This window comes from Arthrobacter zhangbolii (genome assembly GCF_022869865.1).
Taxonomy (GTDB): domain Bacteria; phylum Actinomycetota; class Actinomycetes; order Actinomycetales; family Micrococcaceae; genus Arthrobacter_B; species Arthrobacter_B zhangbolii.
Map to the genome: position 1 here is coordinate 1319015 of NZ_CP094984.1, position 115343 is coordinate 1434357.

98 protein-coding genes, 1 tRNA gene, 3 rRNA genes and 1 pseudogene (2 of these 103 running past the window's edge) are annotated in these 115343 nt (G+C 65.7%); 78 read left to right on the top strand and 25 right to left on the bottom strand.

Going from position 1 to position 115343, the window contains the following annotated elements; all coding sequences use genetic code 11:
- Positions 1 to 566 carry the 5' portion of a class I SAM-dependent methyltransferase gene (locus MUK71_RS06125; protein WP_227904468.1) on the bottom strand. 52 nt of this gene lie to the left of the window's left edge, so only the first 566 of its 618 coding nucleotides appear in the window; the start codon lies at positions 564 to 566; the stop codon falls past the left edge of the window.
- 184 nt (positions 567 to 750) lie between these two features.
- Here MUK71_RS06125 and hflX point away from each other — a divergent pair, with 184 nt between their 5' ends.
- Positions 751 to 2334, top strand: coding sequence for a GTPase HflX (hflX, locus tag MUK71_RS06130; protein WP_227904471.1), 1584 nt, complete (start codon positions 751 to 753; stop codon positions 2332 to 2334).
- Positions 2327 to 4378, top strand: coding sequence for an ATP-dependent DNA helicase (locus MUK71_RS06135; protein ID WP_227929018.1), 2052 nt, complete (start codon positions 2327 to 2329; stop codon positions 4376 to 4378). The genes hflX and MUK71_RS06135 overlap by 8 nt, the downstream gene beginning before the upstream one ends.
- A 114-nt stretch (positions 4379 to 4492) precedes the next feature.
- Here MUK71_RS06135 and lexA read toward each other — a convergent pair whose 3' ends face one another.
- The gene (lexA, locus tag MUK71_RS06140; protein WP_227929054.1) at positions 4493 to 5242 is read right to left on the bottom strand and encodes a transcriptional repressor LexA; all 750 of its coding nucleotides are present in this window, start codon (positions 5240 to 5242) and stop codon (positions 4493 to 4495) included.
- Positions 5243 to 5728: 486 nt separating this feature from the next.
- Between lexA and MUK71_RS06145 the strand changes: the two genes are divergently transcribed.
- From MUK71_RS06145 to MUK71_RS06180, 8 genes are all read left to right on the top strand, one after another.
- Positions 5729 to 6094 carry a LysM peptidoglycan-binding domain-containing protein gene (locus tag MUK71_RS06145; protein ID WP_227929019.1) on the top strand — a complete coding sequence of 122 codons (366 nt, stop codon included), beginning with the start codon at positions 5729 to 5731 and terminating at the stop codon, positions 6092 to 6094.
- A gap of 181 nt (positions 6095 to 6275) precedes the next feature.
- The gene (locus tag MUK71_RS06150; RefSeq protein ID WP_227929020.1) at positions 6276 to 7376 is read left to right on the top strand and encodes a histidinol-phosphate transaminase; all 1101 of its coding nucleotides are present in this window, start codon (positions 6276 to 6278) and stop codon (positions 7374 to 7376) included.
- Positions 7377 to 7491: 115 nt separating this feature from the next.
- Positions 7492 to 8109 (top strand): imidazoleglycerol-phosphate dehydratase HisB, encoded by a 618-nt coding sequence (gene hisB / locus MUK71_RS06155; RefSeq protein ID WP_227929021.1) that lies wholly within the window; start codon positions 7492 to 7494, stop codon positions 8107 to 8109.
- Positions 8106 to 8744 (top strand): imidazole glycerol phosphate synthase subunit HisH, encoded by a 639-nt coding sequence (gene hisH, locus MUK71_RS06160; RefSeq protein WP_227904481.1) that lies wholly within the window; start codon positions 8106 to 8108, stop codon positions 8742 to 8744. Before hisB ends, hisH begins: the two co-directional genes overlap by 4 nt.
- Before the next feature lie 5 nt (positions 8745 to 8749).
- Positions 8750 to 8908, top strand: a complete 159-nt coding sequence (locus tag MUK71_RS06165; RefSeq protein WP_227904483.1) for a hypothetical protein — start codon at positions 8750 to 8752, stop codon at positions 8906 to 8908.
- 23 nt (positions 8909 to 8931) lie between these two features.
- Positions 8932 to 9681 carry a bifunctional 1-(5-phosphoribosyl)-5-((5-phosphoribosylamino)methylideneamino)imidazole-4-carboxamide isomerase/phosphoribosylanthranilate isomerase PriA gene (gene priA / locus MUK71_RS06170; protein WP_227904486.1) on the top strand — a complete coding sequence of 250 codons (750 nt, stop codon included), beginning with the start codon at positions 8932 to 8934 and terminating at the stop codon, positions 9679 to 9681.
- 2 nt (positions 9682 to 9683) lie between these two features.
- Positions 9684 to 10532, top strand: a complete 849-nt coding sequence (locus MUK71_RS06175) for an SseB family protein (RefSeq protein ID WP_227929022.1) — start codon at positions 9684 to 9686, stop codon at positions 10530 to 10532.
- A 34-nt stretch (positions 10533 to 10566) separates the two neighbouring features.
- Positions 10567 to 11880, top strand: a complete 1314-nt coding sequence (locus tag MUK71_RS06180) for an MFS transporter (protein ID WP_227904490.1) — start codon at positions 10567 to 10569, stop codon at positions 11878 to 11880.
- 86 nt (positions 11881 to 11966) lie between these two features.
- On the opposite strand, the gene MUK71_RS06185 is transcribed toward MUK71_RS06180, so the two are convergent.
- Entirely contained in the window at positions 11967 to 12395 is a 429-nt protein-coding gene (locus MUK71_RS06185) for a DUF1844 domain-containing protein (protein ID WP_423723770.1), read from the bottom strand.
- Between the two features lie 409 nt (positions 12396 to 12804).
- Here MUK71_RS06185 and infC point away from each other — a divergent pair, with 409 nt between their 5' ends.
- The 4 genes from infC to MUK71_RS06205 all read left to right on the top strand — a co-directional run bounded on the left by infC (position 12805) and on the right by MUK71_RS06205 (position 15800).
- Complete coding sequence (gene infC, locus MUK71_RS06190) at positions 12805 to 13800, top strand: translation initiation factor IF-3 (RefSeq protein WP_244802834.1); 996 nt, start codon at positions 12805 to 12807, stop codon at positions 13798 to 13800.
- 105 nt (positions 13801 to 13905) lie between these two features.
- Positions 13906 to 14100: a 50S ribosomal protein L35 gene (rpmI, locus tag MUK71_RS06195; RefSeq protein WP_146363238.1), complete on the top strand. Its 195-nt coding sequence runs from the start codon at positions 13906 to 13908 to the stop codon at positions 14098 to 14100.
- 121 nt (positions 14101 to 14221) lie between these two features.
- A complete protein-coding gene (gene rplT, locus MUK71_RS06200) occupies positions 14222 to 14869 on the top strand; it encodes a 50S ribosomal protein L20, sunset domain variant (RefSeq protein WP_227904492.1) in 648 nt (215 codons plus the stop codon).
- A gap of 22 nt (positions 14870 to 14891) precedes the next feature.
- Positions 14892 to 15800, top strand: a complete 909-nt coding sequence (locus tag MUK71_RS06205; RefSeq protein ID WP_227929023.1) for a TrmH family RNA methyltransferase — start codon at positions 14892 to 14894, stop codon at positions 15798 to 15800.
- Positions 15801 to 15815: 15 nt separating this feature from the next.
- On the opposite strand, the gene MUK71_RS06210 is transcribed toward MUK71_RS06205, so the two are convergent.
- A complete protein-coding gene (locus tag MUK71_RS06210) occupies positions 15816 to 17030 on the bottom strand; it encodes an MFS transporter (RefSeq protein ID WP_227929024.1) in 1215 nt (404 codons plus the stop codon).
- 195 nt (positions 17031 to 17225) lie between these two features.
- Here MUK71_RS06210 and MUK71_RS06215 point away from each other — a divergent pair, with 195 nt between their 5' ends.
- On the top strand, positions 17226 to 17723 hold the full coding sequence (locus MUK71_RS06215; protein WP_227929056.1) for a (deoxy)nucleoside triphosphate pyrophosphohydrolase: 498 nt from the start codon (positions 17226 to 17228) through the stop codon (positions 17721 to 17723).
- Here the strand turns inward: MUK71_RS06215 and MUK71_RS06220 are convergent.
- Positions 17720 to 18751, bottom strand: a complete 1032-nt coding sequence (locus MUK71_RS06220) for an Rv2578c family radical SAM protein (protein WP_227929025.1) — start codon at positions 18749 to 18751, stop codon at positions 17720 to 17722. The two genes, MUK71_RS06215 and MUK71_RS06220, sit on opposite strands and share 4 nt — an antisense overlap.
- A 34-nt stretch (positions 18752 to 18785) precedes the next feature.
- Positions 18786 to 19211, bottom strand: coding sequence for a hypothetical protein (locus MUK71_RS06225; RefSeq protein WP_227929026.1), 426 nt, complete (start codon positions 19209 to 19211; stop codon positions 18786 to 18788).
- A 177-nt stretch (positions 19212 to 19388) separates the two neighbouring features.
- Between MUK71_RS06225 and pheS the strand changes: the two genes are divergently transcribed.
- Both pheS and pheT read left to right on the top strand, forming a co-directional pair.
- Entirely contained in the window at positions 19389 to 20465 is a 1077-nt protein-coding gene (gene pheS, locus MUK71_RS06230; protein WP_227904504.1) for a phenylalanine--tRNA ligase subunit alpha, read from the top strand.
- On the top strand, positions 20466 to 23006 hold the full coding sequence (gene pheT, locus MUK71_RS06235) for a phenylalanine--tRNA ligase subunit beta (RefSeq protein ID WP_227929027.1): 2541 nt from the start codon (positions 20466 to 20468) through the stop codon (positions 23004 to 23006).
- 81 nt (positions 23007 to 23087) lie between these two features.
- On the opposite strand, the gene MUK71_RS06240 is transcribed toward pheT, so the two are convergent.
- The gene (locus MUK71_RS06240) at positions 23088 to 23432 is read right to left on the bottom strand and encodes a TfoX/Sxy family protein (RefSeq protein WP_227904508.1); all 345 of its coding nucleotides are present in this window, start codon (positions 23430 to 23432) and stop codon (positions 23088 to 23090) included.
- A gap of 71 nt (positions 23433 to 23503) precedes the next feature.
- Positions 23504 to 24466, bottom strand: coding sequence for a quinone oxidoreductase family protein (locus tag MUK71_RS06245; protein WP_227904510.1), 963 nt, complete (start codon positions 24464 to 24466; stop codon positions 23504 to 23506).
- A 109-nt stretch (positions 24467 to 24575) separates the two neighbouring features.
- Here MUK71_RS06245 and argC point away from each other — a divergent pair, with 109 nt between their 5' ends.
- The 11 genes from argC to MUK71_RS06300 all read left to right on the top strand — a co-directional run bounded on the left by argC (position 24576) and on the right by MUK71_RS06300 (position 35618).
- Positions 24576 to 25607, top strand: a complete 1032-nt coding sequence (gene argC, locus MUK71_RS06250) for an N-acetyl-gamma-glutamyl-phosphate reductase (RefSeq protein WP_227929028.1) — start codon at positions 24576 to 24578, stop codon at positions 25605 to 25607.
- Positions 25607 to 26791: a bifunctional glutamate N-acetyltransferase/amino-acid acetyltransferase ArgJ gene (argJ, locus tag MUK71_RS06255; RefSeq protein ID WP_227929029.1), complete on the top strand. Its 1185-nt coding sequence runs from the start codon at positions 25607 to 25609 to the stop codon at positions 26789 to 26791. Before argC ends, argJ begins: the two co-directional genes overlap by 1 nt.
- 13 nt (positions 26792 to 26804) lie before the next feature.
- Positions 26805 to 27731: an acetylglutamate kinase gene (argB, locus tag MUK71_RS06260; RefSeq protein ID WP_227929030.1), complete on the top strand. Its 927-nt coding sequence runs from the start codon at positions 26805 to 26807 to the stop codon at positions 27729 to 27731.
- Positions 27724 to 28989 carry an acetylornithine transaminase gene (locus MUK71_RS06265; protein WP_227929031.1) on the top strand — a complete coding sequence of 422 codons (1266 nt, stop codon included), beginning with the start codon at positions 27724 to 27726 and terminating at the stop codon, positions 28987 to 28989. The genes argB and MUK71_RS06265 overlap by 8 nt, the downstream gene beginning before the upstream one ends.
- A complete protein-coding gene (gene argF / locus MUK71_RS06270; protein ID WP_227929032.1) occupies positions 28986 to 29951 on the top strand; it encodes an ornithine carbamoyltransferase in 966 nt (321 codons plus the stop codon). The genes MUK71_RS06265 and argF overlap by 4 nt, the downstream gene beginning before the upstream one ends.
- On the top strand, positions 29948 to 30484 hold the full coding sequence (locus tag MUK71_RS06275) for an arginine repressor (protein WP_227904528.1): 537 nt from the start codon (positions 29948 to 29950) through the stop codon (positions 30482 to 30484). Before argF ends, MUK71_RS06275 begins: the two co-directional genes overlap by 4 nt.
- A 98-nt stretch (positions 30485 to 30582) precedes the next feature.
- Positions 30583 to 31791 (top strand): argininosuccinate synthase, encoded by a 1209-nt coding sequence (locus MUK71_RS06280; RefSeq protein WP_227904530.1) that lies wholly within the window; start codon positions 30583 to 30585, stop codon positions 31789 to 31791.
- 4 nt (positions 31792 to 31795) lie between these two features.
- A complete protein-coding gene (gene argH, locus MUK71_RS06285; RefSeq protein WP_227929033.1) occupies positions 31796 to 33253 on the top strand; it encodes an argininosuccinate lyase in 1458 nt (485 codons plus the stop codon).
- A 78-nt stretch (positions 33254 to 33331) separates the two neighbouring features.
- Entirely contained in the window at positions 33332 to 33850 is a 519-nt protein-coding gene (locus MUK71_RS06290; protein ID WP_227929034.1) for a pyridoxine/pyridoxamine 5'-phosphate oxidase, read from the top strand.
- A 145-nt stretch (positions 33851 to 33995) separates the two neighbouring features.
- Entirely contained in the window at positions 33996 to 34859 is an 864-nt protein-coding gene (locus MUK71_RS06295) for an SRPBCC domain-containing protein (protein ID WP_227929035.1), read from the top strand.
- 111 nt (positions 34860 to 34970) lie between these two features.
- Positions 34971 to 35618 (top strand): DNA-3-methyladenine glycosylase, encoded by a 648-nt coding sequence (locus MUK71_RS06300; RefSeq protein ID WP_227929036.1) that lies wholly within the window; start codon positions 34971 to 34973, stop codon positions 35616 to 35618.
- 72 nt (positions 35619 to 35690) lie between these two features.
- Here MUK71_RS06300 and MUK71_RS06305 read toward each other — a convergent pair whose 3' ends face one another.
- A complete protein-coding gene (locus MUK71_RS06305) occupies positions 35691 to 36683 on the bottom strand; it encodes an aldo/keto reductase (RefSeq protein WP_227929037.1) in 993 nt (330 codons plus the stop codon).
- A gap of 228 nt (positions 36684 to 36911) precedes the next feature.
- On the opposite strand from MUK71_RS06305, the gene MUK71_RS06310 reads away from it, so the two are divergent.
- From MUK71_RS06310 to rrf, 6 genes are all read left to right on the top strand, one after another.
- Positions 36912 to 37466 carry an adenine phosphoribosyltransferase gene (locus tag MUK71_RS06310; protein WP_227929038.1) on the top strand — a complete coding sequence of 185 codons (555 nt, stop codon included), beginning with the start codon at positions 36912 to 36914 and terminating at the stop codon, positions 37464 to 37466.
- Positions 37467 to 37624: 158 nt separating this feature from the next.
- Positions 37625 to 39892: a HelD family protein gene (locus MUK71_RS06315; RefSeq protein WP_227929039.1), complete on the top strand. Its 2268-nt coding sequence runs from the start codon at positions 37625 to 37627 to the stop codon at positions 39890 to 39892.
- Positions 39893 to 39905: 13 nt separating this feature from the next.
- Positions 39906 to 41228, top strand: coding sequence for a tyrosine--tRNA ligase (gene tyrS, locus MUK71_RS06320; protein ID WP_279326972.1), 1323 nt, complete (start codon positions 39906 to 39908; stop codon positions 41226 to 41228).
- A gap of 583 nt (positions 41229 to 41811) precedes the next feature.
- Positions 41812 to 43340, top strand: a 16S ribosomal RNA gene (locus tag MUK71_RS06325).
- Between the two features lie 545 nt (positions 43341 to 43885).
- Positions 43886 to 47016, top strand: a 23S ribosomal RNA gene (locus tag MUK71_RS06330).
- Between the two features lie 223 nt (positions 47017 to 47239).
- Positions 47240 to 47356, top strand: a 5S ribosomal RNA gene (gene rrf, locus MUK71_RS06335).
- Together the 16S, 23S and 5S rRNA genes form the textbook arrangement of a ribosomal RNA operon.
- A 301-nt stretch (positions 47357 to 47657) precedes the next feature.
- Here rrf and MUK71_RS06340 read toward each other — a convergent pair.
- Positions 47658 to 48866 (bottom strand): hypothetical protein, encoded by a 1209-nt coding sequence (locus MUK71_RS06340; protein ID WP_227928070.1) that lies wholly within the window; start codon positions 48864 to 48866, stop codon positions 47658 to 47660.
- 6 nt (positions 48867 to 48872) lie between these two features.
- Between MUK71_RS06340 and MUK71_RS06345 the strand changes: the two genes are divergently transcribed.
- From MUK71_RS06345 to MUK71_RS06390, 10 genes are all read left to right on the top strand, one after another.
- Positions 48873 to 49709: a tetratricopeptide repeat protein gene (locus MUK71_RS06345; protein WP_227902346.1), complete on the top strand. Its 837-nt coding sequence runs from the start codon at positions 48873 to 48875 to the stop codon at positions 49707 to 49709.
- Complete coding sequence (locus MUK71_RS06350) at positions 49702 to 50700, top strand: HAD-IIA family hydrolase (RefSeq protein ID WP_227902345.1); 999 nt, start codon at positions 49702 to 49704, stop codon at positions 50698 to 50700. Before MUK71_RS06345 ends, MUK71_RS06350 begins: the two co-directional genes overlap by 8 nt.
- 157 nt (positions 50701 to 50857) lie before the next feature.
- Positions 50858 to 51079, top strand: coding sequence for a hypothetical protein (locus tag MUK71_RS06355; protein WP_227902344.1), 222 nt, complete (start codon positions 50858 to 50860; stop codon positions 51077 to 51079).
- Between the two features lie 2 nt (positions 51080 to 51081).
- Positions 51082 to 51930 (top strand): TlyA family RNA methyltransferase, encoded by an 849-nt coding sequence (locus MUK71_RS06360; protein ID WP_227902343.1) that lies wholly within the window; start codon positions 51082 to 51084, stop codon positions 51928 to 51930.
- A 49-nt stretch (positions 51931 to 51979) separates the two neighbouring features.
- Complete coding sequence (locus MUK71_RS06365; protein WP_227902342.1) at positions 51980 to 53035, top strand: NAD kinase; 1056 nt, start codon at positions 51980 to 51982, stop codon at positions 53033 to 53035.
- Positions 53032 to 54753 (top strand): DNA repair protein RecN, encoded by a 1722-nt coding sequence (gene recN, locus MUK71_RS06370; RefSeq protein ID WP_227928069.1) that lies wholly within the window; start codon positions 53032 to 53034, stop codon positions 54751 to 54753. The genes MUK71_RS06365 and recN overlap by 4 nt, the downstream gene beginning before the upstream one ends.
- An 82-nt stretch (positions 54754 to 54835) precedes the next feature.
- On the top strand, positions 54836 to 56530 hold the full coding sequence (gene pyrG / locus MUK71_RS06375; protein ID WP_279326973.1) for a CTP synthase: 1695 nt from the start codon (positions 54836 to 54838) through the stop codon (positions 56528 to 56530).
- A gap of 4 nt (positions 56531 to 56534) precedes the next feature.
- On the top strand, positions 56535 to 57203 hold the full coding sequence (locus MUK71_RS06380) for an NUDIX domain-containing protein (protein ID WP_227928068.1): 669 nt from the start codon (positions 56535 to 56537) through the stop codon (positions 57201 to 57203).
- Between the two features lie 367 nt (positions 57204 to 57570).
- The gene (xerD, locus tag MUK71_RS06385; protein ID WP_231709834.1) at positions 57571 to 58464 is read left to right on the top strand and encodes a site-specific tyrosine recombinase XerD; all 894 of its coding nucleotides are present in this window, start codon (positions 57571 to 57573) and stop codon (positions 58462 to 58464) included.
- A complete protein-coding gene (locus MUK71_RS06390) occupies positions 58464 to 58964 on the top strand; it encodes an 8-oxo-dGTP diphosphatase (protein ID WP_227928067.1) in 501 nt (166 codons plus the stop codon). The genes xerD and MUK71_RS06390 overlap by 1 nt, the downstream gene beginning before the upstream one ends.
- Before the next feature lie 193 nt (positions 58965 to 59157).
- Here MUK71_RS06390 and MUK71_RS06395 read toward each other — a convergent pair whose 3' ends face one another.
- From MUK71_RS06395 to MUK71_RS06410, 4 genes are read right to left on the bottom strand one after another with little or no spacing between them, the layout of a single operon-like run.
- Positions 59158 to 60291 (bottom strand): bifunctional 2-methylcitrate synthase/citrate synthase, encoded by a 1134-nt coding sequence (locus tag MUK71_RS06395; protein WP_227928066.1) that lies wholly within the window; start codon positions 60289 to 60291, stop codon positions 59158 to 59160.
- Between the two features lie 42 nt (positions 60292 to 60333).
- A complete protein-coding gene (prpB, locus tag MUK71_RS06400) occupies positions 60334 to 61239 on the bottom strand; it encodes a methylisocitrate lyase (protein WP_227902336.1) in 906 nt (301 codons plus the stop codon).
- Positions 61240 to 62757: an MmgE/PrpD family protein gene (locus tag MUK71_RS06405; protein ID WP_227902335.1), complete on the bottom strand. Its 1518-nt coding sequence runs from the start codon at positions 62755 to 62757 to the stop codon at positions 61240 to 61242.
- Complete coding sequence (locus MUK71_RS06410; protein ID WP_227902351.1) at positions 62744 to 63430, bottom strand: GntR family transcriptional regulator; 687 nt, start codon at positions 63428 to 63430, stop codon at positions 62744 to 62746. Before MUK71_RS06410 ends, MUK71_RS06405 begins: the two co-directional genes overlap by 14 nt.
- Positions 63431 to 63653: 223 nt before the next feature.
- On the opposite strand from MUK71_RS06410, the gene MUK71_RS06415 reads away from it, so the two are divergent.
- The gene (locus MUK71_RS06415; protein ID WP_227928065.1) at positions 63654 to 65573 is read left to right on the top strand and encodes an AMP-binding protein; all 1920 of its coding nucleotides are present in this window, start codon (positions 63654 to 63656) and stop codon (positions 65571 to 65573) included.
- Positions 65574 to 65582: 9 nt separating this feature from the next.
- Here the strand turns inward: MUK71_RS06415 and MUK71_RS06420 are convergent, their stop codons facing one another.
- Both MUK71_RS06420 and MUK71_RS06425 read right to left on the bottom strand, forming a co-directional pair.
- The gene (locus MUK71_RS06420; RefSeq protein WP_227928064.1) at positions 65583 to 66296 is read right to left on the bottom strand and encodes a response regulator; all 714 of its coding nucleotides are present in this window, start codon (positions 66294 to 66296) and stop codon (positions 65583 to 65585) included.
- A complete protein-coding gene (locus MUK71_RS06425; protein ID WP_227928063.1) occupies positions 66293 to 67909 on the bottom strand; it encodes a sensor histidine kinase in 1617 nt (538 codons plus the stop codon). Before MUK71_RS06425 ends, MUK71_RS06420 begins: the two co-directional genes overlap by 4 nt.
- Positions 67910 to 68040: 131 nt before the next feature.
- Between MUK71_RS06425 and MUK71_RS06430 the strand changes: the two genes are divergently transcribed.
- The 10 genes from MUK71_RS06430 to MUK71_RS06475 all read left to right on the top strand — a co-directional run bounded on the left by MUK71_RS06430 (position 68041) and on the right by MUK71_RS06475 (position 77806).
- Positions 68041 to 69453, top strand: a complete 1413-nt coding sequence (locus MUK71_RS06430; protein WP_227902331.1) for a cation:dicarboxylate symporter family transporter — start codon at positions 68041 to 68043, stop codon at positions 69451 to 69453.
- A gap of 145 nt (positions 69454 to 69598) precedes the next feature.
- Positions 69599 to 70186 (top strand): GNAT family N-acetyltransferase, encoded by a 588-nt coding sequence (locus MUK71_RS06435; RefSeq protein ID WP_227928062.1) that lies wholly within the window; start codon positions 69599 to 69601, stop codon positions 70184 to 70186.
- Positions 70187 to 70300: 114 nt separating this feature from the next.
- A complete protein-coding gene (locus MUK71_RS06440; RefSeq protein ID WP_227902329.1) occupies positions 70301 to 71194 on the top strand; it encodes a ParA family protein in 894 nt (297 codons plus the stop codon).
- The gene (locus tag MUK71_RS06445; protein ID WP_423724596.1) at positions 71172 to 72083 is read left to right on the top strand and encodes a segregation and condensation protein A; all 912 of its coding nucleotides are present in this window, start codon (positions 71172 to 71174) and stop codon (positions 72081 to 72083) included. The genes MUK71_RS06440 and MUK71_RS06445 overlap by 23 nt, the downstream gene beginning before the upstream one ends.
- Positions 72080 to 72721: an SMC-Scp complex subunit ScpB gene (scpB, locus tag MUK71_RS06450; RefSeq protein ID WP_227928061.1), complete on the top strand. Its 642-nt coding sequence runs from the start codon at positions 72080 to 72082 to the stop codon at positions 72719 to 72721. Before MUK71_RS06445 ends, scpB begins: the two co-directional genes overlap by 4 nt.
- A 24-nt stretch (positions 72722 to 72745) precedes the next feature.
- Positions 72746 to 73945 carry a pseudouridine synthase gene (locus MUK71_RS06455; RefSeq protein WP_227902327.1) on the top strand — a complete coding sequence of 400 codons (1200 nt, stop codon included), beginning with the start codon at positions 72746 to 72748 and terminating at the stop codon, positions 73943 to 73945.
- A gap of 4 nt (positions 73946 to 73949) precedes the next feature.
- Positions 73950 to 75059, top strand: a complete 1110-nt coding sequence (locus tag MUK71_RS06460) for a prephenate dehydrogenase (RefSeq protein ID WP_227902326.1) — start codon at positions 73950 to 73952, stop codon at positions 75057 to 75059.
- The gene (cmk, locus tag MUK71_RS06465) at positions 75056 to 75757 is read left to right on the top strand and encodes a (d)CMP kinase (RefSeq protein WP_227902325.1); all 702 of its coding nucleotides are present in this window, start codon (positions 75056 to 75058) and stop codon (positions 75755 to 75757) included. The genes MUK71_RS06460 and cmk overlap by 4 nt, the downstream gene beginning before the upstream one ends.
- A gap of 171 nt (positions 75758 to 75928) precedes the next feature.
- On the top strand, positions 75929 to 77491 hold the full coding sequence (gene der / locus MUK71_RS06470) for a ribosome biogenesis GTPase Der (RefSeq protein WP_227902324.1): 1563 nt from the start codon (positions 75929 to 75931) through the stop codon (positions 77489 to 77491).
- A 241-nt stretch (positions 77492 to 77732) separates the two neighbouring features.
- A tRNA-Pro gene (locus MUK71_RS06475) sits at positions 77733 to 77806 on the top strand.
- A gap of 104 nt (positions 77807 to 77910) precedes the next feature.
- On the opposite strand, the gene MUK71_RS06480 is transcribed toward MUK71_RS06475, so the two are convergent.
- Positions 77911 to 78474: an alpha/beta fold hydrolase gene (locus MUK71_RS06480; RefSeq protein WP_227928060.1), complete on the bottom strand. Its 564-nt coding sequence runs from the start codon at positions 78472 to 78474 to the stop codon at positions 77911 to 77913.
- A gap of 275 nt (positions 78475 to 78749) precedes the next feature.
- Between MUK71_RS06480 and MUK71_RS06485 the strand changes: the two genes are divergently transcribed.
- From MUK71_RS06485 to MUK71_RS06510, 6 genes are all read left to right on the top strand, one after another.
- On the top strand, positions 78750 to 79868 hold the full coding sequence (locus tag MUK71_RS06485) for a PQQ-dependent sugar dehydrogenase (RefSeq protein WP_244802836.1): 1119 nt from the start codon (positions 78750 to 78752) through the stop codon (positions 79866 to 79868).
- A gap of 175 nt (positions 79869 to 80043) precedes the next feature.
- Positions 80044 to 80799 carry a VOC family protein gene (locus tag MUK71_RS06490; protein ID WP_227928058.1) on the top strand — a complete coding sequence of 252 codons (756 nt, stop codon included), beginning with the start codon at positions 80044 to 80046 and terminating at the stop codon, positions 80797 to 80799.
- A gap of 199 nt (positions 80800 to 80998) precedes the next feature.
- The gene (locus MUK71_RS06495) at positions 80999 to 81475 is read left to right on the top strand and encodes an FHA domain-containing protein (RefSeq protein ID WP_227902320.1); all 477 of its coding nucleotides are present in this window, start codon (positions 80999 to 81001) and stop codon (positions 81473 to 81475) included.
- A gap of 31 nt (positions 81476 to 81506) precedes the next feature.
- Entirely contained in the window at positions 81507 to 82256 is a 750-nt protein-coding gene (gene ftsR, locus MUK71_RS06500) for a transcriptional regulator FtsR (RefSeq protein ID WP_227928057.1), read from the top strand.
- A 3-nt stretch (positions 82257 to 82259) separates the two neighbouring features.
- Entirely contained in the window at positions 82260 to 82760 is a 501-nt protein-coding gene (locus MUK71_RS06505) for a bifunctional nuclease family protein (protein ID WP_227928056.1), read from the top strand.
- 186 nt (positions 82761 to 82946) lie between these two features.
- Positions 82947 to 83528 (top strand): MerR family transcriptional regulator, encoded by a 582-nt coding sequence (locus MUK71_RS06510; RefSeq protein ID WP_227902317.1) that lies wholly within the window; start codon positions 82947 to 82949, stop codon positions 83526 to 83528.
- 86 nt (positions 83529 to 83614) lie between these two features.
- Here the strand turns inward: MUK71_RS06510 and MUK71_RS06515 are convergent, their stop codons facing one another.
- Positions 83615 to 84457: a ParA family protein gene (locus tag MUK71_RS06515; protein ID WP_227902316.1), complete on the bottom strand. Its 843-nt coding sequence runs from the start codon at positions 84455 to 84457 to the stop codon at positions 83615 to 83617.
- A gap of 263 nt (positions 84458 to 84720) precedes the next feature.
- Between MUK71_RS06515 and MUK71_RS06520 the strand changes: the two genes are divergently transcribed.
- Positions 84721 to 88119: a pyruvate carboxylase gene (locus tag MUK71_RS06520; protein WP_227928055.1), complete on the top strand. Its 3399-nt coding sequence runs from the start codon at positions 84721 to 84723 to the stop codon at positions 88117 to 88119.
- Between the two features lie 27 nt (positions 88120 to 88146).
- Positions 88147 to 89574: a mycothione reductase gene (locus MUK71_RS06525; protein ID WP_227928054.1), complete on the top strand. Its 1428-nt coding sequence runs from the start codon at positions 88147 to 88149 to the stop codon at positions 89572 to 89574.
- A 36-nt stretch (positions 89575 to 89610) separates the two neighbouring features.
- Here the strand turns inward: MUK71_RS06525 and MUK71_RS06530 are convergent, their stop codons facing one another.
- The gene (locus MUK71_RS06530; protein WP_227902313.1) at positions 89611 to 91419 is read right to left on the bottom strand and encodes an AMP-dependent synthetase/ligase; all 1809 of its coding nucleotides are present in this window, start codon (positions 91417 to 91419) and stop codon (positions 89611 to 89613) included.
- 236 nt (positions 91420 to 91655) lie between these two features.
- On the opposite strand from MUK71_RS06530, the gene MUK71_RS06535 reads away from it, so the two are divergent.
- On the top strand, positions 91656 to 92636 hold the full coding sequence (locus MUK71_RS06535) for an ROK family glucokinase (protein WP_227902349.1): 981 nt from the start codon (positions 91656 to 91658) through the stop codon (positions 92634 to 92636).
- A 26-nt stretch (positions 92637 to 92662) separates the two neighbouring features.
- Here the strand turns inward: MUK71_RS06535 and MUK71_RS06540 are convergent, their stop codons facing one another.
- Both MUK71_RS06540 and MUK71_RS06545 read right to left on the bottom strand, forming a co-directional pair.
- Positions 92663 to 93184 (bottom strand): hypothetical protein, encoded by a 522-nt coding sequence (locus tag MUK71_RS06540; RefSeq protein ID WP_227902312.1) that lies wholly within the window; start codon positions 93182 to 93184, stop codon positions 92663 to 92665.
- A complete protein-coding gene (locus tag MUK71_RS06545; RefSeq protein WP_227902311.1) occupies positions 93181 to 93945 on the bottom strand; it encodes an alpha/beta hydrolase in 765 nt (254 codons plus the stop codon). The genes MUK71_RS06540 and MUK71_RS06545 overlap by 4 nt, the downstream gene beginning before the upstream one ends.
- A gap of 166 nt (positions 93946 to 94111) precedes the next feature.
- Here MUK71_RS06545 and MUK71_RS16310 point away from each other — a divergent pair.
- Positions 94112 to 94792 (top strand): annotated as a pseudogene (locus MUK71_RS16310) (lysophospholipid acyltransferase family protein); the annotation flags it as partial.
- A 467-nt stretch (positions 94793 to 95259) separates the two neighbouring features.
- Positions 95260 to 96660: a class II 3-deoxy-7-phosphoheptulonate synthase gene (locus MUK71_RS06555; RefSeq protein ID WP_227928052.1), complete on the top strand. Its 1401-nt coding sequence runs from the start codon at positions 95260 to 95262 to the stop codon at positions 96658 to 96660.
- A gap of 124 nt (positions 96661 to 96784) precedes the next feature.
- Here the strand turns inward: MUK71_RS06555 and MUK71_RS06560 are convergent, their stop codons facing one another.
- Positions 96785 to 98977 (bottom strand): Stk1 family PASTA domain-containing Ser/Thr kinase, encoded by a 2193-nt coding sequence (locus tag MUK71_RS06560; RefSeq protein WP_227928051.1) that lies wholly within the window; start codon positions 98975 to 98977, stop codon positions 96785 to 96787.
- An 82-nt stretch (positions 98978 to 99059) separates the two neighbouring features.
- Positions 99060 to 100373, bottom strand: coding sequence for a LysM peptidoglycan-binding domain-containing protein (locus MUK71_RS06565; RefSeq protein WP_341482018.1), 1314 nt, complete (start codon positions 100371 to 100373; stop codon positions 99060 to 99062).
- 335 nt (positions 100374 to 100708) lie between these two features.
- On the opposite strand from MUK71_RS06565, the gene MUK71_RS06570 reads away from it, so the two are divergent.
- The gene (locus tag MUK71_RS06570) at positions 100709 to 101062 is read left to right on the top strand and encodes an Rv2175c family DNA-binding protein (RefSeq protein ID WP_227902307.1); all 354 of its coding nucleotides are present in this window, start codon (positions 100709 to 100711) and stop codon (positions 101060 to 101062) included.
- Positions 101063 to 101265: 203 nt separating this feature from the next.
- On the opposite strand, the gene MUK71_RS06575 is transcribed toward MUK71_RS06570, so the two are convergent.
- Both MUK71_RS06575 and MUK71_RS06580 read right to left on the bottom strand, forming a co-directional pair.
- Positions 101266 to 102393: a polyprenyl synthetase family protein gene (locus MUK71_RS06575; RefSeq protein WP_227928050.1), complete on the bottom strand. Its 1128-nt coding sequence runs from the start codon at positions 102391 to 102393 to the stop codon at positions 101266 to 101268.
- 3 nt (positions 102394 to 102396) lie between these two features.
- Positions 102397 to 102909 (bottom strand): hypothetical protein, encoded by a 513-nt coding sequence (locus MUK71_RS06580; protein WP_227902305.1) that lies wholly within the window; start codon positions 102907 to 102909, stop codon positions 102397 to 102399.
- Between the two features lie 103 nt (positions 102910 to 103012).
- On the opposite strand from MUK71_RS06580, the gene dinB reads away from it, so the two are divergent.
- From dinB to ftsW, 11 genes are all read left to right on the top strand, one after another.
- On the top strand, positions 103013 to 104263 hold the full coding sequence (gene dinB / locus MUK71_RS06585; RefSeq protein ID WP_227928049.1) for a DNA polymerase IV: 1251 nt from the start codon (positions 103013 to 103015) through the stop codon (positions 104261 to 104263).
- Positions 104264 to 104451: 188 nt separating this feature from the next.
- Positions 104452 to 104826, top strand: coding sequence for an SCO2097 family morphological protein (locus MUK71_RS06590; RefSeq protein WP_227928048.1), 375 nt, complete (start codon positions 104452 to 104454; stop codon positions 104824 to 104826).
- A gap of 284 nt (positions 104827 to 105110) precedes the next feature.
- Positions 105111 to 105542, top strand: a complete 432-nt coding sequence (gene mraZ, locus MUK71_RS06595) for a division/cell wall cluster transcriptional repressor MraZ (protein WP_227902302.1) — start codon at positions 105111 to 105113, stop codon at positions 105540 to 105542.
- A gap of 203 nt (positions 105543 to 105745) precedes the next feature.
- Complete coding sequence (rsmH, locus tag MUK71_RS06600) at positions 105746 to 106747, top strand: 16S rRNA (cytosine(1402)-N(4))-methyltransferase RsmH (protein ID WP_227902301.1); 1002 nt, start codon at positions 105746 to 105748, stop codon at positions 106745 to 106747.
- Positions 106744 to 107454: a cell division protein FtsL gene (ftsL, locus tag MUK71_RS06605; protein WP_227928047.1), complete on the top strand. Its 711-nt coding sequence runs from the start codon at positions 106744 to 106746 to the stop codon at positions 107452 to 107454. The genes rsmH and ftsL overlap by 4 nt, the downstream gene beginning before the upstream one ends.
- 45 nt (positions 107455 to 107499) lie before the next feature.
- A complete protein-coding gene (locus MUK71_RS06610) occupies positions 107500 to 109287 on the top strand; it encodes a peptidoglycan D,D-transpeptidase FtsI family protein (RefSeq protein ID WP_227902299.1) in 1788 nt (595 codons plus the stop codon).
- Entirely contained in the window at positions 109277 to 110935 is a 1659-nt protein-coding gene (locus tag MUK71_RS06615) for a UDP-N-acetylmuramoyl-L-alanyl-D-glutamate--2,6-diaminopimelate ligase (protein WP_227928046.1), read from the top strand. The genes MUK71_RS06610 and MUK71_RS06615 overlap by 11 nt, the downstream gene beginning before the upstream one ends.
- A 6-nt stretch (positions 110936 to 110941) precedes the next feature.
- Complete coding sequence (locus tag MUK71_RS06620) at positions 110942 to 112444, top strand: UDP-N-acetylmuramoyl-tripeptide--D-alanyl-D-alanine ligase (protein WP_227928045.1); 1503 nt, start codon at positions 110942 to 110944, stop codon at positions 112442 to 112444.
- Complete coding sequence (mraY, locus tag MUK71_RS06625) at positions 112441 to 113544, top strand: phospho-N-acetylmuramoyl-pentapeptide-transferase (RefSeq protein WP_227902296.1); 1104 nt, start codon at positions 112441 to 112443, stop codon at positions 113542 to 113544. Before MUK71_RS06620 ends, mraY begins: the two co-directional genes overlap by 4 nt.
- On the top strand, positions 113526 to 115121 hold the full coding sequence (gene murD / locus MUK71_RS06630) for a UDP-N-acetylmuramoyl-L-alanine--D-glutamate ligase (RefSeq protein WP_227902295.1): 1596 nt from the start codon (positions 113526 to 113528) through the stop codon (positions 115119 to 115121). Before mraY ends, murD begins: the two co-directional genes overlap by 19 nt.
- Position 115122: 1 nt before the next feature.
- On the top strand, positions 115123 to 115343 hold the 5' portion of the coding sequence (gene ftsW, locus MUK71_RS06635) for a putative lipid II flippase FtsW (protein WP_227928044.1). The gene runs 1111 nt beyond the window's last position; the window shows 221 of its 1332 coding nt (coding positions 1-221); its start codon is at positions 115123 to 115125; its stop codon lies beyond the right edge, outside the window.

Here is a 115343-nt window from a genome sequence, read left to right on the forward strand (position 1 = left end):
CTGTGCCGGGTTACGGCGAACCCGGCCGGCAGCGCTTCGGCCAGCCAGCGCTGCAGCGAATCCGACCCGAGGTTTTTCTGCACCACCAGCCAGGCAGTGCCGCCGGAAGCCAGCCGCGGCAGCCAGAGCATCAGCAGGGCATGCAGCTCTTCCTTGCCAATCCGGATGGGCGGGTTGGACCAGATGGTGTCGAAGCGGACGTCCGGGTCCACGTCCTGCGGCAGGGAAGTAAGGACGTTGTCGCAGCCCAGCGCCGCCGCATTGTCCCGTGTGAGGCCGAGGCTGCGTTCATTGACGTCCACCGCGTAGATCCGGGCCGCGGGGGAGCGCAGGGCCAGCGTCAGGGCTATGGGGCCCCAGCCGCAGCCAATATCCAGCAGGTTGCCCGTGGCCGGGGGCGCGGGGACTTCCTCCAGGAGGACGGCGGTGCCCTTGTCAATGCCGTCGGGACTGAAGATTCCGCCGGCGGTCTGCAGCACCCGTTCGGACCCGGCAAGGGTGACGCGCAGGGGCTTGCGGACCTCGGGTCCGGACGGAGTGGAAGAGAAATAGTGGTCTGAACCCATAACAGTCCAGATTAGTCGCTGTGCGGGTCCGCTGCGGAATTTCCGCGGCTCCGCAGCCGTTGTAAGGAACAGTGCAGAGGTGCGGAAATCCATTGCGGTGCCGGCAGGTTTCTGCTGAGAATGGTGGCCCGGGAAATGTCCGTTATCTGGCCTACCATGTTAAGTACATCCTCATAAGGAGATTATGACCATCAACAACTCCCGTGCCCTGAATTCCGGGGACGGCTCCGCAGCAGGTTCCACGCCGGAACTGAGTCCCGCGGACATCCAGGGCGTCATCGACAGGATCCTCTCGAAGGAAAGTGCGGTTGAAACCAAAACCGCGTCCGGCAGCGACCAGCGCCGCGGACGCGCACTGGCACTCGCGGAATCCGGTGAAGAACACTCCGTCCACGACGGTGAACAGCAGGATCTGGAGGAACGCCGCGCACTGCGCCGCGTCGCCGGCCTTTCCACCGAACTCGAAGACGTTACTGAAGTCGAATACCGCCAGCTTCGGCTGGAACGGGTTGTCCTGGCCGGACTGTGGAGCGAAGGCACCGCTGCCGACGCCGAAAACTCCCTGAAGGAACTCGCAGCACTGGCAGAGACCGCCGGCTCCGAGGTCCTGGACGGGATCATCCAGCGGCGCCTGAAGCCGGACCCCGGCACTTTCCTCGGTTCCGGCAAGGCACAGGAACTCAAGGACATTGTGATGGCCACCGGTGCCGACACCGTGATTGTGGACAGCGAGCTGGCCCCGTCACAGCGCCGCGGCCTGGAAGACATAGTCAAGGTCAAGGTCATTGACCGTACCGCCCTGATCCTGGACATCTTTGCCCAGCACGCCAAGTCGCGTGAGGGCAAGGCGCAGGTGGAACTGGCACAGCTGGAATACCTGCTTCCCCGCCTGCGCGGCTGGGGCGAGTCCATGTCCCGCCAGGCCGGCGGCCAAGTGGGCAGCGCAAGCGCCGGCATGGGCTCGCGCGGACCCGGTGAAACCAAGATCGAACTGGACCGGCGGAAGATCCGCACCCGCATGGCCAAGCTCCGCCGCGAAATCGCCGGCATGAAGCCGGCCCGGGAAACCAAGCGGGCCAACCGGCAGCGCAACGCCGTCCCCTCCGTGGCCATTGCCGGCTACACCAACGCAGGCAAGTCCTCCCTGCTCAACCGGCTGACCGACGCCGGGGTCCTGGTGGAGAACGCCCTGTTCGCCACCCTGGACCCCACCATCCGCAAGGCCCAGACCGAAGACGGTATCGGCTACACACTGGCGGACACCGTCGGTTTTGTCCGGTCCCTTCCCACCCAGCTGGTAGAGGCTTTCCGCTCCACCTTGGAGGAAGTGGCAGACGCCGATCTGATCCTGCACGTGGTGGACGCATCGCACCCGGACCCTGAAGGACAGATAGCCGCGGTCCGCACGGTGCTGGCCGAGGTGGATGCCCGCAAGGTGCCGGAGATCATCGTCCTGAACAAGGCCGACGCCGCCGATCCGTACGTGCTGGAACGGCTGCGCCAGCGCGAGAGCCGCCACGTGGTGGTTTCCGCACGCACCGGGGAAGGGATCCCGGAGCTGCTGCAGGCTATTTCCGAAGGAATTCCCCGCCCCGGAGTGGACCTGGAACTGCTGGTGCCCTACGAGCGCGGCGACGTCGTCTCCCGTCTGCACCAGCAGGATGCGGAGATTCTTTCCATGGAGCACGGGGAAACGGGGACCCGGCTGCACGTTATGGTTCGTGAGGGCCTGGCTGCCGAACTGGAGCCGTTTGTCGCCCATGCGTAAAAAGGGCGACACTCAGGGGCCGGAACAGGTCCTGGATCTGCTGGACACCGCAGTCTCGGCCATGGGCGGCCAAAACCGCCCGGGCCAGCATGAGATGGCCCGTCAGGTGGCTGAGGCCATCGAGACGGGCGATCACCTGCTGGTCCAGGCCGGAACCGGCACCGGCAAATCCCTCGCCTACCTCATTCCGCTGATTGCGCACGCGCTTGAAAGCGATAAGCCGGCGCTGGTTTCCACCGCCACGCTGGCCCTGCAGTCCCAGATTGTGGGACGGGACCTCCCGCGACTGCTGAAGACCCTCGAGCCCAAGCTGCCCCGTGAGGTGGACGTAGCGCTGCTCAAGGGCCGCAGCAACTATGTCTGCGTTCATAAGACCGGCGGCGGTTTCCCGGACGAGGACGACGACGCCGGCACGCTCTTTATGCTCGGTGAGGACCAGGCCGTGCCGCACCCTGCGCCTGCTTCCGGACCGACGTCGGCCCTGGGCCGCGATGTTGTCCGGTTGCGGGAGTGGGCCCAGGAAACAGAGACCGGGGACCGGGACGAGCTGCTTCCCGGTGTCAGCGACCGCGCCTGGCGGCAGGTTTCAGTGACTTCCATGGAATGCCTGGGCGCGCAGAAATGCCCGGTGGCTGAAGAGTGCTTTAGCGAACGGGCGCGGGCCAAGGCGGCAGTAGCTGATCTGGTGATCACCAACCACGCCATGCTTGCCATTGCCGCCTTCGAAGGCCTGGCCGTGCTGCCCGACTACGACGTAGTGGTCATTGACGAAGCGCACGAACTCCAGGACCGCGTCACGGGAGCCGTCACCGGACAGCTCTCCGGCACCATCATCTCCGCAGCGGTAGCGGCCGCCCGCAAACACACCTCCGCGAGCCTTGAGCCTCTTGCTGCGGCCGGGCGTGCCTTCGACCAGGTCTTTGCGCCGGTACCCTCGGGCCTGCTGGCCGCCGGCCTGTCCGAGGACCAGGAAATGGTGCTCGGCCATGTCCGAGAATCCACCCGGACGGCGCTGTCGGATTCCAAACCCGAAGGCCCGGATGCAGTGGACGGCGGGCGGCAGATGGCCCGCTCACGGCTGCTGGCTGTGCAGGAAATGTGCGAACGCATCCTCGATGCCGGCAATTCCGGCGAGGTCGTCTGGGCATCGCGGACGAGCACTTTTGCGCCCGGCGCCGGCTACACCGCGCCCGAAGAGGATTCGCCGCCCGTCATCAACGTGGCCCCGTTGTCCGTGGCAGGCCGGCTGCGGGAGGGACTCTTCGACGGGCATACCGTGGTCCTGACCTCGGCGACCCTTGCCATCGGCGCCGAGTTCGGCCCCGTGGCCGGCGCGCTGGGACTCCTGGGTGCCGGTGCCCCGAAATGGACGGGCACCGACGTCGGCAGCCCTTTCGACTACCCCCGCCAGGGTGTGCTGTACGTGGCGAAGGACCTGCCCAAACCGGGACGTGGAACCTCGCCGGAACAGCTCGACGAGATTGAGGCCCTGATCAAGGCCTCCGGAGGCGGTGCGCTGGGACTGTTCTCCTCCCGCCGGGCGGCCGAGGAAGCCGCCGAGGCGCTGCGTTCCCGCGTGGATTTCCCCATCCTGTGCCAGGGTGAATCCACCATGTCCGCCCTGGTCAAACAGTTTGCGGAGGATGACGAGACCTGTCTGTTCGGCACCATGTCCCTCTGGCAGGGTGTTGACGTTCCGGGAGCCTCCTGCCGGCTGGTGATTATGGACCGGATCCCGTTCCCGCGCCCGGATGATCCGCTGATGACCGCCCGCACCCGTGCCGTGGCCAAGGCGGGCGGCAACGGCTTTATGAGCGTTTCCGCCACCCACGCCGCCGTGCGGCTGGCACAGGGCGCCGGCCGGCTGATCCGGGCTTCCGGCGACAAAGGCGTGGTTGCGGTGCTTGATTCCCGCCTGGCCACCGCCCGGTACGGCAGCTTCCTGCGGGCAGCCCTGCCGCCCTTCTGGGCCACGACCGACCGGGCCGTGGTCCTGCAGGCACTGCAGCGGCTCGCCGGGCAGCCAGCGGACGCGGGAAGATGACCCGGCTGGACCAGTCGATATGCGCGCGGATAAACACGTGCCGTTAAACAGCAGTGCCCCGGCCGGTAGCCGGGGCACTGCTGTTTAGTCCCTGTGGGTATTTCGGTCTGGAGCCTAGAGGGAACGCATAACCGATACGACTTTGCCCATGATGGTCGCTTCGTCGCCCAGAATCGGTTCGTAGCGCGTGTTCTGCGGCAGCAGCCAGGTGTGCCCGTTGCGCTGGCGGAACGTCTTGACCGTGGCCTCGTCCTCCAGCAGGGCCGCGACGATGTCACCGTTCTCGGCGGTGGGCTGGCGCCGCACCACCACCCAGTCGCCGTCGCAAATGGCCGCATCGACCATGGAGTCACCGGCAACCCGGAGCATAAACAGGTCACCGTGACCCACGAGTTGGCGGGGCAGGGGAACCACTTCTTCAACCTGCTGGTCGGCAAGGATGGGCCCGCCTGCGGCGATCCGTCCCACCAGGGGCACCATGGCCGTGTCGATTGCCGTGGTGAGGTCTGCCACCGCGCCGCCTGAGCCGGCCACGCCGGTAGCGGACCCGTCCTGCGCGGAGCTTTGACGTGTGACGGCATTGCCGGAACCGGAGGTGCCTGCGGACTCGGCGCCGGGGGCCTCGCCGTTACGGGAGGAACCGGCATCGCGCAGCAGCAGCGGAACCAGGATCTCCATGGCCCGGGGGCGCTTGGGGTCGCGGCGGATGTAACCGAGTTTCTCCAGCTGGCTCAGCTGGTGGGTGACGCTGGAAAGGCTCGCCAGACCGACAATGTCGCCTATCTCGCGCATGGACGGCGGGTAGCCGTTGGTGCTAACCGAACGCTGGATGGTTTCCAGGATCTTGGTCTGGCGCGCAGTCAGGCCCTTGGAGCGGCCTGCCGGCGCGGCAGGGGGAGGGGTGCTGCCATTGGAAACAGTCCTGCGGGCCACGTCGGCTTCCCTTCACGGACGGCCCGCGGTTGCGGGCCGGTTGGTTCTGGCGGTTCTGGCGGTTTGAATCTGGCGGTCTGGTTCTGTCCGGGCGGTGCTGCAGCCCGGTCTTTGTCCGGTCCCGGCCGTTTTGTCAGAGGCGGATGGTTAGTTGGTTCCAGCCGCTTCCGATGGGTTCAACGCTAGGGGAGCGCAGCACGTTTATCAAACATATATTCGAGCGAGTCTCGACATTGTTCGTAGATAAGTGCTAGAAATGTTCGAGTACAACTTAGAACATACATTCGAGTCCGGGCTGCCGACACCTCGCTGGCTCCACCAGATGTTCGAATGCAGTTTCGAGCCGCAGTGTTTCCTCCCGTGCTTATTGCGGGCGGACGGCGGCAGCTCTGCGCTTCGGACCGGAAAGGTATTGACATGTCAGTACACGTACTTCCCGCTGTTCCTTCTGCAGCCGCACCCGCTTTATCCCAGGCACCTCTGCGCCTCACCCGCCGGGGCCGGCTTCTCCTGGTTGGAGCACCGCTGATGCTGACCTCGGCCGCCCTGCTGGTCTTCATTGGATTCTTCACCGCACCCGCCATGGCCTCGGGCAACTCCCCGGAGCAGACCCGCACTATCCAGGTGAGCGTTTCGAACGGGGAATCCCTGTGGTCTCTCGCCACGGAATTCGCCCCTGACCGGGATCCCCGCACCGTAGTTGCCGACATCGTGGAACTGAACAACCTGGATGATGCCACTGTGCCGGCCGGCCGCCAGCTCTACATCCCGGTGACGCGCTGACCTTCGGGAACCGGGCTCCTGCGTGCTGCATGCGGGAGCCGTCCCCTGCCTCAGGCTCGCGGACTGGTCTTTATCCGGGGACCGGTCTCCGCCTAGGGAGCGTTCTTCATGGAGGGACTTAGAAGTGCAGGCAGGCGGCCCGGATTCCGGAACTGTCCCCGCAGCGCCTTAAGCTGTACTGGTGAGTGAACAGCTGGAAAACCTGAACCGACTTCCCCTGCGCGATGACCTCAGAGGCCTGACGCCCTATGGGGCCCCGCAGCTGGATGTGCCGATCCTGCTGAACGTCAACGAAAACACCCATGGACTGCCCGAGCACGTGCGCCGGGCCATCGTTGCCGAAGTGGAGTCCGCCGTCGGCGGGCTGAACCGCTACCCGGACCGGGAATTCACCCAGTTGAGGGAAAAACTGGCACGGTACCTCGGCCACGGGCTGGTGCCGGAGAACATCTGGGCAGGCAACGGTTCCAATGAGGTTCTCCAGCAGATCCTGCAGGCTTTCGGCGGTCCCGGCCGGACGGCCATGAGCTTCCCGCCCACCTACTCCATGTACCCGTTGCTTGCCAGCGGTACCGGCACCGCCTACGTCACCGGCACCCGGGAAGCGGATTTCTCCCTGACCCCGGAATCGGCCGCCGCGCAGATTCGTGCCCAGGCACCGAACATCATCATTTTGTGCACGCCGAATAATCCCACGGGAACGGCCCTTGGCCTGGACGTCATCGAAGCTGCCTACGAAGCGGGCGAAGCGTCCAACGCCATCGTGGTGGTTGATGAGGCCTACGCGGAGTTCTCCCACGCCGATACCCCCAGCGCCCTGCAGCTGCTGCCGGGACGGGAACGCCTGATCATTTCCCGCACCATGTCCAAGGCCTTTGCCCTGGCCGGGGCTCGGATCGGATACCTGGCTGCAGCACCCCAGATTGCGGATGCCCTGCGCCTGGTCCGGCTGCCCTACCACCTCTCGGCCATCACCCAGGCCACGGCCAACGCCGCGCTGACCCATGCCGATGCCCTCCTTTCCAATGTGGAGGACATTAAGGGCCAGCGTGACCGGATCGTGCGGGAGCTGACGGACCTCGGACTGGACCCCGCACCCTCGGACGCAAACTTCGTGCTCTTCGGCGGCATGGAGAACCCCCGCGCTGTCTGGGAAGGCCTACTGGAAGCCGGCGTCCTGGTTCGGGACATCGGCATTGAGGGCCATCTCCGCGTCACGGCCGGTACGGAAGCTGAAACGGATACCTTCCTTACCGTGCTGCGGTCCCTGCTTCCGGCCTGAACGGCCCGCCGTCCGCGGCGGCCACGATTCCGGGACCCGGCCGCACCGGGACTAAACTGAGAACCTGCCGGAGCTTTGTCCATTGCTCCGACCCCGACCTTCCTGAAGGAACCCCATGACTGTGGAGACCGCTACCGGACGCACTGCCCGCCTTGAGCGGACCACGAGTGAATCGTCCGTCCTCGTTGAACTGGACCTGGACGGCACCGGCCGCGCAGACATCAGCACCTCCGTGCCGTTCTACGACCACATGCTGAACGCGCTGGCCAAGCACTCCCTGATGGACCTCACCGTCCGGGCCACCGGCGACACGCACATCGATGTCCACCACACGGTCGAGGACATTGCCATCAGCATCGGCGAGGCACTCAAGACCGCCCTGGGCACCAAGGCAGGCATCCGCCGGTTCGGCGAGGCTACTGTTCCGCTGGACGAGGCGCTGGCCCACGCCGTCGTCGATATCTCCGGACGCCCCTACCTGGTGCATTCCGGCGAACCGGCCGGACAGGAATACCACCTGATCGGCGGGCACTTCACCGGCTCGCTTACCCGGCACGTGTTTGAAGCCATCACCCTGCACGCCCAGATCTGCCTGCACATGCGGGTGCTGGGCGGGCGGGACCCGCACCACATTGTCGAAGCGCAGTTCAAGGCCTTCGCCCGCGCCCTTCGCGCCGCCGTGGAATCGGATCCGCGGGTAGAGGGAATTCCGTCCACGAAGGGCGCCCTGTGAGTGCCCGCAACGTCACGGTCCTGGACTACGGCTCCGGAAACATCCGCTCAGCCGTCCGCGCCCTTGAGCATGCCGGTGCGAACGTTACCCTCAGCGCCAGGCCCGACGACGTCCTGAACGCGGAAGGGCTCGTGGTCCCCGGCGTCGGTGCCTTCGCGGCCGTGATGCAGGGACTCAAAGACGTGGATGCCCTCCGCATGATCGGCCGCCGGGTTGCCGGCGGGCGCCCGGTGCTGGGTATCTGCGTGGGCCTGCAGGTCCTCTTCGAGGAGGGCGTGGAACACGGCGTCCGCACCAAGGGCATGGGCGAATGGCCCGGAGTGGTGGAGCGGCTTGCTGCCGACGTCGTGCCCCACATGGGCTGGAACACCGTGACACCGCCGGAAGGTTCAGCGCTGTTCGAGGGCCTCGAGGACGAACGGTTCTACTTCGTGCACAGCTACGGCGTGCAGAAGTGGGACTTCGACGTCACCCAGCCTGCCATGCGCCCGCCCCAGGTCACCTGGGCGGACCACGGCGGACCCTTTATTGCCGCCGTTGAGAACGGCGCCCTGTCAGCCACCCAGTTCCACCCGGAAAAGTCCGGCGAAGCCGGCGCTGCGCTGCTGAACAACTGGCTGAAGACACTGGGCTAGCGGCTATGTGGAGCATTGTTCTTATGGGCCTGGCCGGTCTGCTGATTGGCGGTGCGGTGTCCTTCCGCAGCCAGGGCATGTCCAAAATTATTGTTATCAGTTTCTGGGTTTTGGCCGGAATGGCCCTGCTGGGTGCCTACCTGCTGACCCTTAACCTCTCCTGACCCCACCACCGAAAGCACAAGAGATGCCCTTCAGCGAAACCCCCGTCCTTGAACTCCTGCCCGCCGTTGATGTGGCTGACGGCCAGGCCGTGCGCCTTGTGCAGGGCGAAGCCGGCAGCGAGACCAGCTACGGCGATCCGCTGGATGCCGCCCTTGCCTGGCAGAATGACGGCGCGGACTGGGTCCATCTGGTGGATCTGGACGCCGCCTTCGGCCGCGGCTCCAACCTGGACCTGCTCAGCCGCGTGGTGAAATCCCTGGACATCAAGGTGGAACTGTCCGGCGGCATCCGCGACGACGAGTCACTGGACAAGGCCCTGGAACTCGGTGCGGCACGCGTCAACCTCGGCACCGCTGCACTGGAGAACCCCGAGTGGACCGCCAGCGCCATTGCCCGCTACGGCCAGGCCATCGCCGTCGGCCTCGATGTCCGCGGCACCACGCTGGCGGCACGCGGCTGGACCAAGGAAGGCGGCGACCTCTGGGAGGTGCTGGCCCGCCTGGAGGAAGCCGGCTGCCCGCGCTACGTGGTCACGGACGTGACGAAGGACGGCACGTTGCGCGGACCGAACATCGAGCTGCTGCGCGAGGTGCTGAAGCGTACCGACCGCCCCGTGGTGGCTTCCGGCGGCATCTCGAGCCTGGATGACCTGGCAGCCCTGCGCGAGCTGGTTCCCCTGGGCCTGGAAGGAACCATTGTGGGCAAGGCGCTCTACGCCGGTGCCTTCACCCTGCCGCAGGCCTTTGACGTCGCCGGGCACCCGGACCGCTGAGAATGGCTGCTCGCGAACTGCCCGGACATATCGCTGCGGCACTGGCCGGTGCCGGCGGCCCCACTGATTCGGCGGGGCAGCCGTGGGCAGGCCGGGACCTGGCCGGTGAGGGAAATCCGCTCCACAATTTCGACAGCGATGACGGACGGGCCAATCCCGGTTACGTGGACGCCGTCGCCAAGCTGATCGCCGGCACCGGCAGTGAAGCGGAGGTGGTGGCCTCCCTCGCCACCGCCCGCGTGTTTGTCCCGATTGTGGCCGTGCTCGGCGAGGAAACCGAATCCGAGCACGGACTCACGGCCGATAAACAGGCGGACATGGCGCTGGTCACCCTGACCGCGCCGGACGGGCGCAAGGCACTGCCGGTATTCACGTCGGTTGAGGCACTGGAACGCTGGCACTCCGAAGCCCGGCCGGTGGCCGTGTATACGCCGCGGGCAGCGCTCTCCGCTGTTTCGGAGGATGCCCAGCTGCTGGTGGTCGACCCGGGAGCGGATTTCACTTTTGTGGTCCGCCGCCCGGCCATGTGGGCGCTCGGCCAGCAGCGCGACTGGGTGCCGTGTTACACCGACCCCGCCCTGGTGGAGATGGCCGAAGCGGCCGCCGGGCCGGACCCGCAGATCCTGGCGGTAACGCTGCAGCAGGGGCAGGGCACCGCCTCCAGGACCGCCGACGGAACACCGGTGGGCGGGGGAGGGGCCGGCCCGGAGCTTAGAATGATTCTCCAGCTTGCGCCCGGACTTGGTCCGCAGGACATCCAGGCCATTGTGGCCGCCCTGCAACAGCGTTTGACTGCCAACCCCGAGTTTGTTGAGCGCGTGGATTCCCTGGACATCAAAATCACCCGCTGACCCGTCAGGCGTAACCCGCCGGAAGAGAACTGCCGTGAATTTTGGTCTGTACCGCGAAATGCTGCGGATCGCACCGATCCGCCGCCTGCTGATAGTCGGAATGATCGCCCGGTTTCCGCATTCCGCGGCGGGCGTCCTGCTCACCCTGCATGTAGTGAACACCATGGACCGGGGCTATGCGGCCGCAGGTGCCGTGGCAGCCGTGGTCACCATCGGCATCGCCGTGGGCGCTCCCTGGCGGGGACGGCGGGTGGACACCATTGGGCTCCGGAAGGCCCTGATCCCGTCGGTCATCGCCGAGGCAGTGATCTGGAGTACGGCCCCGCACGTGAGCTTTGAGTGGCTGCTGGTCCTTGCACTGGTGGGCGGAGTGTTCACCCTCCCGGTCTTCAGTGTGGTCCGCCAGTCCCTCGGTGTGCTGGCCACCGGCGAACAGCGGCGTACCGCCTTTGCGCTCGACTCCATCGCCACCGAGCTCATCTTTATGATGGGCCCCGCGCTGGGGGCCGTGATTGCCACGCAGATATCCTCCGTGATCGGGCTGACCGCGGTGGGACTTTCCGCGGCCGTGGCCGGGCTCCTGCTGATCTGGTTCAACCCGCCCACGCGTTCCCCGGAACCTGAGAAGGCTGTGACCGCAGTTGACGAGCAGGAGGCTGCGGCGGCCACCGCTGTGGCGGTGGCGCCGGCAAATATCCAGGAAGCGCCGATGGAGCTTACCGGTGCGGGCCTGCCCGACGGCCCGCAGAATATGTTCGAGCGGCTGCGTCACGGAGTGGCCGGGAACTTCACCTGGTTCAGCCCGGCAGTGGCCGTGGTGTTTGCCGTTGCCATAGGTGCAGGGCTTTTGCTCTCCAGTACCGACGTCGGGATTGTGGCCTCGGTGGAAGCCGGCGGAAATCCCTCCGAGGTCGGCATCGTTTTCGTGGCCTGGTGTGCCGCCTCAGCCATTGGCGGGATTGTCTACGGCGCCATGAAGCGCCGCTTCTCGCCGATGTCCCTGCTGCTGACCATGGCGGTGCTGACCATGCCGATGGCCTTCGCCACGGACACCCTGAGCCTGGCCCTGCTATCCATTCCCGCAGGCCTGCTCTGCGCCCCGGTACTTTCTGCAGCCTCGGAGCGGGTGGCGGATCTGGTGGCCGAGAACCGGCGCGGTGAAGCCATGGGCTGGTACGGCTCCTCCATGACGGCCGGTACCGCACTGGGTGCGCCCGTGGCGGGCCTGGCCATTGACGTGATCGGGCCCTGGTCCGGTTTCCTGCTGGCCGGCGGCGCTGCAGCGGTGCTGGTGCTGGCAACGCTGTCCGCCCGCCGGCTGTTCCTGCGTTCCGCACCCGTCCGCTAGGCCTGCCATGCCGGCCCGGGCATAAAAACGCCCGAAGAGCTTCACCAGGTGAGGCTCTTCGGGCGCGCTAAGGGGTGCGGAGCGGGTTAGCTGACGGGGCCGGTGAATTTCTCGCCCGGGCCCTTGCCCGGCGCGTCCTGGATTACCGACGCTTCGCGGAAGGCAAGCTGCAGGGAACGCAGGCCGTCACGCAACGGTCCTGCGTGCTGGCTGCCGATTTCCGGCGCGGCAGCCGTGACAAAGCCGGCCAGGGCGGTGATCAGTTTCCGTGCCTCGTCCAGGTCCTTGAGGGCCTCGGCGTCGTCGCCTTCGGCCAGGCCGCACTTGACGGCTGCTGCGCTCATCAGGTGGACCGCCGCCGTCGTAATGACCTCGACGGCCGGAACCTCGGCGATGTCGCGCATCTGGTCGGCGACTTCCTGCTGTGCAGCTGCAGCGGTTTCGGACTCTTCGGTTGTTCCGGGGAAGGAGTGGCGGGTTGCTTCCCCTGCCGGATTGCTCTGTGGGGTACTCATACTGGTAAGCTTGTCACAGACCGACTGGTTGTCGTTACTTTCAATGCCCTCTACGGGCGGGATGAAAATCACACTTTCTCCTGAAGGCGGCGTAACCGGTATGCAAGCGGAGTCCCCTCCCACCCGCGTCAGCCTGACTGCCCGTAAAGGCCGCAGAGTTGCCGGGTTCAGGTCGGCCCCGACGGGCCAGCAGCAGGAAAGTCCACGGACTTCCCGAAGCGGCTGAACCGTTCCGGGAGCTAACTGCCTCGAACCGGCTTCGAGACAGTTACCGCCGACCCTCCTACGGGCCTCCGATTGCGCTTGCAATTGGGGGCCTTCTTCAGTTGCAGGCGGTAGCCGTTTTGAACAACACAGGAGCTGCAACATTAGCGAGCCAAGAATCAATGATCGGATCCGCGTCCCCGAGGTGCGGCTGGTAGGTCCGGCAGGTGAGCAGGTAGGCGTGGTCCGCATTGAGGACGCACTCCGCCTTGCAGCCGAGTCCGACCTGGATCTTGTTGAGGTAGCACCGCAGGCAAAGCCCCCGGTGTGCAAACTAATGGACTTCGGCAAGTACAAGTACGAAGCCGCCGTCAAGGCACGCGAAGCCCGGAAGAACCAGACGAACACCGTTCTGAAGGAAATCCGGTTCCGCCTGAAGATTGACACCCACGACTACGAAACCAAGCGTGGCCACGCCATGCGGTTCCTGGGCGCAGGTGACAAGGTCAAGGCCATGATCCAGTTCCGCGGCCGTGAGCAGCAGCGCCCCGAAATGGGCATGAAGCTGCTGAACAAGTTCGCCGAGGACGTCGCCGAGGTGGGTGTGGTTGAGTCCACGCCGCGCATCGACGGCCGCAACATGGTCATGGTCATCGGCCCGCTGAAGAACAAGGCCGAAGCCAAGGCGGAAGCACGCCGCGCCACGCAGCGTGCAGATGCCAAGGCTGCCAACGAGGCTGCCAGGAACGGTGAAGCACCTGCACGGGTGGACACTTCGGCGGACAAGGCTCCGATGACTCAGAGCCTTGCCGACCTCCTGCCGGACGGTCTTCGTCTGGGCTCCTCCGCTGCCGAGGCCGATAAGGCCCGTGCAGAGCAGGAGCAGGCAGAGAAGGAGCAGGCCGCCAAGCGCGCCAAGGCAGCTGCTGCTGAAAAGGCCGCCACCGAGGCCCGCCGCGTTGCCGCTGCCAGCAAGCCGGCCCCCGCGCCGGCCGCTGAAGTCGCTCCCGCCAAGCCGGCGGAGGCTGCCAAGCCTGCTGCTGCTCCGAAGCCCGCAGCGGTCCCGAAGCCTTCCGCGGCAAAGCCTGCAGCACCGCCCAAGCCGGCTGCCCGGCCCAAGCCTGCTGCGGCCCCCAAGCCTGCCGGCAAGTCGTCCCCGCGGGGAACGTCCGGCTCGAACAAGCCCGGAACTGCAGAGTAGTTTTCCTGCACGCTGTCCTGGCAACAGTAATAAAGCCCTGACACCTGCCCAGGTGTCGAAAGCCCCGCGGGCCTGCCCGCGGAAACCTAAAGGAGATCGGTAGACATGCCGAAGATGAAGACCCACAGTGGCGCCAAGAAGCGCTTCAAGCTGACCGGTACCGGCAAGCTCAAGCGCCAGCAGGCCAACCGCCGCCACTACCTGGAGCACAAGCCCTCCACGCTGACCCGCCGCCTGGCCAACGACAAGCTCGTTGCACCGGCTGACGCCAAGGTCATCAAGAAGATGCTGGGCATCTAACTAATCCCCGACAGCCGTCCCGTTCGGGTCGGTTTCACCCCATCAAAACTTTCCCCGCTCCTGGGCCGTCCAGGCGCAGTGACTTACCAAGTCGGGGAGATTTACCAAAAGGAGTACGCACGTGGCACGTGTGAAGCGGGCGCTTAACGCCCACAAGAAGCGTCGGGTTATTCTCGAGCGCGCCAAGGGTTACCGCGGACAGCGTTCGCGCCTGGTCCGTAAGGCCAAAGAGCAGCTGCTGCACTCATTTGTGTACAGCTACGGCGACCGCCGCAAGCGTAAGGGCGACTTCCGCCGCCTGTGGATCCAGCGCATCAACGCTGCTTCCCGCGCCAACGGCCTGACCTACAACCGCCTGATCCAGGGCCTGAAGCTCGCCGAGATCCAGGTTGACCGCCGTATGCTGGCCGAACTGGCCGTCAACGACGCCGCTGCCTTCGCTGCGCTGGTCCAGATTGCCAAGGACGCTCTGCCGTCCGACACCTCGGCTCCGGCCGCCGCCCAGGCTGCTCCGGCTGCCAAGGCTGCTCCCGCCGCCAAGCCGGCCGCTGCCGTAGCTTCCGCCAAGGGTGGCTTCAAGGCTTCCGAGGGCGACGCCCCCGAAGGCTTCGTTATCAAGGGCAACCTGGGTTCGGGCAAGTACCACGTCCCGGGTTCCACCTGGTACGAGCAGACCGTTGCTGAATACTGGTTCGATTCCGTGGAAGCAGCCAAGGCTGCAGGCCTGGAGCCGGCTGGCGGCGAATCCCGCCAGAAGTTCCAGGGCTAAGGGAATCGGTCTCTAAAAGACGATGAACCAGGAAGGGCGCCCGCAGGCACCGCTTATGTCCAACCCCCGAGCTGATCGGGTCCGAGATGTGGCGAAGCTTGCCGGGCGCTCTTCGCGCTTAAAAACCGGCCGCTTCCTGGCTGAAGGGCCGCAGGCGGTCCGGGAAGCGCTGTCCGCGCACCGGGCGGCTGCCGCTGTCGGCGGCCCCGCCGTCGTGCACGAAGTGTATGCAACGCAGGCGTGCCTTGACCGCCTGCCGGAGCTGGCCGATCTGGCCCGCGGGACCGTGCTGCGCCTGGCCACCGACGAAGTCCTGGCCGCGATGGCCGACACCGTGACGCCGCAGGGCATTGTCGCTGTCTGCGCCATCTCCACCGCCACCCTTGCCGACGTGCTGGCATCCGGCGCGAAGCTGGTAGCAGTGCTGTGCGAGGTCCGCGACCCCGGCAACGCCGGCACCGTCCTGCGCGCTGCGGACTCCGCCGGCGCCGATGCGGTAGTGCTCACCGCATCCAGCGTGGACATTTTTAATCCCAAGGCGGTGCGCTCCACCGCCGGATCCCTCTTCCATCTGCCGGTCATTACCGGTGCAGACTTTTCCGAAACCGTCGCCGCCCTCAAAGACGCAGGCGCGACGGTCCTGGCCGCCGATGGCTACGGGAACGTCAACCTGGACCGGCTCCAGGACCTCAGCGCGGTACGGCGCGCGGGCGGCAGTATCCCGGCCGGCGCGGACGACGGGGCGCTGCCGCGGCTTGAAGCCTCGACCGCATGGCTGTTCGGCAACGAAGCGCAGGGCCTCTCTGACGCAGAACTGGCCGCCGCCGATTACCGGGTGGCCGTGCCGCTCTACGGCAGTGCGGAGAGCCTGAACGTCGGTACCGCCGCCACCGTGTGCCTCTATGCCTCGGCGCGTGCCCAGCACAACTGAGGCGCCTGACCTGCCCTAGTGCTGCAGCGCCTTTTCCGCAGCACCTGGGGCGGGATCACCCGCCATACGACGCCGGTCCAGGGCCCCGCTGAGCAGGGCGACTCCCAGCCCCAGCAGGGCGAGCACGGCACCCACGATGGCCGGTGAACGGAAGCCCCAGCCCCACGCGATTACCAGTCCGCCGGCCATGGCGCCCAGGGCATTGGCCATGTTCAATGCCGCGTGGTTGAGCGACGACGCCAGCGACGCCGCGCCGGGGGAGACATCGAGCAGCCGCGTCTGAAGCGCGGGTGTCAGGGCCGAACCGATCGCACCCACCAGGAACACCAGGATGATCGCTCCGGCCTTGTACTGGACGCCCCAGGCGTAGACGGCCAGGATCAGTACGGTGCCGGCCAGGACGGCGTAGATGCTGCCCATCACCGAGCGGTCCGCGATCCGTCCGCCGACAATATTTCCCACTACCTGTCCCACGCCGTAGAGTCCCACGATCAGCGGCAGCACTCCCATGGAGAAGCCGGCCACCTCGGTCATGGTGGGGGAGATGTAGGTGTATACCGCGAAGAAGCCGCCGAAGCCGACGGTACCCACCAGCAGGGCGAGCCACATCTGCATCCGGCGCAGGGCGCTGAGTTCGCGCCGGATGCTGGCATCCGGGTGCGTGGCCTGGAACGGAACGAACCAGGCGACGAGGGCGACGGTCAGCAGGGCTATGGCGCCGACCAGAACGAACATCCAGCGCCAGCCGGCCAGCTGTCCCAGCCAGGTGGCAAACGGCACCCCGACCACATTGGCGATGCTCAGGCCAAGCATGACCATGGAGATGGCCCAACCGCGCCGGGTCGGCGCCACCAGGGACGCAGCGATCACGGCAGCCACGCCAAAGAAGGCGCCGTGGGGCAGGCCCGAGAGGAAGCGGGTGACCAGCAACCACCCGTAATCCGGCGCGATGAAGGAGGAAAGATTCGCGACGGCAAAGAACGCCATGAGCCCCAGGGCCAGCCACTTGCGCGGCATCTTGGCTCCCGCCGCCGCAAGCAGCGGCGCACCGACAACGACGCCGAGGGCATAAGCGGAGATAACGTGGCCGCCTTCGGGGACGGAGACACCCAGCTCGGCGATCATCTCCTGAAGCAGGCCCATGATGGCGAATTCGGTAGTGCCGATGGCGAAGCCGCCTGCGGCCAGGGCTGTGATGGCCAGGGAGACACGATGGGTTTTAGGCGTCATTACGCGCAGGGAAGGCATTGGTGCGGGGTGCTTTCGGATCAGCGGTTGCGCGGAGGCGGCGAAAGGCGCGGGCGCGTCGGGCGGACCCGTGGTCAGAGCGGAAGAACGGATGCAGCCGTTGGCCGGGGCCAAACGGCCACGGTGCCGTTCCTTCCCAGTCTAGGACAGGCGGCACCGTAGACTCGATCTGTGTCTATTCCAGAACTGAAACAGGTAGTCGGAGCAGCGATAGTTGATGACCTGGGCCGGCCGCAGAGCCTGCTGGCTGCCCGCCGGACCGCCCCGGAGGCGTTCGCCGGCATGTGGGAATTCCCGGGTGGAAAAGTGGAGCCGGGGGAATCCTGCGAAGCCGCCCTGCACCGTGAGCTGGCCGAGGAACTCGGTATTGAAGTGGTCCTGGGCACGGAGGTCGCCGGACCCCTGGACCAGGGCTGGCCATTGAATCCGAAGGCCGCCATGCGTGTGTGGCTCGTTCAGGTGAAAACGGGGGAGCCGCTTCCGCTTCAGGACCATGACGAGCTTCGCTGGGTACCGCTTCGCTCCGGTGCCCTGGCCGAGCTGCCCTGGATCCCCGCGGACCTTCCGATCGTCACCGCTGTCCTGCAGGCTGCGGCGCAACCCGCCGCAGGATCGGCCTCATCGGATCCGCTTGCGCCGTACCCGGGCGCCGTTCAGGACATTGGCGGCAACTAAAAAAGCGTTCCGGCCGCCACCGGCAGTCCCGCAGCTGTCTGCGGGGCGGGCCGGGGAGCACCTCGCGTGGCGAGGAACTGGTTGCGCCCGGCAAAGCCGTAGCGCTTCTTGACGAGGGTGATCCGTCCCGCGAGCCACTGCCGGTATTCCTTGGAAGCGTAGGTCCCGCCGTTGTACAGCTTGTCGTAGCGGGCCGAGAGGTGGGGGTAGTCGCGGGCCAGCCATTCCCGGTACCACTCGCGTGCCCCCGGCCGCAGGTGAAGGGCGCCGGCCGTGACCGAGGTGGCTCCGGCCGCGGCCAGTGCGGAGAACAGTGCGTCGAGTGACTCATCACCATCGGTCAGCCACGGCAGCAGGGGCATCGCCATGACATTGCAGTCCATGCCGGCATCGCGGATCCGCCGGATCAGGTCAAGCCGTGCCTTGGGCGAGGGCGTGCCCGGCTCAACCCGGCGGGCAAGTTCCGGATCAAGCAGGGCCAGGGAAATCCCCATGCTGATGCTGGTCTGTTGGGCAGCCTCGGCCAGGAGCGGGAGATCGCGGGCCAGCAGGGTCCCCTTGGTCAGGATCGAGAAGGGGGTTCCGCTGTCCGCCAGTGCCCGGATGATCCCGGGCATGAGCTTGTAGCGGCCTTCGGCGCGCTGGTATGGATCGGTATTCGTGCCCATGGCCACGTGCTCGTAGTCCCAGGAAGGCCGGGCCAGTTCACGCCGAAGCACCTCGGCTGCGTTGGTCTTGACGACCAGTTGGCTGTCGAAATCCGCCCCGGTGTCCAGGTCAAGGTAGCTGTGTGTCTTGCGGGCGAAGCAGTACACGCAGGCATGGCTGCAGCCCCGGTAGGGATTCACCGTCCAGCCAAAGGGCATGGAGGACGTCTTGGGAACCTTGTTCAGCACCGACTTGGCCAGGACCTCGTGGAAAGTCACGCCCGCGAAGCCCGGTGTCTGCACGGAACGGACCAGGCCTTGAAGGGGGAGCAGCGCATCGGAGGACGGCGCTGCCTTGGGTTCCTGCTCCTGCCACCTCATGCATCTATTAGAACATATGTTCGAATGTAAGTGTCTAGCCCCGGCGGGCGGGGTAGCCGCCGTCGGACAGTCCGGCCAGGATCTCGAAGATGTTCGACGACGCCGGATCGCCCGCGCGCAGCCGGGAATACCCGGCAGCGGCAAAGTACAGCGGAAGGAAGGCCGGTCCCAGTACCGCGTATTGGGAGCTGTGCCGGGCTTCATGCTGCAGGAGATCGGAGGCGGGCCCGGCATCGAACGCCCGGGATGCGCGGGAACGGTAGAGGATGACGTTGCCCAGGGTGAATGCCGCGGCGCGGGGAAGTGGAAGCCGCCAGCCTTCTGCCAGCAGCAGTCCGCCGGGGCCGGACCTGACCGGCACCCGGCCCGCCCGGGCAGCGAGCAGCCCTGCCGCCGTCGTGCCGTTGACCAGGTTCAGGATGCGGCGGAGAGCCTGCATGCGGGACAGAGGGGACGTCATGCGCCCATGCTAGGCCAGGGACCTGCCTTCACACTGCCCGGCCGGGGAGCGTGAGTTGGTTAGACTGGTAGCCGCAGGCTTCGTGCCTTTGCCTGCAGCACCTTTGTTGCTCAGCTCTCGCACGTCAGCATCACTTCCATTCACCTCAACACGGCCGGAAACAGGTAAGAACGGTACATGTCGAATTCCATACCGGGGACGGACTCCCCAGACAACGCGGCACCCAATCCGCTTGACGAGACAGCCATTGCGGCTGCCGTTGATTCAGCGCTCGCAGCCATAGGCTCCGCAGCGGACCTGGATGCCCTCAAGGACGTCCGGATCGCCGTCACCGGCGAGAAGTCTCCGCTGTCACTGGCCAACCGGACCATCGGCAAGCTGCCCAAGGACCAGAAGGCTGCGGCAGGCAAGCTGGTAGGCCCGGCCCGCGGCCGGATTAACTCGGCGCTCGCAGCACGCACCGTCGAGCTGGAAGCCGAGCGCGACGCCCGGATCCTCGTCGAAGAGGCCGTAGACGTCACTGCAGCCCCGCGGCGCCGCCACATTGGCGGACGGCACCCCATCTCCACGCTCCAGGACCGCGTCGCAGACGTATTCGTGGGTATGGGCTGGGAGATCGCCGAAGGCCCCGAGGTGGAATCCGAGTGGTTCAACTTCGACGCCCTGAACTTCAAGCCGGACCACCCGGCCCGCGAAATGCAGGACACCTTCTTCGTGGAACCGCCCGAGGCGCACCTGGTGATGCGAACGCATACCTCCCCGGTCCAGGTCCGCTCCATGCTTGAGCGCGACCTGCCGATTTACGTCCTGTGCCCGGGCAAGGTATTCCGGACCGACGAGCTCGACGCCACGCACACGCCGGTGTTCCACCAGTTCGAGGGCCTGGCCATCGACAAGGGCCTGACCATGGCGGACCTGGTCGGCACCCTGGAGCACTTCACCCGGGTGCTCTTCGGCGACGAGGCGAAAGTCCGTCTGCGGCCGAACTACTTCCCGTTCACCGAGCCCAGCGCCGAGCTGGACATCTGGCATCCCGGCGCCAAGGGCGGCCCGCGCTGGATCGAGTGGGGCGGCTGCGGCATGGTCAACCCCAACGTGCTCCGCGCTGCCGGGATCGACCCCGAGGTCTATTCAGGTTTTGCCTTCGGCATGGGCATTGACCGTGCCCTTATGTTCCGTAACGAGGTTTCGGACATGCACGAAATGATTGAAGGCGACGTACGTTTCAGCGAACACTTCGGGATGGAGATCTAAGTGAGAATCCCACTTTCCTGGCTGCGCGAGTATGCCCAGGTTCCGGCGGACGCAACCGCCGAAGACGTCATGGAGGACCTGGTAAAGGTTGGCCTGGAGGAAGAGGACGTTCACCGTCCCTCCGACGAGCTGCAGGGTCCGATTGTGGTGGGCCAGGTGCTCAGTATGGAACCGGAGCCGCAGAGCAACGGCAAAACCATCAACTGGTGCTCGGTCCGCGTGGTGCCCGAAGGCGCCGAGCAGACCCTGACCGGCAAGGGCATTGAGCCTTCCGGCGTGCAGGGGATTGTCTGCGGCGCGCACAACTTCACGGTGGGGGACAAGGTGGTTGTCACCCTGCCCGGCGCTGTGCTGCCCGGCGACTTCCGGATCAGCCCCCGCAAGACCTATGGGCACGTCTCCGCCGGCATGATCGCCTCGGTGCGCGAACTGGGCATCGGCGAGGACCACGACGGCATCCTCGTACTCTCCACGCTGGGCCTGGACCCCGAGGTGGGCACGGACGCCATGGAGCTGCTGGGCCTGTATGACCAGGCGGCGGAAATCAACGTCACCCCGGACCGCGGCTATGTCTTCTCCATCCGCGGCGCGGCCCGCGAGTACGCCCACGCCACCGGGACCCGGTTCACCGACCCGGCTGCCGCCGTCGTTGTCCCCGAGGCTGACGGCAACGGATACCCGGTGCGGCTCGAGGACGCCGCACCCATCTACGGCAAGCCCGGCTGCGACCGGTTTGTGGCCCGCACGGTGCGCGGCGTGGATCCGTCCCGGCCCACTCCGCCGTGGATGTCCGCCCGGCTGCGCCTGGCCGGCATACGCTCCATCTCGCTGGTGGTGGATATTTCCAACTACGTGATGCTCGAACTCGGCCAGCCGCTGCACTTCTACGACCTGGATAAGCTCACCGGTGAAATTGTGGTGCGCCGCGCCGCCGAGGGCGAAACCCTGAAGACCCTGGATGAGAAGGAACGCCGGCTGTCCCCGGAGGACCTGCTGATCACCGACGGCTCCGGTGCCATCGGCATTGCCGGCGTGATGGGCGGAGCCTCCACTGAGGTCTCCGACGGCACGCAGAACGTGCTGATTGAGGCTGCGCACTTCGAGGAAGTGAGCATTGCCCGCTCGCGCCGCCGCCACAAGCTGCCCTCCGAAGCGTCCAAGCGCTTCGAGCGCGGCGTGGACTGGAATGTCGCCGACGTGGCCGCCCAGCGGGCGGTGGACCTGCTGGTGGAACTCGCCGGCGGAACCGCCGATGAGTCAGTGACCGACGTCGGCACCGCTCCCGAACCCCGCCGCATCGACCTGCCGGCACAGTTCCCGTCGCAGCTGATCGGCCTGGACTTCACCGAGTCCCAGATCACCGGCACGCTTCAGGACCTTGGCGCCTCCGTGGAGAAGACCGAGGGCGGCTACCTGGTCACCCCGCCGAGCTGGCGCCCGGACCTGGAGACGCCGCAGGACCTCACCGAGGAAATCATCCGCCTGGTGGGGTATGACAAGATTCCCTCCACCCTGCCCGTGGCACCTCCCGGACGCGGCCTGACCCGTGTCCAGCAGCAGCGCCGACGGCTGATGCAGTCCCTTGCTGCGGCCGGCCTCACCGAGGTGCTGTCCTACCCGTTTGTCACCGAAGCGGACAACAACACCTTCGGCGCACCGGAGGAGGGCGGCGTGCAGGCACTGAAGCTGGCCAACCCGCTCAGTGCCGAGTACGGCTACCTGCGCACCTCGGTGCTGCCGGGGCTGTTCGAGGTAGCCAAGCGGAACATGTCCCGCGGCTTCCGCGACCTGGCGCTGTTCGAATCCGGGACGGTCTTCCTGCCTGGCGATCACCTGGGCACCGAAAGCATCCCGCCGCTGGGCGCCAAACCGTCCGACGAGGTGCTGGATGAGCTGTATGCCGGCATCCCCGACCAGCCGCTGCACGTGGGTGTGCTGCTGGCCGGCCACGAGTCCGCCCCTGGCGCCGGCACCACGCCGCGCACCTGGGACTGGGCTGACGCCGTGGACTTCGCCCGGATGATGGGCGACGTCCTGGGTGTGGAACTGGTGGTGGAACAGGGTTCCCACCAGGCTTTCCATCCCGGCCGCACCGCGCGCATTGCACTGCGCAGCGGCGAGACCGTGGGCTACGCCGGCGAACTGCACCCGAAGCTGCTCGCCGCCCGGGACATGCCCGCCCGGACCGTGGCTGCGGAACTGGACGTGGATGCGCTCTTCGATGCCGCTCCCGATGTCATTGTTGCCCGTCCCATCTCCAGCTTCCCCATCTCCACGCAGGACGTGGCGCTGGTGGTGGCTGAGGACGTGCCGGCTGAGCAGGTCCGCGAGGCCCTGCGGGAAGGTGCCGGCGAACTGCTCGAAGACGTGGCGCTGTTCGACGTCTACGCAGGGGCCGGCATTGAGCCCGGGTCCAAATCACTGGCATTCGCGCTCCGCTTCCGTGCACCGGACCGGACGCTGACTGCCGATGAGGCTTCGGAAGCACGGGCCGCCGCCGTCGCGCTGGCCGCCGAACGCTTCGGCGCCGTGCAGCGCTAAGCAGGCACCATCCAGACAAAAGGGTCCCGCCGGATGTTCCGGCGGGACCCTTTTGTGTGAGCGCTGCAAGAGGCTGGGGCGTCAGGCCCCTGCCTCTCCTGAGTCCAGGCCCACCATGACCCACCAGGCGAGATCCTCATCGCTCGCCAGCCGGGATTCGGGCACGGTCAGCCAGTTCCGGCCCATCGGACGGTTACTGCCCATGACGGCTTCTTCCGCGCCGCGTTCAAGCAGGTCCTCATAACGGGCGGGGTCAATGTGCACCAGCAGGTCACCGCCTGCCCCGGCCGCGACGGCCAGGCGCTCGTCCACCATAAAGGACAGCCCGCCGAACATACGCACCTCACGGACGTTGGGCCGCGGAGCCAGGACCTGCCGTAGCCGCCCTGCCAGGTAGTCGCGGGCCACCGGACGATTCGTCACCATGCCGGGCCTCCTTGCCTTGCATTTGGCATTCTCCCCTGCGCTGGATATTAGGCCCCGAAGGCAGGGTCCCGCTAGGGCGCCAGCAGCACCTTGCCCGTGGTGCGCCGGCCCTCCAGATCCGCCTGGGCACGCGACGCTTCCGAGAGCGGGTAGGTGGCCCCGATCCGTACGTCCAGGGTTCCGGCCAGCACGGCATCGAAGAGTTCGCGTGCCCGCCACTGCCGTTCCGCCGGTGTCAGCAGATAGTGCGCCAGGGTGGGGCGGGTGAGGAACAGTGAACCCGAGGAGTTCAACCGCTGGATATCGAACGGCGGCACCTGCCCGGAGGCTCCGCCGAAGAGCACCATCATGCCCCGGGTGCGCAGGCTCGCCAGGGACGCATCAAAAGTGGCCGCACCCACGCCGTCGTACACCACATCCACGCCCGTGCCGCCGGTCAGCGCACGGACCCGGCCGGTGAACCCCTCGTAGCGCAGCACATGGTCTGCGCCGGCGTCGCGGGCCAGGAGCTCCTTTTCCTCCGTGGAAACCGTGGTGATCACGGTGGCCCCCTTGGCCTTGAGCAGCTGGATCAGCAGCAGCCCCACCCCGCCGGCTCCGGCATGGACCAGGGCCGTCTGCCCCTCCTGCACCGGGAAGGTGGAGTTGCACAGATAATGCGCGGTCATGCCCTGGAGCATCAGGGCCGCGGCGGTTTCATCGCTGATTCCGGCCGGCACCGGCAGGGCGACGTCGGCATCCATCACCGTGTACTGGGAATAGGTGCCTCCGCCCTCGGCCGTGGCCACCCGGTCGCCTTCCCTGAACCCGGAGTCCCGCCCGGCGGAGACCACCGTACCGGCCGCCTCAGCACCGGGTATGAAGGGATATGACATGGGATAAACCCCGGCGCGCTTGTACGTGTCAATGAAGTTCACCCCCGCCGCGGCTACTTTCACCAGCAGCTGGCGCGGGCCGGGCTCGGGAAGGTCAACGTCTTCATAACGCAGGATTTCGGGGCCGCCCGCCTGCGGGACGACAATGGCTTTGTGCATGGCATGGCCTTTTCTGTGGCTGGAACGTGCCGCTTAACAATGTGCTCCCCATCATACGGTTTGCATAATTATTGGAGCCATTGCATAAATGTGCTGTAGGGTGAATGGCATGACGATTTCCGTAGCAGTATCCGGTGCCAGCGGCTATTCCGGCGGTGAAGTGCTGCGCCTGCTCGCCGGCCATCCGGACGTGAGCATCGGCGCCATCACCGCCCACAGCAACGCCGGCACCCGCCTCGGGGAGCTCCAGCCGCACCTGCACGCTTTGGCGGACCGCGTCCTGGGGGAGACAACGGTGGAAAATCTGGCCGGCCACGACGTCGTGTTCCTCGCGCTCCCGCACGGCGCCAGCGCCGCGATTGCCGCGCAGCTCGATGCAGACACCCTGGTGATCGACGCCGGCGCGGACCACCGGCTGGAGGATCCGCAGGCGTGGGAAAAGTTCTACGGATCCGCCCACGCCGGCACCTGGCCCTACGGCCTGCCCGAGCTTCCCGGCCACCGCGACCGGCTCAAGGGCGCCCGCCGGATTGCGGTGCCCGGCTGCTATCCCACCAGTTCGCTGCTGGCGCTGACCCCCGGGTTCGCGGCCGGGCTGCTGGAGCCCGACGACGTCGTCATCGTTTCCGCCTCCGGCACCTCGGGAGCGGGCAAGGCAGCCAAGCCGCACCTGCTCGGCTCCGAGGTACTGGGCGGCATGAGCCCCTACGGCGTCGGCGGCAGCCACCGGCACACGCCCGAAATTGAGCAGGGTCTCTCCGCCGCCGCCGGGGAAACCGTGGCGGTGTCCTTTACGCCCACCCTCGCACCGATGGCCCGCGGCATCCTCACCACCGCCACCGCGAAGGTCCGTCGCGGCACCGACCCGGCCGAATTGCGCGCCGCCTGGGAAGCTGCCTACGCCGGCGAGCACTTTGTCCGCGTACTCCCGGAAGGACAGTGGCCCGCCACCAAGATGGTGGTCGGTTCCAACTACGCCGTGATGCAGCTGGCCTATGACGCCCACGCCAACCGGGTGATCGTCAGCTGCGTCATCGATAACTTGAACAAGGGCACTGCCGGCGGCGCCGTGCAGTCCATGAACATTGCCCTCGGCCTGGAAGAGACCGCGGGACTGACGCAGCAGGGGGTGGCTCCGTAATGAGTGCCGCAGAAAGCAAAACCAGCACCGGCATCACCGTCCCGGCCGGATTCCGCGCCGCCGGCGTCACCGCAGGGCTCAAGGACTCCGGCGGGTCGGACGTAGCCCTGGTGGTCAACGACGGACCCTCCAAGGCGGCAGCCGCCGTGTTCACCCGCAACCGGGTGGCGGCCGCGCCCGTGCTGTGGTCCAGGCAGGCGGTCTCCGACGGGCGGGCCGACGCCGTCATCCTCAACTCCGGCGGTGCCAACGCCTGCACCGGCGCCGAGGGGTTCCAAAACACCCACGCCACCGCGGAAAAGACTGCCGCCCTCCTGGGGATCAGCGCCTCCGATGTCCTGGTCTGCTCCACCGGCCTGATCGGTATGCAGCTGCCGATGGACAAACTGATCCCCGGCGTCGAAGCCGCCGCAGCGGACCTTTCTGCCGACGGCGGTCTGACCGCGGCGCAGGCCATCATGACCACCGACACCGTGGCCAAGCAGGCAGTGTTCACCGGCGCGGACGGCAGCTTCAGCATTGGCGGCATGGCCAAGGGTGCGGGAATGCTCGCCCCCGGCCTGGCCACCATGCTGGTGGTCCTGACCACCGACGCAGACGTTGCCGCCCCGGCACTGGATGAGGCACTGCGCGCTGCCACGGCGGTGACCTTTGACCGCACGGACTCCGACGGCTGCATGTCCACCAATGACACCGTGATCCTGCTGGCCTCCGGCGCTTCCGGAACGGTGCCCGACGGGGACGAATTCACCCGCGGCCTCACCGAGGTCTGCCACTCGCTGGCCCAGCAGCTCATCACCGATGCCGAGGGCGCCAGCCACGACATCGCCATCACCACCGTCAACGCCGCCACCGTGGCCGACGCGGAAACGGCGTCCCGCGCCGTCGCCCGTTCCAACCTCTTCAAGACCGCGATCTTCGGCAACGACCCGAACTGGGGCAGGGTGCTTTCCGCCGTCGGGACCACCGACGCCGCCTTCGAACCGGACCGGATCGACGTGCGCATCAACGGGGTCCAGGTCTGCCGCAACGGCGGCATTGGCGAGCCGCGCGAGTCGGTGGATCTTGCCCCGCGCGCCGTGAGCGTGGAAATCGACCTGCACGCCGGCACGGAAAGCGCCACCATCTGGACCAATGACCTGACCACGGACTACGTCCACGAGAATTCGGCCTACAGCAGCTAACCGGGGGATGAGCATGAGCACACCAGCAGCAGCCGGGGAACGGCTGCGGGCACAGGACAAGGCGGAAACGCTGATCGAGGCACTGCCCTGGATCCAGCGCTTCGCAGGCACCACCATGGTCATCAAGTACGGCGGCAACGCCATGGTCAATGACGAACTGCGCCGGGCCTTCGCCGAGGATATTGTCTTCCTCCACCATGCCGGCGTGCACCCCGTGGTTGTTCACGGCGGCGGCCCGCAGATCAGTACCTTCCTGGACCGGCTCGGTATCGAGTCCGAATTCCGCGGCGGCCTGCGCGTCACTACCCCCGAAGCCATGGACGCGGTACGCATGGTGCTGACCGGCCAGGTGGGACGCGAACTGGTGGGCCTGGTCAATTCCCACGGACCCTACGCCGTGGGCCTCTCCGGTGAGGACGGCGGACTGCTGCAGGCCGTACGCACCGGCACCGTAGTGGACGGGGAGGAAGTGGACCTGGGCCTGGTCGGGGAAGTGGTGGGCGTGAATCCCGCCGCCATCCTGGACCTGGTGGCCGCGGGGCGGATCCCGGTGATCAGCACCGTGGCTCCGGAAGTGGACGCCGACGGCGGCCCTACCGGACAGGTGCTCAACGTCAACGCGGATACGGCCGCCGCAGCACTGGCTGTGGCGCTGGGCGCGTCCCGGCTGGTGGTACTGACTGACGTGGAAGGACTCTACGCGGACTGGCCGGATAAGTCGTCACTGATTTCCTCGCTCACCTCAGGCGAGCTGCGCAGCATGCTGCCCACCCTTGAAGCCGGCATGATCCCCAAGATGCAGGCCTGCCTGGCCGCCGTGGACGGCGGGGTGGAGCGCGCGGCAGTGGTGGACGGCCGGATGGCCCACTCCATGCTGCTGGAAATTTTCACCGCAGCAGGCATCGGCACCCAGGTTGTTCCGGAGGAGGACCATGCATAACACCGAAGCCAGGCATGCCGCGGCCCAGGGCTCAGCGGAATGGCTGCAGCGCTACGATTCCTCGCTGATGGGTGTTTTCGGCACCCCGCAGCGGGTGCTGGTCAGTGGCAGCGGCTGCTATGTCGAAGATGCCGACGGCAAGCAGTACCTCGACCTGCTTGGCGGTATCGCCGTCAACGCACTGGGCCACGCCCATCCTGAACTGGTGGCCGCCGTGCAGGAACAGCTGTCCACCCTGGGCCATGTCTCGAATTTCTTCACCAGTCCCGCCCAGGTGCTCCTGGCCGAACGCCTGCTGGCCCTGGCCGGCGCACCGGCGGGTTCCAAGGTGTTCTTCGCGAACTCCGGCACCGAAGCCAATGAGGCGGCGTTCAAGCTGGCCCGCCGCAACACCGATCCGGCCACCGGCCGGACCCGGATCCTGGCCCTGGACGGTGCATTCCACGGCCGGACCATGGGCGCGCTGGCACTGACCGCCAAGCCCGCCTACCGTGAGCCGTTCCAGCCGCTGCCCGGCGGTGTGGAGCATCTTCCGTTCGGGGACATTGCCGCCCTGACCAATGCGGTGGATGAAAGCGTGGCCGCGGTCTTCCTGGAACCCATCCAGGGCGAGGCAGGGGTGCGGATGCTGCCCGAGGGGTACCTGGAGGCAGCCCGTGAGGCCACCCGGTCCGCCGGCGCCCTGCTGATCTTTGACGAGGTGCAGACCGGCGTTGGCCGCACCGGCACCTGGTTCGCGTCCGAAGGCGTCCTGCCCGATGCCATGACGCTGGCCAAGGGCCTGGGCGGCGGCATCCCGGTAGGTGCACTGCTGACCTTCGGCGAAGGCCCGGCGAACCTGCTCGCTGCAGGAATGCACGGGACCACGTTCGGCGGAAACCCGGTGGCGGCAGCAGCCGCCCTGGCCACGCTGTCCGTGCTGGAATCCCGGGATCTGCTGGCCAACGTCCGGGCCACGGGCGAGTTCCTGAGCCGCAGGCTCGCAGCTGTGGACGGGGTGGCGGAGGTACGCGGCAGTGGCTTCCTGATCGGCATCGATCTGGACGGCCCGTTTGCCCCGGCGACCGTGGCCGCGGCACTGGAGGCCGGCTTCATTATCAACAGCACCGGCCCGGCGACGCTGCGGCTGGCCCCGCCGCTGATCCTCACCGCCGAGCAGGCCGGAACGTTCCTGGACGCCCTGCCCGGGATCCTCCACGCGGCCCGCGCCGCGGCCGCCCCCACCCCGATCACCGGCACAACCGAAGGAAAACCATGACCCGCCACTTCCTGGTAGACACCGACCTGACACAGGCGGAGCAGGCCGAAGTCCTGGACCTGGCTGCCGCGCTGAAGCAGGACCGTTACAAGTACCAGCCGTACGCCGGGGAGTCCACCGGGCGCAAAACGGTCGCGGTCATCTTTGACAAGACCTCCACCCGGACCCGGGTCTCCTTCGCCGCCGGCATCTCCGATCTGGGCGGCGTGCCGCTGATCATCGGGGCAGGGGAGTCCCAGCTGGGCCACAAGGAAAGCGTCGCGGACACCACCAAGGTCCTTGAACGCATGGTCTCCACCATCGTGTGGCGGACCTACGCCCAGTCCGGGCTGGAGGAAATGGCAGCGAACTCATCGGTGCCGGTCATCAACGCACTCTCCGATGACTACCACCCCTGCCAGCTGCTCGCGGATCTGCTGACCATCCGCGAACACAAAGGCACCCTCGCCGGCCTGACCCTGACCTATCTGGGGGACTGCGCCAACAACATGGCCAACTCCTACCTGCTAGCCGGGGTTACCGCCGGCATGCATGTGCGGGTGGCCGGGCCGGTGGGGTATCTGCCGGACCCGAAGATTGTCGACGCCGCCGCGGCCCGTGCCGAGGAAACAGGGGGATCGGTGATGATCACTACGGACGCCGCCGAAGCGCTCGCCGGAGCCGACGTCGTTGCCACTGATACGTGGGTCTCCATGGGCCAGGAAGCCGAGAAATCCGCCCGGCAGGAGCTGTTCCGCAGCTATGCTGTGGATGCCGGGGCCATGGAACAGGCAGCGGATGACGCCGTCGTGCTGCATTGCCTGCCCGCCTACCGCGGCTACGAAATTTCCGCCGATGTCATCGATGGACCGCAGTCCGTGGTCTGGGACGAGGCAGAGAACCGCCTGCACGCGCAGAAGGCCCTGATGGTCTGGCTGATGGCGCGCTCGGGCCTGACCGCAACACCGGAGGCACACTCATGAGCATGCCCGCGACGAAGACCGCACGCCAGGCGCGGATCCGCACCCTGCTGACCGGCCTGTCCGTGCGTTCGCAGGCGGAACTGGCGGCGCTGCTGGCCGACGACGGCGTCCAGGTAACCCAGGCAACCCTCTCCAGGGACCTGGTGGAACTGGGCGCGGTGCGGATGCGCGGCAAGGACGGCGCCCTCGTGTACGCCGTCCCGTCCGAGGGCGGGGAACGCTCACCGAAATCCGGGGTCACCCAGGAAGTGCTCGATGCCCGTCTGGCCCGGCTCTGCGGCGAACTGCTGGTCACTGCCGAAGCCTCCGCGAACATCGTGGTGCTGCGCACCCCGCCCGGTGCTGCGAACTTCCTGGCACTGGCCATCGACCATTCGGTCCTGCCCTCTGTCCTGGGCACCATCGCCGGTGACGACACCGTCATGATGGTGACCCGGGAACCCGACGGCGGCGCCGACCTGGCCGCGCGGTTCCTGCGCATCGCAGATGACGCCACCAACAACGGCACGGCCCCTGAAAGCCGGATCCTGTAACCGTGCAGAAGCCGGTCCCGGACCGCACCCCACCAACTTCATCCTGAACCAACCAGCAGCCCCCAGGGGCTGCGTCCAATGCAAGAGGAGCAAATTTCGTGAGTGAACGTATTGTTCTGGCCTACTCCGGTGGCCTGGATACGTCAGTAGCCATCGGCTGGATCGCCGAGGCAACCGGTGCTGAAGTCATCGCCGTCGCCGTAGACGTAGGACAGGGCGGCGAGTCCCTGGAGACCATCCGCCAGCGCGCCCTGGACTGCGGTGCCGTGGAAGCCTACGTGGCGGATGCCCGTGAGGAATTCGCCGCCGAGTACTGCATGCCGGCGCTGAAGGCCAACGGCCTGTACATGGATTCCTACCCGCTGGTTTCCGCCCTGTCCCGCCCGGTGATCGTCAAGCACCTGGTGGCCGCCGCGCGCCAGTTCGGTGCCACCACGGTCTCGCACGGCTGCACCGGCAAGGGCAATGACCAGGTCCGCTTCGAAGTCGGCATCCAGACCCTGGGCCCGGACCTGAAGTGCATTGCACCGGTCCGGGACCTGGCCCTGACCCGCGACAAGGCGATTTCCTTCGCAGAAGCCAAGAACCTGCCGATCGCCACCACCAAGAAGAACCCGTTCTCCATTGACGCCAACGTCTGGGGCCGCGCGGTGGAAACCGGCTTCCTGGAAGACATCTGGAACGGACCCACCCCGGACGTCTACGAGTACACCTCCGATCCCGCGGCAGCACCTGCCGCCGACGAAGTGGTCATCACCTTCAAGGAAGGCATCCCGGTGGCCATCGACGGCAAGCCCGTCACCCCGCTGCAGGCCATCGAGGAAATGAACCGCCGCGCCGGCGCCCAGGGCATCGGCCGGATCGACATTGTCGAGGACCGCCTGGTGGGCATCAAGAGCCGCGAAATCTACGAAGCGCCGGGCGCCATGGCGCTGATGGCGGCCCACCGCGAACTCGAAAACGTCACGGTGGAACGCGAGCAGGCCCGCTTCAAGAAGACGGTTGGCCAGCGCTGGACCGAGCTGGTCTATGACGGCCAGTGGTTCTCCCCGCTGAAACAGTCCCTGGACGCCTTCATCGAAGACACCCAGAAGTATGTTTCCGGGGACATCCGCATGAACATGCACGGCGGCCGCGCCGTAGTGACCGGACGCCGCTCCGATTCCTCGCTGTATGACTTCAACCTGGCCACCTACGACACCGGCGACAGCTTCGACCAGTCCATGGCCCGCGGTTTCATCGAGCTGTTCGGGATGTCCTCCAAGGTGGCCTCCGGCCGCGACCAGCGCCTAGCAGAAGGTAAGTAAGCACATGAGCCACGGCAAGCTGCCGGAAGAAGCCACGGGCTCCGGCTCGTCCGGATCAACCGTCCAGGGCGCTTTGTGGGGAGGCCGGTTTGCCGGCGGCCCCGCAGATGCCCTCGCCGCGCTGAGCAAGTCCACCCACTTCGACTGGCGGCTTGCCGGCTATGACATTGCCGGGTCCCGCGCCCACGCCCGTGTGCTGCACAAGGCCGGGCTGCTGGACGACGCCGAGCTGGAGGGAATGCTCCAAGCACTGGACCGGCTCGACGCCGATGTGAAGTCCGGTGCCTACGTCCCCGCCGAGTCCGACGAGGACGTCCACGGTTCCCTGGAACGCGGCCTGATCGAGCGTGCCGGTGCGCAGCTGGGCGGCAAGCTCCGGGCCGGGCGGTCCCGCAATGACCAGATTGCCACGCTGGGCCGGATGTACCTGCGCGACCACGCACGCATCATCGGTGCCGGTGTACTCTCAGTGATCGAGGCCCTGGTGGGCCAGGCGCAGGCGCATCTGGGTGTGGCCATGCCCGGGCGCACACACCTGCAGCACGCCCAGCCGGTGCTGCTCAGCCATCACCTGCTGGCCCATGCCTGGGCTCTGCTGCGGGATGTGCAGCGCCTGGCGGACTGGGACAAACGGGCGGCCGTTTCTCCCTACGGCTCCGGTGCCCTGGCCGGTTCCTCCCTGGGCCTGGACCCGAACGCCGTTGCTGCGGACCTCGGTTTCGACTCCGCCGTTTGGAACTCCATTGACGGCACCGCCTCCCGGGACGTGTACGCCGAGTTCTCCTGGGTGGCCGCGATGATCGGCGTGGACCTGTCCCGGATCAGTGAGGAAGTCATCCTGTGGGCCACCAAGGAGTTCTCCTTTGTGACCCTGGACGATGCCTTCTCCACCGGATCCTCCATCATGCCGCAGAAAAAGAACCCCGACGTAGCCGAACTGGCGCGCGGCAAGGCCGGCCGCCTGATCGGTGACCTCACCGGCCTCCTGGCCACGCTGAAGGGCCTGCCGCTGGCCTACAACCGGGACCTGCAGGAGGACAAGGAACCGGTCTTCGACGCGGCGGACACGCTGGAGCTGCTGCTTCCTGCAGTGTCCGGCATGATTGCCACTCTGACATTCAACACCGGGCGGATGCAGTCACTGGCTCCGCAGGGCTTTGCCCTGGCCACCGATATCGCGGAGTGGCTGGTCCGCCAGGGTGTTCCGTTCCGGGAGGCGCACGAGCTGTCCGGTGCCGCCGTGCAGCTGGCCGAGGGCCGCGGCGTCGAACTGTGGGACCTGACCGACGAGGAATACGCCGGCATTTCTCCCCACCTGACCCCGGAGGTCCGCTCGGTGCTCAGTACCGAAGGATCCCTGGACAGCCGCAGCTCGCAGGGCGGCACGGCACAGTCCGCGGTGGAACAGCAGCTCGCAGAACTGCACCGGCAGCTGGAGGCGGTCCGCGGCTACGCCGGCTGAGGCTACCGGACACGGGCCCCGGGGAGCATGGCTCCCCGGGGCTTATGCGTCCGGAGGCGGACGGTTACCGTGGGCCCTATGAGTACCTCCTTCCGGGCACAGCTGCGTGCCCTGCCTGATTTTCCCGACACCATGCCGTCCTTTGAACCGGACGCCGCACCGCAGGATCCGGCGGACCTTTTCCGGCTTTGGCTGGCGGAGGCACTGGCTGCCGGGATCCGCCAGCCGCACGCGTTCTCCCTGGCCACCGCGGGCAGCGCAGGGCAGCTCTCCTCCCGAATGCTGATCCTGAAGGACATCAACGACGGCGGCTGGCAGTTCGCGACAGCGCGCACTTCCCGCAAGGGCGGGGAACTGGCAGCCCACCCGTATGCGGCCATGAACTTTTATTGGCCTGAGCTCGGACGGCAGATCCGCGTGGCCGGTTCCGTGGACCTGCTTTCCGCTGAGGCATCGGCAGCGGACTGGGATGCGCGGCCGGCGTCGGACGGCACCGCCAATCCCGCCTGGCAGCTCTATTCGCTGGTACCGCGGGAGATCGAGTTCTGGCAGGCCAGCGCGGACCGCCGCCACATTCGTCACCGGATGACGTTCTAGGTGCATGAGGGCCCGGCACCGTCAGCCGCCGGAATACCCGGATTTGTGGTCAAACTGCCTGCCGCCCCCTCCCGGCAGGACTTGCTCCGGCGCTAGCCTTGAACCGCGCCTCCAAGTCCAATCCGGCTACCGAAGAGGGTTCGCCATGACCAGCTCCAGCAGTGCAGGAATCCCGGCTCCCGCCGGGCGGATCGAGCAGCACCCGGACGGATACACGCTGACGTTTGAACGCAGGCTGGACTTCCCGGTGGACCATGTCTGGGACGTGCTCACCAACCGGGACAAGGTGGCCCAGTGGCTGGGCATCATCACTCCCGCCTGGCAGATCGGCAAGGAATACCGGCTGGACATGGGCGAATCAGCCGTGACGGGCACCGTGCTGCAGATGAGTCCGGGCGCGAGTCTGCAGCTGACATGGGAGGACCCGCTGGGGGACGAATCCGTGCTGGACTGGCAGGTGCATCAAAGCGCGGACGGGGCTGTGCTGCAGTTCCGCACCCATGAGAACACTGCCGATTTCCTGACCGAAGGTGCCGCCGGCTGGCAGGGGATTCTGGAGGCCTTCGACGCCGTGGTGGCCGGCATTGAACCGGTCAGGACCGATGATCCCGACCAGTGGCTGGGGCTGCGGGACGCCTACGCCGAGGACTTTGACGTTTCACCCACCATGGGCCGGCTGGATAACCTGCGCACCCCCGCCGAGGTTGTGTTTGAACGCTGGTACAGCGCCCCGGCCGGCGACGTCGGCCCGGCGCTGGAAAGGGCGGCAGCCCGGTTTGGGATCGGCCAGGGCGCACGCATCGACATCGGCGAGGACGCAGGACATGTTCGGGTGATCATCCGCGATCCGGTCACCGGCGGTCCCGACGCCGCGGCCGAACGGCTCGCAGCCTGGCACATGGCCCTGGATGCCGCCGGAGCCGGCCTCGCCGGACACGAGGCGAATCCCAGTTCACGCCGGCTCGTGGCCCTGAAGGATTTCTACCGCGGCCCGGCCGACGGCGCCTGACCGCAGGTGGCGCCTGAGCGCTGATCCCCGTCCGCATCCGCCGCCCAACGCCCCGGAGCCCCGGGACCACCCGCGGACAGCGGACCCCGCGCGGCTTGCTACCGTCGGAGTATGGGTTTTTCACGTGACAGAGAACGTCTTGCCGTCCCCGCCACCGAGGCAGCACCACACCTGCTCGGTGCGGTACTGACGCATGAGGCCGAGGGGGAGCGCGTGAGCGTACGGATCACCGAGGTGGAGGCCTACATGGGTGATGTTGACCCGGGGTCACACGCCTTCCGCGGCCGGACGGCACGGAACGCCACCATGTTCGGGCCGGCCGGACACCTCTACGTGTACTTCACCTACGGCATGCATTACTGCGCCAACGTGGTCTGCGGCACCGACGGGTTTGCCACCGGTCTCCTGCTGCGTGGCGGCGAGGTGGTGGAGGGCGCGGACATCGCGGCGGCCCGGCGCGGAAACCCGCGCAACAGCCTGGACCTGGCCCGGGGGCCGGCACGTCTGGCACAGGCACTGGGCATTGCACGCGGGTTGGACGGAGCCGATGTGTTTGCCTCCCCGCTGCAGCTGGCCCTCCCGCCGGAGCCGGTTCCGGCCGCGCAGGTTTCCACCGGACCGCGCGTTGGCGTCAGCGGACCCGGCGGGACGGCTGACTACCCGTGGCGGTACTGGCTGACCGGTGACCCGACCGTCTCGAAATACCGTCCCGCCCAGCCGCGGAAACGGCCGGCCGGAGCGACCGCGCGGCGGCCCTAGAACACCGTTCGCCGCCCGGGGGATGAATCCTCCCGGGCGCCGAACGGCGAAGGGGTTCCCGGCCCGGGCCGGCTAGGAGCGCGGCAGCGGAGCCTGGGCCGAGATGAGCCGGTTCTCCAGCAGCTCATCCCAGAACGCCCCGGGAATACGGGCCGTGATGGCCGCCATGTCCTCAGCCAGGCGTTCGGGCCGGCTGGAGCCGGGGATGACCGCGGCCACGGCCGGGTGGGCCGTGGAGAACTGCAGGGCGGCTGCCTTCAGGCTGACATTGTGCCGCCGGGCTATCGCTGTCATCTGATCAATCCGGGCCTTGACTGCCGGCGGGATTTCGGCGTAATCGAAGTAGTCGCCGCCCAGCAGTGCGCCCGAATTGAAAGGACCGCCCACCACTATGCCCACGCCCTTGTCCAGGGCGGCGGGCATCATCCGCTGCAGGGCACGCTCGTGCTGCAGCAGGGTGTACTGGGTCGCGGAGAGGTTCATGGTCGGCGCCGCCTGCTCCATGTCCATGGCCAGCTCAATGGGCTCGGTGGTGTTCACGCCCAGTCCCCAGCCGCTGATCACGCCTTCCTCCTGCAGCCGGGCAAGGACGCGGAACGCCCCGGTCCTTGCCTCGTCGAACTTGGTGATCCACCCGTCCCCGAGGAAGTCCCGGGACGTGTCGTGGATGAAGACGAAGTCCAACCGGTCGGTCTTCAGCCGCTTCAGGCTTTCCTCGATGGAACGCAGAGTGGCATCGGCCGTATAGTCCGTTGCAATCTTGTTCGAGAACCCGTGCGTAAAGAGGCCCTCGCCTTTCTCCTCTTCCTCGTCCAGGATCAGCCGGCCCACCTTGGTGCTGAGTGCGTACTCGTCCCGGTTGTACTGCGAAAGGACCTCGCCCAGGCGGGACTCGGCCAGCCCGGCACCGTAGAAGGGGGCGGTATCGAAGTAGCGGATGCCCGCGTTCCAGGCAGCTTCCACGGTGGCAAGCGCCTCGTCCCCGGGAATGTCCCGGTACATGTTTCCCAGCGGGGCGGTGCCGAAGCCGATCTTGTTTGCGAGCACGTCATGCAGGTTGGCCATGTGATGAAATCCTTGACTGTTGTCCGGTAAATCCGAAGGGCCCGCAGAACGGACCCTTCCGGACGTGGCAACGGCAGCCCACAGGTCTTTATTCCTTTGCCGGGGCCCTGCGGTGTCCCGCTTTGCTGGTCCTTCCCCTCCGGCTGCCGGGCGCTGCAAGGCGAGAGAAGTGCCACAGCACCCGGTCCTTCCCCGGCTGTCACGGAGGGGAGCGGGTAAGGTGGATGCGTGAAAGATGCCCCGGCAGAACCGGTAAATAACGAGACCATTGCACAAACCATCGACCGCCTGGGCGCCGTAATTCCCGATTACCCCCAGCCCGGCGTCGTCTTCCGGGACCTGACTCCGGTCTTCGCCGACGGTCCGGCGCTGCGCGGCGTGGTGGACGCACTCACCGCTCCCTTTGAAGGCCGGTTCGATTACGTGGTCGGAGTGGAAGCACGCGGTTTCCTGCTGGCTGCCGCTGCTGCCTATGCCTCCGGAAAGGGTGTTATTACCGTCCGCAAGCCGGGCAAGCTTCCCCGCGAGGTCTTCGCGGAGAACTACTCCCTGGAATACGGGGAAGGCACGCTCGAGCTGCACCGCGATGACATGCCCGCCGGGTCCCGGGTGCTGATCCTGGATGATGTCCTCGCCACCGGCGGCACCCTCGCTGCGGCGGCCCGCCTGCTCCGCAAGGCGGGCGCGGAAGTGGCCGGATTCGGCGTCGTGCTGGAACTGGGTGAGCTGGGCGGCAGGGAACGCCTCGGTGACACACCCGTGGAAGCGCTCGTCCGCTACTAGGCGCCCTTCGGTCGCAGCCGGATCCTGCCCGGGGTACCCGCTGCGACACGCTAGCGCACAGGCAGAAGCTGAGAGAGAAACCGCATACATTAGTGACCTGCAAAAGTCCAAATGCACTGTAAGATTGACGCTCTGCCTTTGCGAGAGGGAACGCCAAAATGTCTGAAACACCTTCAGCTCCCAACGAGCTGGAACACGAGCGTCAGTACGTGGCCGGTCTGTATCACCGGCTGGACGAACTGCGCGCGGAAAAGATGGAGCAGCTCGCCGCGATCCGGCGCAGCCACTCCGCGGGTTCCCACCAGAACCGGTCCGAGCGGGATGCCTTCGCCACCATGTACGAGGACCGGCTGGCGCAGCTTAATGCCGTGGACGAGCGCCTCGTTTTCGGGCGGCTGGACCTCGACGACGGTGAGAAGCGCTATATCGGCCGCATCGGCCTGTCCACCGAGGACCTGCAGCGGCTGATGGTGGACTGGCGCGCCCCCGAAGCCGGAACCTTCTACCAGGCAACCGCCTTCGAGCGCCAGGGTGTGCGCAGGCGCCGGCACCTGATCCTGAAGGGCCGCAACGTCCAGGCCATCGAAGATGACGTGCTGGACTACACCATGCTGGAAGACGAGCCGGAACTGCAGGGAGAGGGTGCCCTGCTGGCCGCGCTGAACTCCAAGCGCACCGGCCAGATGTCCGACATTGTCGGCACCATCCAGGCTGAACAGGACCGCATTATCCGTGCCCCCCTGTCCGGCACGCTGGTAGTACAGGGCGGTCCGGGTACCGGCAAAACCGCCGTCGCCCTGCACCGTGCGGCCTACCTGCTCTACACCCACCGCGAACGGCTGAAGTCCGCCGGTGTGCTGCTCGTCGGCCCGTCCAACGCGTTTATCCGTTACATCGAGCGTGTCCTGCCGTCCCTCGGCGAGACCGGCGTGGTGATGTCGAGCCTGGGCCAGCTGATGCCCGGAATCACGGCAACCCACGAGGAAGACCCCGCTACCGCCGAGGTCAAGGGCCGGCTGTCCATGGCCAAGGTTGTGGCCCGCGCCGTCGCCAACCGGCAGCGCCTGCCAATCGGGCCGCGGAAGCTGAACGTTGAAGGCACCATCCTCACGCTGACCCCCCGGCAGGTTCAGCGTGCACGTGACAAGGCGCGCGCCACCGGCAAGCCGCACAATGAAGCGCGCGTCACCTTCGTGAAGATCCTGCTGCGTGAACTGACCGAGCAGATGACGGAACAGCTCGAGGAATCCGCCGGAGCCGGCAACAGCACTGACCGGGCTTATCTGGCTGAAGACGTCCGCAGCGCCCGGGACGTCCGGGTGGCGCTGAACCTGTGCTGGATGCCGATGACGCCGGAAAAACTGATCTCCGACCTGTTCAGCAAGCCCGGCCAGCTCGAAGCCGCGGCGCCGGAACTGACCGACCGCGAACTGGGTCTGCTGCGCCGCAGCGCCGACGCGCCGTGGACCGAGGCAGATGTTCCGCTGCTGGATGAGGCGGCGGAACTGCTCGGAGAGTTGGATGCCTCCGCCGGACGCGAGAACGCCCTGCGCGAGGAACAGCGCAAGCGGGACCTGGCCAACGCTGAAAGCGCTATTGCCAACACCGAAGGTTTCCTTGAAGACTCCGGTGCCCACGGCATCCTGTCCGCCGAGGATCTGGCGGACCACAATGCGGTGGGGGAGGCGCGGCTGACCGCTGCGGACCGCGCGGCAGTGGACCGCACCTGGGCCTTCGGGCACATTGTGGTGGACGAGGCGCAGGAGCTGTCCGCCATGCAGTGGCGCCTGCTGATGCGTCGCTGCCCGCTGAAGTCCTTCACCGTGGTGGGCGACATTGCCCAGACGAGCTCCGCTGCCGGTGCCAGCTCCTGGCAGGCCGCACTTGATCCGTTCGTGGGGGAGCGGTGGACCTTGGAGGAGCTGACGGTGAACTACCGCACGCCGGCACAGATTGCCGAAGCGGCCGTACGCATGGCCAACGCGGCCGGGCTGGTGGTCTCTGCCCCGAAGGCGGTCCGTGAAGGGCGCTGGGCGCCGTTCATCGACGAAGTCCCCGACGGCGGCCTCGTTCCGCGCCTGCTGCAGACACTGCCCGAAGACCTGGACGCGCTCGACGGCGGCCTGCTGGCCGTCATCGCCGAGGACCACCGGCTGCCGGAGGTCCGCCGTGCGCTGACCGAGGTATACGGCCAGCGTGTGGGCTCGGGTGCCGGCGGGCTGGAGCAGGACATTGTCGTAACATCTCCGCGCGAAGCAAAGGGCCTGGAGTTCGACGGCGTAGTCATTCTTGAGCCGTCCGAACTGCTGACTGCCGCAGCAGGCAAGGTCGGAGACCTGTACGTGGCCATGACCCGGCCCACCCAGCGGCTGCGCCTGATCGCTGCCGAAGGCATACCTGCAGGAATTCCCGAAGAAGAATCCTGATAATTTAGAAAGCGTGTCAGACAACGTGAACCCCCGGGGCCTTGTAGCCCAGCAGAACGATCCGTCCTTTGCCAACATCTGGCAGGAACTCAAGTGGCGGGGCCTGGTCCAGGTCTCCACCGACGAGGCGGAGCTGGAAAAGCTCCTGGCCGGGGGGCCGGTCACCTATTACTGCGGCTTTGATCCCACGGCGCCGAGCCTGCACCTGGGCAACCTGGTGCAGTTGCTGACCATGCGCCGGCTCCAGCTGGCAGGGCACCGCCCGCTCGCGCTGGTCGGCGGTTCCACCGGGCTGGTGGGGGATCCGCGCCCCACCGCCGAGCGCACCATGAACACGAAGGAAACCGTCAGCGAGTGGGTCGGTTACCTGCAGGGCCAGGTTCAGCGCTTCCTCAGCTTTGAGGGGGAGAACGCCGCCCGGATGGTGAACAACCTCGATTGGACGGCGCCCATGAGCGCCATCGACTTCCTGCGCGACGTGGGCAAGCACTTCCGCGTGGGCACCATGATCAAAAAGGAGATCGTCTCCTCGCGCCTGAACTCCGACGAAGGCATCAGCTACGCGGAGTTCAGCTACCAGGTCCTTCAGGGCATGGACTACCTGGAACTGTTCCGCAAGTACAACTGCGTGCTTGAAACCGGCGGCTCCGATCAGTGGGGCAACCTCACCAGCGGCACCGAGCTGGTCCGCAAGGTAGAGGGGAAAACCGTCCACGCACTGGGAACTCCGCTGGTGACGAACAGCGACGGCACCAAGTTCGGCAAGAGCGAAGGCAACGCTGTCTGGCTCGACGGCGAGATGACCAGCCCGTACGCGATGTACCAGTTCTGGCTGAACACCACCGATGCCGATGTAGTTGACCGGCTGAAGGTCTTCACCTTCATGAGCCGGCAGCGGATCGAGGAGCTCGAGCGTGCCGTGGCAGAGGCACCGCACAAGCGCGAGGCCCAGCGTGCCCTTGCCTTTGACGTCACTTCCCTGATCCACGGTGTGGAGGCGACCGAAAAGGTCATTGCCGCCTCCGCCGCACTGTTCGGCCAAGGCGAAGTGAAGGACCTGGATGAGGCAACGCTGAAGGCTGCCACCGCAGAACTGCCGGTTGCAGCCGTCCCGGCCGACGGTTTGGGAATCGTGGACCTGCTGGTTGCCAGCGGACTGTCGAAAACCAAGTCTGAAGCTCGGCGGACTGCGTCCGAAGGCGGAGCCTACGTCAACAACACCAAGGTGGCAGATGCGGATGCCGTGGTGGAGCAGAGCGAGCTCCTGCACGGTAAGTACCTGCTGCTGCGCCGTGGCAAGCGGAACCTTGCGATGGTGGAAGTCTCCGCCGTATAGTTTTTAGTGCTTCCTTCGAGAAGCTCGGTTCTTTGTCCAGCCCGTTGCGGGGCCGCCTGGTGCGGTCCCGTGGCGGGTGGGACAGATCACTTCGATCCGGTTTGCAAGGACCGGGCGGGGTGTGTAAAGTAATTGAAGTCGCCGCGGCAGGGACGCTGAAAAAGCGCCCGAGCATGGCGGCCAAACCCCTTCGAAAATCAGAGTCCAACTCCCGTGCCCTTCACCGGGCCGGCGGAAAAGACTCCGGTTCACGCTGGGTCCGGAACGGCGGTACAAACGCTTTTCACGGGATTCCGACAGGAAAACCGCGAATTGCAAATAGCGCCGGAATGGAATAAGATAATAAAACATTGCAGCGAAGAAGAAAAGGAAAACATTGTTTTCCCGAGTATTTTCGGATTGCGTCTGTTGTTTGAGAACTCAATAGTGTGCCAAGTTTATTGATACCAATTTATTTTGATTGGTTGAATCGACCGTGTCCGCCCACCCCGTGGGTATGGAACGGTTTTTTTAGCCGGTTTCGAATTTAGTGCAGTGCCTGGCGGCCAATTTTCCTTGGCCCCGGCATTGTGTCTGTAAAACATTTACGGAGAGTTTGATCCTGGCTCAGGATGAACGCTGGCGGCGTGCTTAACACATGCAAGTCGAACGATGACTTCTGTGCTTGCACAGAATGATTAGTGGCGAACGGGTGAGTAACACGTGAGTAACCTGCCCTTGACTTCGGGATAAGCCTGGGAAACCGGGTCTAATACCGGATACGACCTCCTGGCGCATGCCATGGGGGTGGAAAGCTTTATGCGGTTTTGGATGGACTCGCGGCCTATCAGCTTGTTGGTTGGGGTAATGGCCCACCAAGGCGACGACGGGTAGCCGGCCTGAGAGGGTGACCGGCCACACTGGGACTGAGACACGGCCCAGACTCCTACGGGAGGCAGCAGTGGGGAATATTGCACAATGGGCGAAAGCCTGATGCAGCGACGCCGCGTGAGGGACGAATGCCTTCGGGTTGTAAACCTCTTTCAGCAGGGAAGAAGCGAAAGTGACGGTACCTGCAGAAGAAGCGCCGGCTAACTACGTGCCAGCAGCCGCGGTAATACGTAGGGCGCAAGCGTTATCCGGAATTATTGGGCGTAAAGAGCTCGTAGGCGGTTTGTCGCGTCTGCTGTGAAAGCCCGGGGCTCAACCCCGGGTCTGCAGTGGGTACGGGCAGACTAGAGTGATGTAGGGGAGACTGGAATTCCTGGTGTAGCGGTGAAATGCGCAGATATCAGGAGGAACACCGATGGCGAAGGCAGGTCTCTGGGCATTAACTGACGCTGAGGAGCGAAAGCATGGGGAGCGAACAGGATTAGATACCCTGGTAGTCCATGCCGTAAACGTTGGGCACTAGGTGTGGGGGACATTCCACGTTTTCCGCGCCGTAGCTAACGCATTAAGTGCCCCGCCTGGGGAGTACGGCCGCAAGGCTAAAACTCAAAGGAATTGACGGGGGCCCGCACAAGCGGCGGAGCATGCGGATTAATTCGATGCAACGCGAAGAACCTTACCAAGGCTTGACATGAACCGGAAAGACCTGGAAACAGGTCCCCCACTTGTGGCCGGTTTACAGGTGGTGCATGGTTGTCGTCAGCTCGTGTCGTGAGATGTTGGGTTAAGTCCCGCAACGAGCGCAACCCTCGTTCTATGTTGCCAGCGCGTTATGGCGGGGACTCATAGGAGACTGCCGGGGTCAACTCGGAGGAAGGTGGGGACGACGTCAAATCATCATGCCCCTTATGTCTTGGGCTTCACGCATGCTACAATGGCCGGTACAAAGGGTTGCGATACTGTGAGGTGGAGCTAATCCCAAAAAGCCGGTCTCAGTTCGGATTGAGGTCTGCAACTCGACCTCATGAAGTTGGAGTCGCTAGTAATCGCAGATCAGCAACGCTGCGGTGAATACGTTCCCGGGCCTTGTACACACCGCCCGTCAAGTCACGAAAGTTGGTAACACCCGAAGCCGGTGGCCTAACCCCTTGTGGGAGGGAGCCGTCGAAGGTGGGACCGGCGATTGGGACTAAGTCGTAACAAGGTAGCCGTACCGGAAGGTGCGGCTGGATCACCTCCTTTCTAAGGAGCACCTCAGGACGGTATGTCCGGCCACAGTGCCGGATGTGTCTCCTGCAGGAGATGCCCATATCGGAGACATCTGTTCTCCGGTGGGTGCTCAAGGGTGGAATATCAATGGATAGGCGCCGGCGTGATGCCCGGATCGGTGAGTACGGTCTTCCCCTTGGGGGAGTCCTGGAAAGCGTTGGTTCGGGCGGGTATGCCGGTTGACCGTTTGGCACACTGTTGGGTCCTGAGACAACAGGACCGTGGGTAATGATCCGGGCTTTGCGGCCGGGGTGGTTGTTCATGGTTGTGGTTTGTTTCTGTTTGTTCCTGCGCATGCCGGATACATCACGGGTTTCGCCTCTTTGCGGGGGTGTCCGGGTGTGGATGGGTGTGACGGGGTTGTTGTTTGAGAACTACATAGTGGACGCGAGCATCTTAAAAATTATTAAGTGCAATTTCAGAAAAACCTGGTAGATCCCGGTGCTGTCCCCTTGCGGGGCGGTGGCGGGGTGTGACCGTGGTTTTCTCGATAGCGATAATTAATTATTGATCTTTGTGGTCAAGTTTTTAAGGGCACACGGTGGATGCCTTGGCATCAGGAGCCGAAGAAGGACGTAGGAATCTGCGATAAGCCTGGGGGAGTTGATAACCGAACTTTGATCCCAGGATGTCCGAATGGGGAAACCCCGCCCGGCGCGCGAGTGACCGGGTGACCCGCATCTGAACACATAGGGTGCGTGGAGGGAACGTGGGGAAGTGAAACATCTCAGTACCCACAGGAAGAGAAAACAACAGTGATTCCGTTAGTAGTGGCGAGCGAACGCGGAAGAGGCTAAACCAGTGGTGTGTGATAGCCGGCGGGCGTTGCATCACTGGGGTTGCGGGACTTTCCGTACCGATTCTGCCGGATCGGTGAAGTGAGTGCAGATGCATAGGTGAACTGGTTTGAAAGCCAGGCCGTAGAGGGTGTTAGCCCCGTAACCGGAATGTATGCTGCCGCTTGGAGAGGATCCCAAGTAGCACGGGGCCCGAGAAATCCCGTGCGAATCTGCCAGGACCACCTGGTAAGCCTAAATACTCCCTGATGACCGATAGCGGACAAGTACCGTGAGGGAAAGGTGAAAAGTACCCCGGGAGGGGAGTGAAATAGTACCTGAAACCGTGTGCCTACAAACCGTTGGAGCAGCCTTGTAGCTGTGACAGCGTGCCTTTTGAAGAATGAGCCTGCGAGTTAGTGTTACGTCGCGAGGTTAACCCGTGTGGGGAAGCCGTAGCGAAAGCGAGTCTGAACAGGGCGTTGCAGTGGCGTGATCTAGACCCGAAGCGGAGTGATCTACCCATGGCCAGGTTGAAGCGACGGTAAGACGTCGTGGAGGACCGAACCCACTTCAGTTGAAAATGGAGGGGATGAGCTGTGGGTAGGGGTGAAAGGCCAATCAAACTCCGTGATAGCTGGTTCTCCCCGAAATGCATTTAGGTGCAGCGTTGCGTGTTTCTTACCGGAGGTAGAGCTACTGGATGGCTAATGGGCCCTACAAGGTTACTGACGTCAGCCAAACTCCGAATGCCGGTAAGTGAGAGCGCAGCAGTGAGACTGTGGGGGATAAGCTTCATAGTCGAGAGGGAAACAGCCCAGACCACCAACTAAGGCCCCTAAGCGTGTGCTAAGTGGGAAAGGATGTGGAGTTGCCCAGACAACCAGGAGGTTGGCTTAGAAGCAGCCACCCTTGAAAGAGTGCGTAATAGCTCACTGGTCAAGTGATTCCGCGCCGACAATGTAGCGGGGCTCAAGTACACCGCCGAAGTTGTGGCATTCAGATATAGATAAGCCTTCGTGGTTCAGTCGTCTGGATGGGTAGGGGAGCGTCGTGTGGGCAGTGAAGCTGCGGTGTAAACCAGTGGTGGAGCCTACACGAGTGAGAATGCAGGCATGAGTAGCGAAAGACGGGTGAGAAACCCGTCCGCCGAATGATCAAGGGTTCCAGGGTCAAGCTAATCTGCCCTGGGTAAGTCGGGACCTAAGGCGAGGCCGACAGGCGTAGTCGATGGACAACGGGTTGATATTCCCGTACCGGCGAAGAACCGCCCATACCAAGCAGGGGACACTAACCGTCCGGAGCCTGCCCGAGCATCCTTGTGGTGTGAGGGTTTTGGCCGAGCACGGGACCTGATCCTGGGAGGTAAGCGTATTAACAGGTGTGACGCAGGAAGGTAGCCGGGCCAGGCGATGGTTGACCTGGTCTAAGGATGTAGGGTCCGTGATAGGTAAATCCGTCACGGTGTCTTTGATGACGATCCTGAGATCCGACGGGACCCCCTCACGGGGGGATCCGGTGATCCTATGCTGCCTAGAAAAGCATCGGCGCGAGGTTCCAGCCGCCCGTACCCCAAACCGACACAGGTGATCAGGTAAGAATACTAAGGCGATCGAGAGAATTATGGTTAAGGAACTCGGCAAAATGCCCCCGTAACTTCGGGAGAAGGGGGGCCCCAACCTTGATGGACACTTGCTGTCCGGAGGGGATCGGGGCCGCAGAGACCAGGGGGAAGCGACTGTTTACTAAAAACACAGGTCCGTGCGAAGTCGCAAGACGATGTATACGGACTGACTCCTGCCCGGTGCTGGAAGGTTAAGAGGACCGGTTAGCCCTTACGGGCGAAGCTGGGAATTTAAGCCCCAGTAAACGGCGGTGGTAACTATAACCATCCTAAGGTAGCGAAATTCCTTGTCGGGTAAGTTCCGACCTGCACGAATGGAGTAACGACTTCCCCGCTGTCTCAACCATAAACTCGGCGAAATTGCAGTACGAGTAAAGATGCTCGTTACGCGCAGCAGGACGGAAAGACCCCGAGACCTTTACTATAGTTTGGTATTGGTGTTCGGTGTGGCTTGTGTAGGATAGGTGGGAGACTGTGAGACCCGGACGCCAGTTCGGGTGGAGTCATCGTTGAAATACCACTCTGGTCATACTGGATATCTAACTTCGGCCCGTAATCGGGTCAGGGACAGTGCCTGATGGGTAGTTTAACTGGGGCGGTTGCCTCCTAAAGAGTAACGGAGGCGCCCAAAGGTTCCCTCAGCCTGGTTGGCAATCAGGTGGCGAGTGTAAGTGCACAAGGGAGCTTGACTGTGAGAGAGACATCTCGAGCAGGGACGAAAGTCGGGACTAGTGATCCGGCGGTACATTGTGGAATGGCCGTCGCTCAACGGATAAAAGGTACCTCGGGGATAACAGGCTGATCTTGCCAAGAGTCCATATCGACGGCATGGTTTGGCACCTCGATGTCGGCTCGTCGCATCCTGGGGCTGGAGTAGGTCCCAAGGGTTGGGCTGTTCGCCCATTAAAGCGGTACGCGAGCTGGGTTTAGAACGTCGTGAGACAGTTCGGTCCCTATCCGCTGCGCGCGCAGGAAATTTGAGAAGGGCTGTCCTTAGTACGAGAGGACCGGGACGGACGAACCTCTGGTGTGTCAGTTGTACTGCCAAGTGCACCGCTGATTAGCTACGTTCGGATGGGATAACCGCTGAAAGCATCTAAGCGGGAAGCCCGCTTCGAGATGAGATTTCCATACACCTTGTGTGTGAGAGGCCCCCAGCCAGACCACTGGGTTGATAGGCCGGATGTGGAAGCGGGGACTAAAGACCCGTGAAGCTGACCGGTACTAATAGGCCGATAACTTACACCACACCAACATCTGGGGAAACACGACTTCAAACGGTTTCCCAACGTACAGGGTGTTGTTGATCATGCTGCTTGCGTCCACTATGTGGTTCCCGGATAACAACCCTGGTTGTTGACCGTGGAACAAAAATTGAATATCACTTCGTCTAAGGACGTTCGTGACCCAATGTTTTCCCCTCTGCACACCCGGTTTTTTGCCGGTGGTTGTGCGGTTGCGGGTAGTAGGGTTACGGCGGTCATAGCGTGGGGGAAACGCCCGGTCCCATTCCGAACCCGGAAGCTAAGACCCACAGCGCCGATGGTACTGCATCCGGGAGGATGTGGGAGAGTAGGTCACCGCCGGACAAATTGTGAAGGGTGAGGCCCGTACCAGTGTTGGTACGGGCCTCACCTGTTTAACCCCCACCAGGGATGCCGGCACCCTGGGTCGGCTGCGCCGTATCTGCGCTCCTGGTGCTGAGTATCACCTCGATTGGGTACGCAGGGAGGGCCGGCGAATCGGTGTCGGACGGTGCACTGGACTAGAATTACCCTGAGGCGTTAAGCGTCTCCCTAAACTTTTACATCTCCATTACAGGTACATAGTGACGAGCGACTGCAGTAAATTCCGTTGGTCGGCTCACGACGAGAGGAACTAGCCAGCATGTCAGAGCAGAACAACAGGGACCAGAACCGAAGCGGCGCTCCGCGCCGGGATGCCCAGGGCCGCCCCGCCACCAATGACCGTAATGCCCCTAAGCGCTGGGAAGACCGGAAGCCCACTGGCGGCGGTCAGCGCTCCGGTTCCAATGAGCGTAAGCCGTTCTCGCGTGATGACCGTCCTGCTCGTGATGGTGAGCGTAAGCCTTTCAGCCGCGATGATCGCCCGCAGCGGGATAGCCGTCCGCCGCGTGATGGTGAGCGTCGCTCCTTCGGTGACCGCGGTGCTTCCGCTGCCCGTAAGCCGTTCTCCCGCGATGACCGCCCTGCTCGTGATGGTGAGCGTAAGCCTTTCAACCGTGACGAGCGTAAGCCGTTCTCGCGTGATGACCGTCCTGCTCGTGATGGTGAGCGTCGCTCCTTCGGTGACCGCGGTGCTTCCGCTGGCCGTAAGCCGTTCTCCCGCGACGATCGTCCTGCTCGTGATGGTGAGCGTCGCTCCTTCGGTGACCGCGGTGCTTCCGCTGGCCGTAAGCCGTTCTCCCGTGATGACCGTCCGCAGCGTGATGGTGAGCGTAAGCCTTTCAACCGTGACGAGCGTAAGCCGTTCTCGCGTGATGACCGTCCTGCCCGTGATGGTGAGCGTAAGCCTTTCAGCCGTGATGATCGCCCGAAGCGGGATAGCCGTCCGCCGCGTGATGGTGAGCGTCGCTCCTTCGGCGACCGCGGTGCATCCGCTGGCGGCCGTAAGCCGTTCTCGCGTGATGACCGTCCTGCCCGTGATGGTGAGCGTAAGCCTTTCAGCCGTGATGATCGCCCGCAGCGGGATAGCCGTCCGCCGCGTGATGGTGAGCGTCGCTCCTTCGGCGACCGCGGTGCATCCGCTGGCGGCCGTAAGCCGTTCTCGCGTGATGACCGTCCTGCTCGTGATGGTGAGCGTAAGCCTTTCAACCGTGATGATCGCCCCCAGCGCGAAAGCCGTCCGCCGCGCGGTGACCGTCCCTCGCAGGGGGCGGGCCGTCCCGCATTTGGCCGGGACGAAGCCCCGGCTGCGCCCCGGCCCCGCAATGCGAAGGACCTGCGCAGCGCCAACCGGCCGGACCGTGAGCGTTCGCCCGAGATCGACGAGGACGTCACCGGACAGGAGCTGGACAAGGTAACCCGCGCCCAGCTTCGCAACCTCGAAGAGGTCAACGGCGAATGGGTTGCCAAGCACCTGGTGATGGCCGGACGCCTGATCGACGACGAACCGGAGCTGGCATTCCAGCACGCCCTCGCTGCCAGCCGGCGAGGCGGACGCATGGCCGTTGTCCGCGAGGCCGTGGGCCTGACCGCCTATGCCGCCGAGCACTTCGGTGAGGCCCTCCGCGAGTTCCGTACCTACCGTCGCATCAGCGGTTCCAATGACTACCTGCCCATGATGGCCGACTGCGAACGCGGCCTGGGTCATCCGGAGCGGGCACTGGATCTTGTCCGGTCCGAGGACGCCAAGGATCTGGATACCGCAGGTCAGGTGGACCTGGCCATTGTTGCCTCCGGTGCGCGCATGGACATGGGGCAGTTCGAGGCCGCCGTCAGCGCCCTGGAGATTCCGCAGCTGGACCGTAACCGGGCCTTCTCCTTCAGCCCGCGCCTGTTCCGTGCCTACGCTGATGCACTGGAGCTGGCCGGCCGGAATGAGGAAGCCGAGACCTGGCGTAAGCAGGCACTGCGTGCCGACAGCGCACTGGGTATGGGCGATTTCGCCGAACCGGAGATCTTTGACCTGGCACCCGAGGAAGAACGCAAGGAACGCCGTTCCGAACGCCGCGAGGACCGCTCCGGGGCCTACTTTGCAGCAGATGAGGAGTCCGCGCCCAAGGACAACTCGGTGGTCGAACCGGCAGAGGACGCCGATGCACTGCCAAGCGACGAGCAGGAAGGCCTGCTGACCGAGGACGGCGACGTGGATGAGGACGTCGAGGTTGTGGTGAGCGACTTCAACATGGACGACGACGAGGATGAGGACACCGCACGCGAAGATGCCGACGAGACGGAACAGTCGCGTATCGATGACTGATTCTTCGCTGGTCTCGGGTTATGACGCGGTCTTTTCGGACCTGGACGGGGTGGTCTATGCCGGCCCGCACGCCATCCCGGGTGCCGTAGAGGCACTGGGCAGGGTGGCGGACTCCCCGGTCCGGCTTGCCTACATCACCAACAACGCCTCACGCTCTTCGGAGACCGTGGCGGCCCACCTGCGCGAACTCGGAGCACCGGCTACGGCGGCCAACGTCTTCGGGTCCGCGCAGGCCGGGGCCGAACTGCTTGCTGCCAAGGTGCAGGCCGGTGCCAGCGTCCTGGTGACGGGCAGTGCCACGCTGCGGGCGGCCGTGGAAGCCCAGGGGCTGGTGTGCGTTGACTCAGCCGAGGATGAACCGGATGCCGTCATTCAGGGGTTCGACCCCGGGCTGGGATGGAAGGACCTTGCGGAGGCCGCCTTCGCCGTCGGCAGGGGCGCCGTCTGGGTAGCCACCAATACCGACATGTCCATTCCGCAGGCCCGAGGCATTGCTCCCGGCAACGGCACGCTCGTGGCCGCCGTCGGCGCTGCCACGGGACGCGTACCCTTCGTGGCCGGCAAACCGGAGGCACCGCTGTTTACGACGGCGGCACGTCACCTGGGCGTTGAACGCCCGCTTGTGGTGGGGGACCGGCTGGACACCGACATCCTGGGTGGGACCAACGCCGGCTTTGACACCGCGCTGGTGCTGACCGGCGTCGATACGCCCATGACCGCCCTCGCGGCGCGCACGCCGGAACGGCCGGTGTACATCATCGAGAATCTTGCTGCGCTTTTCCAGCCGTACCGGCAGCCGGTACGGGACGGCGAGAGTTACAGCTGCGGAGCCGCCAGCGCCCGGGTGGACGGGTCTGCAGTGGTGATCACCGGAGACTCTTCCAATCTGGACAGCTGGCGCGCTGCGTGCGCGGCGTGGTGGGCGGCCTACCCGGAAGTCGAAGCAGCGGTGGCACCGGAGATCCGCTGGAGTGTCACACCCCGCAGCTAGTCTTGTGCCAGCAGTTCTATCCGTTCTACCGCAGTCGCAGGAGGAAGCCCCATTGTCTGAATCAGCGTTGTCCGAATCTGGGTTGTCTGAATCAGCGTTGTCCGAATCTGGGTTGTCTGAATCAGCGTTGTCCGAATCAGCCTTGCCGGACTCGGTGATGCCTGCAGCATCAGAATCGCGGCCGCAGTCCCCGGTCCCCACCGGCGATACTGAGGTGGATTCGCTGCTGGACGAACTCCGGGCCCTGGACGATGCCCCGGTTTCCTCGCACGGCGCAACGTACTCCGCGCTCCATGAGGGGCTGCTGGCAGCATTAAACGCCGAAGGGAACACGCCGCCGCACGCGCCGGCGCCGGGACCAGCGAAGGATGCACGCTAAGCATGCCCAGACTGGATCAGGAACTGGTGACCCGCGGACTGGCGCGGTCGCGGACCCAGGCGGCAAAGCTCATTGCAGCGGGCCGGGTAATGCGTGCGGGCCAGCCGGCAGGCAAGGCATCAGCGCCGGTGGGGCCGGGAGACCGGCTTGATGTGCTCGATGATGGTCTGCCGGACTATGTCAGCCGTGCCGGACACAAGCTGGCGGGTGCCCTGGCGGCCTTTCCGGCCGTCCGTGCCCAGGGGGCGCGCTGCCTGGATGCGGGTGCCTCCACCGGAGGATTCACTGATGTGCTGCTGCGCTCCGGGGCCGCGCACATCGCGGCCGTGGACGTTGGCCACGGCCAGCTGGTGGAACAGATCCGGACGGATCCGCGGGTCAGCGTCTACGAGGGCATGAACGTGCGCTACCTTTCTCCGGCAGATATCGGGGGTTCCGTGGACCTCACCGTCGCTGATCTGTCCTTTATCTCCCTGACCATGGTGATGGGACCGCTGGCAGCTGCCACCCGCCCCGGCGGCAGCCTGCTGCTGATGGTCAAACCGCAGTTCGAGGTGGGCCGGGAGAACCTGAACCGCACCGGCGTGGTCACGGATCCCGCCAGGCACCGGCAGGCAGTGACCCGTGTGGCGGCCGCTGCCATGGCGGCAGGGCTTCGGATCGGCGGCATAGCGCCCAGTCCGCTGCCCGGCCAGGACGGGAATGTTGAGTTCTTTATGTGGCTGCAGGTTCCGGAACGTGCTGAAGCCGTCCCCGCCGGCCCGGCTGATACAGCCGCGGAGCGGGTGGTGGATGAGGCATTCGCTGGCTTCACCGGGTTTGCGGTGGGGGAGTCTGCCGTAGAAGACTGACGGATGGACGTGCCATAAGACACCGGCAACGAAGAGGATGAAGGCGCAGATGAGCAGACGGATACTGGTTTTGGCCCACACGGGACGGCGGGCCGCCATGACCGCTGCCCAGGAGGCCTGCACCCAGCTGCATTCGTCGGGCCTGATCCCCGTCATGCGCCGCCGGGACCTGGAGGATATCCAGGCCGAATACGGCGTCCTGACCGCCCCCACCGAAATACTCGACGAAGACGTGGCACTGACCGATGTTGACCTGGGCATGGTGCTTGGCGGAGACGGCACCATCCTCCGCGCCGCGGAACTGGTCCGGGGCACCAACGTACCGCTGCTGGGCGTGAACCTGGGCCATGTGGGCTTCCTTGCGGAAAGCGAACGTGCGGACCTGGCCCAGACCGTGCACTGGGTGGTGGAACGGGCCTACACGGTCGAAGAACGCATGACCATTGACGTGAAGGTCTGGCACAGCAACACCCTGATTGCGCATACCTGGGCGCTCAACGAAGCGGCCGTGGAAAAAGCCGACCGGCAGCGCATGCTGGAGGTGGTTATCGAAGTCGATGCCCGCCCGATCAGCTCCTTCGGATGCGACGGCGTGGTGCTGGCAACCCCCACCGGTTCCACGGCTTACGCTTTTTCCGCCGGCGGTCCCGTGGTGTGGCCCGAAGTCGAGGCACTGCTGCTGGCCCCGATCAGCGCGCACGCCCTGTTCGCCAAGCCGCTGGTAGTGGCACCCACCTCCGTGCTTGCCGTGGAAATCCTGACCCGCACGGACGCATCCGGTGTGCTCTGGTGCGACGGCAGGCGCAGCCTGGACCTTCCCCCGGGCTCCCGGGTGGAGGTCACACGTTCCCAAACCCCGGTGCGGCTGGCACGGACCCACCTGACCCCCTTCTCTGAACGCCTGGTCCGCAAATTCCAGCTTCCGACCCATGGCTGGCGCGGGCCCGCAGCCGCTCCGCCGGCGGGAACCGACCTGAGCCCCAGCCGCAGGGATGCAGGCCTCCGGGAAGCCGCCGGTGCGGCAGAGGGCAGCCGGGAGAGTGCAGATGCAGACACCGCCGCTACAGACCAGGCAGTTACCGACCGCGGAGGCTTCGTCGAATGATTGAGGAAATCCGGATCAGGGACCTCGGTGTCATCACCGATGCCACCTTGAACCTGGGGCCCGGTTTTACCGTGGTCACCGGCGAGACCGGTGCCGGTAAAACCATGGTCATCACCGCACTGGGCCTGTTGCTTGGCGCCCGTTCCGATGCAGGCGCGGTACGCATTGGTGCCAAGTCCGCCGTCGCCGAGGCGCTCGTCCACGTTGACCCGCAGAGTCCGGCAGCCCTCCGAGCTGCCGAGGCTGGTGCCGAACTGGAGGACTACGACGGCGCTGCCGAACTCACCCTGGTCCGCACCGTCAACGCCGACGGGCGCAGCCGTGCCCACGTAGGGGGACGATCCGCTCCGGTGGGGGTGCTGGCCCAGGTCGGGGAGCACCTTGTAGTGGTCCACGGGCAGACCGACCAGCTGAGACTGAAGAGTGCCGCCGCGCAGCGGGAGGCTCTGGACAAGTACGCCGGCGCTCCGCTGGCCGCCGAGCTCGGATCCTACCGGGAGGACTATGCCCGCTGGCGCGCCGCCGCCAAGGAACTGGCCGAACTCCGGGACCAGGCGAGGGACCGGCTGCGCGAGGCCGAATACCTGACCGCTTCGCTGGAGGAAATCGAGGCGGTGGACCCGCAGCCAGGGGAGGATGAAACCCTCAAATCCGAAGCCATGCGCCTGGGCAACCTGGAGGAACTGCGGACCGCGGCCGCCGGTGCCCATGCGGCCCTGATCGCGGACGACTTCGCTGACGGGGGTGATGCCACCTCGCTGGTGGACGCCGCCAAACGCCAGCTCGAATCCGCGGGCGAGCATGACCCGGCCCTTGCCTCGGCAGCCCAGCGGCTGGCGGAAGTCGGCTATATTCTGGCGGACATCGCAACGGAACTGGCCAGCTACGGCGCATCTCTGGATTCAGAGGGACCTGAACGGCTGGCAGAGGTGGAATCCCGGCGCGCAGAACTGGCCGGCCTGGTCCGCAAGTACGCGCCCTCCATCGACGGCGTACTGGAATGGGGCGCGGAAAGCGCCAAACGGCTCGCTGAGCTCAGCTCCGACGACACCCGGATAGAAGCCCTCGAGGCGGAAATCACGTCGCTCGGCGAACGGCTGGAAACCAGGGGTGCGGCGCTGACCAAGCTACGCACCGACGCCGCAGCGGAACTGTCCCGGCGGGTCAGCGACGAGCTGACGGCCCTGGCCATGAAGGACGCCAACCTGGTCATTGAGGTTGAACCTGCGGGGGAGCCCGGGCCGTACGGTGCGGACACCATTGCGTTCCTGCTGGCACCCCACCCCGGGGCGCCCGCCCGCCCGCTGGGGAAGGGAGCTTCCGGCGGCGAACTCTCGCGCGTCATGCTCGCCATCGAAGTGGTCCTCGCCGCCGTGGACCCGGTGCCCACCTTCATCTTCGATGAGGTTGACGCCGGCGTGGGCGGTAAGGCCGCCGTCGAAATCGGGCGGCGCCTGGCCATGCTGGCAAAGCACGTCCAGGTGATCGTGGTGACCCACCTTCCACAGGTGGCAGCCTTCGCCGATCATCACATCCGCGTGATTAAGACCTCAACCGCTGCCGACGACGGCTCCGGTGTCACCGCAAGCGACGTGCGGGTACTGGGCCAGGAGGAGCGGATCAAGGAACTTGCCCGCATGCTTGCGGGCCAGGAAGACTCGGCATCGGCACGTGCCCACGCCGAGGAGCTGCTGGGCTCAGCGGGACATCTCCAATGACCCGGCCAACTCATGCGGGAACCCCGCAGGGCGGAGCCGCCGGTCAGAATTCCAGTGCAGGTCAAACCCGAAACGGCAAAAGGTGATAGGCTCGAACTCCGTGGTGCAGCGATCAAATTCCAGGTTTCCCAAGTCGTCTTCTACGACCAAACACATCTTCGTCACCGGTGGCGTGGCGTCCTCACTCGGTAAGGGACTGACAGCGTCAAGTCTCGGCCATTTGTTGAGGTCGCGCGGCATAGCGGTGACCATGCAGAAGCTCGATCCCTACTTGAATGTGGATCCGGGCACAATGAACCCCTTCCAGCACGGCGAGGTCTTCGTGACCGATGACGGTGCCGAGACGGACCTCGACATTGGACACTACGAGCGGTTCCTTGATGAGAGCCTCGACGGTTCCGCCAACGTGACCACCGGCCAGGTGTACTCCACCGTTATTGCCAAGGAACGCCGCGGCGAATACCTCGGCGACACGGTGCAGGTCATCCCGCACATCACCGACGAGATCAAGCGCCGCATGCGCCTGCCCTCCGAGGCGAAGAAGACCCCCGACGTCATCATCACCGAAATCGGCGGCACTGTCGGCGACATCGAGTCCCAGCCGTTCCTCGAGGCAGCCCGCCAGGTGCGCCAGGACATCGGCCGCAACAACGTCTTTTTCCTGCACGTGTCCCTGGTGCCGTACATCGGCCCGTCCCAGGAACTGAAGACCAAGCCGACGCAGCACTCCGTGGCTGCCCTGCGCTCCATCGGCATCCAGCCGGACGCCATCGTCATCCGCTCGGACCGCCCGGTGCCGGATGCCATGCGCAACAAGATTGGCCGCATGTGCGACGTCGACGTTGACGCAGTGATCGGCTGCCCGGATGCCCCGAGCATCTACGACATCCCCAAGACCCTTCACTCCCAGGGCCTGGACGCGTACATCGTCCAGCACCTGGACCTGAAGTTCAAGGACGTCAACTGGACCAAGTGGGACCGCCTGCTTGAAGCCGTGCACAACCCCAAGCACCACGTCGACATCGCCCTGGTGGGCAAGTACGTGGACCTGCCGGACGCCTACCTTTCCGTGACCGAAGCGCTGCGCGCCGGCGGTTTCGCGAACAAGGCCAAGGTCAACATCCGCTGGGTTCCCTCCGATGACTGCGACACCCCCGAAGGTGCCGCGAAGGCGCTGGCCGGCGCCGACGCCATCTGCGTGCCCGGCGGCTTCGGCATCCGCGGCCTCGAAGGCAAGCTCGGCGCCCTGACCTATGCCCGGGAGAACAAACTCCCGACGCTGGGCCTGTGCCTTGGCCTGCAGTGCATGGTCATTGAATACGCCCGCAACGTGGTGGGCCTTGAGGGTGCCTCCTCGTCCGAGTTCGAACCGGATACGCAGTACCCGGTTATCGCCACGATGGCCGAGCAGAAGGACATTGTTGCCGGCGGCGGCGACATGGGCGGCACCATGCGCCTGGGCCTCTGGGATGCCAAGCTGGAACCGGAGTCCGTGGTTGCCAAGACCTACGGCAAGACGGAGGTGGCCGAACGTCACCGCCACCGCTACGAGGTCAACAACCAGTACCGTGACCAGATCGCCGACGCCGGCCTGGTGTTCTCCGGAACCACCACCGACGGCGGCCTGGTGGAGTTCGTCGAGCTTCCCGCCGATGTCCACCCGTACTACGTCTCCACGCAGGCTCACCCGGAGCTCAGCTCCCGCCCGACGCGTCCGCACCCGCTCTTCGCCGGACTCGTCAAGGCTGCCCTGGCCCACCAGAAAGCCAAGGCCTAGCACCATGACAGGGACGCAGGGGTTCGCTGACGAACAAAGCCCGCGGCGGCTGCTGGCATCGGAAACGGTGTACAGCGGTCAGGTGTGGGACGTGGTCAAGGAGAAGTTCACCCTGACCGACGACGGCGAGCCCCTCGTCCGTGACTACATCACCCACCCCGGCGCCGTGGCCATCCTGGCCATGAATGACGCCGGCCAGGTGCTGCTGATCAACCAGTACCGGCACCCGGTGAGGATGACCCTGTGGGAAATTCCGGCCGGCCTGCTGGACGTGGACGGCGAGGACTTCCAGGTCGGCGCCGCCCGCGAACTGGCGGAGGAAGCAGACCTGATGGCTTCGGAATGGCAGGTCCTGACCGATCTGTTCCTCTCGCCGGGTTCCTCCCGCGAGGCATTGCGGATCTACCTGGCCCGCGGTATTTCCGAAGTCCCGGCTGCGGAGCGTCACACCAGGACCCACGAGGAAGCCGAGATCAAGGCCGAATGGGTGGACCTGGATGATGCAGTGCAGGCAGCCCTGCAGGGGAGAATGCACAGCCCCTCTGCCGTCGCCGCGGTCCTTGCAGCCGCCGTCGCACGCGGCAACGGTTTCCGGGATCTGCGTCCGGCCGACGCACCGTGGCCCGAGCACCACTCGCAGCACTCCACCTGGCCCAACGGCCCGGTTCGCTAGCTAGGAACCAAGCATGACCACCGCTGACGCCTCACCGGGGAACAGCAACGACACCGTAGCCATCAACCTGAGCGGGTCCCTGAACCCCACACTCAAACTGGATCTGGATTCCGAAGCTGCCCGGCGCCTGCGGGACGCTGATCTGGCCGAGCTGGACCGCACCGGTCCCTCCCACGCATCCCGCACGGCAGCGCCCGCACCCGATGCGGGACCGGCCGGGGAACCCAAGACCCGGACCGGCGCCGCCCAGGCGGGTAATACCCCGGCCAAGGCGCCTGCCAGGTCGCGTGCCGCTACGTCGCACTCGGCTGCCGAAGAGCTCCGCTCCACCCCGGCCGGCCGGGCCATCGGAGCCTACCTGCAGCACATGGCCGTGGAACGCGGCCTGGCGGTCAATACGCTGGACGCCTACCGCCGCGACCTGCTGCGTTACGCCCGCTTCCTGGCCGCGAGGGGAGTGGAGGACATTACCCGTATTTCGCGGCACGATGTCACGGCCTTCGCCCAGTCCATCTCCGAAGGATCCGACGGTGCGTCTGCACTGAGCGTGCGCTCGGCGGCCCGGACCATTGTTGCGGTGCGCGGACTGCACCGCTTCTGGGCGCTGGAAGGAATGACCGCCGCCGATCCTGCGTCCGATGTGCATCCGCCCATGCCGGGCAAACGCCTGCCCAAGGCCATCAGCGTCAGCGAAGTCACGCGCATCCTCGAAGCCGTCTCGCTGGACACCCCGTCCGGCCTGCGCGACCGTGCCCTGCTCGAGTTCCTGTACTCGACCGGTGCCCGCATCAGTGAAGCCGTGGGCCTGGACGTGGATGACCTGTCCCTGGAACGGATTCCGGCGAAGGGTCCGGACGTGGTGCGGCTTTTCGGCAAGGGGTCCAAGGAACGCCTGGTCCCACTGGGTTCCTATGCTGCCCGGGCGCTGGATGACTATCTGGTGCGCGGCCGGCCCGCGGCCTCGGCCAAGGGCAAAGGCACTCCGGCGCTCTTCCTCAACGCCAGAGGCGGCAGGCTGTCCCGGCAGAGTGCCTGGACCATTCTTAAAAACGCCGCTGAGAAGGCCAACATCGGCCGTGACGTCTCGCCGCACACCCTCCGCCACTCCTTCGCGACGCACCTGCTCGAAGGCGGTGCCGACGTCCGCGTGGTCCAGGAACTGCTGGGGCATGCCTCGGTCACGACCACGCAGGTCTACACCTTGGTCACCGCAGAGACCCTGCGCGAGGTCTACGCCGCAGCCCACCCCCGGGCACTGTGATGCCTGCGGGCGGGGTGCCGGCCTTCCGGGCGTCCCCGGTGGTCCTCTGTTTCCTGTTCCGGAACACACAGGACGGTCCGCAGGTCCTGATGGGCCTGAAGAAGACCGGCTTCGGCCTCGGCCGGGTTGTCACCCTTGGCGGACACATCGAGGCGGGGGAGACTCCCGAACGGGCAGCCGTCCGCGAGGTGGAGGAAGAGTCCGGCGTCGTCGTCGCCGAAGCGGACCTGCAACGGGCCGGCACCATCGAATGGATCTTCCCCGCCGCACCGGCCCTGGACATGTCCACCGTCCTGTTTCGGGCACAGCGCTGGGAGGGCGATCCTGTGGAGACGGAGGAGATCCGCCCGGCCTGGTATCCGGCGGGGGAGATGCCCTATGCCAGGATGTGGCCGGACTCCGCCCACTGGATGCCCCGCCTGCTGGCCGGCGAATACTTCGACGCCGTCGTCACCATCGCCGACGACAACGTCAACGTGGCAAGCATCGTTTTTTCCTAGCTGCGGCCAGCAAACCCAGTGATAGGACGGGGGCTCCGGACGGCACAGCGGCCTGGACGGGTCGCCGGGCGAGGGCACGGCAGACGCAAAAGGGGGCCCGGATAAGGCGGCTTTAATATTCCCTGCGAGCTCTGCGAGCAGGGAATTTCGTTGCCGCCGTTCCGGACCCCCGATGCCGGGACGAAAGTGAACCCTACGGCAGGTGCCGCTCCTCGGCTCCGTTGTACTCGCTCAGCGGACGGATCAGGGAGTTGGCTTCGAGCTGCTCCATGATGTGCGCCGTCCACCCGGTAATCCGCGCCGCAACAAACAGCGGCGTGAACGTGGGCGTATCAAAGCCCATCAGGTGGTAGGCCGGGCCTGCCGGGTAGTCCAGGTTCGGCAGGATGTTCTTGCGCTCACCCATGGCCGATTCCAGCGCCGTGTACAGGTCCCCCAGGTCAGGGCGGTCATAGTGTTTGACCATGTTGTCCAGGGATGCCTTCATGGTCGGCACCCTGGAATCACCGTTCTTGTAGACCCGGTGGCCGAAGCCCATGATCTTCTTCTTCTGTTCCAGCGCCTCGTCCAGCCACGCTGCAGCGTGGGCCGCGACGTCGCCGTCGCCCGCGCTCTGCGCGATTTCCTCGAACGTGTGCATCACGGCTTCGTTGGCGCCGCCGTGCAGCGGGCCCTTCAGCGCACCGATGGCTCCGGTGACTGCCGAGTGCAGGTCCGAGAGCGTGGAGGTGATGACACGCCCGGTGAAGGTGGACGCGTTGAAGGAGTGCTCTGCGTACAGGATCATCGAGACGTTGAAGGCCTCCACCACCTCGGGGGCGGCTTCCTCGCCGAACGTCATCCAGAGGAAGTTCGCCGAGTAGCCCAGGTCATCCCGGGGCTCCACGACGTCCTGGCCGCGGCGGCGGCGCTGGTCGTAGGCGACGACGGCGGGCATGGCCGCGAACAGGCCCACGGCCTTGTCCATGTTGGCCTGTACCGATGAGTCCTCGGCCAGCTCATGCGAGGCGCCCAGGACGGAGGCTGCGGTGCGGCAGACGTCCATCGGGTGACAGGCGACCGGCAGCGCGTCGATGACGGCCTTCAGCTCGGGGGTGAGGGCCCGCTGGGCGCGTTCCCCGTCGGTGAACTCGGCCAGTTCCGCCTCGGTGGGCAGCTCGCCGTTCCAGAGCAGGTAGGCCACTTCTTCGAAGCTGCACCGGGCGGCGAGTTCCTGGACCGGATAGCCGCGGTAGAGCAGGGAGTTGGTCTCGGGGTTGACCTTGGAGATGCGGGTGGTGTCTACGAGTACCCCCGCCAGGCCCTTGTGGATCTGGGGATCTGTCATTGGTGCTGACTCCTTCGTCGTGCGGTTAATGCCTGGCCGGGTCTAGTGGGTGCCCGGAACCTGGAAGTTGAAAACGGACGTGTCGAAGTGGTTGTACGCCTCATAATCCACCAGATCGTACAAACGTGCACGTGTGAGCATGTTGGGCACATCGGACTCCTGCGTGCCGTGCGCCTTGATGGTTTCCAGAGTCCGCTCGGCCGCACCCATGGCGCTGCGCAGCAGCGTGACGGGGTAGATCACCATGTTCACGCCCACGGAGGAGAGCTCCTCGTAGGTGAACAGCTCGCTCTTGCCGAACTCCGTCATGTTGGCCAGGATCGGCACGTCGACGGCGGCGCGGATGGCCGCGAATTCCTCGAGGGACTTCATCGCTTCGGGGAAGATGGCATCGGCGCCGGCCTCCACCAGCGCCCGGGCGCGGTCCTGGGCGGCTTCGAGTCCGTCCACGGCGCGGATGTCCGTGCGGGCCATGATCAGGAAGTTCGGGTCCCGGCGCGCGTCCGCGGCGGCACGGATGCGCTTGACCGCGGTTTCGGTGTCCACCACGTTCTTGCCGTCCAAGTGGCCGCAGCGCTTGGGGTTGAACTGGTCCTCGATGTGGCAGCCCGCCAGGCCGGCGTTCTCGAGTTCCTGGATGGTGCGTGCCACGTTCATCGGCTCGCCGAAGCCGGTGTCGGCGTCGACGATGGCCGGCAGGTCGGTCATCCGGGCGATCTGCCCGGCACGCGTGGCCACCTCGGTGAGGGTGGTCAGCCCGATGTCCGGCAGGCCCAGGTCATTGGCCAGGACGGCGCCGGAAATGTAGACGCCGTGGAAGCCCTTTTCCTCGATCAGGCGGGCCGAGAGCGGGTTGAAGGCGCCCGGGAACTGCTGCAGGGTGCCGGAGGCCAGTCCTTCACGGAAGGCAATCCGCTTGGCTTCGGGGGTTACGGAGGAGTACAGCATTTAGAAGAGTCCCTTCGGTGCGGCGGCCGGGGTGATGACGCCGTCGGCGGCGGTGATGTTCAGCTGGTCCAGCTCGCCGGCGGCCAGCTCGGGCAGGCGCTGCACGGTGGCCAGGAAGCGCTCGATCTCTTCCTCGGACACCAGGCCGCGGGCCAGGGTGCGGAACTTGTTGATGTACTGCTCACGGGCAAACGGCTTGGCGCCCAGCGGGTGGGCGTCCGCAACGGCAATTTCGTCGGTGATCACGGTGCCGTCGGTCAGCACGATGGTGACCTTGCCGCCGAAGGCCTTCTCGCTGATGTCCAGCGAGTGGTAGCGGCGGGTCCACTCCGGATCCTCCACGGTGGTGACCTTGTGCCACAGTTCCACGGTGTCCGGCCGGCCGGCGCGTTCGGGGGAGTAGGAATCCACGTGGTGCCAGGATCCGTCCTGCAGGGCCACGGTGAAGATGTACGGGATGGAGTGGTCCAGGGTTTCGCGCGAGGCGGTGGGATCGTACTTCTGCGGATCGTTTGCGCCGGAGCCAATGACGTAGTGGGTGTGGTGCGAGGTGGCGATCAGGACGCTCTCCACGTTGGCCGGATCGGCGGCTTCGGGGTGCTCGCCGTGGATCTTGCGGGCCAGGTCAATCCAGGCCTGGGCCTGGTACTCCGCAGAGTGTTCCTTGGTGTACGTGTCCAGGATGGCGCGCTTGGCTTCGCCTTCTTCGGGCAGCGGAACCTCGTAGGCGGCGTCGGGACCGTCCAGCATCCAGGCGATCACGCCGTCTTCACCTTCATAGATAGGCGTGGGGGAAGTCTGGCCGCGCATTGCACGGTCCACTGCCTCGACGGCCATCTTGCCGGCGAAGGCCGGAGCGTGGGCCTTCCAGGTGGAGATCTCGCCCTTGCGGGACTGGCGCGTGGCGGTGGTGGTGTGCAGGGCCTGGCCCACGGCCTGGAAGATGGTGTCGACGTCGAGCCCCAGCAGCGTGCCGATGCCGGCGGCCGCGGAGGGGCCGAGGTGGGCCACATGGTCGATCTTGTGCTTGTGCAGGCAAATGGCCTTGGCCAGGTTGACCTGGATTTCGTAGCCGGTGGCGATGCCGCGGACCAGGTCCTTGCCGGAGGCCCCGGTGTGCTGGGCGACGGCGAGGACCGGCGGGATGTTGTCGCCGGGGTGGGAGTACTCGGCGGCCAGGAAGGTGTCATGGTAGTCGAGTTCACGCACGGCCACGCCGTTGGCCCAGGCGGCCCACTCGGGGCTGGTCTTGGCGAGCACACCGAAGACGGAGGCGCCCTTGCCGTGCGCCGAGGGGGAGAAGGAGAGGGCCTGGGCGCGGGCGGCGACAATGGGACCGCGGTTCAGGGATGCCACGGCTACGGAAGCGTTATCGATGATGCGGTTGATGACCATATCCGTGACGTCGGCGGTGACATCCACGGGGTCGGCGGCAACCCGGGCAATTTTGTAGGCGAGCTGATCCTCACGGGCCAGCTTCTCGTCGCTGCGGTAGACGCGCACTTTATGCAGGTTCACGGTGTGTCCTTATCTCAGGGGTGGTGATCTCAGGGGAACCGGTCCGGGCGGACCGAAGATGGTTGAGGCTTTTATGCAGGTGGACGGCGACGGCGGCAGCCGCCAGCTCCGGGTTGCCGGAGGCCACGGCGTCGGCGATGGTGGCATGCTCGCCGGCGGTTTCGAACAGCCGCTCCGGGTTGTCCTTGGCCAGCCGGCGGACACGGGCCAGATGCAGCCGCACGTTGCCCAGCGCCTGGGTCAGATAGGCATTGGCGGCGGCCGCGTCGATGGCGGCATCCAGTTCGGCCACCAGCGAGTAGTAGCCGGTGCGGTCGCCGTCGGCCGAACCGATCACTTCCCCGGCGGAGCGGAAACGGGACGCCAGCGCGTGGAAGGCCGGCGCCGGTCCGCGGACCGCGGCGAGTGCCGCTGCCTTGCATTCCAGCGCCTGCCGCAGCTCGAACAGGTCCGCAACGGTATCCAGCGATATGCCGGTAACCACGACGCCGCGTCCGCTGTGCGGGGCCGCCAAGCCGTCCGCGGTGAGACGGCTGAGTGCTTCGCGCAGGGGCGTGCGGGAGACGCCCAGCCGGGCGGACTGTTCCACTTCGCCCAGCACGGTGCCCGGCGGCAGCTCCCAATTGACAATGTCCTGGCGCAAGGCGGCATAAGCACGGTCACTGGCCCGCATGGTGCGCCTCCTCACGTCTGATACCTGCGTCACGTTCACCACAGTGTATACATGAGAGCGCAATTTAACGTATCCGGGCTCACAAAGTGCGGTCTGGATCCCTGCTGTGTATACAGATGCCTTTCCGAATGAAGCCGTCCCGGCCCGGACCGGCACGGTCTTGCGCCGTCACTGCCGCGCCGCTAGTAGCATGGCGCGTACCGCAGCGGATCGAGGAGGATTCATGGCAGAGCGCGACACCTACGCCCGGACCTACGCCCGGAGCACGGCAGACCCCGAAGGCTTCTGGCTGGAGGCGGCGTCCATGGTGGACTGGGACGTTCCGCCTGCGCTCGCACTCGAGTCCTCTGCCGCGCCCCTGTATGCGTGGTTCCCGGACGGGCGGCTGAACACCAGCTACAACGCCCTGGACCGGCATGTGGCGGCCGGCCGCGGGGATGCCGACGCACTGATCTACGATTCGGCCATGCTGGGGGTGCAGCGGACCTATTCCTACCGTGAGCTGCTGGCCGAGGTGGAAACCTTCGCCGGTGTGCTGCGCGGACTCGGGGTGGAGGCGGGGGACCGGGTGATCATTTACCTGCCCATGATTCCCGAAGCGGTGATTGCCATGCTGGCCACCGCCCGGCTGGGTGCGGTGCACTCCGTGGTGTTCGGCGGGTTCGCACCGCGGGAGCTGGCGGCACGGATTGACGACGCCGGCCCGAAAGTCATCGTGACTGCCAGCGGCGGGGTGGAGCCCAAGCGCAGGGTGGAGTACCTGCCGGCCGTGGCCGAGGCGCTGGAGACAGCCGGGCACCGGGTGGACGCCGTCGTCGTTGCCGAACGCAAGGGGTTCAGCTCGTCCCGCGCCGACTTCAACGGCGCGGGCGGAGCCTCCTGGCAGGACTGGGCGGAACTTGCCGCTGCCGCCGAACCGGCCGGACCGGTCTCCGTGGCCGCCGGTGACCCGCTGTACATCCTTTACACCTCCGGCACCACGGGATCACCCAAGGGAGTGGTGCGGGATAACGGTTCCCACGCCGTGGCCATGGCCTGGTCGATGAGCAACATCTACGGCGTCGGCCCGGGGCAGGTGATGTGGACGGCGTCGGACGTCGGCTGGGTGGTGGGCCACTCCTACATTGTCTATGCGCCGCTGATCGCCGGGGCAGCGACGGTCCTGTATGAGGGCAAACCGGTGGGAACCCCTGACGCCGGCGCTTTCTGGCGGGTTGCCGCCGAGCATGGAGTGGACGTGCTGTTCACCGCCCCTACCGCCCTCCGTGCGATCCGCAAGGCCGACCCGGACGCCGTCGAACCCGGCCGGTACGACCTGTCCCGGCTGCGGCACCTGTTTTCCGCCGGCGAGCGCCTGGACCCGGCCACCCTGGAGTGGGCGGGCGCCGCGCTGGATGTTCCGGTCTTTGACCACTGGTGGCAGACCGAAACCGGCTGGGCTATCTGCGCCAACCCCGTGGGCCTGGATGAGCTGCCGGTCAAACCCGGCTCACCCACCGTCCCGGTTCCCGGTTTCACCGTGCGCATCCTGGACGGCGCCGGGGCCGAGGTGCCGCCGGGAATGGAAGGGAACATTGCCCTGCGCCTGCCGCTGCCCCCGGGCACGCTGCGCACGCTGTGGGGCAGTGATGAGCGGTACCGGAACGCCTACTTGGAGGTCTTTGAGGGGTATTACGCCACGGGGGACTCCGGCTATCTGGATGAGGACGGCTACCTCTACGTGATGGGCCGCACGGATGACGTCATCAACGTCTCCGGACACCGCCTCTCCACCGGCGCCATGGAGGAAGCGGTGGGCTCCCATCCCGCAGTCGCCGAGTGTGCGGTGATCGGGGTCGCGGACCCGCTCAAGGGCCAGCGTCCCTGCGCCTACGTGGTGCTCAAGAGTGGCGCCGAGACGGACGCGGCGCAGCTGCAGCGCGAACTCGTGGAACGTGTGCGCTCGCGGATCGGGGCGGTGGCGGACTTCAAAGACGTCCAAGTGGTGGACGCCCTGCCAAAGACCCGCTCCGGAAAGGTGCTGCGCAAAACCATGCGCCAGATTGCTGACGGGGTCCCGCACACCGTCCCCTCCACCATCGAGGATCCGGCAGTGATCGAGGCCCTGACGCCGTTGCTGCGGCCGGGCGGGTCCCGGGGGTAACGTCGCCGGTTACCGCCGCCAGCTGTATTCAAGTTCCGGGCGGCCGCGGGTGCCGTACCTCGGGGCACGCAGCACGGCACCCTGATCGGCCAGGTGCTCCAGATAGCGCCGGGTGGTAATCCGGGACATTTCCAGCTGCACTGCCACCTCCGTGGCGGACAGAGGGGACGGGGCACGCTTCAGCAGGTCACCGACGGCGGCCAGTGTTTCTCCCGAGAGGCCCTTGGGCAGCACGGCTGCCACAGCCGGCCGGAGCGCGGCAAAGGCACTGTCCACTTCGCTCTGGGTGGTGGCGGTTGCCTGCTCGCCCATCCGGCGCCGGTACTCGGCATAGGTGGTGAGCTTGGTGCTGAACGCAGAGAAGGTAAACGGTTTGATCAGGTATCCGACGATCCCGCCGGACATGGCACTGCGCACTACGGCCAGATCCCTGACGGCGGTGATGGCGATGACGTCGACCGGCAGCCCCGCGCCCCGGATCCGGCGCAGCAGGTCCAGCCCGTGCAGATCGGGCAGGTTCATATCCAGCAGCACCAAGTCAATACCCGGTTCCTCCGCCGTCCGACCGGCGTCCTTGAGCATATTCAGCGCCTCCGTGCCGGTACGCGCGATCCCCGCGAGCCGGAACCCGGGGATGCGCCGGACGTACTCGGCATGGGCCTCGGCCGGGATCTGCTCATCTTCCACCACCAGGACGCCGATGGGGGACTGCGTGACCGTCACGGGGCCACATCCGTCAGGGCCGCCGGCGTTTGCTTCGGGGCGGGAACGGGCAGCTGCACACTGAAGCAGGCGCCGGGTTCCGATGAAACGCGGATGTCACCGTCCAGGCGGGTCACCGCCTGCCGGACCAGCGCAAGTCCTATGCCCCGTCCTGCCAGTGCACGGCCGTCGCCGGGCTCCTTGGTGCTGAACCCCTGTTCGAATATATGTTCGAGTATGGTGGGCGCGACGCCGGGCCCGTCATCCTGCACTTCGATCAGCACGTGGGTTTCCTCGGTATCCAGAAGCAGTGAAACGGACCCGTCTGCGGCATCAAAGGCGTTATCCAGCAGGTTTCCGATGATGGTCACCAGTTCCACGGGTTCCACGCCGCCGCCGGTGAACCGGCCGCACGTCTGCGCCACCTCGATGTGCAGGTCAATGCCGCGCTCGCGGGCCTGGGCGGCCTTGCCCATCAGCAGGGCCGTGACAGCCGGCTCTTCGACACCCGCCAGGACCTCGTCATTGAGCTGCTGGGACTGCTCCAGGTCGGCAGTGGCAAACCGGACCGCTTCCCCGGACCGGCCCAGCTCAATGAGCGAGACAAGGGTATGCACCCGGTTGGCGTGCTCGTGGGTCTGCGCACTGAGGGCATCCGCCAGGGTGCGCAGGGATGCCAGCTCGCCGGTCAGTGATTCGACGTCCGTATGGTCACGCAGCGTGGTCACCGTGCCGTAGCGCCGGCGCTGCGGGGCGGCGGAGACGGCAGCGGACTGGTTGACCACCAGGACGCGCTCGCCGGTGAGGTGGATTTCCTCCCGCGCGTCCCGCCCTGAACGAAGCAGTTCCGTCAGTGGTCCCGGAAGGGTAGGGAGCTGCTGCGGCCCGGATCCGCCGGGCGGCAGGCCCAGGAGTCCGGCAGCCTCGTCGTTGTACAGCACCAGCTGCCCCCGGTTGTTGTGCAGCAGCAATCCGTCACGGACCGAGTGCAGGGCGGAATCGTAAAAAGTGAACATATGGGCCAGTTCGCCGGGGCGCAGGTCATGGGTAACCCGGCGCAGGTAGCGGCTGAGCAGGTACGCGGCCACCGCTCCGACCGCCAGGGCCAGGGCATCGATGGCGAACAGTTCGGGCAGGCGGGCATCGCGGGCAATGCCCACGCGGTCCACGGTGATGCCGGCAGCCACTAGGGCAATGATGTTCCCGTCGTCATCCCGTACCGGTGTAATGGCGCGGACCGACGGCCCCAGGGTGCCGGTGTAGGTTTCGGTGAAGCTCTCGCCGGCGAGCGCCTGGTCCACTGAGCCGATGTAGGGCTTGCCTATCTGGTCGGGATTCCGGTGCGTAAGCCGGGTGCGGTCCGTGTCCATGATGGTCACGAAATCCACGCCGACCCGGTCCATGACATCCCGGGCGTACACCTGCAGGACTTCCGGCTCGGAAGATTCGACGGCGCTGCGCACGGTGCCGCTCGCGGCTACGGTGCCAGCAACCGCCAGCATCCGCTGACCGGTCTCCGCATACGTGTTTTCTTCGGCCTGGTTGTACAGCCCCCAGCCGATGCCGCCGGAGACGCAGAGGATGAATGCCAGCTGCGCCAGCAGGAAGCGGCGGGCCAGGCTCCACTGATGCACGTTCGTCCTTACGTCTGCCGGAAATGGGTATTAGTTGGGAAATCTGTCGAGAACAGTATGAACACAAGGGTGACTGTGGTCACACAGGGGCAGAAGATGGGAGCCGATCAAAAGCAACTAGGAGTACCGCCATGGCAGCTGCCGCTTCCCCGGCCGCCGGTTCACAGAAGAGCCGCCGGCCGGACAGAACACATTTCCTTTACATCGCCGTCATCGCGGCGGTGGTGCTCGGTGCCGTCATCGGCCTGGCCGCACCCGAGTTCGCCAAGTCCCTGAAACCGCTCGGGACCGGGTTCATCAGCCTCATCAAGATGATGATCGCCCCGGTCATCTTCTGCACCATTGTCCTAGGCATCGGTTCAATCGCCAAAGCAGCCACGGTCGGCAAGGTCGGCGGCCTGGCGCTGGGCTACTTCATCATCATGTCCACCTTCGCCCTGGCCATCGGCCTGGTGGTGGGCAACTTCATCCATCCGGGTGAGGGTCTGGATATCGCCGCGTCCTCGGATGCCGCGCCGGCCGCCGCGGAAGACGAGGAGGGAATGACGGGCTTCCTGCTCAGCATTATTCCCACCACGCTGCTGGCCTCCCTGACCGGTGAAAGCATCCTGCAGACCCTCTTTGTTGCCCTGCTCGTGGGCTTCGCGCTGCAGAAGATGGGCACCGCCGGCGCCCCCGTGCTCAAGGGCATCGGCTACATCCAGGCACTCGTGTTCCGTATCCTCATGATGATCATGTGGCTGGCACCGATCGGTGCGTTCGGCGCCATTGCCGCCGTCGTCGGCGAGACCGGCATCCAGGCCATCGTCAGCATGGCCACCCTGATGGTCGCCTTCTACCTCACCTGCATCCTCTTCATCGTGGTGGTCCTGGGCAGCATCCTGAAGCTGGTCACCGGCGTGAACATTTTCAAGCTCATGCGCTACCTCGGCCGCGAATACCTGCTGATCTTCTCCACGTCCTCCTCCGAGGTGGCACTGCCCCGCCTGATCGCCAAGATGGAGCACCTGGGTATCTCCAAGCCGGTGGTGGGAGTGACGGTTCCCACCGGCTACTCCTTCAACCTGGACGGCACGGCCATCTACCTGACCATGGCGGCACTTTTTGTTGCCTCAGCCATGGGCAAGCCGCTGGAGCTCGGTGAGCAGATTTCGCTGCTGGTCTTTATGATCATTGCGTCCAAGGGTGCCGCCGGGGTTACCGGCGCTGGCCTGGCCACCCTGGCCGGCGGGCTGCAGTCGCACCGCCCCGACCTCATCGACGGCGTAGGCCTGATCGTGGGCATCGACCGGTTTATGTCCGAGGCCCGTGCACTGACCAACTTCACCGGCAATGCCGTTGCCACCGTGCTGATCGGCACCTGGACCAAGGAAATCGACAAGGAACAGGTCACCGCAGTGCTGGACCGCGAGCGTCCCTTCGACGAGGCCAGTATGAACATCGATGCAGGCACCGACGAGCCGCGCGAGACAGAAGAGTCCCGCGAACTGGCCGAAACCGTTCCCGGCCCTGCCGGAAGCGCGCCGGCTGCCCCCCGGCACTGACGCCCATCTGCCTACGAACGCCCCGCCCCGGCATATCCGGGGCGGGGCGTTTTGCTGTGCCGTGCTCTTTCGCGCTGCCCGCGCGCCCCGGACCGACTGCCCGTGAAACCGGCATAATGGGCGCATCCGGCACGGGAGGAAGATCATGACGGCTCTTGGCCCCTATCTGCGGCGCGGATCGCTCAATGCCTCGGCGCAGCCGTCCCTGGCCGCCGACGGGCTGGTCCTGCGGCCCTGGACCGTGGATGACGCCGCGGTACTGGTCACCGCCTACAGCCAGCCGGAAATAGCCTTTTACAACCGCCGCACCATGGATGGCGAAGCCGAAGCGCGGGGATGGATCACCAGCTGGTCCGCCCGTTGGCAGGACGAATCCGGGGCAAACTGGGCCGTGTGCAGCGGCGGCGGAGACGTTGTAGGCCGTGTGGCGCTGAGCCGCCTCAACCTGTACGAAGGCGAGGGCGAGCTCGGGTATTGGGTGATGGAAGCGGAGCGGGGAAAAGGTGTGGCGGCCCGCGCCGTGGAAGCGCTTAGCCAATGGAGTTTCAGCGCTCTGGGGCTGAAACGGCTTCAGCTGTCCCACTCGGTCCGCAATGAGGCGTCCTGTGCGGTGGCACGGAAGGCCGGTTATGCCTTCGAGGGGATCCGGCGCAGCGGACTGCGGCACCAGGACGGCTGGCATGACATGCACCTTCACGCTGCGGTGAACCCGCAAGGTTCGAGTTCTACTTGAGCGTCAAGGCTCGCCGGTGTTCGGGGCGACGATTCACGGTATGGCCGTGGCCCGGCTGTAACCTTGACAAAGACAGCCCGCAGGACAGCTAGATACGGAAGCGTGGATTTATACGTGAGCAGCGATCAGAGTTCGTCGACTCTGCAGGACGCAACCGCAACCGATACGGCGATGGGTCCCACCGGACGTCCCGTCACGGAATTCCCGGAACCTCCCGTCCTCACCTCACATGGCCCTGCGCGGATCATCGCGATGGTGAATCAGAAGGGCGGGGTCGGCAAGACCACCTCCACCATCAACCTCGGGGCCGCGCTGGCCGAGGCCGGCCGCCGCGTTCTGCTGGTGGACTTTGACCCGCAGGGAGCCCTGTCCGCGGGTCTCGGAGCCAACCCCCACGAGCTGGATCTCACCGTCTACAACGTGCTGATGGACCGCAAGGTGGATATCCGCGAGGCCATCCATGAAACCGCGATCGAAAACATCCACCTGCTGCCGGCCAACATTGACCTGTCCGCGGCAGAGGTCCAGCTGGTGAACGAAGTGGCCCGCGAGCAGGTGCTCGAACGTGCGCTTCGCCGCGTGAGTGACGAGTACGACGTCATCCTCATCGACTGCCAGCCCTCCCTGGGCCTGCTTACCGTCAACGCACTGACCGCGGCGCACGGCGTGATCATTCCGCTGATCTGCGAATTCTTCGCCCTCCGCGCGGTTGCGCTGCTGGTGGAGACCATTGAAAAGGTGCAGGACCGCCTCAACCCGGGCCTGCAGGTGGACGGTGTCCTGGCCACCATGTATGACGCCCGCACCCTGCACAGCCGCGAGGTCATTTCCCGGCTGGTGGAAGCCTTCGGTGACAAGGTCTTCGAAACGGTCATCAAGCGGACCATCAAGTTTGCCGACGCCACCGTGGCCGCCGAGCCGATCACCTCCTACGCAGGGAACCACCCGGGCGCCGACTCGTACCGCCGTCTGGCCAAGGAACTGATTGCCCGCGGCGGCGCGCCCTAAGCCGGCCGGGCCTGCTGCCGCGCCCGACGACGCTCCGCAGCAGAGGGCGTCCGAACGAGGCGGCTTTGAAGTACGCCTGACAAACTTCACCGGGCCCTTCGATGTGCTGCTGGGGCTGATCTCCAAGCACGAGCTGGACATCACCGAGATAGCCCTCGCCGCGGTCACGGATGAGTTCCTGGGCTACATCCGCGAGCTTTTCGGCACCGGCCCGGAGGTGGCGCTGGACGAGGCGAGCGAATTCCTGGTCATCGCAGCAACGCTTCTGGACCTCAAGACTGCGCGCCTGCTGCCGGCCGGAGATGTCGAAGACGAAGAAGACGTTGCCCTGCTCGAGGCCCGCGACCTGCTCTTCGCCCGCCTGCTGCAGTACAAGGCGTTTCGGGAAATGGCGCGGCTGATGGGGGAGCGGCTCACCGAGGAAGCCAGGCGCTTCCCCCGTCAGGTAAGCCTGGAACCCCGTTTTGCGGCCATGCTGCCCGAACTGATCTGGCGCACCACACCGCAGCAGTTCGCCGAGCTTGCCGCCCGTGCCCTCCAGCCCCGGGACGAGCAGCCCCCAACGGTGGGCCTGGATCATCTGCACGCGCCTAAAACCAGCGTCCGGGAGCAGAGCCGCATCCTGGCCGGCAGGCTGTTTGACCAGGGCGCGGCTACGTTTGCCGAGCTGGTCTCGGATGCCGACGGGCCTGTGGCGGTGGCCCGGTTCCTGGCGCTGCTGGAGCTGTTCCGGGACGGAGCGGTCAGCTTTGACCAGGATGCTCCGCTGGGAGAGCTGCGGATCACCTGGACCGGCGGAGACCCGGAATCCGCGGTTGCCTTGGTTCCGGCTGATGAATACGCCGGCACCGGCGAGAGCAGTGCCGGTAGTGAAAGGATTCTGACATGACGGCAGAGCAGCATGATTCGGCAGCACGCACCGTTCCCGGCGACGCCCCGGACGGGGCTGCGCTGCCCGGCGGAGTGAAGCCGGCGGTGGAAGCGGTGCTGATGGTGGTGGACGAACCGGTGGCGCCTGCTGAACTGGCCGCGGTGCTCGAGGTGCCGGAGGCTGAGGTGCTCCGGGCACTGGAGGAACTGCGCCGTGAGTATGACGGCTATACTGGGGATGGACCCGAGGGCGCACCGCGTGGTTTTGAACTCCGCGATGTTGCAGGCGGATGGCGGATTTTTTCCCGCGCTGACTATGCGCCCGTTGTGTCGAAGTTTGTACTGGAAGGCCAGAGTGCACGGCTGTCGCAGGCCGCACTGGAAACATTGGCGGTTATTGCCTATCGGCAGCCCGTCTCCCGGGCCCGGGTCTCCGCGATCCGGGGAGTAAACGTCGATTCGGTGGTCCGCACGCTGGTACAGCGTGGATTGATCGTCGATGCCGGCACCGAACCGGAAACCGGTTCGCTGCTGTACCGCACTACGCCGTACTTCCTGGAACGGCTCGGTGTGGGCAGCCTCGACGAACTTCCGCAGATTGCACCGCACCTGCCCGGGCTGGAAAACCTGGCCGAATATGAAGACACTACTTATTAACCGCTACACCCAAAGGACTTACTCATGACACCAGCACCCCGTTCCGGATCCGGCCGCAATACCCCGCGCGGCGGCGGACGCAGTGCCGGTGGTCCCGCTGGCGGCAAGGGCTTCGGCCGCGGCTCCAAGCCCGCTTCGCCGCGCTCCGGCGGCCCCCGCTCCGCCTCCGGCCTGAAAAAGGGCGAAGAGCGCGCCAACGGCTACCGTCCCGCACCCGAGGTGCGGCCCGAGAAGTTCAAGTCCGACGCCGTAAAGGCCTTCGGCCCGACGCCCGGCAAATCTGCCCCCAAGTCCGGTGCGCCGAAGTCCGGTGCGGGTGCCCGTTCCGGCGGTGCCAAGTCCGGTGCCGGCAAGTTCGGCGGCCCCCAGGCCGGTCAGCGCAAGAGCGGTGACCGTGCCTTCCGCAACGAGCGATTCGGCCAGAACCTGGGCCCGGTCCGCCGTTCCACCACGCGGCGTCCCGCCGCACCGGTAATCTCCGAGCACCACAACCCCGAGGGCATCCGCCTGCAGAAGGTAATGGCCAGCGCCGGCGTCGCCTCCCGCCGCGTGTGCGAGGAAATGATCGCGGAAGGCCGCGTGGAGGTGGACGGCGAAGTCGTCACCGAGCTTGGCGTCCGCGTTGATCCCGCCACGGTGGCCATCCATGTGGACGGCATGCGCCTGCAGCTGGACGAAAACCTGAAGTACTACGTCTTCAACAAGCCCCGCGGCGTCATCTCCACCATGGAGGATCCCGAAGGCCGTCCCTGCATCAGCGATTACCTGAAGCCCAGCAGCAAGCATGAGCGCCTCTTCCATGTGGGCCGCCTGGACAACGAGACCGAGGGTCTGCTGCTGCTGACCAATGACGGCGAGCTCACCAACCGTCTGACCCACCCGTCCTTCGAGGTGCCCAAGACGTACCTGGTCCAGGTCCGCGGCCCGATGGGGCAGGGCGTGGGAGCCCAGATGCGCGAAGGCATCGAGCTGGAGGACGGTTTCCAGAAGGTGGACTCCTTCAAACTGGTCGACTCCACGCCCGGGCACATCCTGGTAGAGGTGGTCCTGCACTCGGGCCGTAACCGTATTGTCCGCCGGCTGTTCGACGCCGTCGGGCACCCGGTGGAGCGCCTGGTCCGCACCAAGATCGGCCCGATCAGCCTGGGGGACCAGCGTCAGGGCAGCATCCGCGTTCTCGGCCGCGGCGAGGTGGGACACCTGCTCGCTTCCGTAGGGCTCTAGGGACATGGCCGAAGCCGCTGACGGGGGCACACACCTGTCCGGATCCGTACTGATTATCGGTACGGGACTGCTGGGCACGAGCATCGGCCTGGGGCTCCGTGCCCGGGGCCTCGACGTTGTCCTCTCGGACCTCTCGCCCTCCACTGAAGCCGTTGCCCGGGACATTGGCGCCGGGCGCCTGCTGCGTTCCGTAGAGGCCGCCTTTGCGCCCTCTCTCGTAGTGGTTGCCGCTCCGCCGGATGTCACCGCTTCGCTGGCTGCGGCCGCGTTGAAGGACTGGCCGGACGCCGTCGTTGTTGATATTGCGAGTGTGAAGTCTGCTGTGCTGACCGATCTGCGCTCCAGCGGCGCGGACCTGAGCCGTTACGTTGGCACCCATCCCATGGCCGGCCGGGAGAAATCCGGGCCGGTGGCTGCACGGGCTGAACTGTTCAACGGGATGCCGTGGGTTATCTGCGCGCCGGAGGAAGCAACCCCGAATGCGGTGCGCAGGGCCGAGGCCATGGCCTATGACCTGGGAGCCGTAGTGTCGCGGATGTCGGCGGAGGACCACGATGCCTCCGTGGCGCTGACCTCGCACCTGCCCCAGGTGATGGCGTCCCTGGTCGCCAGCCGGCTGCAGGAAACCCCCTCGCAGTCCCTGGCCCTGTCCGGCAACGGCCTGCGGGACGTGACCCGGATAGCGGCCAGCGATCCGAACCTGTGGGTGCAGATCCTCAGCGGCAACGCCGGGCGGCTGGTACCCATCCTGCACGGCGTGCGGGAGGACCTAAACCGGCTGATCCGCACGCTGGAGGATCCGGTGGCGGACGGTGCCCGGCTGGACATGGCGCAGCTCATCGCCGAGGGCAACGTGGGCCAGGCCCGGATTCCGGGCAAGCACGGCGGGCCGGCCCAGTCCTTTGTCTCCTTCACGGTCCTGGTGGATGACACCCCGGGTCAGATTGCCCGCCTCCTTACCGAGATTGGGGAGATCGGCGTCAACCTGGAGGATCTGCGGCTGGAGCATTCCTCCGGTCGGCAGGTGGGGCGGGCGGAAATCTCCGTGCTCCCCGGCCGGGTAAATGATCTGGTTTCTGAATTAAGCGCCCGCGGGTGGAAGGTAGTGCAGTGAGTTCGAATATTGATCCGGCCCAGTTCCGGCAGGGCAAGCCCCTGGTGGTGGCCATTGACGGCCCGTCCGGCTCCGGCAAGTCCAGCATCAGCCGTGAAGTGGCCCGCCGGCTGCACGCCGCCTACCTCGACACCGGTGCCATGTACCGCGCCGTCACGCTCTCCTGCATGGAAGCGGGTATCGACCTGACCGACTCCGTGGCTGTGGAAGCCGCTGCGGAGACAGCCGATATTGCCCTGAGCATGTCCCCGAACGAGGAATGGGTCCGGGTCAGCGGCCGTGACGTCACTGACGCCATCCGCGAACCCTCGGTCTCCTCCTCCGTCAGCGCCGTGGCCACGACGCTGGGCGCCAGGGCCGAACTGGTCCGCCGCCAGCAGCAGCTGATCCGGGACTCCGGTCTGCGGATTGTGGCCGAAGGCCGCGACATTACCACTGTGGTGGCGCCCCACGCCGAAGTGCGCATCCTCCTCACCGCCAGCGAGGAAGCCCGGCTCCGCCGTCGCGGCATCCAGCTCGGGGGGACCCAGAGCGCGGCTGCACTGAAGGAACAGGTGCTGGTCCGCGACGCCAAGGATTCCACGGTGGTGGATTTCCAGCAGGCAGCCGACGGCGTCACCACCATCGACTCCTCGGACCTGGATTTCGAAGAGACGGTCGCGGCCGTGCTCGACGTCGTTTTCAGCAGCACCCACTAACACCGACGCCGGGAACCCCGGCAGCACCCGCGGGCTCCGGCCCGTGTTTCAATGGGAGGTGGGTCCCTGCGGCAATGCCGCACGGATCTTCCCCTGCACTTACCGGGCTGAACGTCCGGAGACGGCCTGTATGCACAGTGCTGCAGACCTCAACGGAAAGAAAGCAATTCTATGAACGGCAAACCTCTCAACGACGACACCGCCGGTGACGGGACCTCCACGGATGAATACATCCCCGTAGGAGAAGACTCGATCAACGAGCGCCTGGCGGCAATGGACGACGACGAGGCGGAGATCCGCGCCCGCTCCCTCCGGGCCGGCCTTGAGGACTACGAACTCGACGAGGAAGACGCCGCCCTGCTTGCCGGCGGCTTTGAGGAATACGACGAAGACGCGCCCCTGCGCCAGGATCCGGTCGTAGCCATTGTGGGACGGCCGAATGTCGGCAAGTCCACGCTGGTTAACCGCATCCTGGGCCGCCGCGAAGCGGTGGTGGAAGATACTCCGGGCGTTACCCGTGACCGGGTGTCCTACCCGGCGACCTGGAACGGCGTGAACTTCACCCTGGTGGACACGGGCGGCTGGGAGCATGATGCCCGCGGCATCCACGCCCGGGTGGCGGACCAGGCCGAGATCGCCGTCGACCACGCCGACGCCGTCATGCTGGTGGTGGATGCAACAGTAGGCATCACCGCCACCGATGAAGCCGTGGTGCGGATGCTGCGCGGCAAGAAGAAGCCGGTCATTGTTGTTGCCAACAAGGTTGATGACATCCAGAACGAAGCCGACGCGTCTGCTCTCTGGGCGCTGGGCTTCGGCGAGCCGTACCCGGTCTCGGCCCTGCACGGCCGCGGCACGGGCGACATGCTTGATGCCGTGATGGACGTCCTGCCCGAGTACTCGGCCTACGGCGGATTGGACCGCTCCGGCGGTCCCCGCCGCATCGCCCTGATCGGACGGCCGAACGTGGGCAAGTCCTCGCTGCTGAACAAGCTGGCAGGCTCCGAACGCGTCGTCGTTGATGACCTGGCCGGGACCACCCGTGACCCGGTGGATGAAATGGTTGAACTCGGCGGGCGCACCTGGCGCTTCGTGGATACCGCCGGCATCCGCCGCCGCCAGCACATGGCCCAGGGTGCGGATTTCTATGCTTCGCTGCGTACGCAGGCTGCCCTGGAAAAGGCCGAGGTTGCCGTGGTGCTCCTGGCCGTCGACGAGGTCCTTAGCGAACAGGATGTCCGTATCCTGCAGCTGGCGATCGAATCCGGCCGCGCACTGGTCCTGGCCTTCAACAAGTGGGACCTGCTCGACGACGACCGCCGCCGCTACCTCAAGACGGAGATCGAGCGCGACCTGGCGCACGTGGAGTGGGCCCCGCACGTGAACATCTCGGCTAAGACCGGTTGGCACAAGGACAAGCTGGTGCCCGCACTGGACACCGCCCTGGAAAGCTGGGACAAGCGCATCCCCACCGGCAAGCTCAACGCCTTCCTGGGCGAGCTGGTGGCGGCGCACCCGCACCCTGTCCGCGGCGGCAAGCAGCCCCGTATCCTCTTCGGCACCCAGGCATCCTCCCGCCCGCCGAAGTTCGTCCTGTTCACCACGGGTTTCCTGGACCCGGGGTACCGCCGCTTCATTACCCGCCGCCTGCGCGAAACCTTCGGCTTCGAAGGAACACCCATTGAGGTGTCCATGCGTGTGCGCGAAAAGCGCGGCAAGAACAGCCGGCGCTAATTTCACCGCACGCACGGTAGCGGTACGGATAACGGGTTTGTCCCTGGGGACAGGCCCGTTTCCGTATCCCGCGGAGTCTGGGCTTTCATTGCGCAGTACGCGTCCTCCGGCACCCTTTGGGGGAGCAGTACCTGCACTATGAACCGGGTTCCGTCGCGGCGGCGGACCCGATTCGGGACTTTGGCTGCTTATGATGTAGAGTATTCGAGTTGGTTCGGCCGGAAATAAACCGGCCGGGTAACGGGTTGTGGCGCAGCTTGGTAGCGCACTTGACTGGGGGTCAAGGGGTCGCAGGTTCAAATCCTGTCAACCCGACAGATAGCCTGGCGGAACGAGAGTTCTGCCGGGCTTTTGTCGTTAAACGGTCTGCCGTTTAGCGACATCTGTCGGTCAGCGGCGTACCAGCGGGCCGTGCCGGCTCACAGGTTCCCCAGTGCCGCCACGTCCTCGGCAATGGCACCCATGCGGCCCTCGAACTGGTGGCCACCGGTTGCGTGCCTGCGAACGGCGGCATGGGGTATTCGCTCAGCGAGCCGCTCAAGGTGGGCAAAGGGCACCACGTCGTCGTCACGGCAGTGATGCAGCCGGACGGGAAGCCGCAGCTGCGCCGCTGGCGGCAGTGCGTACTCGGCCTGCCATCCTTCGGTGCCCCATGCCGGCGTCGCCAGGAGCACCAGGCCTAGGGGAGCGGGGGCCCTGTCATCATCGGCCCCGCCATCGTCGGCCCCGCCTTCATCGGCCCCGCTCTCATCCGCATAGTGCAGCAGGGCCGTGGATGCACCGAAGGAGTGCCCCACCACCACCGCACCCGGTTCCATCGACGCGAGCCAGCGCTCCAATTCGCGGCGCCACTGGGCAGCGGACATGTCCTCTTCGGGAAATTCGGGCATAACCACGGGGACGTTCAGCCGGTTACGCAGTTCCGCTGCCAACGGCTGGTCATCCATCCATCCGCCGGCACCATGGACGAAGAGAATCTCCATCTTGGCTCCAATGTTTGTTGGGAGCGGGTTCGTATGGCTGGGGGAGAGAGGTAGGGGCTGGGCGCCCGCTCACCACGCTCCGCCGTCGGGCACTCCAGCGGCCCGCCTCGGCCCGCCTCAAACCCCAGGACCGATTCTCCCCGCCTCCGGGGCACTCCGCCAGATGCGCACAGTCGCCGGGGCAAGGCGGCTTTCCGTCCGCCGGCCTTCCGGAGGGCTCCCCGCCCGGTTAGGTTCGGACAATGACGCGGCTACAGTTCCCAGGTACGCCCGGGATGAACGGTGGACCCGGGACGGCAGACCGGAACGTACCCGGACGCACACTCCGACGCCGTTACCTCCGCCCGGCCGCGATGGTGCTCACTGTCCTGGCCGCTGCTGCCTGTACCGCCGGCCCGGACGGCGCCGGTGGACTGTCCACCGACGAATCGTCCGCCGGTGCCGCCACAGCTGAAACCATCGCCACCGGACTCGACGCTCCGTGGTCCGTTGCATTCGCCGGCAGCACCGCGCTGATCAGCGAGCGGGATACCGGCCGCATCCTGTCGGTGAACCCTGACGGGACTACCTACGAGGTGGGCAGTATTGCCGAATCAGCCGGCAGCGGAGAAGGCGGGCTCCTCGGGATTGCCGTGCAGGATGGCGTCCTCTTTACGTACCTGACCGCCGGGGAGGAGAACCGGATTGACCGGCGGGAACTAAGCGGGGACGCCGGGTCTTGGGGTTTGGGGCCCCCGGAGACCGTAGTGGAGGGCATTCCCGCAGGCCGGGTCCATAACGGCGGGCGCCTCGCGTTCGGTCCCGACGGCATGCTGTATGCCACCACGGGCGACGCCGGAGACCGGGACAGCGCCCAGGACCTGGAATCGTTGGCTGGCAAGATCCTGCGGATGGCGGCCGACGGCACAGTCCCTGCGGACAATCCGTTGCCCGGGTCCCTCGTCTACAGCTACGGGCACCGCAATCCGCAGGGGATTGGCTGGGATGCCGACGGCATTCTTTACGCCAGTGAGTTCGGTCAGGACACCTGGGACGAGCTCAACGTGATTGAGCCCGGCGGCAACTACGGATGGCCGGAGGTGGAAGGCATGGCAGGTGAGGCAGGCTTCATCGACCCGGTGCAGCAGTGGGCTCCCGATGTTGCCAGCCCGAGCGGCATCGCCATCGTGAAGGAATCCGCCTACATCGCCAACCTGCGCGGGGAACGTCTCCGGCAGGTGCCGCTGGCGGACCCCGGGACGTCCACGGACTACTTCACCGGCGAACACAGCCGGTTGCGCGATGTGGTGAATGCTCCCGACGGCAGCCTGTGGGTGCTGACAAACAACACCGATGGCCGCGGAAAGCCAGGTCCCGATGATGACCGCATACTTCGCATTGAGCTGCCGGACTAAAGCTGTAGGCAGGCCCTCTTCATCCAGGCCGCGACCGGCTTCCGTTCCGGCACGCTCTGTGCCGCTCTTCCCGCGCCGCCCCCGGAAGCCTAGCCTTACATCTGTCTGCTGACCGGCCCCCGTGCGGGCTGCTGGCGTCCCGGAGCGAGCCCGACAAGAAACTGGAAGGACAGCCATGCCGGAAAAAATCTCTTCGTTTGCCGTTTCGCTCAACGTTCCGGACCCCGAAGCCTCCGCCCGGTTCCTGATAGAGCATTTGGGCTACGCCGTGGACATGGAAGATGACGGGTTTTTCTCCCTTCGCCACCCCGACGGCGGGTCCAACATCATTTTCCTCCGCACCGGGCTGCCCACCTTCAAGCCCGCCGAAGCCGCCGGCCGTGCCCGCGAGGGCCTGCTGCTGGTGCACGAGGTGGACAATCTCGACGAAGCCCACGCGCAACTGCGGGACGCCGGGGCGGAAGTGGTCACGCCACCGGAAACCGAGCCGTGGGGTGAACGCTTTGCCCAGTACCGGGATCCGAACGGCCTGATCATCCAAATGGTCCAATGGGTGGCCGGTCCCGGTGAAGGCGGGGCTGTTCCGCCGGAGCTGGCCCGTGAGGAGCTCCTTCGGCTGGAGCGCAGACTCGCGGTTGAGGGCGCGCCCGCCTACCGGGAACTCCTGCACCCGGACGCCGTGGTGATAGTGCCGGGTGCGGTGCTGAACAAAGGGGAGTGTGTTGCCGCGATCACGGCCGCGGCTCCCTGGGACACCGTCCGGATGGACCCTTTCCGGCACTGGGTCACCGCTGATACGGCGACCCTGGCCTACCGGTTCACGGGCAGTCGGGGCGGGGAGGAATATTCGGCTGTAATGCTGTCCGGGTACATCGTCCGCGATGGACGGGCTGAACTGATCCACCATCAGCAGACGCCCGAACCGGGGTGAGAGGGTGCGGACGGACCGCGGCGGCTGCCGGAGGAACGCCCGGACAAGGACATATAGTTTTCCCCAGCGGAATCGCCAGTGCCGCCAAGGGCCTGCAGCGGGTAGGCTAATACAGCAGGTAAGGCAGAAACAGTCGCTGGAACCGGATCAGCCAGGGAGACCCCGGCTGATCAGTTTTCATTTTGGGGAGGATTTGCACATGGCGGGCGAGCAGTACAGTGCCGAACGAGCGGACAACCGACAGGCACCAGGTGGAGAAGACACCACATCCATCAGTCTTCCCCCGATTTCCGACTCCACATCGGTGGAGCCGAAGCTGACCCCGGACGAGCGCGCCGCGGTCGCCGCTCTTCCGGCAGGATCAGCCTTGCTGATTGCCCACAGCGGACCCAACGCCGGTGCCCGCTTCCTGCTGGACCAGGATGTGACCACCGCCGGCCGGCATCCCAATGCAGATGTGTTCCTCGATGACGTCACCGTCTCCCGCAAGCATGTCGAGTTCCGCCGTACACCGGAAGGATTCCGGGTGGTCGATTCAATGAGCCTGAACGGTACGTACGTCAACAATGACCGGGTGGACAGTGTGCTGCTGCGCACGGGCAGCGAAGTGCAGATCGGGAAATTCCGGCTGACTTTTTATGCTGCACGGCCGGCATCTGCCCGGACCCAGGCGTAGCTCCGGGCGCAGGGCAGATAAGGTAGTAGACATGTCAGCATCACAGTCCGTCAGGCGTACCCCCGGACCGGAGCGGCTGCGCGGCAGGGTGCTGAACATTGGCGAGGTCCTCAGCGAGCTGAGCGGTGATTTTCCGGCCATCAGTGCGTCCAAGATCCGTTTCCTCGAGGAAAAGGGCCTGGTAACGCCCCAGCGCACCGCGGCTGGCTACCGCAAGTACACCACGGCGGACGTCGAACGGCTCCGGTTTGTCCTGGCGCTTCAGCGGGACCAGTACCTGCCGTTGAAGGTCATCAAGGACTATCTTGACGCCATCGACCGGGGTGAACGTCCCGAGTCGCTGCCCGGCGGAATGTCCCTTGCCCCGCGTGCGGTGTCGGACCAGCTGGCCGGAGAACTTGCGGCACGCGCCCGTGCCCGGACACTGACCTTCGCGGAACTGGTCCGGGAATCCGGCGCCAGCAGTGACCTTGTGCACAGCCTCGCCAGCTACGGGCTGATTAATGCCACGGATGAACGCTATGACGAACATGCGCTCAAGGTGGCGAAGGCCTGCGTCCAGCTTGAGGCCCACGGCATCGAGCCCCGCCACCTGCGCCCATTCCGGGCGGCCGCCGACCGTGAGCTGGGACTGGTGGAACGCGTGGTCGCCCCCGTTGCCTCCCGCCGCGACGTGGCGTCCAAGGCACGTGCCGCTGAAACAGCCCGCGAGATCAGTGACCTGTGCCTGAGCCTGCACAGCGCTCTGGTCCAGGGCCAAATCGCCCGGATGGAGGCCTAACCCATGCAGGAAATCGAAGTAGTGGGCGTGCGGATTGAACTGCCATCCAACCAGCCGCTGGTCCTCCTGAAGGAAGTCAACGGGGAACGGCACCTGCCCATCTGGATCGGAGCACCCGAGGCCAGCGCGATCGCCTTTGTGCAGCAGGGGATAGTTCCACCGCGGCCGATGACCCATGACCTGCTCGTGAACCTGATCCGGGCCCTGAAGCGCACCGTCACCCAGGTCCGGCTGATCTCGGTGGAGGACACCGTCTTCCACGCGGAGATTGTTTTTGAGGACGGCACGGCAGTGAATTCCCGGGCTTCGGACGCCATAGCCGTTGCGCTGCGGGTGCCCTGCCCGATCTACTGCGCGGATGCAGTGCTTGACGAGGCCGGAGTGCGGATTGCGGAGACCGACGAGTCCGAGGCCAGCGAAGAAGAGCAGGACAACGCGGAACAGGAGATGCGGCAGTTCCGTGAATTCCTGGCCGATGTTGAACCCGAGGACTTCGAGCACTAACGGATTACCTGCCCGGCTCCGACACGCCGCGGCAAAAACCCCTGCGTCTTTGACCTTGGTGCCAGTCGGTTCTAACGTCGAAGCATAGAGTTCCCATTGCATCGGGGGAGTTCTCGGGGGAGACTGAAAACCCCGATTGCTCCGGCCCGTGCCGACCCCCAGGGGAACCGTTATTAGGAGGCACACGTGAGTCCGAAAGGCGACGCCGGCGAGCGTGCCGGTGTACCAGGGAGCATCCCGCCCCACAGTGCCCAGGGCTTGCTGTTCACCGAAGACCTTCCCGTCCTGGACGAGGACGCCGGGTACCGCGGCCCTACAGCCTGCAAGGCGGCCGGCATCACCTACCGCCAGCTGGATTACTGGGCGCGGACGGGACTCGTTGAGCCGGCCGTGCGGGGTGCCGCAGGCTCCGGCACCCAGCGCCTCTACAGCTTCCGGGACATTCTTGTCCTGAAGGTGGTTAAGCGCCTCCTGGATACCGGGGTGTCCCTCCAGCAGATCCGTACCGCCGTGGAACACCTGCGGGAACGCGGCGTCGAGGACCTGGCCCAGATCACCCTGATGAGTGACGGTGCAAGCGTGTACGAGTGCACCTCCGCAGATGAAGTCATTGACCTGGTGCAGGGCGGCCAGGGCGTATTCGGCATTGCCGTGGGCCGTGTCTGGCGTGAAGTGGAGGGCAGCCTCGCCCAGCTGCCCAGCGAGCACGTCAACGAGTTTCCCGGAGACGAACTGAGCCAGCGGCGTATCGCCCGCAAAATCAGCTAGCCAGGGAAAGAACCGGCCACAGAAGCCTTAGACAAACGGAAGGGCACCCCGCGGGGTGCCCTTCCGTTTGTCAGTCTGCGCAGCTGTTAGCCCACGGGCCGGCGCATCACGCGGTTGCGGACGCTGCCGGTATCCATCAGGTTCTTGACCAGGGCATCAAAAGTGCCCGCAGCCTGCTTGGCGGATTCGCCCGGCCAGTGGTGGACCGAATGCGCGGCACCCTGGATCTGCTGCCAGTTGGCCTGTTCGGCGATGGTCGGGCTCAGCAGGAGATCGCCGAACATCTGCTTCATCTCGGCCAGACGGAACACATGCTCGTTGGAACTGGGCCGCACCCGGTTGGCGATGATGCCCGCGGGTGCCAGGTTCGGTGCGAACTCCTCCCTGAACAGGTCCAGGGCACGCATGGTGCGTTCGGTGCCTGCTACTGAGAAGAGGCCGGGCTCGGCAACAAGCAGGACGCGGTTGCTGGCCGTCCACGCCATCCGGGTCAGGCCGTTCAGTGACGGCGGGCAGTCGATCAGGACCAGACCGTAGCCGGTGACCCGGGACAGCAGGTTTGTCAGGCGCCGAAGGTCGCGTTTGCCGAGGTCGGGGCGGTCATAGATCCCCGAGTAGGCGGAACCCATGGCTACGTCCAGGACAGGTTTCCGGCCGGCCGGGTTCTTGGCGAGCCGGCGGGCGTTTTCCACCCAGCCGCTGGGTACCACCTGGTCGGCCAGCTGCACCCGGCGGGGGTTGCGAAGCATTTCGCCGATGCCAAGCTGGCTGCCGGCGCTGACACCCAGGCCGGTGGTCGCATCTGCATGCGGGTCCAGGTCCACGACGAGCGTCGGAATGCCTGCGGCCAGCGCGGCGGATGCCAGGCCCAGCGTGACGGAGGTTTTACCGACGCCGCCCTTCAGGCTGCTGATGCTCACTACTTGCACTTGTTGAACCAAAACCTAACGTGTCTAGGGATCACTGGAGGCTGCACCCTCATTCTATGTGACGGACGCCTGTTACCTTGGCAGCGCCCTTTTGCAGGGGTGGCGCTTACACTGGTGGCACACTGTGATATCCACCACGGCGGTTCCGTGCTGCGCCTACCGGCTGCAGCCGGTATTTTTCACGCTTGCCCGCAACTGCCGTGGGTAAAATCCGTTAATGGCGGTACTGTCCTGGTGCCCCACCGCAACGATGCAGGAGACCCATGTTCTCGAAGATATTGGTAGCGAACCGGGGCGAAATCGCCATTCGGGCGTTCCGTGCCGCGTATGAGCTCGGTGCGAAGACGGTGGCCGTGTTTCCCCACGAGGACCGGAACTCCATTCACCGGCAGAAGGCCGACGAGGCCTACCTGATCGGCGAGGAGGGCCACCCGGTCCGGGCGTACCTGGATGTGGATGAAATCATCCGGGTGGCCAAGGAATCCGGCTGCGACGCGATCTATCCCGGGTACGGCTTCCTGTCCGAGAACTCGCATCTGGCCCGGGCTGCAGCCGACGCCGGCATCACCTTTGTGGGGCCGGCGGCGGACATTCTGGAGCTGGCCGGGCATAAGGTGCACGCGCTGAACGCCGCCAGGGAAGCCGGCATCCCGGTTCTGCGGTCCACGGCGCCGAGCGCAGACCCCGACGAGCTGCTGGCGGAGGCTGACGCCATCGGTTTCCCGATCTTCGTCAAGGCCGTGGCCGGCGGCGGCGGACGCGGCATGCGGCGGGTGGACAGCAAGGACAAGCTGCCCGAAGCCCTCGCCGCGGCGATGCGGGAGGCGGAAACCGCCTTCGGCGACCCCACGGTGTTCCTCGAGCAGGCAGTCCTTCGGCCCCGGCACATTGAGGTTCAGATCCTCGCGGATGCTGAAGGCAACATCGTGCACCTGTTCGAGCGGGACTGCTCACTGCAGCGCCGGCACCAGAAGGTGGTGGAAATTGCCCCCGCACCGAACCTGGATGAGAACATCCGCCAGGCTCTGTACCGGGATGCGGTGAAGTTCGCCAAGGCGCTGAAATACGTGAATGCGGGCACCGTGGAGTTCCTCGTGGATACGGTGGGCGAGCGGGCCGGCCAGCACGTGTTCATTGAAATGAACCCGCGCGTGCAGGTGGAACACACCGTCACCGAGGAAATCACCGACGTCGATATTGTCCAGTCCCAGCTGCGCATCGCAGCCGGGGAAACGCTGGCTGATCTGGGCCTGTTCCAGGATGAGCTGCAGATCCGCGGGGCCGCCCTGCAGTGCCGCATCACCACCGAGGACCCCGCCAACGGGTTCCGGCCCGACGTCGGCCGGATCAGCGCCTACCGCTCAGCCGGTGGCGCCGGGGTGCGGCTCGACGGCGGCACCGTATACGCCGGCGCGGAAATCAGCCCGCACTTTGACTCCATGCTGGTGAAACTGACGTGCCGTGGCCGGACCTACCCGGTGGCCGTGAACCGTGCCCGCCGGGCACTTGCGGAGTTCCGGATCCGCGGTGTCGCCACCAATATCTCCTTCCTGCAGGCCGTGCTGGATGATCCGGACTTTGTCGCCGGAGATGTGGCTACATCCTTCATCGAGGAGCGCCCGGAACTGCTTAATGCCCGCGGTTCAGCAGATCGCGGTACCAAGCTGCTGAACTGGCTTGCTGACGTCACAGTTAATAAGCCGCATGGAGAAGCAGTGCTGCACAGCGACCCGGCGGAGAAGCTTCCCGCCGACCTGCCGGAAGCACGGCCGGGCTCACGGCAGCGGCTGCTTGAACTGGGGCCGGAAGGCTTCGCCGCAGACCTTCGGCAGCGCACGGCCCTGGCGGTCACGGACACCACGTTCCGGGACGCCCACCAGTCCCTGCTCGCCACGCGGGTCCGTACCCGGGACCTGACTGCAGCAGCTCCGGCGGTAGCTGCCCTGACGCCCGAACTGTTCTCCGTGGAAGCCTGGGGCGGTGCCACTTACGATGTTGCGCTCCGCTTCCTCGGCGAAGACCCATGGGAACGTTTGGCCGCGCTGCGCCACGAACTGCCCAACGTCTGCATCCAGATGCTGCTGCGCGGACGGAACACGGTGGGCTACACGCCCTACCCCACGGAAGTCACCGAGGCATTCGTGGAAGAGGCAGCCGCCACCGGTGTTGATATCTTCCGGATCTTCGATGCGCTCAATGACGTCTCGCAGATGGAACCGGCCATCCAGGCGGTGCGGAACACGGGAACCGCGGTAGCCGAGGTTGCCCTCTGCTACACCGGTGACCTTCTGGACCCCAAGGAAGAGCTCTACACGCTGGACTACTATCTGGATCTGGCCCAGCGCATGGTCGACGCCGGCGCCCACATCCTGGCTATCAAGGACATGGCCGGCCTGCTGCGCCCGGCTGCTGCCGCCAAGCTTGTCTCCGCCCTGCGGGAACGCTTTGACCTGCCGGTACACCTGCATACCCATGACACCGCAGGCGGCCAGCTGGCCACCCTGCTGGCGGCAGCGGACGCCGGGGTGGACGCCGTGGACGTGGCCAGCGCCCCGCTGGCCGGAACCACCAGCCAGCCCTCCATGTCCTCGCTGGTGGCATCACTGACCAATACCGACAGGGACACCGGTATCAGCCTGGACGCGGTGGGCGCCTTGGAACCGTACTGGGAAGCCGTCCGCCGGGTGTACTCACCCTTCGAGTCCGGTCTGGCCGGCCCCACCGGGCGGGTGTACCGGCACGAAATCCCCGGCGGCCAGCTGTCCAACCTCCGCCAGCAGGCCATTGCCCTGGGACTGGGGGAGCGGTTCGAAGCCATCGAGGATATGTACACTGCCGCGGACCGCATTCTCGGCCGCCTGGTGAAGGTCACGCCCTCCTCGAAGGTAGTGGGGGATCTGGCCCTGCAGCTGGTCGGATCGAACGTCTCCCCGGAGGACTTTGAAGAGAACCCGCAGAATTACGACATTCCCGATTCGGTGATCGGCTTCCTGAGCGGCGAACTGGGCGACCCTCCCGGAGGCTGGCCGGAACCCTTCCGGACCAAGGCGCTGCAGGGCCGGAAGGTCAGGGCACGCGACGTCGAACTCACCGAGGTGGACAGGGCGGGACTGAACGCGGATTCGGCAACCCGGCAGGAAACGCTCAACCGCCTGCTTTTCGCCGGCCCCGCCAAGGAGTTCGCCACTGTCCGGGAAACCTACGGCGACGTGTCCGTGCTGGAAACACGTGACTACCTGTACGGGCTGCGCCGTGGGGAAGAGCACGTTATTGAACTCGAAAAGGGCGTGCGCCTGATAGCCACGCTCGACGCCGTATCTGAACCGGATGAGAAGGGAATGCGGACGGTCATGACCACGCTGAACGGGCAGATGCGCCCGGTCCTGGTGCGGGACCGCAGCATTGAGACCTCGGAGAAATCAGCGGAGCGGGCGGATCCGGCCGAGCCCGGACATGTCGCAGCGCCGTTCGCCGGCGCGGTGACTGTCACGGTCAAGGAGGGCACCGAAGTTGCTGCGGGTGAGACGGTTGCCACCATTGAGGCCATGAAGATGGAGGCCTCCATTACGGCACCGATCGCCGGCACCATCGAACGGGTGGCCATTTCGCAGGTGGAACAGGTCCAGGGCGGTGATTTGCTGCTGGTGATCACCCCTAAGTGAAATCCCCAGGCTGAGTAGACTGATGGCGTGACCCATTTTGATCTCGCCATCATCGGCTCAGGCTCCGGCAATTCACTGATCACCCCTGACTGGGACGGTAAGCGGGTGGCGGTCATCGACGGAGGAACGTTCGGGGGTACCTGCCTGAACGTCGGGTGCATTCCCACCAAGATGTTTGTGTATCCCGCCCAGCTGGCGGCCGCCGTGAGCGACGGCGCCCGGCTGGGCGTGGATGCGCCGCTGGCCGGGGTGCGCTGGCGTGATATCCGGGACCGGATTTTTACCCGCATAGACGCCATCTCGGAGGGTGGCAGGCGTTACCGGGCCGAAGAGCTGGAGAACGTCACGCTGTACAGCGAATACGTCCGCTTCACTTCGCCGCATTCCCTGGTCACCGCTACCGGTGAGAAAATCACCGCCGATCAGATAGTGGTGGCTGCCGGCTCACGCCCGGTCCTGCCCGACACCCCGGGCATGGACCTGCCACAGGTGCACACCTCCGATACCGTCATGCGCGTGGATGAGCTGCCACGCCGGGTGCTCATCATCGGCGGCGGGTACATCGCCGCGGAGTTCGGGTTCGTCTTCGCTGCCTTCGGTACGGAGGTGACCGTTGCAGTCCGTTCGGGGGCGATGCTGCGTTCACTGGACGAGACAGTATCCGAGCGCTTCACCGCCGAAGCGGCCAAGCAGTGGAACCTGCAGTTGAACACCACGGTGGACTCGCTCAAGGAAAACGCTGACGGTTCCGTGCACGTGGTGCTTTCCGGGCCGGCAGGAACGCAGGAACTCGACGTGGACCTGGTGCTTGCCGCCACCGGACGGGTGCCCAATACGGACAGGCTGGACGTAGCTGCAGCCGGTTTCGATACCCGGGAGGACGGCCGGCTGGCCGTGGACGGGTACGGCCGGGTGCTGTCCTCCGGCGCCCCGGTCCCCGGTGTCTGGGCGCTGGGGGATGTCAGCAGCGACTACCAGCTCAAGCACGTTGCCAACCATGAGGCACGGGTGGTTTCACATAACCTGGTCCATCCGGATGACCTGCGGAAGGCGGATCACCGCTTTGTCCCGGCCGCCGTCTTCAGCAGCCCGCAGATTGCCAGTGTGGGAATGACGGAGGAAGAGGCCTGCACCGATACTGAGGCCCGCGGCGTGGAACTGGCGCTGGCCGTGCAGGAATACGGCTCGACGGCGTATGGCTGGGCCATGGAGGACTCCACCGGTTTCGTGAAACTGCTGGCGGAGAAGGAGAGCGGCCGCCTGCTCGGCGCGCACATCATGGGCCACGAGGCGTCCATGCTGATCCAGCCGCTCATCCAGGCCATGGAGTTCGGTCTGGACGCGGCCACCATGGCCCGGGGCCAGTACTGGATTCACCCGGCACTGACCGAGGTAGTGGAAAACGCCTTGCTGTCCCTGAAGACAACGGAAAAGCCGGGCAGGAACCGCCTCTAGTCGAGGGGCCGCTGCCCGGCTTCAAGCCGTGCAGGATCAGACGCGCTGACCGCTGTAGATGTCGTCGATGACCTCCGAGAAGTCCCGCAGCACCTGGGCGCGCTTGATCTTCAGGGACGGGGTCAGGTGCCCGCTGGTCTCGGTGAAGTCGGTGGGCACTACCCGGAAGACCTTGATGGCCTCAGCCTGGGAGACCTTCTTGTTGGCCCGGTCCACAATGCCCTGCAGTTCCGTCTGCAGTTCGTCAGTGGCGGCAACCTCGCTCACCGTCATGCCGGCGCGCAGCTTGTTCCGTTCCAGCCAGCCCGGAAGTGCCTCTTCATCGATGGTGATCAGTGCGGAGATGAACGGCTTGGCATCACCCACCACCACACACTGGGAGACGATGGCGCTGGACCGGATGGAATCCTCCAGCTGGGACGGCACTACGTTCTTGCCGCCGGCCGTCACGATGATTTCCTTCTTGCGGCCGGTGATCTTCAGGAAGCCGTCGGCATCAAGCTCGCCGATATCGCCGGTGTGGAACCAGCCGTCGGTGAAGGTTTCACCCATGAGGTCGGGGCGCTTGTAGTAGCCCTTCATAACGCTGATGCCCTTGGCGAGGATCTCACCATCGTCGGCGATCCGGACACTGTTGCCGGGAAGCGGGGCACCCACCGTGCCCAGCTTGACCAGCTGCGGGGTGTTGGTGGTCAGCGGGGCAGTGGTCTCGGTGAGGCCGTAGCCTTCCAGGACCAGCAGGCCGATGCCATGGAAGAAGTGTCCCAGGCGCTCACCCAGGGGTGCTCCGCCGGAGACGGCGTACTCCACCCGGCCGCCCATGGCCTCGCGGATCTTTCCGTACAGCAGCCGGTCGAAGAGGGCGTGCTTGAGCTTCAGGCCCAGCGGCACCTTTCCTTCCTGCTTGGCCTTGGACCATTCCACGGCGGTGGCAACGCCGGCATGGAAGATCTTGCCCTTGCCGCCGTCCTCGGCCTTGAGCATGGAGGCGTTGAAGACCTTTTCCAGTACGCGGGGGACCACCAGGATGAAGGTCGGTTTGAAACTCTGCAGATCGGGGAGCAGGTTCTTGACGTCCGGTGTATGCGCCACCGTGGCGCCGGTGGCCACGCTGAGCACCGAAATGAACCGGGCCAGCACGTGTGCCAGCGGGAGGAACATGATGGTCTGGGACCCTTCGCGGGCCACTTCGGGCTCGGCGAGCTCGGAGTTTTTGGACAGGTTCACGAAGTTGCCGTGGGTTAGCTCGCACCCCTTGGGCTTACCCGTGGTGCCGGAGGTGTAGATGATGGTGGCGAGGTCATCCATGTGGGCCGTGGCCCGCCGGGCGTCGAGATCCTCGTCACTGATCGAGGCGCCTGCAGTCCGCAGTGTGTCGAGGCCGCCGCCGTCGATCTGCCAGACGTTGGCAACCCCTGAGAGGTCCTCGTCTGCTGCAGCCTGACGGACAATGTTCTCATGCCGCGGAGCTTCCACCACAATGCCGACGGCACCGGAGTCGCTGAGGATCCAGGCGACCTGTGAAGGGGAGGAGGTCTCGTACACCGGAACGGAGACGGCTCCGGCGAACCAGAGGGCGAAATCCACCAGGGTCCACTCGTACCGGGTGCGGGACATAATGGCGACCCGGTCGCCTGCCTTCACGCCGGAGGCCATAAAGCCCTTCGCGAGGGCGCTGACATCCTTGGTGAACTCCGTGGCGCTGATCCGCTGCCACTCACCCTGCCCGTCCCGTACGGCAAAAAGTGCCGGATTGCTCGGCTTTGCTGCCTGGTCCAGCAGCATGTTGGTGATGTTTGTCTGCGGCGGGGATTCCGCTAGGACGGGAACGCTGAATTCTCGCACGATAGCTCCTTTGATATCCGGGTGGGCCCGTAGGCACTGCCAGCCTATAACCTAGATCACACTCTTGTACCCGTCGGTAACCTTGCGGATCTATAACTTTTGCGTCACCGCTCTTGCTGTTTCCTTAGAATAGGTTTCTGATGCCTCCCTTAACGCCAGTTTCCGTGCCCCGTTCCGTTCCGACACCCCTGCAGCGCCGTCTCGGCCCTGCCGAGCCCTTCCGGGGCGGCCGGCCCATGCGGCTGCACAACCGGATGCGGCGGCGCGGCCTGGCCATCGGCATCGACATCGGCGGAACCAAGGTAGCGGCCGGCCTGGTGGACGGGAACGGCAGAGTCCTGAAACAGGCACGCCGCTCCACTCCCGGTCATGACCCCCGGGAGGTCGAGGCCGTGATTGTGGACCTGGTCCGTGAACTCTCGGCGGAGCACCACGTATGGTCGGTGGGCATCGGCGCGGCCGGCTGGATGGACCTGGCCGGCAGCACGGTCCTGTTCAGCCCGCACCTGGCCTGGCGCAATGAGCCGCTGCGCGAGAATCTCGAACGGCTGCTGCGCCGCCGGGTTTTCCTTGTCAACGACGCCGACGGTGCTGCCTGGGCGGAGTACCGCTTCGGTGCCGGTGCCGGTGAGTCCCGGCTGGTCTGCGTAACCCTGGGAACAGGGATCGGCGGTGCCATGGTGCTGGACGGGCGGCTGGAGCGCGGCCGGTTTGGGGTGGCGGGGGAGTTTGGCCACCAGATCATCATGCCGGGCGGGCACCGCTGCGAATGCGGAAACCGCGGCTGCTGGGAGCAGTACGCCTCGGGCAACGCGCTGGGCAGGGAGGCACGTGAACTTGCGGCCGCCAACTCACCGGTGGCGCAGGAGCTTCTCCGTGCCGTGGACGGCAATACGGACGCGGTGACGGGGGCCGTAGTGACCCGCCTGGCATTGGAAGGCGATGCGGCAAGCATTGAGCTGCTGGATGAGGTGGGCCAGTGGCTGGGACTTGGCCTGGCGAACCTGGCAGCCGCCCTGGACCCGGGAATGTTCGTCATTGGCGGCGGACTGAGCGACGCCGGGGATCTGCTCCTTGAACCTGCACGCCGATCCTTTGCCCGGAACCTGACCGGCCGGGGTTTCCGGCCCGCAGCGAGGATGGAACGCGCCGCGATGGGTCCGGCAGCAGGAATGATCGGTGCCGCGGACCTCTCGCGGATCGCCACACGCCGCTAGGCCGGACGCGGACCCGGCCGGACCGCCTAGACCTCGGCGCCGTCGTCGTTCTCGTCGCGATGCGAGGGGAGCCGGAACAGCAGGTACGCCGCCGAGCCGGCGAAGACGGCGATGGTCCCCAGCACGACGGCCAGCGGCGCCCCGCGCCAGAGCATCGCGAATAGCAGAAGCATCAGCGGCCCGCCCAGTGCGCCGATCCAGGCCAGCACCACCAGCGGTTCGCCGCTGCCCAGGGGTGGTGGTTCCGGGGGAGTGAACCCGCCGTCGTCCTCGTCCTCCTCCGGCGCCGCGTAGTCCCGCGGGCCGGTCATGGGGAGCGGCTGGTTCTCGAAGATGGCCCGGGTCCGCTCGGCGGGTGAGCCGGCCGGGCCCGGACCGGGAACGCCGGCCTGTTGTCCGGGGCCGGGGTCCTCCTGCGGAGCAGGGGATTCCCGGTCGCCGCCGTCGCGGCTGGTTTCGCCGGCATCCATGTGCTCCAGCCGGGCGACCAGGTCCAGCCAGACTTCCTCGTCGGTGGATTCATTGTGCTCCGGTTCGCGGTCGCTCATGAGCGGACTCCGGTGCTCACCCGTTGGATGAAACTCTGGGACTGTTCGAAGATCAGCGGCGCATCATGATCCATGGTGGCCACGTGGTAGCTGTTCTCCAGCGGCACCACCTCAAGGTCCGCGTTGACAAGCCCGGTGCGCAGCACATCCATGCTGGACTCGGGGACAATCGCATCCACCCGGGACCGGAAAGCGAGGACCGGCGCGTTCACCTCCGGCAGCGAAGCAGTGGTGTCGCGGAAAAGCCGTCCCAACTGCTGTACCGCCGCTACCGGAGTCCGCGGGTATGCCCCTTCGTCCTGCCCCTCCAGCCGGATGTCGTTGCCGATGGCCGGAACGGATCGGAGCACGTATTTGAGCAGCCCCGAATAGCGTGCCCGCGGGTCGCCGATGGTCAGGCCGGGGTTAACGACGACGACGCCCGCCACCGGTTGCTTCGCCGCCAGCCGCAGTGCCAGCGCGCCTCCCATCGACAGTCCTGCCGCAACGACGGTTCCGGTCCGCTCCCGCAGGGAGTAGTAGGCCTGCTCATATTCCCCGTACCACCGCTGCCAGGGTGTCCGTGCCAGTTCCTGCCAGGTGGTGCCGTGTCCGGGCAGCAGCGGCAGGCTGACCGCGTAGCCCTGATCCGCCAGGTGCCGGGCCCAGGCCGCCAGGCTCACCGGGGAGCCGGTGAAGCCGTGGCTCAGGAGCACGCCCACGCCGGCATTGGGGCCGTGTCCCGCATAGTGAAAGGCGTCAGCGCCCGGGAGGGAAGTCATATCTCTATGGTTGCATTGCGGGGAGCATTTTCCACCCCGCAGGGAGCAAACTATTAGGGGGCGCGCACGCCGGAAATTCACCTGCGGCGCGCAGCCCGCATACAGTAGAGTCTGCGGAACCAACAGGTTCCCTAGTTTTGTTTGTCCGGACGGGAGATCAGGCCGCGTGTTCTATTGGGTGATGAAGACGATATTCATCGGGCCGGTGGTAAATCTTCTCTTCAGGCCCTGGGTGAAGGGGATGAACAACATTCCCGAGTCCGGTCCGGCAGTCCTGGTGAGTAACCACCTCTCCTTCTCCGACTCGATCTTCCTGCCGCTGGCTGTGCCCCGCCCGGTGAGCTTCCTGGCGAAGAGCGACTACTTCAACGGCAAGGGCATCAAGGGCAAGCTCACTGCGGCGTTCTTCCGGCTCGCCAACCAGCTGCCCATGGACCGTTCCGGTGGTGCAGCCTCCGCGAGCTCCCTGAAAGCCGGGGTAGACGTGCTGGAAAACGGCGGACTGCTGGGTATCTACCCCGAGGGCACGCGCAGCCCTGACGGCCGCCTCTACCGCGGCAAAACCGGTGTGGCCAAGCTGGTCCTCTCCACAGGTGTCCCGGTGATCCCGGTTGCCATGATCGGTACCGATAAGGTCCAGCCGATTGGACGCCGGATCCCCAACATCCGCCGTATCGGCATCATTGTCGGCGAGCCGCTGGATTTCTCCCGGTATGCCGGCCTGGAGAATGACCGCTTTATCCAGCGTTCGGTAACCGACGAGATCATGTATGAACTCATGCGCCTGTCCGGCCAGGAATACGTAGACGTATACGCCAGCACCGTCAAGGAAAAGAACGCCGCACGGAAAGGCGGCAAGGCTGCCGAGGCCCGCGGCGCCGCGGTCCGTCTGGGGACTGCTCCGGCGGGAACCGACGCCCGTACCACTCAGGACACTTCCGCCGTCGATGTGCCCGTGGAGGACGGCGGAAAGCTGCCCGGCACGGTAACCGTGATCGGGTCCAAGGCCGCCGGTTCGGATGAGGCGCCTAAAGACGTGACGGCGGACCGTAAGGGAAAGAAGGCAGCACGCGGTGAGCGTGCCGGAAAGCGCCGTACATCCCAGCTCGCCGCGGACATCACCGGCTCCGGTGCGGACAAGACGTCCGGTGCGGACGGGGCCTCCGGCGCCGACAACGGCAGCGCACCCGCTGAACAGGGCCGCAGGCCGCACTCGGCATAGTCCTGTTCTTCCCGGCCCTGTTTACGTTGCACGGCATCCGGCGAATATGACGCGCTTATTTGTTCCGGGCGGGCAGCCAGTAGGCTTAAGCCGTGACCAACACACCCGTAAACAGCGATTCCCTTCCAACCACGCTCTCCGGTGCGGCCGCTACTGCTGCCAGCCATCCGGAACTGGATAACTGGCGTTCCCTGCCTATTGCCCAGCAGCCCACCTGGCAGGACGATCCCGGGTATAGCGCGGCAATCGCGGAACTTTCCATGGTCCCGCCGCTGGTCTTTGCCGGTGAAGTGGACGTGCTCCGTTCCCGTCTGGCCGAGGCCGCGCAGGGCAAGGCATTCCTCCTCCAGGGCGGGGACTGCGCCGAGACCTTCGAGGCCGCCACTGCGGACAAGATCAGTGCCCGTGTGCGCACGCTGCTGCAGATGGCTGTGGTGCTCACCTATGGCGCCTCGGTGCCGGTGATCAAGATGGGCCGGATGGCTGGCCAGTTCGCCAAGCCCCGCTCCTCCAATGACGAAACCCGCAACGGTGTCACCCTGCCTGCCTACCGCGGCGATATGGTCAACGGCTTCGAGTTCACCCCGGAGTCCCGCCGGCACAACCCGGCCCGGATGGTGCGGGCGTACCACACCTCCGCTTCCACGTTGAACCTGATCCGCGCCTTTACCCAGGGCGGGTTTGCCGACCTGCGGCTGGTGCACCACTGGAACAAGGGGTTCACCTCAAACCCTGCGCACTCCCGGTACGAGTCCCTGGCCCGCGAGATTGACCGGGCCGTCCGCTTTATGGATGCCTGCGGCGCAGACTTCGAGGCCCTGAAACGGGTGGAGTTCTTTGCCAGCCATGAAGCGCTGCTGCTGGATTACGAGCGCGCCCTGACCCGCGTGGATTCCCGCACCGGCCAGCCCTACGACACCTCCGGGCACTTCCTCTGGATCGGGGAGCGGACGAGGGATCTTGACGCCGCCCATGTGGACTTCCTCTCCAAGGTGCGCAATCCCATTGGCGTGAAGCTTGGCCCCAAGACCAGCCCCGAGGATGCCCTTGCCCTGATTGACAAGCTGGATCCGAACCGTGAACCGGGCCGGCTGACCTTTATCACCCGGATGGGAGCCAACAACATCCGGGAGAAGCTGCCCCCGCTGGTGGAGAAGGTCACCGCGTCCGGCGCGAAGGTCCTGTGGGTAACCGACCCGATGCACGGAAATACCGTGACGTCACCGAACGGCTACAAGACCAGGAACTTCGATGACGTTATGGACGAAGTCCGCGGCTTCTTTGAAGTGCATGATTCGCTGGGCACCTTCCCCGGCGGACTGCACGTGGAAATGACCGGTGACGACGTGGCCGAGTGCCTCGGCGGAGCAGATCCGGTTGATCAGGATGCCTTTGTCGAGGGCTACGAATCGGTCTGCGATCCGCGCCTGAACCACATGCAGTCCCTGGAAATGGCGTTCCTGGTTGCCGGAGCTCTTTCGCGCCGGAGCTAGTTTCAAAAACTGCAAGGGAGGGCTGCAGGAGATCCGGGATCTCCTGCAGCCCTCCCTTGTCTGTCCGGCCTGTTTGCCTGTCCGGTTGTTTTGCCTGTTTGGTGTGTTTGTCCGGGCGCAGGCGCTAGACGACCTTGAGGATCACAGTGGACCCCTCGGGTGCCGTTCCGGCGCCGGGGTCCTGGTCCCGGACCAGGCCCAGGAGGCCGCCGAGCAGGTTTTCCACCTGCACATTGAATCCCCGGCCTTCGAGGTCCGCCCGTGCTTCTTCGGCACGGCGGCCCACATAGTTCGGCACTTCGACCATCCGCGGTCCCAGCGAGATGGTCAGGGTCACGGTCTGGCCCCTCTCGAGCAGGCCGGCTTCGGGAGTCTGGGAGACGACGGCGCCGGCCGGCACAGTGGCGCTGTTGACCTTATCCGGGGCAACGGCGGCCGTGAGGCCTGAATCCTCAATGGCCTTGACCGCGGCTTCCTCGCTCTGACCGGTCACCGACGGAACCTCCACGGGGGCCGGGCCCTTGGAGACCGTGACATCCACCGTGGCACCGAGCCGGAGCATGGTGTCCGGGGTGGGCCGCTGGCTGATAATCGCACCGGCGGATACTGTTTCGCTGTATTCTTCCGTGACGCCACCGAGGGCCAGTTCGGCGTCTGCCAGGTCCGATTCCGCGGCATCCAGGCTGCGCTGGACGATGTTGGGTACCGCGAAGAGCTGGGGCCCTTTGGACACCAGCAGTGTGACGGGCCGGTAGCGGCGGACTTCCCCGGGAGCTGCCGGGTCGGTGCCGACGGCGAATCCGGCGGCGACTACTTCGTCATAGACCTCGGTGGTGGTGAAGTTCAGGCCGGCGCCGCCGAGCTGGTCGCCTGCTTCGTCAACGGAGGCATTGCTGACATCGGGAATGGACACCAGCGCGCCCGGGCCGGCGCCGAAGAACCAGCCGGCAAAGGCCGCAGCGCAAAGCAGCACCGTCAGCACCAGGGCCAGCAGCACTCCCCGGCGCCCGCTCCTGCCGCTGCGCAGACCTACCTGCGGCCGGTGTGCCTGGCGGTCACTGTCGCGGAGCCGGTTGCGGTCAGCGCGCCTGGCGAGCCGGCGCTGCGCACGGGTGCCTGCCTGCTCATTACCGGTGCCGTCGTCGCCCTCATCGTCCTCACCATCCTCAAAGCCGTCGTGAGGATAACCGTCCGCAGTGCCGTCTCCGTCATCGCCGGCCGTTCCGAGTCCGCCGGGGAAAACCGTGGTGGCGTGTTCGCTGCGGCTGAGCACTTCGGTGTGGTTCGCGTCCCGCCCGGTATCGGAACCGTGGGGATCCTGGTCCAGGGCGGAGGCGTCAATGATGCTGGTGGGATCGGATGCCCCAATGACCTCCGTGGCACCGGTAGCGGCAGCGGCTCCGGAGCGGGAAAGAGCCTCTGTGGGCATGTCACCGGACGCGGAACCGGTGGTGCACCGGAAGTCCAATTCCTCGTCAGTGAGGGTGGTGCGGATATGCCGGAGCTCACCCAGCAGCGCACGCCCGTTGACCGGACGTTCTTCGGGGTCCCGTGCCGTGCACCAGCGCACCAGCTCGTCCAGGTCCTCTGCGAGGCCGGGGCACAGGGCGGAGGGGGCCGGCACTGCCGAATGCACGTGGGCAAAGGCGACCTGGATAGGCGAGTCGCCGGTGAAGGGCTGGCGTCCGGTCAGCATTTCATAAAGCAGGATGCCTGCTGAATAGACGTCGCTGCGTTCATCTCCGCCGTCGCCGGTCACCAGCTCCGGGGCGAGGTAGGCGACGGTTCCGACCAGGGTTCCGGTGTTGGTGCTGGTTGACACGGCGCGGGCCAGGCCAAAGTCGGCGATCTTAATCCGGCCGTTGTCTGCCAGCAGTACGTTCTCGGGTTTGACGTCACGGTGGACCAGCCCGGCGTCGTGGGCCGCAGCCAGGCCCTCGACCACCGCGTCCATCAGTGCCAGCGCAAGCCGGGGAGAGAGGGCGTGCCGTTCGTCGAGCAGCCCGCGAAGGGTCCGTCCAGGAACATACTCCATCACCAGATAGGCGAGGGAATCGGTAATGCCCTGATCCAGCACGCCCACCACATGGGGGTGCGAAAGGCGCGCCGCGGACTTGGCTTCGCTCTCGAAACGCCGCAGGAAGCCACGGTCGGCGGCCAGATGCGGGAACAGCACTTTCAGCGCTACGTCGCGGTCCAGCCGGCGGTCGGTGGCGAGGTAGACGCTGGACATGCCGCCGCGTGCGATCAGTGACCTGACGAAGTAGCGGTCATCCACCAGCGTGTCTACGAGGGAGTCTTTCACGGGATCATGCACTCTTCGATCCTAGTGGGGACAGCGGGAAGGGCCCGGATCGACACCCGATCCGGACCCTTCCGCTGCACTGCGGCTCTTCCGGTTACTGGAAGGTGGCCCGGTGGGCCAGCACGGAGCTGACGTAGCTGCGCGTGTCGGAGAACATACCGTTGGTCGTCACCGAATACTGCCCCTGGTAGTAGGACGCAATGGCGTTTTCCAGGCTGTCACTGGTGCGGATCAGGGCGCTGATAATGGCCACACCGGCCGTAGCGTTGTCATACGGGTCCAGCAGGTTCAGTTCGCGGCCCACCAGCTGGGAAGCCCACTCGCCCGAAGACGGGATGACCTGCATGGTGCCAATGGCATTGGCAGGGGAGACGGCGCGCTGATCGAAGCCGGACTCCTGCAGGGCGAAGGCCTGGGCGAGTGCCGGATCAACACCCATCTGCGCAGCGGTATCGGCAACAATCTGCTGCATCTGGGCCCGGCTGGGCACGGGCAGGGAATTCAGGGTCTGCTTGTTCAGGTTGGCACCGGCCACCACATGCGCGGGGTAGGTGTAGTGCAGGAACGTGCTGGGGACCAGGTCCGTCGGTGCTGCGTCCGTCGGTGCGGCAGCTACCGGTGCCGAGGAGGCAATGCTCACGGTCCCGACGCCGCTGACGCTAATCTGCTGCCCCGGCCGGATGACGGAGGAGGGGTTCAGGCCGTTGGCGGCAAGGACGCTCGACAGGCTTACGCCGTGTTCGGCTGCGATGGCACCGAGCGTATCGCCGGGCTTCACCGTGTAGGTGCCAGCTGCAGCCTGGACCTCGGCAGGAGCCGGGGCGGCAGGCGCTGCGGGTGCTGCAGGCGGCGCCGACGGCGTCGATCCGTTCACCACGATGGACTGGCCCGGGTAAATCACCGATGTGAGGGTGAGGTTGTTTGCAGCGAGAATGCTGGACAGCGCAACCCCGTGCCGGGCTGCGATGGCGCTGAGCGTGTCACCGGAAACGACCTTGTAGGTGCCTGATGCCGGAGCTGCCTTCTTCTCCGGGACGGCCGGGGCGGCTGCGGTGCCGGTCAGGCGGAGCTCTTTACCGGCAAAGATCAGGGACGTCGGCTGCAGGTTATTGACCCGGAGTACCTCGGACACTGACAGGCCGTACCGGGCGGCGATGGAGGTCACGGTATCACCGGCGGCAATCCGGTGGGTGGCGGGCACGGAAGACTCGGCAGCCAGCGTGGCGGGGACCTGGGTGGCCAGCTGGGAAGCGGCGACGCCGGTCACTGCGCCGGTGTTCAGGTTCTTGATGGCCTGCAGCGGAAGCTGGGGGAAAAGCGTGTTCTGCGGCGAAACGGGTGCGGCGGCAGCGGGCTCCGCCAGAGCCAGTGCGGACATCATCACTGCAGGAATCGCGGCGGTTGTCACGGCAACACTTAATTTGCGCGGCATTCCGGTTGCAGCGGGGCGCGTGGCTGGCGTTCCCGTTGTCGACTCAGCGTTCATAGGGTTGCTGTTTCCTCATCTGTGATGGCCGCGGCCTTTACCGCAAATCCGTGGGACAAAAACAAGTAGTGCAACAGGTAAGGTGCCTGTGGCTTATGTGACTAATGTTGCTTAGGTTACACATGTGATTTCAGGTACTCATGTGAATTTACACCAAGCAGGCTCGGGGACAATACCTGAGTATCGGATTTAAGGTTTCTTTTACGCGTCGGAATGGCCAAGTGGCCCGGAATCAGAGGACATGGCACCCTTGAAGGGTGAATGAACTCGAGGAACTTGTTTCCGACTGGCTGACCCTGCCCGATGTGGCTGAACAACTCGACCTGCCCATTAACAAGGTGCATAGCCTCCTGGAGGAGCGCGCCCTTGTGGCCGTGCGCCTGGGGGAGCGGAAAATCCGCAGCGTTCCCGCTGCCTTTATCAATGACGGCGCCATCCTGGATAGCCTCAAGGGCACTATCTCGGTGCTCAATGACGCCGGCTTCCACGACGACGAGATGATCCGCTGGCTTTTCACTGCGGATGACACCCTTCCGGGCCGCCCCGTGGATGCCCTGCGTGAGGGGCGTAAGACGGAGATCCGCCGCCGGGCCCAGGCATTGGCCTGGTAACTGGCTGTACACCCGCGGCTGCGGGGGTCCTGTGTCATATATCTGTCCGCATATATGACGGTATATAGGCAACCCCTACACGAAGCCCTATAGGCGGATCAGACAGGAACGGCCCCGCCTTCGGGCGGGGCCGTTCCTGTCGAGGCGGCAGTTCCTGCTGGCATCCCCGGAGCCGGTGGGACCGTCCGGGGCCGGTCCGTTCCTTAGGAACTGCGCCTGACCGCGGAGTGGGCGAGTGCCTCCAGCGCCGCCCGGGACACTTCGTCCACGGGCAGGGCCTCCAGCGCGGCGAATGCAGCTTCGGTGTGGCTGCTGATCAGGGCTTCGGTGGCCGCCAGGGCCCCGCTGTCCTCGATGATGCTGCGAAGGACCTGCACGCCGTCGTCATCCAGGCCCGGGTCCCCCAGCCGGAGGGTGATCTCCCGGCGCGCAGTCTCCCCGCCTCCGCACAGGGCATAGGCAATCAGCACTGTGCGCTTGCCTTCGCGCAGGTCATCGCCCGCAGGTTTCCCTGTTGTCTGCGGATCGCCGAAGACACCGAGAACGTCGTCGCGAAGCTGGAAGGCTTCGCCGAGGGGGAGGGCGAAGCGTGAGTATGCCGCCAGCAGTTCCTCATTGGCACCGGCCAGTGCGCCGCCCAGGGCCAGGGGATGTTCGGTGGTGTACTTGGCGGCCTTGTAACGCAGGATGTTCCGGGCCCGGACGACGGCGCGTTCAGGCTCGTGGCTGGGACCGACCACCTCTTCAAGGATGTCCAGATACTGGCCGGCCATCACCTCGGTGCGCATCCGGTTGAAAATGCGGCGGGCGGTGGTGCCGTGCGCCGCAGGTACCCCGACCGCCGAGAACATTTCCTCGCTGAGCGCGAGGCAGAGATCTCCGGCGAGGATGCCCGCGGAAGAACCGAAGTGTGATCCGTCCAGGTGCCAGTTGGCGTCCCGGTGCGCGAGCGAAAACGTGCGGTGCACGCTTGGGCCGCCGCGGCGCGTGTCGGACCGGTCAATGATGTCGTCATGGATCAGGGCCGCACTCTGGAAGAGTTCCAGGGCCACCCCTGCGCGTACGGCGGCGGTATCCAGCGGTGCTCCGCCCGCTCCCCGCCAGCCCCAGTACGCCAACAGGGCGCGGAGGCGTTTGCCGCCGCGGGACAGGTTGTGTACCGCCTCCAGCAGCGGCAGTGCTTCCTCGGATACATCGGAAAGGACCGCATGCTGCGTTGCCAGGAAGTCTTCCAGTTCCCCGGCGAGCAGGGTGCGGTAGGCGGCCTGCTCCTGCTCCGCGGTGGAGATGTCCTGGCTGCGGGGGGCGGGGGTGGACGGGATGTTAGCCATAACTTATTCCACCGACTCGGTGAGGACGGTGGCGCCGACGGTCACCGTGGACGGCTCACCGGTCCGGGCGGTCACAGTCACGTTTACGGTTTCCGGTTCAGCTGCGCCGGTGCGGATGTAATCACGCGATGCCGGGGCGCCGGCCGCGGACTCGGCGGCAGTGAACCCCTGAGCCGTGAGCGCCTTGTCATAGAAGGCGAAGACATCGGCGGCCGGCGCCGTTGTGGTTTCCACCAGCACGGCACTGACCTGCGTGCCGGTCCGGTCCACGGTGCTGGAACGGATCTCGGCACCGTCCATCACAGGGATCAGCGTGGTGGGGAAGCCGTCCGCCAGGGCGACCGGTGACGCGGAGGCGCTCGGGGTGGAGGCGGGTCCGGACTGTGCCGGCAGGGAGGCGCCGGCGGTTTGGCTTGCGGCCGCCGAGGCGGGGGAGTCCGTGCCGCCTTCCTCGGTGCACCCGGCAGCAACCAGGAGAAGAACAACGGCAGAGAGCGCAGTCAGGGACTTTTTCATTGATTTCCACTCGGTGGGGGGCAGGGTCCTGCACCCAAGTCTAGGTGACCGCCGCAGCTGGGCAGGAAGGCGGACCGGGGGTGCCGATAGCTACCATGAAGGGGTGAGTACTGGCCCCGACGGCGGCAGCGGCAACCGCGACTGCACCATCCTGCATGTGGACATGGATGCCTTTTATGTGTCCGTGGAATTGCTGAAGCGCCCCGACCTCGTAGGCAAGCCCGTGATCGTTGGCGGATTGGGCGGCCGGTCCGTGGTCCTTTCCGCGTCCTATGAGGCACGGCGCTATGGAGTCCGTTCGGCCATGCCGATGGCCGTGGCACGGCGCCAGTGCCCGCAGGCCACAGTGCTGGAACCGCACCAGGAGGTCTACCGCTCCTTCAGCAGGAAGCTGATGGAGATTTTCGAATCCATTACCCCGCAGGTGGAACAGCTCAGTGTCGATGAGGCTTTCCTGGACATCTCCGGATCCATGCGCAGACTGGGTGCGCCAAGGGAGATTGGCGAGCTGATTCGCGAACGGGTGGCAGCTGAGATGGGGATGACGGCAAGTGTCGGTATTGCCGCCACGAAATTCGTGGCCAAAATCGCCTCCACACGGTGCAAACCCAACGGGCTGCTCCTGGTTCCCAAAGAGCAGACCGTGGACTTCCTGCACACTCTGGACGTCTCCGCGCTGTGGGGAGTGGGAGCCAAGACGCGCGAGGTGCTGGCCCGGGTTGGTATTGCCACTGTTGCTGACGTGGCCAATACCCCGCCGAGTGTTCTCCGCCGTCTGCTCGGCGCGGTGGGTGATCACGTGTACGAACTTTCCTGGGGGCGGGATGCCCGTCAGGTGACCCCTGTCCGGAAGGAAAAAAGCATCGGTGCAGAGGAAACCTTCGCCCGGGACGTAAGTGATGACGAGGTGCTGCGAACCGAGCTGCTGCGCCTGGCCCACCGCAGCGCCGTCCGGCTGCGTGCCGCCGGCCTGCAGTGCCGGGCGGTATCCCTGAAGCTTCGGTACACGGATTTCACCACGCTGACCCGCAGCCGCACCCTGACCGAGCCGGTGGACAGTGCGCAGATGATTTACGAGGCGGCCAGGGGCCTGCTCACTGCCTTGGGGAAGCGGCCGCAAAGCGTGCGCCTCATCGGACTCCGGGCCGAGCAGCTGGAGCCGGCGCAGGGTGCGGCCATGCAGCTGACCCTGGACGGACGGGAAGACAACTGGCGCGCCACGGAGGACGCGCTCGACCGCATCAACCGGCGGTTCGGTGAGATGGGGGTAGTCCCTGCCCGGCTGATTGCCCCGGCCCGGCCGCGCACGCCGGACGGCGGGGAAGCGTCCCCGGCGGGCGGAGCCGGGGCCTGAGCGGCGGTCGGTGACGGCTGGCGACGTACCCTGGAACGAATAGGTACATGCGCCGCTTTCGTGGCGACCCGTTGCACCCTATCCTTGGAATAAGTGCAAAGCAGCATCGGGCCTGCGCAGGGAACATCCGGCGCCACACGTTCGTTGGCTGGTTTACAGGGGCAAAATCGGACGGCAAGGAGGCAGCAATGGCACTCTCGGAACACGAGCAGCGCTTGCTGGATCAACTGGAGCAGCAATTACACGCCGAGGACCCGAAATTCGCGAATTCGATGGCGACGTCGGCCGGGCGGGGTATCTCGACCAGGCGCATCGTGCTTGGTGCCTTGTTAGCGGTTGTGGGACTGGCGGTACTGTTGCTGGGCATTACTGAAGCCGGCATTGCCGTGGGGGTGGTCGGATTCCTCGTCATGGGTGCCGGGGTCTATTACGCGACCACGCGCGGACGGAAGAACCCGCCGAAAGCCGCAGATGGCCGGACGGAACGGCAACCCACTGCGCAGCGCGGGTTCATGAACAACCTCGAAAACAAATGGGACGAGCGCAAGCGCGACCAGCCGTAAGCGGCCGTACCGGCCAGGCCCCTGGGCCGAAGCGCTGATCCCGGAAAAAGACCCGCTACGGCGGGTCTTTTTTTATGCCCCGGACGCGTACACCGTGTTGAATTCCCTCCACCTCGCTCCACCGGCAGGTATCCGCGGAATTTCGCGGATTTTTGAATCCGACGCGCCCGGAATCCAACACGCCAGAGCGTTGACTGTGGAGGGAAGTGGAGTAAAGTGGGGGACATAAGAGGGTAGGGGCGGTACTCGAGGGGTTTGCCCCCAATCAGACGGGGTGGTGACTGATGTTCCTGGGAACACATTCGCCGCGTCTGGATGAGAAGGGGCGGCTGATCCTGCCGGCCAAGTTCCGCGAGGAACTGGCTGACGGCCTCGTCCTGACCAGAGGTCAGGAACGCTGCATCTACGTCTTCAGCCAGAAGGAATTCGAACGGGTCCACGACCAGATGAGGGAAGCTCCACTTTCCTCCCGCCAGGCGCGTGACTACATTCGGGTCTTTCTGTCCGGAGCCTCCGACGAAGTACCAGACAAGCAGGGCCGGGTCACCATTCCGCCGGCACTGCGGACGTACGCAGGACTCGGACGCGAACTGGCCGTCATCGGCGCAGGCACACGGGCCGAGATCTGGGATGCGGGAGCCTGGCAGAACTACCTGGAAGAACAGGAGACCGCATTCTCGGAAACCGACGAGGACGCGATTCCCGGAATCTTCTAGCAGCACCGGACCCCACCGGCAGGCACCGGTCGGATCTTGAATGAGATCTCCAGCCGCCCCACCGCCGCCCACCTGGCTTCCCTTCCCCGGAGCCAGGCGGCCGGCAGGTGAGGCGCGGATGGGGGTCTGGTTCAAGAACCGCCGGTTTACCCGCCACCCGCGTTCGATCACACCGGCACCACCACAACCTAAGGAACCCCAAGATGAGCGAAGAGCGCCCCACCGAGGAACGGCATGTTCCGGTGCTGCGCGACCGCTGCATCAATCTCCTTGCCCCGTCCATTGAGCGTGCCGTCGCGGACCACGGCAGGGCCGTCGTCGTCGACGCAACTCTGGGCATGGGCGGGCACAGCGAGGCAATGCTGCAGCGTTTTCCGCAGCTCCACCTGATCGGAATCGACCGTGACCAGCAGGCACTGGCCCTGGCAGGCAAGCGGCTGGAGCCGTTCGCCGACCGGATCGATCTGGTGCACGCGGTCTATGACGAGGTAGCCGACGTGGTTCTCGATCTTGGCTTCGACGGGATCGACGGGGCGCTGTTTGACCTGGGCGTCTCGTCCCTGCAGCTTGACGAACGGGACCGTGGTTTCGCCTACTCCTACGACGCGCCGCTGGACATGCGGATGGATACCACCCGCGGACAGACCGCGGCCGACGTCGTCAACACTTACAGCGAAGCGGAGCTCGTACGCATCATCCGCAAGTGGGGTGAAGAGAAGTTTGCCGGACGTATCGCCTCGGCAATTGCTGCCACACGGGCGGTCAAGCCGTTTACCACCACCGGCGAACTGGTTGAGGCCATCCGGGGTGTGGTGCCGGCCGGTGCTGCACGCACGGGGGGCCACCCGGCCAAACGGACCTTCCAGGCGCTGCGCATCGAAGTCAACGAGGAACTGGACGTGCTTGAACGCGCCATTCCTGCCGCGCTTTCCGTACTGAACCTTGGCGGACGTGTGGTGGTGATGTCCTACCACTCCCTCGAGGACAAGATCGTCAAGGGAGTATTTGCGGCAGGGGCACGCTCCTCGGCGCCCAAGGGCTTCCCCGTTGAACTTGAACAGCACAAAGCCCAGCTCAAGCGGCTGACCAAGGGCACCGAAGTGCCTACGGAGGAGGAGATCGCGGAGAATCCCCGTGCAGCCTCCGCCAAGCTGCGGGCAGTAGAACGTATTCGCGAATCCATGGACGGGGCCTGGGAAAAATGAGTGAACGTCGGCCAACGGCCCGATACCGTACTTCTGCCGCGAATGCCGTAGTAGGCAATACGGCACGTGCCCTTGACTGGGATACAGCCCCGGCGTCTGAGCCGGCTGCGCCCAGACGCCGCACACCGCTCTCCCTGGTTCCCGCTGCTGCCGGGAGGAAACGGGCTCCGTTTGCCGTTTTCTGCTTCGCCGCGCTGGTGCTTGGTCTCGCCTCCGTGCTGCTGCTCAACATCTCCGTATCCAGCGGCCAGTACGAACTGGTGGAGCTGCAAAGCCAGAAAACCGAACTTACCCAGCGCAACGAGGCGCTGACGCAGGAAATCGAGAACCATCAGGCACCCCAGGTCTTGGCGGCAGCGGCCGGGGAACTCGGTATGGTCTCCTCGCCGTCCTTCGGCACCATTGATCTGCAGACGCTCACCGTCACCGGAACCCCCGAACCGGCCAAGGACGGCGATCCGGCACCCGCGCAGATCGGCGCGCCCAGCGTCCTGACCCAGCCGATCACCCCGGCGCCTTCCGTGAATCCGGAACCGGCGCCGGATACTGTGAGGGCAGCCGAGGCAAAGGAAGAGGCAGCCGCGCAGGAGGCCGCTGCCGCCGCAGCGGCAGCGGAGGACGGGCCGGAACCGGCACCCGAGACCGTTGTGGAAGCGGACCTGAACGGCGGAACCATTCCTGCTCCGGTCCAGAGAAGCGGAAACTGAAACAGGCCGGCAGGCATCAACTTTAGGTATTAACGAGGACACGTTGTGGCACAGACATCCGGCCCGAACAACCACAGGGTGGCCCTCGTTGCCAAGCGGCTGCGGATAGGACTGGTCGCGGCCCTCGTTCTCCTGACCGTCCTGGGGCTCCGGCTTTTCCATGTCCAGGCCCTGGATCCGGCCGGCATGGCCGAAGACGCCGTCGCCAACCGGCTCACCACCGTTAGTGTCCCGGCCCTCCGCGGAAGCATCCTCGACGCCAACGGCAACTATCTGGCCCGCAGTGTGGAACGCTTCGACATTGTGGTGGATCAGCGGCTGTCACAGCCCTACGCCGAGGACGAGGTTTTCCAGCGCCGGGACTCCGAAGGCGTGCTGCAGGACATTACCTTTGACCAGGGTTTCGAGGAGCTCGCGGCGATCCTGGGCCAGGACACCGGGACCCTGCGTTCCTCGGTACTGGGGGAGAAGGGATTCAACTTCGTTGCCAAGACCGTCACCCCGGAAATCAAGGAGAAGGTCCTGGCAGTCAAATTCCCCGGCATCTACGCGGACCGGACCACGCTGCGCACCTATCCCTCCGGTGCGGTTGCCGGGTCCATCGTGGGTTTCCTGGGCACTGAAGGCGCCCAGGAAGGCCTTGAACTGACGCAGGATGAGATCCTCGCGGGTAAAGCCGGCAGCAAAACCTATGAAATCGGCGGGGACGGCATCCGGATTCCGTACGCCACCAACGAGGATGAGCCCGTGCAGGACGGGCAGTCCATCAAGCTCAGCATTGACCAGGACCTGCAGTGGTTCTCACAGCAGACCATCTCCGCCCAGGTGGAGGAATACAACGCCGAGTGGGGCAACATCGTTGTGATGGAGGCGGAAACGGGCAGGGTGGTTGCCCTCGCCGAGTCCACCACCGTGGACCCCAACAACCCGGGTGCCACGCCCGCCGAGTCCCGCAAGGCGCGGACCGTGACGGATTCCTTCGAACCGGGATCCACCACCAAGGTCATTACCATGGCTGCCGCAATCGAAGAGGGCCTGATCACCCCGGAATCACAGTTCGCCATCGGCCCGAACTACACCGTGGACGGTCAGACATTCAAAGACGCCGCACCGCACGGCGACCTCCGGATGACGGCCTCAGGGGTGCTGGCGAAGTCCCTGAACACCGGAACCGTGATGATCGGGCAGCAGCTCACGCCGCGCGAACGCTACGACTGGCTGCGGAAGTTCGGCATCGGCCAGCCCCTGAACGTGGGGCTGAACGGGGAAACCTCGGGCATACTCTCCGATCCCGACGAATGGGACACCCGGCAGCAGTACACAGTGCTCTTCGGCCAGGGGCTGACACAGACAGCCCTGCACACTGCCAGTGTCTACCAGACCATTGCCAACGACGGCGTGCGGATTCCGCCCAGCATCATCGACTCCGTGATCGATGAGGATGGTACCGAGAAGCCGGTTGAAAAACCTGAGGCAACCCGCGTTGTGTCCAAGGAGACAGCCGGGGAGGTCCGGCGCATGCTGGAGACCGTCACGGTGGACGGTTCCGGCGCCACGGGCGCCCTGGAGCAGTACAGGGTGGGGTCCAAAACGGGTACTGCCGAGGCTCCCGGTCCCAACGGCGGCTACAGCGGCTCCACGCTCTCCTATGCTGGTATTGCGCCTTTGGAGGATCCCAAGTACGTGGTTGTGGTGACCCTTCAGCGGCCGCAGGGCGACCTTTACTACATTATTCCGGGGCAGTCCTTCCAGAAGGTCATGGAGCAGGCGCTCGTCAGCAGCAACGTACCGCCCTCCACGGGAAAGCCGGAGACCTACCCCATTGAGTACTAAATCGGAGAGCAACGAAGTGCCAACAAGTGAAAACCAGCTGGCTGGATCAGGGCTGCGTCCTGCAGCGGTCCAGCCCGTCACCGTGCGTGCCGCCGTAGACCGCCTGCCGGCGGCTCTTCGTGACGTCGCGGCAGCCCCCGGCACCGGGGACGGGGCCTGGGCCACCGAGCTGACGGGACTGACCATCAATTCCCGCGAGGTGCGCCCCGGGGACCTCTACGTGGGAGTGGCAGGTGCACGCCATCACGGTGCCCGCTTCGCGCAGGCAGCGGAAGCAGCCGGAGCAGCTGCGGTGCTGACCGATGCTGCCGGGCTCGCCGAAATGGGCAGCCCCGGCATCCCGGTCTTCGTGGCAGGGGATGTCCGACGGCTGGTTGGCCCGCTTGCCGCCGCCGTCTTTGACAGCGTTCCCGCCCAAGGCCGCCGCCCCGCCCTGTTCGGCATCACCGGCACGAACGGCAAAACCACCACGTCCTACTTCCTGAACTCGCTCCTGCAGGCCCTCGGGCGCACCACCGGCCTTATCGGCACCATCGAGATCCAGGCCGGCGCCGAATCCATTCCCAGCGTCCTGACCACCCCGGAATCCCCGCAGGTGCACGGGCTGCTTGCCCTGATGCGCGAACGCGGACTCGACGCCGCCACCATGGAGGTTTCATCCCACGCGATTGCCTACCGCCGGGTGGACGGTGTGCGCTTCGATGTCGCCGGGTTTACCAACCTGACCCAGGACCATTTGGACCTGCACGGGTCGATGGAGGAGTACTTCGCTGCCAAAGCCGCACTGTTCCAGCCGGACCGCTCGCGGCAGGCCGTCATCACCGTGGATGACGAATGGGGTGCGCGGATGGCAGCCTCGGCAGGTGTTCCCGTGCTGACCCTGGCCACCGACGGCGCCGATCACGGCGCGGACTGGAACGTCACCGATGTGGAACCGCGCGGCCTCGGCCACTCCTTCGTGCTGCGCGGACCGGCGGGGGAGAAGCTGCGCGTCTCCACCGCCCTGCCCGGCGGATTCAACGTTTCGAACGCCGCGCTGGCGACCGTTATGGTGCGGGCAGCAGGGGTCCCGGCCGCGGACCTGCAGGAGGCCCTGGCAGCGCATGATCCGTTCACCGTTGAGGTCCCGGGCCGGATGCAGCTGATCGGTGAGGCTCCGGCTGCCATTGTCGACTTCGCGCACAACCCGGATGCGCTGACCCGCACCTTGGCGTCCGTCCGCCGTCCGGACGCTGACGCCCGGGTCATTGTGGTGTTTGGTGCCACAGGTGAGCGGGACCAGACCAAACGCCCGCTGATGGGTGCCATCGCAGCGCGGCTCGCCGACGTCGTTATAGTCACCGACGATGACCCGCACGGAGAAGACGCGGGAGCCATCCGGGCAGATGTGCGCCGCGGGGCGGACGCTGCCGCGACGGACGAGGGGCTCGACTGCGTGATTGAAGAGGTGGCCCCCCGGGCAGCGGCCATCGACCGCGCCGTTGAACTCGCCCGGCCGCAGGACACCGTGCTTGTTGCCGGCCGCGGACACGAGGTGTGGCAGGAGGTCATGGGCGAGAACCTGGCCCTCGATGACCGGGTGGAACTGCGCCATGCTTTGACAAGATACGGATTCAGTGCCCTGACAAGCGACGGGGTAGAGTCCTAAATCGTTATGATTGAACTTAATGCAGCCGAAATAGCGGCTATTACAGGCGGCGAGCTCATTGGGCCCGCTGCGCAGGGCACCGGTTTTGCCGTGACTTCCGCCACAACGGATTCGCGTGAAGCCACGCAGGGTTCGCTTTTCATAGCCAAGCCCGGAGAGAATTCCGACGGCCACCTCTTTGTGGGGGCAGCCTTCGACCAGGGAGCGCAGCTCGCCCTGGTGGAACGGCCGGTTACGGACGACGCCGGCAACCTCTTCCCGGCAGTCATGGTGCCTGACGTTGTCCTCGCCATGGGCGCCATGGCAGCGGAGATCATCCGCCGCCTGCGTGAAAACGGCGAGTTGACCGTCATCGGCATCACCGGATCGGCAGGCAAGACCACCACGAAGGACCTGCTGGCCGGCGTACTGGCCTCCGCAGGCCCCACGGTGGCCCCCGTGGGTTCCTACAACGGTGAAGTGGGACTGCCGCTGACCGTCTTCACCGCCGATTACGACACCCGGTATCTCGTGATGGAAATGGGTGCCACCGGCATCGGGCACATTCGCTACCTGGCGGACATCGTCAAGCCCGACATCGGGGTTGTGCTGTTCGTGGGCTCGGCACACGCCGGCGAGTTTGGCGGCGTGGAGAACATCGCCGTCGCCAAGGGTGAACTGGTCGAGGCCCTGCCCGCCACCGGCACCGCCATCCTCAACGCCGACGACGTCCGGGTGGCAGCCATGGCCTCCCGCACCCAGGCGCCGGTGCTGTACTTCACCTCATCGCCGGAGGAAGCGCACGGCACCAAGAACGCCGTCCGTGCGGTGGACACCGGCACCGACGCCGAGGGACGGCCGGTTTTCACCCTGCTCCTGCCCGACGGCGGCCGGTACGGCATCCGCTCGGGCCTGATCGGCGCACACCACACGGCCAACCTGCTGGCTGCGGCGGCTGCCGCCTATGCCGCGGGCATCCCCGGAGAGCAGATTGCCGCCGGGCTCAACGGGCGTGCCGCTGCCAGCCGCTGGCGGATGGAACGCACCGACCGGGCCGACGGCGTCACCGTCATTAATGACGCCTACAACGCCAACCCCGAATCCATGCGCGCAGCCCTGCGCACCCTGGCCGAACTCGGACGGGAACGCCGTACCTGGGCGGTGCTGGGCGAAATGCTGGAGCTGGGTGACGATTCCGTCACCGAGCACGATGCCATCGGGCGGTATGCCGTTCGGCTGAACATCTCCAAACTCATTGTTGTTGGCACCGGCGCCCGTGCCATGCACACCGGCGCCGTGATGGAGGGTTCCTGGGGGGATGAGTCCACCTTTGTGGAAACGGCCGAAGACGCTGAACGCATCCTCGAGGAATCCCTGGCCCCCGGCGATATTGTCCTGTTCAAATCCTCCAACGGGGCCGCACTGCGCTTCCTCGGCGATCGGATAGCCTTGACCTCTGCACCACTGACTTCCACCGATTCGGCTGTCCCGCCGGTCCGTACCGACGGGACCGGAGGCGACACAAAGTGATTTCCCTGCTTGTCGGGTCATCGCTGGCCCTGGTCTTCGCCTTTGCCGGCACGCCCCTTTTCATCCGGTTCCTGGTGCGCAAGGGATACGGCCAGTTCGTTCGCGATGACGGCCCCACCTCGCACCACACCAAACGCGGCACCCCCACCATGGGCGGCGCCGTCATTGTGGCCTCGGTGGTGGCTGCGTATTTCATTACCCACCTGATCAGCGGCATGCTCGGCTTCGGCTCGTACAGCCCGACGGCGTCCGGCCTGCTGGTCCTGCTGCTTACGGTGGGCATGGGCATGGTCGGTTTTATTGACGACTACACCAAGATTTCCAAGCAGCGAAGCCTCGGCCTCAACGCCACCGCGAAGATCATCCTGCAGGCCGCCGTCGGCATAGCCTTCGCCGTTCTCGCCCTGCAGTTCCCCAACGAACAGGGCCGCACCCCGGCGTCCACGGCCATCTCCTTTGTCCGCGATACGGGTGTTGACCTGGCCTTTGCCGGCACCATTATTGGTGCGATCCTGTTCGTCCTCTGGTCACTGCTTATCACCACAGGCACCACCAACGGCGTGAACCTGGCCGACGGCCTGGACGGCCTCGCCGCCGGTGCATCGGTGCTGGTGTTCGGGGCCTACTTCCTCATCGGCATCTGGCAGTACAACCAAAGCTGCGGTTCCCCGACGGCCGGTGCCGTCTGTTACGAGGTCCGCGACCCCATGGACCTTGCCCTGCTCGCAGGTGCCATGGCCGGCGCCCTGATCGGCTTCCTGTGGTGGAATACCGCTCCGGCGAAGATCTTCATGGGGGACACCGGCTCGCTGGCCATCGGCGGTGCTATTGCCGCTTTCGCCATCCTGTCCCGGACGGAACTGCTGCTGGTGATCCTGGCGGGCCTGTTCGTGATCATCACCCTTTCGGTCATCATCCAGGTGGGGTACTTCAAGATCAGCGGCGGCAAGCGCGTGTTCAAGATGGCTCCGCTGCAGCACCACTTTGAACTCAAAGGCTGGGCTGAAGTGACCGTGGTGGTCCGGTTCTGGATCATTGCCGGCCTGTGCGTCGCAGTGGCCCTGGGCATCTTCTACGCAGAATGGGTGGTAGGACATTGAGCGCGCCCCTTTCCGAACTGACAACCTGGGATGCCGACTGGAGCGGACTGCGCGTAGTGGTCACAGGCATCGGCCTCTCCGGTTTTTCCGCAGCGGACACCCTCATTGAGCTTGGCGCCCGCGTCGTCGTGGTGGACGCGCGCGACACGGAGGAGAACCGTGCCAAGGCGGACACCCTGCGCATTGTGGGAGCGGTTGACGTGCTGCTCGGCGCGGACGCCGTTGCCGGCCTGCCACAGGTCGAAGGCGAAGCAGCCGAGCTCGTGGTCACCTCACCGGGCTTCCGGCCAACGCACCCTGTGCTGCTGGCAGCCGAAGCCGCGGATATCCCCGTCTGGGGCGACGTCGAGCTGGCCTGGCGGGTGCGTATCCGTGAAGGCCGCAAGACTGCCCAGTGGCTGGCCATTACCGGAACCAACGGCAAGACCACCACCGTCTCCATGACCGAGAGCATGCTCCGCGCTGCGGGGCTGCGCGCCATCGCCGCCGGCAACGTGGGTACCCCCATCCTGGATGCCATCCGGGATCCGGAAGGCTACGACGCCATCGCAGTGGAGCTCTCCAGCTTCCAGCTGCACTGGACGCATTCCATCTCACCGCTGGCCAGCGTGTGCCTGAACCTGGCCGAAGACCACGTGGACTGGCATGGCTCCTACGCTGCCTACCGGGACGCGAAGGCAAAAATCTACGAAAATACGCAGGTTGCCTGCATCTACAACGCCGAGCAGCACGAGACCGAGTCCATGGTCGAAGAGGCGGACGTTGTGGAGGGCTGCCGGGCCGTCGGATTCACCACGGGCGTGCCGGCCGTGAGCATGGTCGGTGTGGTTGAAGGACTGCTGGTGGACCGTGCGTTCATTGAGCAGCGCAAGGACTCCGCAGCCGAGCTCGCGTCCATGGCTGACCTGGGTGAGTACGCGCCGCGGCACATGGTGGCCAACGCCCTGGCCGCCGCCGCACTGGTACGGGCCTATGGCGTTGAGCCTGTAGCCGTCCGCGACGGACTGCGCGCCTACTCGCCCGGCGACCACCGGATCCAGCCGGTGGCCCGGTTGGAAGACATCCTGTGGGTCAATGACTCCAAGGCCACCAACCCGCATGCTGCCGCTGCCTCACTGGCCGCCTTCAGCAGTGTGGTGTGGATTGCCGGCGGACTGTCCAAGGGCGTCGGATATGACGATCTGGTGTCCGCCCACCGGGGCCGCCTCAAGGCAGTGGTCCTGATCGGTGTGCAGACCGAGGACCTGCGGGCATCACTGGCAAGACACGCCCCCGATGTCCCGGTGATAGAGGCACTCCCGGCGCAGACTGGTGAGCAGGAAGAACCCGTGACCAGCGCCGAGGAAGTCATGGCCCGTGCCGTGGCGGCAGCCGCCGCCGTGGCGGAAGCCGGGGACACGGTCCTGATGGCGCCGGCAGCGGCGTCCATGGACCAGTTCACCTCCTACGCCCACCGCGGCGAGGCTTTTATCGAAGCCGTGGCAGGGTACGTGGGCGAACGGCAGGCGCAGGAACCGGAAGAGGGACCGGAACAGGCACAGGAACCGGGACAGGCACAGACCCCGAAGGAGCCCTAGAGTGGTCACCACGCCCACCGGCAGCAAACGCAAACCGGCACTGCGCCGGAGCCCTGCGGACATCGCCGGAACAGGCAAGGGCGCGGTGACCGGACCCGACACAGCGGGCAACGGACGGTCGCCCGGCAAGGACAGTACCTCCGGCACCGGTACCAAACGCGTGCCCCGGAGGGAGCGTTTCCTGGTCTTCCTGGAAGGCAGCGGCCGAAGCGCCACCGGTTC

Coding starts and splice junctions, on each gene's coding strand:
- MUK71_RS06410 (WP_227902351.1), bottom strand. CDS start 63,430: ATGCGGGCCAGTGACCGTGCTTATGCCGCCTTGCGCCAGGACATTGTC.
- ftsL (WP_227928047.1), top strand. CDS start 106,744: ATGAGTGAACGTCGGCCAACGGCCCGATACCGTACTTCTGCCGCGAAT.
- MUK71_RS06220 (WP_227929025.1), bottom strand. CDS start 18,751: ATGAGGTGGCAGGAGCAGGAACCCAAGGCAGCGCCGTCCTCCGATGCG.
- MUK71_RS06225 (WP_227929026.1), bottom strand. CDS start 19,211: ATGACGTCCCCTCTGTCCCGCATGCAGGCTCTCCGCCGCATCCTGAAC.
- MUK71_RS06145 (WP_227929019.1), top strand. CDS start 5,729: ATGTCAGTACACGTACTTCCCGCTGTTCCTTCTGCAGCCGCACCCGCT.
- MUK71_RS06490 (WP_227928058.1), top strand. CDS start 80,044: ATGCCGGAAAAAATCTCTTCGTTTGCCGTTTCGCTCAACGTTCCGGAC.
- priA (WP_227904486.1), top strand. CDS start 8,932: ATGCCCTTCAGCGAAACCCCCGTCCTTGAACTCCTGCCCGCCGTTGAT.
- argF (WP_227929032.1), top strand. CDS start 28,986: ATGACCCGCCACTTCCTGGTAGACACCGACCTGACACAGGCGGAGCAG.
- MUK71_RS06315 (WP_227929039.1), top strand. CDS start 37,625: ATGTCTGAAACACCTTCAGCTCCCAACGAGCTGGAACACGAGCGTCAG.
- MUK71_RS06355 (WP_227902344.1), top strand. CDS start 50,858: ATGCCTGCAGCATCAGAATCGCGGCCGCAGTCCCCGGTCCCCACCGGC.
- MUK71_RS06165 (WP_227904483.1), top strand. CDS start 8,750: ATGTGGAGCATTGTTCTTATGGGCCTGGCCGGTCTGCTGATTGGCGGT.
- der (WP_227902324.1), top strand. CDS start 75,929: ATGAACGGCAAACCTCTCAACGACGACACCGCCGGTGACGGGACCTCC.
- MUK71_RS06620 (WP_227928045.1), top strand. CDS start 110,942: ATGATTGAACTTAATGCAGCCGAAATAGCGGCTATTACAGGCGGCGAG.
- hflX (WP_227904471.1), top strand. CDS start 751: ATGACCATCAACAACTCCCGTGCCCTGAATTCCGGGGACGGCTCCGCA.
- MUK71_RS06210 (WP_227929024.1), bottom strand. CDS start 17,030: ATGACGCCTAAAACCCATCGTGTCTCCCTGGCCATCACAGCCCTGGCC.
- MUK71_RS06505 (WP_227928056.1), top strand. CDS start 82,260: ATGCAGGAAATCGAAGTAGTGGGCGTGCGGATTGAACTGCCATCCAAC.
- argH (WP_227929033.1), top strand. CDS start 31,796: ATGAGCCACGGCAAGCTGCCGGAAGAAGCCACGGGCTCCGGCTCGTCC.
- scpB (WP_227928061.1), top strand. CDS start 72,080: ATGACGGCAGAGCAGCATGATTCGGCAGCACGCACCGTTCCCGGCGAC.
- MUK71_RS06275 (WP_227904528.1), top strand. CDS start 29,948: ATGAGCATGCCCGCGACGAAGACCGCACGCCAGGCGCGGATCCGCACC.
- MUK71_RS06390 (WP_227928067.1), top strand. CDS start 58,464: ATGCCTGCGGGCGGGGTGCCGGCCTTCCGGGCGTCCCCGGTGGTCCTC.
- MUK71_RS06345 (WP_227902346.1), top strand. CDS start 48,873: ATGGCCGGACGCCTGATCGACGACGAACCGGAGCTGGCATTCCAGCAC.
- MUK71_RS06135 (WP_227929018.1), top strand. CDS start 2,327: ATGCGTAAAAAGGGCGACACTCAGGGGCCGGAACAGGTCCTGGATCTG.
- MUK71_RS06205 (WP_227929023.1), top strand. CDS start 14,892: ATGAACCAGGAAGGGCGCCCGCAGGCACCGCTTATGTCCAACCCCCGA.
- MUK71_RS06455 (WP_227902327.1), top strand. CDS start 72,746: ATGACACCAGCACCCCGTTCCGGATCCGGCCGCAATACCCCGCGCGGC.
- MUK71_RS06175 (WP_227929022.1), top strand. CDS start 9,684: ATGGCTGCTCGCGAACTGCCCGGACATATCGCTGCGGCACTGGCCGGT.
- MUK71_RS06545 (WP_227902311.1), bottom strand. CDS start 93,945: ATGACTTCCCTCCCGGGCGCTGACGCCTTTCACTATGCGGGACACGGC.
- MUK71_RS06265 (WP_227929031.1), top strand. CDS start 27,724: ATGCATAACACCGAAGCCAGGCATGCCGCGGCCCAGGGCTCAGCGGAA.
- murD (WP_227902295.1), top strand. CDS start 113,526: ATGGGTGGTAGGACATTGAGCGCGCCCCTTTCCGAACTGACAACCTGG.
- mraZ (WP_227902302.1), top strand. CDS start 105,111: ATGTTCCTGGGAACACATTCGCCGCGTCTGGATGAGAAGGGGCGGCTG.
- pheS (WP_227904504.1), top strand. CDS start 19,389: ATGTCGAATTCCATACCGGGGACGGACTCCCCAGACAACGCGGCACCC.
- MUK71_RS06580 (WP_227902305.1), bottom strand. CDS start 102,909: ATGAAAAAGTCCCTGACTGCGCTCTCTGCCGTTGTTCTTCTCCTGGTT.
- recN (WP_227928069.1), top strand. CDS start 53,032: ATGATTGAGGAAATCCGGATCAGGGACCTCGGTGTCATCACCGATGCC.
- MUK71_RS06495 (WP_227902320.1), top strand. CDS start 80,999: ATGGCGGGCGAGCAGTACAGTGCCGAACGAGCGGACAACCGACAGGCA.
- xerD (WP_231709834.1), top strand. CDS start 57,571: ATGGCCGTGGAACGCGGCCTGGCGGTCAATACGCTGGACGCCTACCGC.
- MUK71_RS06240 (WP_227904508.1), bottom strand. CDS start 23,432: ATGGTGACGAATCGTCCGGTGGCCCGCGACTACCTGGCAGGGCGGCTA.
- MUK71_RS06480 (WP_227928060.1), bottom strand. CDS start 78,474: ATGGAGATTCTCTTCGTCCATGGTGCCGGCGGATGGATGGATGACCAG.
- MUK71_RS06350 (WP_227902345.1), top strand. CDS start 49,702: ATGACTGATTCTTCGCTGGTCTCGGGTTATGACGCGGTCTTTTCGGAC.
- MUK71_RS06430 (WP_227902331.1), top strand. CDS start 68,041: ATGGCAGCTGCCGCTTCCCCGGCCGCCGGTTCACAGAAGAGCCGCCGG.
- MUK71_RS06540 (WP_227902312.1), bottom strand. CDS start 93,184: ATGAGCGACCGCGAACCGGAGCACAATGAATCCACCGACGAGGAAGTC.
- MUK71_RS06485 (WP_244802836.1), top strand. CDS start 78,750: ATGAACGGTGGACCCGGGACGGCAGACCGGAACGTACCCGGACGCACA.
- argJ (WP_227929029.1), top strand. CDS start 25,607: ATGAGTGCCGCAGAAAGCAAAACCAGCACCGGCATCACCGTCCCGGCC.
- MUK71_RS06360 (WP_227902343.1), top strand. CDS start 51,082: ATGCCCAGACTGGATCAGGAACTGGTGACCCGCGGACTGGCGCGGTCG.
- MUK71_RS06520 (WP_227928055.1), top strand. CDS start 84,721: ATGTTCTCGAAGATATTGGTAGCGAACCGGGGCGAAATCGCCATTCGG.
- MUK71_RS06460 (WP_227902326.1), top strand. CDS start 73,950: ATGGCCGAAGCCGCTGACGGGGGCACACACCTGTCCGGATCCGTACTG.
- MUK71_RS06535 (WP_227902349.1), top strand. CDS start 91,656: ATGCGGCTGCACAACCGGATGCGGCGGCGCGGCCTGGCCATCGGCATC.
- argC (WP_227929028.1), top strand. CDS start 24,576: ATGACGATTTCCGTAGCAGTATCCGGTGCCAGCGGCTATTCCGGCGGT.
- MUK71_RS06290 (WP_227929034.1), top strand. CDS start 33,332: ATGAGTACCTCCTTCCGGGCACAGCTGCGTGCCCTGCCTGATTTTCCC.
- rsmH (WP_227902301.1), top strand. CDS start 105,746: ATGAGCGAAGAGCGCCCCACCGAGGAACGGCATGTTCCGGTGCTGCGC.
- MUK71_RS06395 (WP_227928066.1), bottom strand. CDS start 60,291: ATGACAGATCCCCAGATCCACAAGGGCCTGGCGGGGGTACTCGTAGAC.
- MUK71_RS06365 (WP_227902342.1), top strand. CDS start 51,980: ATGAGCAGACGGATACTGGTTTTGGCCCACACGGGACGGCGGGCCGCC.
- MUK71_RS06380 (WP_227928068.1), top strand. CDS start 56,535: ATGACAGGGACGCAGGGGTTCGCTGACGAACAAAGCCCGCGGCGGCTG.
- MUK71_RS06300 (WP_227929036.1), top strand. CDS start 34,971: ATGGGTTTTTCACGTGACAGAGAACGTCTTGCCGTCCCCGCCACCGAG.
- hisB (WP_227929021.1), top strand. CDS start 7,492: ATGACTGTGGAGACCGCTACCGGACGCACTGCCCGCCTTGAGCGGACC.
- MUK71_RS06185 (WP_423723770.1), bottom strand. CDS start 12,395: ATGAGTACCCCACAGAGCAATCCGGCAGGGGAAGCAACCCGCCACTCC.
- MUK71_RS06245 (WP_227904510.1), bottom strand. CDS start 24,466: ATGCACAAAGCCATTGTCGTCCCGCAGGCGGGCGGCCCCGAAATCCTG.
- ftsR (WP_227928057.1), top strand. CDS start 81,507: ATGTCAGCATCACAGTCCGTCAGGCGTACCCCCGGACCGGAGCGGCTG.
- MUK71_RS06590 (WP_227928048.1), top strand. CDS start 104,452: ATGGCACTCTCGGAACACGAGCAGCGCTTGCTGGATCAACTGGAGCAG.
- prpB (WP_227902336.1), bottom strand. CDS start 61,239: ATGCTGTACTCCTCCGTAACCCCCGAAGCCAAGCGGATTGCCTTCCGT.
- MUK71_RS06305 (WP_227929037.1), bottom strand. CDS start 36,683: ATGGCCAACCTGCATGACGTGCTCGCAAACAAGATCGGCTTCGGCACC.
- MUK71_RS06295 (WP_227929035.1), top strand. CDS start 33,996: ATGACCAGCTCCAGCAGTGCAGGAATCCCGGCTCCCGCCGGGCGGATC.
- MUK71_RS06415 (WP_227928065.1), top strand. CDS start 63,654: ATGGCAGAGCGCGACACCTACGCCCGGACCTACGCCCGGAGCACGGCA.
- MUK71_RS06575 (WP_227928050.1), bottom strand. CDS start 102,393: ATGGCTAACATCCCGTCCACCCCCGCCCCCCGCAGCCAGGACATCTCC.
- argB (WP_227929030.1), top strand. CDS start 26,805: ATGAGCACACCAGCAGCAGCCGGGGAACGGCTGCGGGCACAGGACAAG.
- MUK71_RS06435 (WP_227928062.1), top strand. CDS start 69,599: ATGACGGCTCTTGGCCCCTATCTGCGGCGCGGATCGCTCAATGCCTCG.
- rpmI (WP_146363238.1), top strand. CDS start 13,906: ATGCCGAAGATGAAGACCCACAGTGGCGCCAAGAAGCGCTTCAAGCTG.